The 113734-nt window shown below is 68.5% G+C and carries 102 protein-coding genes and 2 tRNA genes (1 of these 104 cut by a window edge); 63 read left to right on the top strand and 41 right to left on the bottom strand.

Annotation, left to right across the window (positions count from 1 at the left end):
* The 5 genes from ABSH63_RS10915 to ABSH63_RS10895 form a co-directional block, all read left to right on the top strand.
* Positions 1–1066, top strand: the 3' portion of a protein-coding gene (locus ABSH63_RS10915; RefSeq protein WP_352889737.1) for an ABC1 kinase family protein. It extends 350 nt beyond the left edge of the window; only the last 1066 of its 1416 coding nucleotides appear in the window; the start codon falls outside the window, past its left edge; the stop codon is at positions 1064–1066.
* Between the two features lie 153 nt (positions 1067–1219).
* The gene (locus ABSH63_RS10910) at positions 1220–2575 is read left to right on the top strand and encodes a DUF1329 domain-containing protein (RefSeq protein WP_352889755.1); all 1356 of its coding nucleotides are present in this window, start codon (positions 1220–1222) and stop codon (positions 2573–2575) included.
* A gap of 91 nt (positions 2576–2666) precedes the next feature.
* Positions 2667–3155, top strand: coding sequence for a DUF2505 domain-containing protein (locus ABSH63_RS10905; protein ID WP_352889736.1), 489 nt, complete (start codon positions 2667–2669; stop codon positions 3153–3155).
* A 14-nt stretch (positions 3156–3169) separates the two neighbouring features.
* On the top strand, positions 3170–3403 hold the full coding sequence (locus tag ABSH63_RS10900; RefSeq protein WP_352889734.1) for a DUF2970 domain-containing protein: 234 nt from the start codon (positions 3170–3172) through the stop codon (positions 3401–3403).
* Positions 3404–3412: 9 nt separating this feature from the next.
* The gene (locus ABSH63_RS10895) at positions 3413–3727 is read left to right on the top strand and encodes a hypothetical protein (protein WP_352889733.1); all 315 of its coding nucleotides are present in this window, start codon (positions 3413–3415) and stop codon (positions 3725–3727) included.
* Between the two features lie 17 nt (positions 3728–3744).
* On the opposite strand, the gene mutS is transcribed toward ABSH63_RS10895, so the two are convergent.
* A complete protein-coding gene (gene mutS, locus ABSH63_RS10890) occupies positions 3745–6363 on the bottom strand; it encodes a DNA mismatch repair protein MutS (protein ID WP_352889732.1) in 2619 nt (872 codons plus the stop codon).
* Positions 6364–6477: 114 nt separating this feature from the next.
* Here mutS and ABSH63_RS10885 point away from each other — a divergent pair, with 114 nt between their 5' ends.
* On the top strand, positions 6478–7833 hold the full coding sequence (locus ABSH63_RS10885) for a class II 3-deoxy-7-phosphoheptulonate synthase (RefSeq protein ID WP_352889730.1): 1356 nt from the start codon (positions 6478–6480) through the stop codon (positions 7831–7833).
* 8 nt (positions 7834–7841) lie between these two features.
* Here the strand turns inward: ABSH63_RS10885 and ABSH63_RS10880 are convergent, their stop codons facing one another.
* From ABSH63_RS10880 to ABSH63_RS10860, 5 genes are all read right to left on the bottom strand, one after another.
* Positions 7842–8795, bottom strand: a complete 954-nt coding sequence (locus ABSH63_RS10880) for a ribose-phosphate diphosphokinase (RefSeq protein ID WP_352889729.1) — start codon at positions 8793–8795, stop codon at positions 7842–7844.
* Positions 8796–8907: 112 nt separating this feature from the next.
* Positions 8908–8982 (bottom strand) — tRNA-Gln (locus ABSH63_RS10875).
* Between the two features lie 80 nt (positions 8983–9062).
* Positions 9063–9929 (bottom strand): 4-(cytidine 5'-diphospho)-2-C-methyl-D-erythritol kinase, encoded by an 867-nt coding sequence (gene ispE / locus ABSH63_RS10870; RefSeq protein WP_352889728.1) that lies wholly within the window; start codon positions 9927–9929, stop codon positions 9063–9065.
* 9 nt (positions 9930–9938) lie between these two features.
* Entirely contained in the window at positions 9939–10559 is a 621-nt protein-coding gene (gene lolB, locus ABSH63_RS10865; RefSeq protein WP_352889726.1) for a lipoprotein insertase outer membrane protein LolB, read from the bottom strand.
* The gene (locus ABSH63_RS10860) at positions 10556–12319 is read right to left on the bottom strand and encodes a tetratricopeptide repeat protein (RefSeq protein ID WP_352889725.1); all 1764 of its coding nucleotides are present in this window, start codon (positions 12317–12319) and stop codon (positions 10556–10558) included. Before ABSH63_RS10860 ends, lolB begins: the two co-directional genes overlap by 4 nt.
* A gap of 125 nt (positions 12320–12444) precedes the next feature.
* Here ABSH63_RS10860 and hemA point away from each other — a divergent pair, with 125 nt between their 5' ends.
* The 10 genes from hemA to ABSH63_RS10810 all read left to right on the top strand — a co-directional run bounded on the left by hemA (position 12445) and on the right by ABSH63_RS10810 (position 21976).
* Positions 12445–13701 (top strand): glutamyl-tRNA reductase, encoded by a 1257-nt coding sequence (gene hemA, locus ABSH63_RS10855; RefSeq protein ID WP_352889724.1) that lies wholly within the window; start codon positions 12445–12447, stop codon positions 13699–13701.
* A 152-nt stretch (positions 13702–13853) separates the two neighbouring features.
* Positions 13854–14936, top strand: a complete 1083-nt coding sequence (gene prfA / locus ABSH63_RS10850) for a peptide chain release factor 1 (protein WP_352889723.1) — start codon at positions 13854–13856, stop codon at positions 14934–14936.
* Positions 14933–15769: a peptide chain release factor N(5)-glutamine methyltransferase gene (gene prmC, locus ABSH63_RS10845; RefSeq protein WP_352889721.1), complete on the top strand. Its 837-nt coding sequence runs from the start codon at positions 14933–14935 to the stop codon at positions 15767–15769. Before prfA ends, prmC begins: the two co-directional genes overlap by 4 nt.
* On the top strand, positions 15766–16494 hold the full coding sequence (locus ABSH63_RS10840) for a HesA/MoeB/ThiF family protein (protein ID WP_352889720.1): 729 nt from the start codon (positions 15766–15768) through the stop codon (positions 16492–16494). The genes prmC and ABSH63_RS10840 overlap by 4 nt, the downstream gene beginning before the upstream one ends.
* A complete protein-coding gene (locus tag ABSH63_RS10835) occupies positions 16487–16825 on the top strand; it encodes a hypothetical protein (protein WP_352889719.1) in 339 nt (112 codons plus the stop codon). Before ABSH63_RS10840 ends, ABSH63_RS10835 begins: the two co-directional genes overlap by 8 nt.
* A 245-nt stretch (positions 16826–17070) precedes the next feature.
* Positions 17071–18630, top strand: a complete 1560-nt coding sequence (locus tag ABSH63_RS10830) for a putative bifunctional diguanylate cyclase/phosphodiesterase (protein WP_352889718.1) — start codon at positions 17071–17073, stop codon at positions 18628–18630.
* Between the two features lie 57 nt (positions 18631–18687).
* The gene (locus ABSH63_RS10825; RefSeq protein ID WP_352889717.1) at positions 18688–20391 is read left to right on the top strand and encodes a proline--tRNA ligase; all 1704 of its coding nucleotides are present in this window, start codon (positions 18688–18690) and stop codon (positions 20389–20391) included.
* A 3-nt stretch (positions 20392–20394) separates the two neighbouring features.
* On the top strand, positions 20395–21027 hold the full coding sequence (locus ABSH63_RS10820) for a lytic transglycosylase domain-containing protein (protein ID WP_352889715.1): 633 nt from the start codon (positions 20395–20397) through the stop codon (positions 21025–21027).
* Positions 21024–21620: an NAD(P)H:quinone oxidoreductase gene (gene wrbA, locus ABSH63_RS10815; RefSeq protein WP_352889714.1), complete on the top strand. Its 597-nt coding sequence runs from the start codon at positions 21024–21026 to the stop codon at positions 21618–21620. Before ABSH63_RS10820 ends, wrbA begins: the two co-directional genes overlap by 4 nt.
* The gene (locus tag ABSH63_RS10810) at positions 21617–21976 is read left to right on the top strand and encodes a DUF2069 domain-containing protein (RefSeq protein ID WP_352889712.1); all 360 of its coding nucleotides are present in this window, start codon (positions 21617–21619) and stop codon (positions 21974–21976) included. The genes wrbA and ABSH63_RS10810 overlap by 4 nt, the downstream gene beginning before the upstream one ends.
* Here the strand turns inward: ABSH63_RS10810 and hda are convergent.
* The 3 genes from hda to ABSH63_RS10795 are packed head-to-tail and all read right to left on the bottom strand — an operon-like array spanning position 21897 to position 24342.
* On the bottom strand, positions 21897–22586 hold the full coding sequence (gene hda / locus ABSH63_RS10805; protein ID WP_352889710.1) for a DnaA regulatory inactivator Hda: 690 nt from the start codon (positions 22584–22586) through the stop codon (positions 21897–21899). The two genes, ABSH63_RS10810 and hda, sit on opposite strands and share 80 nt — an antisense overlap.
* Entirely contained in the window at positions 22583–23704 is a 1122-nt protein-coding gene (locus ABSH63_RS10800) for an AI-2E family transporter (RefSeq protein WP_352889708.1), read from the bottom strand. Before ABSH63_RS10800 ends, hda begins: the two co-directional genes overlap by 4 nt.
* Positions 23701–24342: a DUF8605 domain-containing protein gene (locus ABSH63_RS10795; RefSeq protein ID WP_352889706.1), complete on the bottom strand. Its 642-nt coding sequence runs from the start codon at positions 24340–24342 to the stop codon at positions 23701–23703. The genes ABSH63_RS10800 and ABSH63_RS10795 overlap by 4 nt, the downstream gene beginning before the upstream one ends.
* Positions 24343–24475: 133 nt before the next feature.
* On the opposite strand from ABSH63_RS10795, the gene purM reads away from it, so the two are divergent.
* Genes purM through ABSH63_RS10780 form a run of 3 tightly spaced genes read left to right on the top strand, consistent with a single transcriptional unit; the run spans position 24476 to position 26888 of the window.
* Positions 24476–25507: a phosphoribosylformylglycinamidine cyclo-ligase gene (gene purM / locus ABSH63_RS10790; protein WP_352889705.1), complete on the top strand. Its 1032-nt coding sequence runs from the start codon at positions 24476–24478 to the stop codon at positions 25505–25507.
* Entirely contained in the window at positions 25507–26169 is a 663-nt protein-coding gene (gene purN, locus ABSH63_RS10785; protein WP_352889703.1) for a phosphoribosylglycinamide formyltransferase, read from the top strand. The genes purM and purN overlap by 1 nt, the downstream gene beginning before the upstream one ends.
* Positions 26166–26888 carry a DUF3108 domain-containing protein gene (locus ABSH63_RS10780; RefSeq protein ID WP_352889702.1) on the top strand — a complete coding sequence of 241 codons (723 nt, stop codon included), beginning with the start codon at positions 26166–26168 and terminating at the stop codon, positions 26886–26888. The genes purN and ABSH63_RS10780 overlap by 4 nt, the downstream gene beginning before the upstream one ends.
* Positions 26889–26915: 27 nt before the next feature.
* Here ABSH63_RS10780 and ABSH63_RS10775 read toward each other — a convergent pair whose 3' ends face one another.
* Together ABSH63_RS10775 and bamE are read right to left on the bottom strand one after the other, a co-directional pair.
* On the bottom strand, positions 26916–28262 hold the full coding sequence (locus ABSH63_RS10775) for an MBL fold metallo-hydrolase (protein ID WP_352889701.1): 1347 nt from the start codon (positions 28260–28262) through the stop codon (positions 26916–26918).
* 37 nt (positions 28263–28299) lie between these two features.
* Positions 28300–28581 carry an outer membrane protein assembly factor BamE domain-containing protein gene (bamE, locus tag ABSH63_RS10770; RefSeq protein WP_352889700.1) on the bottom strand — a complete coding sequence of 94 codons (282 nt, stop codon included), beginning with the start codon at positions 28579–28581 and terminating at the stop codon, positions 28300–28302.
* A 151-nt stretch (positions 28582–28732) separates the two neighbouring features.
* Here bamE and tal point away from each other — a divergent pair, with 151 nt between their 5' ends.
* Together tal and ABSH63_RS10760 are read left to right on the top strand one after the other, a co-directional pair.
* Positions 28733–29878, top strand: a complete 1146-nt coding sequence (gene tal, locus ABSH63_RS10765) for a transaldolase (protein WP_352889699.1) — start codon at positions 28733–28735, stop codon at positions 29876–29878.
* On the top strand, positions 29878–30537 hold the full coding sequence (locus ABSH63_RS10760) for an MBL fold metallo-hydrolase (RefSeq protein ID WP_352889698.1): 660 nt from the start codon (positions 29878–29880) through the stop codon (positions 30535–30537). Before tal ends, ABSH63_RS10760 begins: the two co-directional genes overlap by 1 nt.
* A gap of 51 nt (positions 30538–30588) precedes the next feature.
* Here ABSH63_RS10760 and ABSH63_RS10755 read toward each other — a convergent pair whose 3' ends face one another.
* From ABSH63_RS10755 to ABSH63_RS10745, 3 genes are all read right to left on the bottom strand, one after another.
* Entirely contained in the window at positions 30589–31323 is a 735-nt protein-coding gene (locus ABSH63_RS10755) for a phosphoadenylyl-sulfate reductase (protein WP_352889697.1), read from the bottom strand.
* Positions 31324–31457: 134 nt separating this feature from the next.
* Entirely contained in the window at positions 31458–31862 is a 405-nt protein-coding gene (locus ABSH63_RS10750; RefSeq protein WP_352889695.1) for an RNA-binding S4 domain-containing protein, read from the bottom strand.
* 17 nt (positions 31863–31879) lie between these two features.
* Positions 31880–32899 (bottom strand): hypothetical protein, encoded by a 1020-nt coding sequence (locus ABSH63_RS10745; RefSeq protein ID WP_352889694.1) that lies wholly within the window; start codon positions 32897–32899, stop codon positions 31880–31882.
* A gap of 210 nt (positions 32900–33109) precedes the next feature.
* Here ABSH63_RS10745 and lon point away from each other — a divergent pair, with 210 nt between their 5' ends.
* Complete coding sequence (gene lon, locus ABSH63_RS10740) at positions 33110–35506, top strand: endopeptidase La (protein ID WP_434223268.1); 2397 nt, start codon at positions 33110–33112, stop codon at positions 35504–35506.
* 19 nt (positions 35507–35525) lie between these two features.
* On the opposite strand, the gene ABSH63_RS10735 is transcribed toward lon, so the two are convergent.
* Genes ABSH63_RS10735 through ABSH63_RS10720 form a run of 4 tightly spaced genes read right to left on the bottom strand, consistent with a single transcriptional unit; the run spans position 35526 to position 38979 of the window.
* On the bottom strand, positions 35526–36998 hold the full coding sequence (locus ABSH63_RS10735; RefSeq protein ID WP_352889692.1) for a M48 family metalloprotease: 1473 nt from the start codon (positions 36996–36998) through the stop codon (positions 35526–35528).
* Between the two features lie 36 nt (positions 36999–37034).
* Positions 37035–37928 carry an archaetidylserine decarboxylase gene (gene asd / locus ABSH63_RS10730; protein WP_352889691.1) on the bottom strand — a complete coding sequence of 298 codons (894 nt, stop codon included), beginning with the start codon at positions 37926–37928 and terminating at the stop codon, positions 37035–37037.
* Positions 37925–38350, bottom strand: a complete 426-nt coding sequence (locus tag ABSH63_RS10725; RefSeq protein WP_352889690.1) for a copper chaperone PCu(A)C — start codon at positions 38348–38350, stop codon at positions 37925–37927. The genes asd (ABSH63_RS10730) and ABSH63_RS10725 overlap by 4 nt, the downstream gene beginning before the upstream one ends.
* Positions 38347–38979, bottom strand: coding sequence for an SCO family protein (locus ABSH63_RS10720; protein WP_352889689.1), 633 nt, complete (start codon positions 38977–38979; stop codon positions 38347–38349). The genes ABSH63_RS10725 and ABSH63_RS10720 overlap by 4 nt, the downstream gene beginning before the upstream one ends.
* A 98-nt stretch (positions 38980–39077) precedes the next feature.
* On the opposite strand from ABSH63_RS10720, the gene prmB reads away from it, so the two are divergent.
* Genes prmB through ABSH63_RS10705 form a run of 3 tightly spaced genes read left to right on the top strand, consistent with a single transcriptional unit; the run spans position 39078 to position 42322 of the window.
* Positions 39078–39986: a 50S ribosomal protein L3 N(5)-glutamine methyltransferase gene (gene prmB / locus ABSH63_RS10715; RefSeq protein WP_352889687.1), complete on the top strand. Its 909-nt coding sequence runs from the start codon at positions 39078–39080 to the stop codon at positions 39984–39986.
* A gap of 58 nt (positions 39987–40044) precedes the next feature.
* Positions 40045–41145, top strand: a complete 1101-nt coding sequence (gene aroC, locus ABSH63_RS10710) for a chorismate synthase (RefSeq protein ID WP_352889686.1) — start codon at positions 40045–40047, stop codon at positions 41143–41145.
* A 4-nt stretch (positions 41146–41149) separates the two neighbouring features.
* A complete protein-coding gene (locus ABSH63_RS10705) occupies positions 41150–42322 on the top strand; it encodes an MFS transporter (RefSeq protein WP_352889684.1) in 1173 nt (390 codons plus the stop codon).
* Between the two features lie 73 nt (positions 42323–42395).
* On the opposite strand, the gene ABSH63_RS10700 is transcribed toward ABSH63_RS10705, so the two are convergent.
* Positions 42396–43262 carry a LysR family transcriptional regulator gene (locus ABSH63_RS10700; protein WP_352889683.1) on the bottom strand — a complete coding sequence of 289 codons (867 nt, stop codon included), beginning with the start codon at positions 43260–43262 and terminating at the stop codon, positions 42396–42398.
* Positions 43263–43372: 110 nt separating this feature from the next.
* Here ABSH63_RS10700 and leuC point away from each other — a divergent pair, with 110 nt between their 5' ends.
* The 21 genes from leuC to fliD all read left to right on the top strand — a co-directional run bounded on the left by leuC (position 43373) and on the right by fliD (position 65968).
* On the top strand, positions 43373–44797 hold the full coding sequence (gene leuC / locus ABSH63_RS10695; protein WP_352889682.1) for a 3-isopropylmalate dehydratase large subunit: 1425 nt from the start codon (positions 43373–43375) through the stop codon (positions 44795–44797).
* Complete coding sequence (gene leuD, locus ABSH63_RS10690) at positions 44797–45435, top strand: 3-isopropylmalate dehydratase small subunit (RefSeq protein ID WP_352889681.1); 639 nt, start codon at positions 44797–44799, stop codon at positions 45433–45435. The genes leuC and leuD overlap by 1 nt, the downstream gene beginning before the upstream one ends.
* A 17-nt stretch (positions 45436–45452) precedes the next feature.
* Entirely contained in the window at positions 45453–46541 is a 1089-nt protein-coding gene (gene leuB / locus ABSH63_RS10685; RefSeq protein ID WP_352889679.1) for a 3-isopropylmalate dehydrogenase, read from the top strand.
* Positions 46542–46563: 22 nt separating this feature from the next.
* Positions 46564–47682, top strand: coding sequence for an aspartate-semialdehyde dehydrogenase (gene asd, locus ABSH63_RS10680; protein WP_352889678.1), 1119 nt, complete (start codon positions 46564–46566; stop codon positions 47680–47682).
* 96 nt (positions 47683–47778) lie between these two features.
* The gene (locus ABSH63_RS10675; protein ID WP_352889677.1) at positions 47779–48798 is read left to right on the top strand and encodes an Asd/ArgC dimerization domain-containing protein; all 1020 of its coding nucleotides are present in this window, start codon (positions 47779–47781) and stop codon (positions 48796–48798) included.
* 81 nt (positions 48799–48879) lie between these two features.
* Positions 48880–51462, top strand: coding sequence for a FimV/HubP family polar landmark protein (locus tag ABSH63_RS10670; protein WP_352889676.1), 2583 nt, complete (start codon positions 48880–48882; stop codon positions 51460–51462).
* 16 nt (positions 51463–51478) lie between these two features.
* On the top strand, positions 51479–52150 hold the full coding sequence (locus ABSH63_RS10665) for a hypothetical protein (RefSeq protein ID WP_352889675.1): 672 nt from the start codon (positions 51479–51481) through the stop codon (positions 52148–52150).
* Positions 52147–52932, top strand: a complete 786-nt coding sequence (gene truA / locus ABSH63_RS10660) for a tRNA pseudouridine(38-40) synthase TruA (protein ID WP_352889673.1) — start codon at positions 52147–52149, stop codon at positions 52930–52932. Before ABSH63_RS10665 ends, truA begins: the two co-directional genes overlap by 4 nt.
* Positions 52933–52941: 9 nt before the next feature.
* The gene (locus ABSH63_RS10655; protein WP_352889671.1) at positions 52942–53574 is read left to right on the top strand and encodes a phosphoribosylanthranilate isomerase; all 633 of its coding nucleotides are present in this window, start codon (positions 52942–52944) and stop codon (positions 53572–53574) included.
* A 50-nt stretch (positions 53575–53624) separates the two neighbouring features.
* Complete coding sequence (trpB, locus tag ABSH63_RS10650) at positions 53625–54821, top strand: tryptophan synthase subunit beta (protein WP_352889669.1); 1197 nt, start codon at positions 53625–53627, stop codon at positions 54819–54821.
* Between the two features lie 49 nt (positions 54822–54870).
* On the top strand, positions 54871–55683 hold the full coding sequence (trpA, locus tag ABSH63_RS10645; protein WP_352889667.1) for a tryptophan synthase subunit alpha: 813 nt from the start codon (positions 54871–54873) through the stop codon (positions 55681–55683).
* Between the two features lie 27 nt (positions 55684–55710).
* Positions 55711–56595, top strand: a complete 885-nt coding sequence (accD, locus tag ABSH63_RS10640) for an acetyl-CoA carboxylase, carboxyltransferase subunit beta (RefSeq protein WP_352889665.1) — start codon at positions 55711–55713, stop codon at positions 56593–56595.
* A gap of 22 nt (positions 56596–56617) precedes the next feature.
* Positions 56618–57874 carry a bifunctional tetrahydrofolate synthase/dihydrofolate synthase gene (gene folC / locus ABSH63_RS10635; RefSeq protein ID WP_352889663.1) on the top strand — a complete coding sequence of 419 codons (1257 nt, stop codon included), beginning with the start codon at positions 56618–56620 and terminating at the stop codon, positions 57872–57874.
* 16 nt (positions 57875–57890) lie between these two features.
* Positions 57891–58592, top strand: coding sequence for an SPOR domain-containing protein (locus ABSH63_RS10630; protein ID WP_352889661.1), 702 nt, complete (start codon positions 57891–57893; stop codon positions 58590–58592).
* A 75-nt stretch (positions 58593–58667) separates the two neighbouring features.
* Positions 58668–59240, top strand: coding sequence for a CvpA family protein (locus ABSH63_RS10625; protein ID WP_352889659.1), 573 nt, complete (start codon positions 58668–58670; stop codon positions 59238–59240).
* Between the two features lie 2 nt (positions 59241–59242).
* On the top strand, positions 59243–60757 hold the full coding sequence (purF, locus tag ABSH63_RS10620; RefSeq protein ID WP_352889658.1) for an amidophosphoribosyltransferase: 1515 nt from the start codon (positions 59243–59245) through the stop codon (positions 60755–60757).
* Positions 60758–60898: 141 nt separating this feature from the next.
* On the top strand, positions 60899–62095 hold the full coding sequence (locus tag ABSH63_RS10615) for an O-succinylhomoserine sulfhydrylase (RefSeq protein WP_352889656.1): 1197 nt from the start codon (positions 60899–60901) through the stop codon (positions 62093–62095).
* Positions 62092–62853 carry a ferritin-like domain-containing protein gene (locus tag ABSH63_RS10610; protein WP_352889654.1) on the top strand — a complete coding sequence of 254 codons (762 nt, stop codon included), beginning with the start codon at positions 62092–62094 and terminating at the stop codon, positions 62851–62853. The genes ABSH63_RS10615 and ABSH63_RS10610 overlap by 4 nt, the downstream gene beginning before the upstream one ends.
* 200 nt (positions 62854–63053) lie before the next feature.
* Entirely contained in the window at positions 63054–64208 is a 1155-nt protein-coding gene (locus tag ABSH63_RS10605) for a flagellin (protein ID WP_352889652.1), read from the top strand.
* Between the two features lie 72 nt (positions 64209–64280).
* A complete protein-coding gene (locus ABSH63_RS10600) occupies positions 64281–64628 on the top strand; it encodes a flagellar protein FlaG (protein ID WP_352889651.1) in 348 nt (115 codons plus the stop codon).
* 11 nt (positions 64629–64639) lie between these two features.
* Positions 64640–65968, top strand: a complete 1329-nt coding sequence (gene fliD / locus ABSH63_RS10595; protein ID WP_352889649.1) for a flagellar filament capping protein FliD — start codon at positions 64640–64642, stop codon at positions 65966–65968.
* A gap of 23 nt (positions 65969–65991) precedes the next feature.
* On the opposite strand, the gene hemH is transcribed toward fliD, so the two are convergent.
* From hemH to ABSH63_RS10575, 4 genes are all read right to left on the bottom strand, one after another.
* Positions 65992–67083, bottom strand: a complete 1092-nt coding sequence (gene hemH, locus ABSH63_RS10590) for a ferrochelatase (protein ID WP_352889647.1) — start codon at positions 67081–67083, stop codon at positions 65992–65994.
* Between the two features lie 47 nt (positions 67084–67130).
* Positions 67131–68780 carry an alanine/glycine:cation symporter family protein gene (locus ABSH63_RS10585; RefSeq protein ID WP_352889645.1) on the bottom strand — a complete coding sequence of 550 codons (1650 nt, stop codon included), beginning with the start codon at positions 68778–68780 and terminating at the stop codon, positions 67131–67133.
* Positions 68781–68817: 37 nt separating this feature from the next.
* On the bottom strand, positions 68818–70152 hold the full coding sequence (locus ABSH63_RS10580; protein WP_352889643.1) for a sodium-dependent transporter: 1335 nt from the start codon (positions 70150–70152) through the stop codon (positions 68818–68820).
* A gap of 80 nt (positions 70153–70232) precedes the next feature.
* Positions 70233–72503, bottom strand: coding sequence for an ATP-binding protein (locus tag ABSH63_RS10575; protein WP_352889641.1), 2271 nt, complete (start codon positions 72501–72503; stop codon positions 70233–70235).
* Positions 72504–72574: 71 nt separating this feature from the next.
* On the opposite strand from ABSH63_RS10575, the gene cysM reads away from it, so the two are divergent.
* From cysM to ABSH63_RS10530, 9 genes are all read left to right on the top strand, one after another.
* Positions 72575–73465: a cysteine synthase CysM gene (cysM, locus tag ABSH63_RS10570; RefSeq protein WP_352889640.1), complete on the top strand. Its 891-nt coding sequence runs from the start codon at positions 72575–72577 to the stop codon at positions 73463–73465.
* Positions 73466–73472: 7 nt separating this feature from the next.
* On the top strand, positions 73473–74249 hold the full coding sequence (locus ABSH63_RS10565) for a 3'-5' exonuclease (RefSeq protein ID WP_352889638.1): 777 nt from the start codon (positions 73473–73475) through the stop codon (positions 74247–74249).
* The gene (gene rlmD, locus ABSH63_RS10560; RefSeq protein WP_352889636.1) at positions 74249–75574 is read left to right on the top strand and encodes a 23S rRNA (uracil(1939)-C(5))-methyltransferase RlmD; all 1326 of its coding nucleotides are present in this window, start codon (positions 74249–74251) and stop codon (positions 75572–75574) included. The genes ABSH63_RS10565 and rlmD overlap by 1 nt, the downstream gene beginning before the upstream one ends.
* 5 nt (positions 75575–75579) lie before the next feature.
* Entirely contained in the window at positions 75580–76086 is a 507-nt protein-coding gene (locus tag ABSH63_RS10555) for a CYTH domain-containing protein (RefSeq protein WP_352889634.1), read from the top strand.
* The gene (locus ABSH63_RS10550; RefSeq protein WP_352889632.1) at positions 76076–76552 is read left to right on the top strand and encodes a L,D-transpeptidase family protein; all 477 of its coding nucleotides are present in this window, start codon (positions 76076–76078) and stop codon (positions 76550–76552) included. The genes ABSH63_RS10555 and ABSH63_RS10550 overlap by 11 nt, the downstream gene beginning before the upstream one ends.
* Positions 76536–77516 (top strand): beta-N-acetylhexosaminidase, encoded by a 981-nt coding sequence (gene nagZ / locus ABSH63_RS10545; RefSeq protein ID WP_352889631.1) that lies wholly within the window; start codon positions 76536–76538, stop codon positions 77514–77516. Before ABSH63_RS10550 ends, nagZ begins: the two co-directional genes overlap by 17 nt.
* Positions 77513–78067: a hypoxanthine-guanine phosphoribosyltransferase gene (locus ABSH63_RS10540; RefSeq protein ID WP_352889629.1), complete on the top strand. Its 555-nt coding sequence runs from the start codon at positions 77513–77515 to the stop codon at positions 78065–78067. The genes nagZ and ABSH63_RS10540 overlap by 4 nt, the downstream gene beginning before the upstream one ends.
* Positions 78067–78828, top strand: coding sequence for an S-methyl-5'-thioinosine phosphorylase (locus ABSH63_RS10535; protein ID WP_352889627.1), 762 nt, complete (start codon positions 78067–78069; stop codon positions 78826–78828). The genes ABSH63_RS10540 and ABSH63_RS10535 overlap by 1 nt, the downstream gene beginning before the upstream one ends.
* Positions 78829–78949: 121 nt before the next feature.
* Positions 78950–80311: a DUF1329 domain-containing protein gene (locus ABSH63_RS10530; RefSeq protein WP_352889625.1), complete on the top strand. Its 1362-nt coding sequence runs from the start codon at positions 78950–78952 to the stop codon at positions 80309–80311.
* A gap of 115 nt (positions 80312–80426) precedes the next feature.
* Here ABSH63_RS10530 and phbB read toward each other — a convergent pair whose 3' ends face one another.
* The 10 genes from phbB to mfd form a co-directional block, all read right to left on the bottom strand.
* Positions 80427–81194 (bottom strand): acetoacetyl-CoA reductase, encoded by a 768-nt coding sequence (gene phbB, locus ABSH63_RS10525; RefSeq protein ID WP_352889623.1) that lies wholly within the window; start codon positions 81192–81194, stop codon positions 80427–80429.
* A complete protein-coding gene (locus tag ABSH63_RS10520) occupies positions 81191–82639 on the bottom strand; it encodes a chitobiase/beta-hexosaminidase C-terminal domain-containing protein (protein WP_352889621.1) in 1449 nt (482 codons plus the stop codon). Before ABSH63_RS10520 ends, phbB begins: the two co-directional genes overlap by 4 nt.
* Positions 82636–83841 (bottom strand): transporter, encoded by a 1206-nt coding sequence (locus tag ABSH63_RS10515; protein ID WP_352889619.1) that lies wholly within the window; start codon positions 83839–83841, stop codon positions 82636–82638. Before ABSH63_RS10515 ends, ABSH63_RS10520 begins: the two co-directional genes overlap by 4 nt.
* A complete protein-coding gene (locus tag ABSH63_RS10510) occupies positions 83820–85052 on the bottom strand; it encodes a transporter (RefSeq protein ID WP_352889617.1) in 1233 nt (410 codons plus the stop codon). Before ABSH63_RS10510 ends, ABSH63_RS10515 begins: the two co-directional genes overlap by 22 nt.
* A complete protein-coding gene (locus ABSH63_RS10505) occupies positions 85040–86527 on the bottom strand; it encodes an acyl-CoA synthetase (RefSeq protein ID WP_352889615.1) in 1488 nt (495 codons plus the stop codon). The genes ABSH63_RS10510 and ABSH63_RS10505 overlap by 13 nt, the downstream gene beginning before the upstream one ends.
* A gap of 137 nt (positions 86528–86664) precedes the next feature.
* The gene (locus tag ABSH63_RS10500; protein WP_352889613.1) at positions 86665–87663 is read right to left on the bottom strand and encodes a 3-oxoacyl-ACP synthase; all 999 of its coding nucleotides are present in this window, start codon (positions 87661–87663) and stop codon (positions 86665–86667) included.
* Positions 87660–88259 (bottom strand): TetR/AcrR family transcriptional regulator, encoded by a 600-nt coding sequence (locus ABSH63_RS10495; protein ID WP_352889611.1) that lies wholly within the window; start codon positions 88257–88259, stop codon positions 87660–87662. Before ABSH63_RS10495 ends, ABSH63_RS10500 begins: the two co-directional genes overlap by 4 nt.
* A gap of 135 nt (positions 88260–88394) precedes the next feature.
* Complete coding sequence (locus ABSH63_RS10490; protein WP_352889609.1) at positions 88395–88925, bottom strand: flagellar basal body L-ring protein FlgH; 531 nt, start codon at positions 88923–88925, stop codon at positions 88395–88397.
* Positions 88922–89551 (bottom strand): CsiV family protein, encoded by a 630-nt coding sequence (locus tag ABSH63_RS10485; protein WP_352889607.1) that lies wholly within the window; start codon positions 89549–89551, stop codon positions 88922–88924. Before ABSH63_RS10485 ends, ABSH63_RS10490 begins: the two co-directional genes overlap by 4 nt.
* Positions 89548–92931, bottom strand: a complete 3384-nt coding sequence (mfd, locus tag ABSH63_RS10480) for a transcription-repair coupling factor (RefSeq protein WP_352889605.1) — start codon at positions 92929–92931, stop codon at positions 89548–89550. The genes ABSH63_RS10485 and mfd overlap by 4 nt, the downstream gene beginning before the upstream one ends.
* Positions 92932–93228: 297 nt before the next feature.
* Between mfd and ABSH63_RS10475 the strand changes: the two genes are divergently transcribed.
* Positions 93229–95166, top strand: a complete 1938-nt coding sequence (locus tag ABSH63_RS10475; protein ID WP_352889603.1) for a cytochrome c/FTR1 family iron permease — start codon at positions 93229–93231, stop codon at positions 95164–95166.
* A gap of 53 nt (positions 95167–95219) precedes the next feature.
* Here the strand turns inward: ABSH63_RS10475 and ABSH63_RS10470 are convergent, their stop codons facing one another.
* The 4 genes from ABSH63_RS10470 to clpB all read right to left on the bottom strand — a co-directional run bounded on the left by ABSH63_RS10470 (position 95220) and on the right by clpB (position 101706).
* A complete protein-coding gene (locus ABSH63_RS10470; protein ID WP_352889752.1) occupies positions 95220–96884 on the bottom strand; it encodes an ABC transporter permease in 1665 nt (554 codons plus the stop codon).
* 11 nt (positions 96885–96895) lie between these two features.
* The gene (locus ABSH63_RS10465) at positions 96896–97918 is read right to left on the bottom strand and encodes an extracellular solute-binding protein (RefSeq protein WP_352889601.1); all 1023 of its coding nucleotides are present in this window, start codon (positions 97916–97918) and stop codon (positions 96896–96898) included.
* 12 nt (positions 97919–97930) lie between these two features.
* Positions 97931–99007 carry an ABC transporter ATP-binding protein gene (locus ABSH63_RS10460; RefSeq protein ID WP_352889599.1) on the bottom strand — a complete coding sequence of 359 codons (1077 nt, stop codon included), beginning with the start codon at positions 99005–99007 and terminating at the stop codon, positions 97931–97933.
* A gap of 107 nt (positions 99008–99114) precedes the next feature.
* Positions 99115–101706 (bottom strand): ATP-dependent chaperone ClpB, encoded by a 2592-nt coding sequence (gene clpB / locus ABSH63_RS10455; protein ID WP_352889597.1) that lies wholly within the window; start codon positions 101704–101706, stop codon positions 99115–99117.
* A gap of 317 nt (positions 101707–102023) precedes the next feature.
* Between clpB and ABSH63_RS10450 the strand changes: the two genes are divergently transcribed.
* The 3 genes from ABSH63_RS10450 (at position 102024) to ABSH63_RS10440 (ending at position 106480) form a co-directional block, all read left to right on the top strand.
* Positions 102024–103403, top strand: coding sequence for an undecaprenyl-phosphate glucose phosphotransferase (locus ABSH63_RS10450; protein WP_352889595.1), 1380 nt, complete (start codon positions 102024–102026; stop codon positions 103401–103403).
* Positions 103404–103510: 107 nt separating this feature from the next.
* Positions 103511–104074, top strand: coding sequence for an HNH endonuclease (locus ABSH63_RS10445; protein ID WP_352889593.1), 564 nt, complete (start codon positions 103511–103513; stop codon positions 104072–104074).
* Positions 104075–104260: 186 nt separating this feature from the next.
* Positions 104261–106480, top strand: a complete 2220-nt coding sequence (locus ABSH63_RS10440) for a DUF1631 family protein (RefSeq protein WP_352889591.1) — start codon at positions 104261–104263, stop codon at positions 106478–106480.
* Positions 106481–106503: 23 nt separating this feature from the next.
* Here ABSH63_RS10440 and ABSH63_RS10435 read toward each other — a convergent pair whose 3' ends face one another.
* Together ABSH63_RS10435 and ABSH63_RS10430 are read right to left on the bottom strand one after the other, a co-directional pair.
* The gene (locus ABSH63_RS10435; protein WP_352889589.1) at positions 106504–106725 is read right to left on the bottom strand and encodes a hypothetical protein; all 222 of its coding nucleotides are present in this window, start codon (positions 106723–106725) and stop codon (positions 106504–106506) included.
* Positions 106726–106768: 43 nt separating this feature from the next.
* A complete protein-coding gene (locus tag ABSH63_RS10430; protein WP_352889587.1) occupies positions 106769–109141 on the bottom strand; it encodes a S8 family serine peptidase in 2373 nt (790 codons plus the stop codon).
* A 57-nt stretch (positions 109142–109198) separates the two neighbouring features.
* On the opposite strand from ABSH63_RS10430, the gene ABSH63_RS10425 reads away from it, so the two are divergent.
* Positions 109199–109274: transfer RNA gene (locus tag ABSH63_RS10425), tRNA-Ala, on the top strand.
* A gap of 264 nt (positions 109275–109538) precedes the next feature.
* On the opposite strand, the gene ABSH63_RS10420 is transcribed toward ABSH63_RS10425, so the two are convergent.
* Together ABSH63_RS10420 and ABSH63_RS10415 are read right to left on the bottom strand one after the other, a co-directional pair.
* A complete protein-coding gene (locus tag ABSH63_RS10420; protein ID WP_352889585.1) occupies positions 109539–110501 on the bottom strand; it encodes a hypothetical protein in 963 nt (320 codons plus the stop codon).
* Between the two features lie 3 nt (positions 110502–110504).
* Complete coding sequence (locus tag ABSH63_RS10415) at positions 110505–111746, bottom strand: hypothetical protein (RefSeq protein ID WP_352889583.1); 1242 nt, start codon at positions 111744–111746, stop codon at positions 110505–110507.
* A 243-nt stretch (positions 111747–111989) separates the two neighbouring features.
* Between ABSH63_RS10415 and ABSH63_RS10410 the strand changes: the two genes are divergently transcribed.
* The 3 genes from ABSH63_RS10410 (at position 111990) to ABSH63_RS10400 (ending at position 113614) form a co-directional block, all read left to right on the top strand.
* Positions 111990–112337: a helix-turn-helix domain-containing protein gene (locus ABSH63_RS10410; protein WP_352889581.1), complete on the top strand. Its 348-nt coding sequence runs from the start codon at positions 111990–111992 to the stop codon at positions 112335–112337.
* Positions 112334–113209 (top strand): ImmA/IrrE family metallo-endopeptidase, encoded by an 876-nt coding sequence (locus ABSH63_RS10405; RefSeq protein WP_352889579.1) that lies wholly within the window; start codon positions 112334–112336, stop codon positions 113207–113209. The genes ABSH63_RS10410 and ABSH63_RS10405 overlap by 4 nt, the downstream gene beginning before the upstream one ends.
* A 78-nt stretch (positions 113210–113287) precedes the next feature.
* Entirely contained in the window at positions 113288–113614 is a 327-nt protein-coding gene (locus ABSH63_RS10400; protein ID WP_352889577.1) for a DUF262 domain-containing protein, read from the top strand.
* Positions 113615–113734 lie beyond the last annotated feature (120 nt).

The following is a 113734-nucleotide window of genomic DNA, read 5'->3' as shown; positions in this document are numbered from 1 at the left end:
GCGTCCGGTGCTCGAACGCGCGCTCGGGCGCAAGCGTCTGGCGGAACTGGACATCGACGAAGTGCCGCTGGCGGCGGCATCGCTCGGACAGGTGCATCGGGCGCGGCGTCGCGCCGACGGTCTACAGCTGTGCGTCAAGATCCAGTACCCCGGTGTCGCCGATGCGATCGAGAGCGACATCCGCACGCTGTCGCGACTGCTGCTGATGACGCGGCTGACGCCCAAGAGCCTGGATCTGACGCCGGTGTTCAACGAAGTGCGCGAAATGCTGCACCGCGAGGTCGACTACGAGAGCGAGCGTCACTTCACCGAAGTCTTCGCCGAGCGGCTGACGCACGATCCACGCTTCGTCGTGCCGCGCGTGATCGGCGAATACTGCAGCGACCAGGTGCTGACGACGACCTACGAGCACGGGCTCAACGTGCGCGACGCCAAAGTCCAGGCGCTGGCGCAGGCCCGCCGCGACCGTCTCGGCCAAGCCTTCCTCGAACTGTTTCTCACCGAGTTCTTCGATTGGGGCATGGTCCAGTCGGACCCGCATTTCGGCAATTACCGCGTGCGCATCGGCGACGATGAGGCTTCGGACCGCTTCGTTCTGCTCGATTTCGGCGCAACGCGGGTGTTCGGGCGCGGCTTCATCGACGGCTATGCAAAGATCGTGCGCGGTGCGATCGGTGGCGACCGCCAGCGCCTGATCGACGGCGCGACCGCGATCGGATTAATGAAACCGGGCTTTCCGCGCAGCGTGCTCGATGGCTTCGCCGAGTTGTGCGAGCTGATCGTCGAGCCGTTCGCGCACGCCGACGACACCCGCGTGCCGGCGCGGCTGCGCACCGCGGACGGCCGCTACCGCTGGGGCGAGAGCGACCTGCCGATGCGCGCCAGCCGCGTCGCGGCGCTCAACGCGCTGTCGGTGCATTTCCGAGTGCCGCCGCGTGAGATCGTGTTTCTGCACCGGCGGCTCGCCGGTGTCTTCATCATGCTCGCGGCTCTGCGCAGCGAGCTGGCGGCGCGTCCGCTGCTCGAACGTGCGCTGCGGCGCTGCGAAAAATCCGAGTCGCCTTAGCGTACAACCATCGCGATGACGCATTCCTTGCGTCCGCGCACTTGCCTGGTATGGCAAGGCGGGGAGGGATTCGGTAGCATCGCCGCGTCACCGCGCGTCATCGTCAAGCCATCGCGCGCGCTCGTAAAACTCTGGACGAGGAGAGTCACCTTGATGATCAAGCGCCTACCTGTCGTCGCTGGTGCGCTCACGCTGAGCCTGCTGTCGGCGCCGCTTTTTGCCAAGGTCTCCGCCGAAGAGGCGGCGAGGCTCGGCAACGAACTCACGCCGATCGGCGCCGAGCGCGCCGGCAACAAAGACGGCACGATCCCCGAATGGCAGCCGGCGACCCGTCGTGGCTCACTATCGGGCGAATTTCCCAACGATCCGCGCATCGACGGGGAAAAGCCGTTGTTCACCATCACCAAGGCGAACATGGCGCAGTACGCCGACAAGCTGTCGGAGGGTCACAAGCATCTGCTGAACACCTACGACAGCTACAAGATGAACGTCTACCCTTCGCATCGCTTCACGACCTGGCCCAATGAGATCTTCGAGGCGACCAAGGTCAACGCGACGCAGTGCGAGATGCTCGATCCGGACACGCCGCACAACTGCAAGCTCGGCTTCCCGTTCCCGATCCCCAAGACCGGCGCCGAGCCGATCTGGAATCACAAGGTGAAGTGGCGTGGGGAGGCGGTGACCCGCTACAACAACCAGATGATCGTGCAGCCCAACGGTGATTACCAACTGACCAAGCTGATCGAAGACGTCCAGTTTGGTTACGCCTCGTTCAAGAATCCGATTCCGCTGACCAAGGGCTCCGGCGAGTTTCTGCGCTATTTGTCGAAGACCGTCTCGCCGCCGCGTCTGGCCGGCACCTTCATCCTGGTGCATGAAAAGGCCGGCACCGGCGCGGCCGGGCGCCAGGCCTGGCTGTACTCGCCGGGTCTCAAGCGCATCCGTCGCGCGCCGACGGTGTGCTGCGACAATCCCTACGAGGGCACCGACGGTCATCAGTTCTACGACCAGGTCGACATGTTCAACGGCGCACTCGAGCGCTACAACTGGAAACTGGTCGGCAAGAAGGAGATGTACATCCCGTATAACTCCAACCGTATCGCCGGCCCGCAGACCAAGTACGACGTCATGGTCAAGCCGCGGCACTTGAACCAGGATCTGCCGCGCTACGAGCTGCATCGCGTCTGGGTGGTCGAGGCCGAGATCAAGCCCGGCACCAGCCACACCTTCAAGAAGCGCCGCTTCTACATCGACGAGGACGGCTGGACCATCGGCATGGTGGACGCCTACGACAACCGCGACCAGCTCTATCAGTTCCAGGAGGGTCACATCGTCTTCGCCTACAACCTGCTGACGGCGACGACGATTCCGGAAGTGATCTACCACTTCACCTCGGGCCGCTACTTCATCACCGCGACTTTCAACGAGGACAAGCCGATCGACGCGACGGTGCAGTTCAAGCCGGACTACTTCACGCCGGCCTCGGTGCAGAAGATGACGACGAAGTGATCCGCGCGCTTTGGTCTTACGCTTGGATGTGGATGGCAGCCGCCGAGGGCGATCCTCGGCGGCTTTTTCACGCGACGCAGGAGGGGGACCGATGAAGTTCGACGACAAGCATAGTTTCAACAAGCCGGCCGCGACCGTGATCAAGATGTTCTCTGACCGCGCCTACTTCGAGCGCAAGTACCAGATGCTCGGTTTCACCGGCATCGAGGTGCTCGAACACGAGAAGTCCGACAAGCACTTTCGCATCAAGGTGCGCTACATCGCCAAGAACGATGTGCAGGTGCCGGATATGCTCAAGAAGTTCATGCCCGGCCAGATCACCGTCGTCCAGCAGGATGCCTGGGACCTGACACGGATGACCGGCCGTCTGGACGTGGAAATCAAGGGCACGCCGGTCAAGGTCAGCGCCGACATGACGCTCAAGGACGAGGGCAAGGGTTCTGCCAATCATCTGAAGTGGACCGTGAGCTGCAGCGTGCCGCTGGTCGGCGGCAAGCTGGAAAAACTGACGGCGGACGACATCCAGGCCAAGGCTGGCAGGGATGTGGCGACCACGCAGAAAATCCTCAACGACTACTGAACCGTGTCAGTGGCGTGAGCCCGAGCGAACCATCACCTCGGCGCGACGACGCGCCGTTGACACTGTGGCAGACGCTGACCAGCGTCGCCGCCGCGTTCTTCGGCGTGCAGAGCGCGCGCAACCGCGAGCGCGATTTTTCCAAGGGTAGGCCGCTGCACTTCATCGTCGTCGGCCTGGCCATGACGCTGGCGTTCGTCCTCGCGGTCTGGGTGGCAGTGAAGCTCGCGCTGCGCAGCGCCGGTATGTAGAGGCATCCGATGACGACTCGACCGCAGTTGCCGATTCCGCTGCCGCTGTTGTTGCTCGACGGCGTCGGCGCGCTGCTGTTCGCGCTGGGCGCGGTCGGCCACTTCGGCAGCATCGCCCTGCTGACGCAGCTCCTGCCACAGGTGCCGCACGTCGACCTGGTCGCGATGGTGTTCGGTGCGCTGCTGATGGCGGCGGCGATGGCCGGCATCATCCGCGCAAGCCTGCGCCGCGCGCGTGCGCTGCGCGAAGGACAGCCGCCGCCGGTGGCGCCGCCGCAGCCCGGGCTCGCGCGCAGCGCGGATCGGTTGCGCGAACGCCGCTGAACCTTTTTTGACCGCGCTCAACGCACGGTCTTGGCGGCATCTTTCAGGCGATAGAGCGCGTCGAGCGCTTCGCGCGGCGACAACGCGTCGGGATCGAGGTCATCGAGCAGTTCGAGCACTGGCGCCAGCGCCGAGGGGGCGGGCTCGACCGGCGCGGCCCACAGCGACAGCTGCGGCGAGGATGCCGGCGGCGTCGCTGTGGCGCGTTCGAGCGCCTCCAGATGCGCGCGCGCCGCGCGGATCACCGTCTGCGGCACGCCGGCGAGCGCAGCCACCTGCAGGCCGAAGCTGCGGCTCGCCGGCCCGGGCTTGACTTCATGCAGGAACACCAGCCGCTCGCCTTCGCCGTCGCCGGCCGCGTACTCGGCGGCATCCAGATGTACGTTGGCGACGCCATCGAGCGTCTCGGCCAGCGTCGTCAGCTCGAAGTAGTGCGTGGCGAACAGGCACAGTGCGCGCACGCGCAGCGCCAGGTGCTCGGCGACTGCGCGAGCCAGCGACAGGCCATCGTAGGTCGAAGTGCCGCGGCCGATCTCGTCCATCAGAACCAGACTGCGCGCGGTGGCGTTGTGCAGGATGTTCGCGGTCTCGCTCATCTCCACCATGAAGGTCGACTGGCCTGACGCGAGATCGTCGGCGGCGCCGATGCGCGTGAAGATGCGATCGATGACGCCGATGCGCGCCCGTTCCGCGGGGACGAAGCAGCCGGTGTGCGCGAGCAGTACGATCAACGCCGTCTGGCGCATGTACGTCGATTTGCCGCCCATGTTGGGGCCGGTGATCATCAAGAGGCGCCGATCCGCGTCGAGATGGACGTCGTTGGGCACGAAGGGCTGCGTCGAGGTCTGTTCGACGACGACGTGGCGGCCCGCACGGATGTCGATGCAGATCTCGTCCACGAGCTGTGGTCGCGAGAGCCTGAGTGCGTGGCTGCGCTCGGCGAAGCAGGCGAGCACGTCGAGTTCCGCGAGCGCCTGCGCACAGGCCTGTAGCGGTGCGAGCTGCGCCGCGAGCCGATCGAGCAGCGCCTCGTACAACTGCCTCTCGCGCGCCAGTGCGCGGTCGCGCGCCGACAGCACCTGGTCCTCGAAGCGCTTGAGTTCCTCGGTGATGTAGCGCTCGTAGTGCGTGAGCGTCTGCCGCCGCACGTAGTCGGGCGGCACCTTGGCGGCGTGTGTCTTGCCGAGCTCGATGTAATAACCGTGCACCCGGTTGTAACCGACCTTGAGCGCGTCGACGCCGGTGCGCGCGCGTTCGCGGGCTTCGAGTTCGGCGAGAAAGCCGTCGGCGTTGTACGCGAGCGCGCGCAGCGCATCGAGATCGGCGTCGTAGCCGGCGCGGAACACGCCGCCGTCGCGCGCCAGCAGCGGCAATTCGTCGGCGAGCGCGGCGCGAAGCTGCGCGGCGAGTGCGTCGTGTTCACCGAGTTGTTCGCCGAGCTGGCGCAGCAGCGGCGCCTCCAGGCCGTCGATCGCCGCGGCCACCTGCGGCAACTGGCACAGGCTCGCCGCCAGTCCGCCGAGGTCGCGCGGACGCGCCGAGCGCAGCGCGACGCGCGCGAGGATGCGTTCCAGATCGACGATGTCCTTGAGTGCCGCGCGCAGACGCTCGGCACCGCTGCCGTTGTACGCATCGCCGTCGAGCAGGTTGGCGACGGCATCGTGTCGCGCGCGCAGCACGGCATGGTCGCGCAGCGGTCGCGTCAACCAGCGATGCAGCGCGCGCGCCCCCATCGCCGTGACGCAGCGATCGAGCACCGACAGCAGCGTGAAATCGTGCGCGCCCGAGATCGAGCGGTCGATTTCGAGGTTGCGCCGCGTCGGTGCGTCGAGCAACAGTGCATCCTCGGCCTGTTCGACGCGAAGGCCGGTGAGGTGCGGCAGCGCGCTGCGCTGCGTGTCCTTCACGTATTGCAGCAGCGCGCCCGCCGCGGCGATCGCAGCCGCCAGATCTTCGGCGCCGAAGCCGCGCAGGTCGCGGGTACCGAACTGCGTCGTCAGCAGTCGCCAGGCACTGTCTCGCTCGAAATGCCATGGTGGCCGCGGGCGCTGCGGCGTGCCGGCCAGGGCGGCGAGGTCGGCGCCGTGCCCGTCGTCGGCGACCAGCAGCTCGCTGGGGCGCAGCCGCTGTAGCTCGGCGTGCAGCTCGTCCCGGCGCGTCGTCTGCATCACGCAGAAGCGGCCGGAGGAGAGCTCCAGCCACGCCAGGCCGAAGTGCTCACCGTGCTTGCAGGCAGCCGCGAGCAGTGTCTGTGCGCGCGCATCGAGCAGGGCATCGTCGGTGGCGGTTCCGGGAGTGACGATGCGCGTGACCTCGCGGCGCACCGGCCCTTTTTCGACGCCGACTTCGCCGACCTGCTCGGCGATCGCGACCGACTCGCCGGCCTTGATCAGCCGTGCAAGGTACTGGTCGAGCGCATGGTGCGGGATGCCGGCCATGATCACCGGCTTGCCGGCCGATTCGCCGCGACTGGTCAGTGTGATGTTGAGCAGCCGCGCGGCGCGGCGGGCGTCGTCGTAGAACAGCTCGTAGAAGTCGCCCATGCGAAACAGCACGAGCATGTCGGCGTGTCTGGCCTTGATCGCCAGATACTGCTGCATCAGGGGGGTGTGGTCACTGTCGCGGCTGGCGGTCATGTCGCGGACGGGCTTGGCGGTGGGGCCGGGCGCGATCGGCCATGAAGCGGATCATGGCAGGGCTATACTGGCGCCCCCTCGATTATCGCCCGTTACGCAGCGGCTGTTCCGACAGTGTCGAATTCTCCTGCAACAAGCTCATCGGCGTGGTCGCCGCAGTCCTGGCAGGCGCGTCCGGCGGTGCAGCAGCCGGCCTATCCCGATCCGGCCGCGCTCGAGGATGCACTCGCGCAGCTGCGCCAACTGCCGCCGCTGGTGACCTCCTGGGAGGTCGATGCCCTGCGCGCGCATCTGGCGCGTGCGCAATCGGGCGAAGGCTTCGTGCTGCAAGGGGGCGACTGCGCCGAATCCTTCGCCGACTGCCGGCCCGAGGTCATCACCAACCGGCTCAAGGTGCTGCTGCAGATGTCGCTGGTGCTGGTGCACGGCCTGAAGAGCCGCGTCGTGCGCATCGGCCGCTTCGCCGGCCAGTACGCCAAGCCGCGCTCGGCCGACACCGAGTCGCGGGACGGTGTCACGCTGCCCAGTTATCGTGGCGATCTGGTCAACGGTCCGGATTTCACCGCGGCGGCACGCACGCCCGATCCGCGCCGTCTGATCGAAGGGCACGCGCGCTCGGCGATGACGATCAACTTCGTGCGCGGGTTGATCGATGGCGGTTTCGCCGACCTGCATCATCCCGAGTACTGGGACCTGGACTGGGTGCGGCACTCGCCGCTGGCGGCCGACTACCAGAAGATGGTCGATGCCCTCGGCGATTCGCTGCGCTTCATGGAAACCTTGGCCGGCCGGCCGATCGGTGAGTTCTCGCGCGTCGAGTTCTTCACCTCGCACGAGGCGCTGCTGCTGCATTACGAGCAGGCGCACACGCGAAAGGTGCCGCGCAAGCAAGGTTGGTACAACCTCTCGACCCATTTCCCGTGGATCGGTATGCGCACCGCCGAGCCGGCAGGCGCGCACGTCGAGTACTGCCGCGGCATTCGCAATCCGGTGGGCGTCAAGGTCGGACCGGCGATGACCGCGGAATGGGTGGTCGAACTGTGCCGGGTGATCAATCCGGACAACGAGCCCGGGCGCCTGACGCTGATCCACCGCATGGGTGCCGACAAGATCGCCGCGCATCTGCCGGGCCTGATCGACGCCGTGCGCAAGGCCGGTTGCCGGGTGCTCTGGGTCTGCGATCCGATGCACGGCAACACGATCACGGCACCCAACGGTCTGAAGACGCGACCGTTCGATCGCATCCTCGCCGAAGTCGAGCAAGCCTTCGCGGTGCACAAGGGCTGCGGTTCGCGCCTGGGCGGCGTGCACCTGGAGCTGACCGGCGAGGACGTCACCGAGTGCACCGGCGGGGCGCGCAATCTCTCGCACGAGGATCTGGAGCGCGCGTACCGCTCGACGGTCGATCCGCGCCTGAACTACGAGCAGGCGCTGGAACTCGCCATGAAGATCGTCCGCGTCGCGGACTGAAGCGAGGTTCAGTCGACGTACAGCGAGCTGACCGATTCTTCCGCGCTGATGCGGCGGATGGTTTCGGCGAGCAGGCCGCCGATCGACAGCTGACGGATCTTCGGACAGGCGGCCGCCGCTGATGAGAGCGGAATGCTGTCGGTGACGACCAGCTCGTCGAGCACCGAGTTGCTGATGTTCGTGACCGCCGGCCCCGACAATACCGGGTGAGTGACGTAGGCGACGACCTTGATCGCACCTTCGTCCTTGAGCGCCGCGGCGGCCTTGCACAGCGTGCCGGCGGTATCGACCAGATCGTCGACGAGCACGCAGGTGCGGCCTTCGACGTCGCCGATGATGTTCATCACGCGCGATTCATTGGCCTTGGGCCGGCGCTTGTCGATGATCGCCAGGTCGGCATCGTCCAGCCGCTTGGCGACGGCGCGCGCGCGCACCACGCCGCCGACGTCCGGCGCGACGACGATCAGGTTCTCGTACTTCTGCCGCCAGATTTCGCCGAGCAGCACCGGACTGGCGTAGACGTTGTCCACCGGAATGTCGAAGAAGCCCTGGATCTGGTCGGCGTGCAGATCGACGGTGAGCACCCGATCGGCGCCGCACTCGCCGATCAGGTCGGCGACGACCTTGGCCGAGATCGGCACGCGCGCGCTGCGCGGGCGGCGGTCCTGACGGGCATAGCCGAAGTAGGGGATGACCGCAGTGACCCGGGCTGCCGAGGCGCGCTTGAGCGCGTCGAGCATCAGCAGCAGCTCCATCACGTTGTCGTTGGTCGGCTGGCAGGTCGGCTGCACGACGAACACGTCCTTGCCGCGCACGTTTTCGAGGATCTCGATCTGGATCTCGCCGTCCGAGAACTTGCCGACGACGGCCTCCCCGATCGGGGTCTTCAGATACGCGGCGATGTCGCGGGAGAGCTTCGGGTTGGCGTTACCCGAGAACAGCATGAGCTGCGATTCGGACATGTGTCGGCCTTTCGGTCGTGCGTGTTGGTTGCCCCTTGCCCGCGTCAGCGGGGGGCCGCAGCGGCACCGTGCCCCGAGCTTTGCATGGGCACTCTTGCGCTGCATGCGATCGTGGCTGGGGCGGATGGATTCGAACCACCGAATGGCGGGATCAAAACCCGCTGCCTTACCACTTGGCGACGCCCCATCGGATGATCGATCTGCAGCAGGCGCGCATTATACGGAAAGCGCGGCGCGCGAACGGCGGCCTTACATGCGCGATCTGCATCAACGAGCCGCGGCATCGAGCAGCGGCGAGCGGTTGCGCCCGCGCACGACGAAGCAGCGTCCGGGCGCGTCGCCGGCACGGGCGATGGCTTCGGCCTGCGCGCGTGTGTCGCAGGCGAGGAACACCGCGGCACCCGTCCCGGACATGCGCGCGGGGCCGTGCCGCTTTAGCCAGCGCAGGGCCTCGGCGACCTCGGGGTGGCGTGCGGTGGTCACCGGCTCGCAGACATTGATGGTGGCGCCGGCCGCATAGTCCGCCGGCGTGATGCGCGGACAGTCGCGGCGCAGCTCGGCGGCGCCGAAGATGGCGGCGGTCGATACCGCGACCGGTGGGACGAGGACGAGGTACCAAGGCTCACGCGGCGTCATGCGCGACAGGCGCTCGCCGACGCCTTCCGCCCAAGCGGCGTGGCCGCGCACGAATACCGGAACGTCGGCGCCCAGGTGCAGGCCGAGCTGCGCCAGTTCGTCGGTGGTCAGCCCCAGATTCCACAGACGGTTGAGGGCGACCAGCGTGGTGGCGGCGTCGCTGGAGCCGCCGCCCAGACCGGCGCCGATCGGGATTCGTTTGTCGATGCGGATGTCGGCGCCGAGGTTGCAGCCGGAGGCACGCTGGATCGCGTGCGCGGCGCGCACGGCGAGATCGTCCGCCTCATGCACCTCGGCGGGTCCGTCGAGACGACGGATCACGCCGTCGCCGCGCGGCACGAAGTACAGGCGGTCGGCCAGATCGAGGAATTGGAACAGCGTCTGCAGCTCGTGGTAGCCGTCGGCGCGGCGACCGGTGACGTGCAGGAATAGATTCAGTTTCGCCGGTGCGGGCCAGGCGAAGCCGGCCGTGAAGGCGCCGGGTGGGCGTGCGGACATGGTGTGGGGTCAATCGTCGTCGGGGGCGGCGGCGAGATCGATCGCGGTCCAGCGGTCGACCAAAAGGCGCAAGCGAATGTCGCCGGATTCGGCATCGAGCCGCTGCGGTAGCTGCAGTGCGCCGACGCGCTGATAGCGCTCGTAGCGCACCGACCAGCCGTGCTGCTGCAACTGCGCAAGCCGGCCCTCGGCGTCGAGCACGAGCGCCTCGACCGGGCCCTGCGCCGGCAGGCCGAGCACCCAGTCGCGCAGATCGTCGAGCGGCAGGTCCCAGCCGAGCTGCTCGCGCATCCAACTGCGCGGATCCTCGGTGAGCTGCTCGCCGTGCTTGGTGCGCACGCGCACCCGCTGCACATCGCCGTCGATGGCGACGCCGCCAGCGCCGAAGGGGCCGCGCAATTGCAGCGCAAAGCTGCCGTCGGCGCGCTGCTGCCAGCTCAGTTCGCCGCTGCGGCCGCGGTCGTCGGCGAGCCGACCCTGCAGGCTGAAGCCGAGCACCTGCGAGAGCGCCTCGCGGTGCCGTGCCCAGTGCAGCTCGGCGCGCTCGCGCTCGGCTGGCGACGGCGGCGGATTGAGCGGCGCGCAGGCCGCGGCCAGCACCGCGACCACGCCGGTGAGCGCCCTTTTCATGGCCGCAGGCGCTGGCGCGTTTCGAGTACGACCGGGTGGTCGGCGTCGCTGCGCAGCGCCTCGTCCCAGATCGCCTCGGCTTCCTCGTGCCGGCCCATGACCCATAGCACCTCGCCCAGATGCGCGGCGACCTCGGGGTCCGGATAGCGGGCATAGGCCTTGCGGAGCAGAGTCAGCGCCTGTTCGTGGCGGCCGCGCTTGAAGTGCAGCCAGCCCATGCTGTCGATGATCGCCGCATCGTCTGGTTCGAGCTCGAGCGCGCGGCGAATCAGGGTCTCGGCCTCGTCGAGCCGGTCGGTGTGCACGGTGAGCATGTAACCCAGCGCGTTGAGCGCGCGTGCATCGTCCGGTTCGCGGGACAGAATCTTACGCAGGTCCTGCTCGGCGCCCACGAGGTCGCCGAGCTTCTCGCGCGCCAGCGAGCGCCCGTAGAGCAGATCGAGGTTGTCGGGATCGTCAACGAGCGCGCGCTCGTACAACGCGAATGCAGCCTCGGCGTCGCCGCTGTCGATCAAGAGCTCGCCCTCGGCCAGATCGAGCCGGGTGGCGAGCTGCGGAAAGCGGTCGCGAAGCTCGCCGATGATGACTTGTGCTTCGCTCATCCGGTCGATGCGCGCGAGCACCGATGCGCTGCGCAGCGCGGCCTCGATCGCCGCCGGCCCGTGACGTACGCGACGGTAGTGATCGAGGGCTTCCTCCGGGCGTTGCAAGGCCTCGGCGACGCGCCCGAGCTGCAGCGCTGCGTCCTGCATGCGCGGCCCGCTCAGCGCAGCGCGCAGGTGCTTCTCGGCGGCCTTGAACTCGCCTTCGTTGAAGTGCAGCACGCCCAGGGCATAGTGGGCATCGACGTTGACCGGGTCTGCGGCGAGAATCGCCCGGAGCTGGCGCTGCGCGGCCTCGCGATGGTTCTTTTCGAGCAGCAAACGCGCATAGCCCAGCCGCAGCTCGGCAGGCTTGTCCGAGGCCGCCGCGAGCTTGGCGATGTGCGCGTCGGCCTGCTCGATGCGGTTCTGGCCGACCCAGATGCCGACCTGCAGCAGCTCGTGATCGCGGTTGCCTGGTTCGAGTTGCCGCGCCGCCGCGATCGCGCGTTCGGCGAGATCGAGCCGCTCGAAATGCAAGGCGACGACGCCCAAGGCGTGATGCGCGCCGGCGAGCCGTGGCCATTCGGTGACCAGTTGGCCCATGACCGAGAGCGCGGCGTCGGCCCGTTCGGCGTCCGCCTGCATCAGGATCTGCGCCACGTGCAGGAAACCCTCACTGGGACCGGCCGGATGGCCGCGCACGAGCGCGCGGGTTTGTTCCAGGGTCGCAGTGAGATCGCCCTGGCGCAGGCTCAGGCCGGCGATCACTTCTCGGGGTTCGGCCGAGTCCGGATCGAGTTCGAGCCAGCGATGCGCAAGCTCTAGCGCCAGGGCCTCGTCGCGGGCGAGCACCGCAAGGCCAGTCGCGCGCTGCGCCAGCTCGGCGTCGCGCACCGTCTCTAGCGCCGCCGCGAACTCCGCGGCGGCCTGTGCCGGCGCGCCGCGCGAGGCGGCCAGTTCGCCCGCAAGGATGTGGTACTGCGCCCGGGCAGCAGCGGTCGCAAACGGCGTCTCGGGAGCCGCACCGACGACCGGCGCATCCTCGATCGCGGGTACGGGCGCCGCGACGTTCGCCGCGGGCTCGTCCGGTGCGGGGCGCGCCGACGGTAGGCTGGCGCAACCGCCGGTCAGCAAAAGGGCGGCGAGCACGGGAGCGGACGGCAGGAAGGTGCGCAAGGCGGCACTCGCAAACGGTCGATGATCGGCGACATTATCCCGTAAGTCAGGGTTCCCGGTACGCCGTTGGCATCGCGCGGGTCTCACGCAGCGTAAAATCGCTTGCCCGATGTTCCCGGACAGCCATGGCCCTCGTCACGCTCGGTCTCAGCCATCATCGTGCGCCCGTCGAGGCGCGTGACCGACTATCGTTCACCCACGCCGATCTGCCGAGCGCGCTGACGCGGCTGCGTGCCCTGCCGGGTGTGGACGAGGCGGCGATCCTGTCGACCTGCAATCGCACTGAGATCATGGCGGTGGCCCCGCCCGATCACGAGACCCGTCTGCTCGAATGGTGGCGGCGCGAGCGCGCAGTGCCCGAGGGTTACATCGAGCGGTATCTGTACACGCACCGCGATCTCGGCAGCGTCACCCACAGCCTGCGCGTCGCCGCCGGACTGGATTCGCTGATCGTCGGCGAACCGCAGATCCTCGGCCAGATGAAGCAGTCCTACAGCGTGGCCAGCGAGGTGCGCGCCGTCGGTCCGGTACTCACCCGGCTGTTCCAGCACGCTTTCGCGGTGGCCAAGCTGGTGCGCTCGCAGACCCAGGTCGGCGCGCACCCGGTGTCGGTGGCTTACGCCGCCGTGCAGATGGCACGGCGCATCTTCTCCGATCTGCACCAGCAGACCGCGCTTTTGATCGGCGCCGGCGAAACCATGCAGCTCGTCGGCCGGCACCTGCGCCAGCATGGCGTCGGACGCATCGTCGTGGCCAATCGCAGCCTCGAACGCGCCGAGAAGCTCGCGCGCGAATTGCACGGCTACGCCATCAGTCTCAGCGACCTGCCGGCCTATCTCGCCGACGCCGATCTGGTGGTGTCGTCGACGGCCGCGCGCGGTTTGATCATCGAGCGCTCGACGATGCAGCGCGCGCTGCAGTCCAGGCGGCGCAAACCAGTGTTCATGATTGATCTCGCGGTGCCGCGCGACATCGATCCGCGCATCGCCGAACTCGAGGACATCTACCTGTACAGCATCGACGATCTGCGCGACGTCATCACGCAGAACATGAAGCTGCGTGAGGAGGCCGCACGGCAGGCCGAGGTGCTGGTGCGAACCCAGGCCGAAGAGTTCGCGCGTTGGCTCGAAAGCCGTGACGCCGGCGCGACCATCCAGGCCATCCGCGCGCGCGCGCGCGCCAGCCGCGACGAGGTGCTGGAAAAGGCGCGCCGGCGGCTGGCTGCGGGCGAGCCCCCCGAGGCCGTGCTCGCCTTCGTCGCCGACACCCTGAGCAACAAGATCCTGCATGCGCCGTCGCGCGTGCTGCGCCGCGCCGATGCGGTGGAGCAGGCGATGTTGCTGAACGCCGCGCGTCGGTTGTTCGAGTTGCCGGAGGAGTGAGGTGAACGCGCGATGCCGCGAATGGCATCGCCGATTCGCCCAGCGCCCAGCCATGGATGGCCAGACCGGTATGGGCTGCACGACATCGGTTTCGCCAGGGACGGCTCGACCGCCGCCGCCAAGCCGGCACGGCCCGCCCTAGAATCGCGATCATGAAACCTTCTTTGTTGGCCAAGCTCGAACGGATGGTCGAGCGCCGCGACGAGCTGGCGCGCGAGCTCGGCGATCCGGCGGTGATCGGCGACGCCGACCGCTTCCGGCGCTACTCGCAGGAATACGCGCAGCTGGGGCCGGTGGCCGAGCACTTCGCGGCGTGGCGCGCGGCGCTCGCGGATCTCGCCGGGCTCGAACAGATGCGCAACGATCCCGATCCCGAGCTGCGGGCCATGGCCGAGGACGAGCTGCCGGCACTGCGTGCGCGCATCGAGCGCTTGCAGGCCGAGCTGCAGACGCATCTGGTGCCGCGCGATCCGCTCGACGACAACAACGTCTTCCTCGAAATCCGTGCCGGCACTGGCGGCGACGAGGCGGCGATCTTCGCCGGCGACTTGTTCCGCATGTATTCGAAGTACGCCGAGAACCGCGGCTGGCAGGTCGAGGTGTTGTCCGCCAACGAGGGGGAACACGGCGGTTTTCGTGAGATCATCTCGCGCGTGATCGGTTTTGGCGCGTACTCGCAGCTCAAGTTCGAGTCCGGCGCGCACCGGGTGCAGCGCGTGCCCGAGACCGAGGCTCAGGGCCGCATCCATACCTCGGCGGCGACGGTCGCGGTGCTGCCGGAGGTCGAGGAATCGCAGATCACGGTGAACCCCGCCGATCTGAAGATCGACACCTATCGCGCCAGCGGTGCCGGTGGCCAGCACGTGAACAAGACCGAATCGGCGATCCGCATCACGCATGTGCCGACCGGCGTCGTCGTCGAATGTCAGGAAGAACGTTCGCAGCACAAGAATCGCGCCAAGGCCATGGCGCTGTTGCAGGCGCGCTTGCTGGACGCGGAACGCAGCAAGCACAGCGCCGAGTTGGCCGCCAAGCGCAAGCAGCTCGTCGGCAGCGGCGATCGCTCGGAGCGTATCCGCACCTACAATTTTCCGCAGGGGCGCGTCACCGACCATCGCATCAATCTGACGCTCTATCAGCTCGATCGCATCCTGGACGGCGACCTCGATCCGGTGATCCAGCCCCTGCTCGCCGAATACCAGGCCGGCTTGCTGGCGGAGCTCGGCGAGGCATGAGGCTCGGCGAGGCGCTGATGGCGGCGCAGGCGCGCATCGCACCGGTCAGCGACAGCCCGCGCCTGGACGCCGAGCTGCTCTACGCGCACGTCAGCGGACTGGGTCGCGCGCAACAGTTGGCGCGGCTGCACTCGGCTGTGGAAGCGGGCGATCTGGCGCGCTTCGAGGCCTTGGTGGCGCGGCGTGCGCGCGGCGAGCCGGTCGCCTACCTCACCGGCAGCCGCGGTTTCTGGACGCTCGATCTGCGCGTCTCGCCGGCGGTGCTGGTGCCGCGACCCGAGACCGAGCTGCTGGTCGAGTGGGGTCTGGAGCTGCTCGCCGGGCGGCACGCGCCGCGCATCGCCGATCTGGGCACCGGCAGCGGCGCGATCGCGCTGGCGCTGGCCAGCGAGCGGGCGGATGCGCGGATCGTCGCCACGGATGTGTCCGCAGCCGCGCTGGCCGTCGCGCGCGCCAATGCGCAGGCGCTCGGTTTCGACCGTGTGACGTTCGTCGAGGGACACTGGTTCGAGGCTCTGCCCCCGGGTGCCTTTGATCTGTTGGTGTCCAACCCGCCCTACATCGCGCACGACGACCCCCATCTGGTGGACCTGCGCTTCGAACCCCTGCAGGCGCTGACCGACGGCGCCGACGGCCTCAACGCATTGCGCGAGATCGTCGGCGGCGCGATGCGGCATGTGGTCGACGACGGCTGGCTGCTGGTCGAACACGGCCACGATCAGGCGGCGGCGGTGCGCGCGCTCTTCGCCGAGGCTGGATTCTGCGATATCGCGACCCGCTCGGATTACGCTGCGCGCGAGCGCGCCACGGCTGCACGGGCGCGGCGCGCATGACGGACTACGCACGCTATGCGCGACAGGTCGTGTTGCCGGAGGTCGGCGTCAACGGCCAGAGCCTTTTGCGCGACTCCAGCGTCCTGATCATCGGCCTCGGTGGGCTAGGCTCGGCGGCCGCGCAGTATCTGTGCGGCGCCGGCGTCGGCCGGCTGCTGCTCGCCGATCGCGATCGCGTCGAAGCCAGTAACCTGCAACGCCAAACCCTTTATCGACAGAACGATGTCGGCCGCCGCAAGGTCGACGCCGCGATCGCGCAGCTTGCCGCGCTCAATCCCGAGATCGAGCTGCAGGGTTTCGATCAGATCCAGTGGCCGCGGGCGATCGCGCAGGCCGACGTGGTCCTCGACTGCACCGACAACTTTCCGACGCGTCAGGCGATCAACACCGCCTGTGTGCAGGCGCGCCGGCCGCTGGTCAGCGGCGCCGCGGTGCGTCTCGAAGGCCAGCTCGCGGTGTTCGACCTGCGCCGCGGCGGGCCCTGCTATCGCTGTTTGTATCCGGACACCGGCGAGGCCGGCGAGCGCTGCGAGCAGGCCGGCATCCTCGGTCCGGTGGTCGGCGCAGTCGGCGCGCTGCAGGCCCTGGTCACGCTCAAACTGCTGCTCGGTATCGGCGACGATGCCGCGCGCCTGCACGTCTTCGACGCGCGGCAGATGCAGTGGCGCTCGCATAAGATCAGTGCCGATCCCCAATGCCCGAGCTGTGCAAGCCCGCATGCGTGACACGCCCCTGGTCCTGCCGCGACGTCTGGCGATCCAAATCCTCCATGCCGCGCAGACGGCCGCGCCGCACTCGATCCGTGGTGTCGTGACCTGCCGGGGCGGCGGGCCCGAGCGCTGGCGGCAGCAGGGCGAGAAATTATCCAATGACGAGCGGGTGTGGGCCGAGCTATGGTCACACCCGCAGGCCGCCGCCATACCGCAGGCGTGCGAGCTGACCGAGGGACGACTCAGCCTGATCGTCTCCCTCGACACCAAGGGGGTTCTGCAGATGCGGGCATGGCTGCTGCGCGACGGTGTCGTCGAGGAGCGCAAGCTGCAGATCCGCGACTAAAGCCGTACGGGCCAGCGTCGCCGTCGCAAGGTGTGAATGGGAAAGGTTGAGGGTCGCGACGTGTACGCGTTCGAATCGATCGCCGTTTTCGGGTGCTGCGCCCAAGCTCCGCGTCGCTTGCCGTTCGTCACGGTCGCGGTCACGGTGGTCCGCCGGACGCCACCGACGGCGCGCGCAGGCGTCAGGCTGTCACCGATCAATGGCCACGGCGCCCGCTGCGTCTGAGCCCAGCGAGCGTATCCACCATGCACGATTCCGCCGTACCCGCCTTCGCCCACACGCTGCCGGACCTGATGCCGGCGATGGCGCTGCTGCGCCAGTTTCCGCAGCCGCTCGCCCTGCTCGACGACGGCGGCGTACGCGTGCTCATGGTCAACGAAGCACTGGCCGTTCGTTGCGCTCGCCCATGCTCGGAACTGACCGATCTGGACTGGCCGCAGCTGCGGCAACTGTATGGCGATGCCGGCGCGACTGCTTGTGCGCACTTGCGTCCGGTGGCGCTCGATGGCGCGCGTGCGCTGTTGTGGCTGCCGGAGCATTGCAGCGGTGATGGCGCTGCCACGAGCCGTGACGAACTCACCGGCCTGGAATCGCGGCGCGCCTTCGAGGCACGGCTGCGTGCGCTGCTCGCGCAGAAGCGCGAAGGCCTGCTGATCCGCTTCGAGGTGGATCAGTTCAAGTTGATCAACGACGCCTACGGCCCCGAGGCGGGCAATCAGTTGCTGGTGCAGCTCGGACGGCTCATCACCTCGCTGATGCGCGAGGAGGACGCACCGGCGCGCCTGGGTAGCGACGAGTTCGCGGTCATCATCCTGGGTGGCGACGTCGAGCGCGCCTGGCAGATCGCCGAACGCATCCGCCTGCAGGTGGCGGCGCAGGGCTTCGAGTGGAACGGACACGCCTACGGCGTGACCATGAGCATCGGCATCGTCAGTTTCGCCGATGGCTATCACGATTTCGCCGAACTGATCGCCGCGGCCGATGCCGCCTGCGAAGCGGCCAAGACGCGCGGTCGCAACCGCATCGAGATCTATCGCCGCGACGACGGCGAGGTCAATCGTCTGCGCGGCGAGCAGTCCTGGGGTGCGCGCGTGCTCGACACGCTAGAGGCCGACCGCTTCGCGCTCTATCAGCAGCGTATCGAGCCGCTCAACGGCGAGACCTGGCGGCACTGCGAGGTGCTGCTGCGCGTGCGCGCTGCCTCCGGCTGGACCACGCCGGGCAAGTTCGTCGCCGCGGCCGAGCGCTACGGCCTGATGCCGCAGGTCGACCGCCGCGTGATCGCACGTGTCTTAAGACAGCTCTCGCGGTTGCCGGCAACGCAGCGGCCCACGTGCGCGATCAATCTGTCGGGGCACAGCCTCAATGATCAGGGTCTGGCGTCGTACATCGCGCGCATGCTCGAACGCTACGGGGTCGAGGCCGAACGCATCTGCTTCGAGATTACCGAGACCGCGGCGATCGCCAACACCGCGCGCGCGGTCGCCCTGGTCGGCGCGCTCAAGCGCTTGGGCTGTTCGGTCGCACTCGATGATTTCGGTGCCGGCATGTCCTCGTTCAGCTATCTGAAGTCCCTGGACGTCGACATGATCAAGATCGATGGCAGCTTCGTACGCCAGGTCGCCACCGACGCCGTCGATGCGGCGACGGTCGAGGGCATGGTCAAGATCGCCACGCTGCGCGGCCTGCTCACCGTCGCCGAGTGTGTCGAGGACGAGGCTGCACTCAAGCGTTTGAGCGAGCTCGGTGTGCACGCCGCGCAAGGCTTCTACCTGCACAGGCCGGAGCCCTGGTCCTTGCCGTGACGCGTGGGTCGGCAGGGCCTAGCCTACAATGCGCGCCAGTCAAAACCAGCTCCCGTCATGCGCCTGTCAAAGTTCCCGTTGCACACCACCAAGGAAACGCCGGCCGACGCCGAGGTCGTGTCGCACCAGTTGATGCTGCGCGCGGGCTACATCCGCAAGCTCGGCGCCGGTCTTTACACCTGGCTGCCGCTGGGCCTGCGCGTGCTGCACAAGATCGAGGCCATCGTGCGCGAGGAGATGAACCGCGCCGGCAGCCACGAGCTGTTGATGCCGTCGGTGCATCCGGCCGAGCTGTGGCAGCAGTCGGGACGCTGGCAGCAGATGGGCGAGGAGATGCTGCGCTTCAAGGATCGGCACCAGAACGACTTCGCCTACGGTCCGACGCACGAGGAGGTGATCTGCCATCTCTTCCGTCAGGACTTCCGCAGCTACAAGCAGCTGCCGGTGAGCTTCTATCAGGTGCAGACCAAGTTCCGCGACGAACGCCGGCCGCGCTTCGGCGTGATGCGCTCGCGCGAGTTCATCATGAAGGATGCCTACTCCTTCCACCTGGACAAGGATGATCTGGCGCGCGAGTACCGCAACATGCGCGACACGTACACGCGCATCTTCACCCGCCTGGGCGTGGACTTTCGCATCGTCAAGGCCGACTCCGGCAACATCGGCGGCTCGGCCTCGGAGGAGTTCCACGTGCTCGCCGGTTCCGGCGAGGATCTGCTCGCGGTGTCCGATGGCGGGCCTTACGCGGCCAACGTCGAGGCGGCGGAGACGCTGCCGCCGACGCAGCCGCGCGCCGCCGCGGCGGCGACGATGCAGAAGGTGGCGACACCTGGACAGAAAACCTGCGAACAGGTGTCGGCGTTCCTCGGGGTGCCGCTGACCGGCAAGGTCAAGCTGCTGGTCGTGCGCGGGGCCGACGGCGACCTGGTCGCGATCGCGCTGCGCGGCGATCACACCCTCAACGAGATCAAGGCGGCGCGACACCCGCGCATCGCAAGTCCGCTGCGCCTCGCCGATCCGGCCGAGGTGCAGCGGGTCTTCGGCTGCGAGGTCGGCTATCTCGGCCCGGTGAACTGTCCGGTACCGTTGATCGCCGATCACGCCGCCGCCGCCGTCGCCGACTTCGTCTGCGGCGCCAACGAGAACGACCATCACCTGCGCGGCGTCAACTGGGGCCGCGACTGTCCCGAGCCCGAAACCGCGGACTTGCGCATGATCGCCGAGGGCGACCCGAGCCCGGACGGGCAGGGCGTGATCCGCTTCGTGCGCGGCATCGAGGGCGGTCACATCTTCCAGCTCGGTCGCAAGTACAGCGCGGCGATGGGCCTGTCGGTGCTCGACGACAAGGGTGCGGCGGTGACGCCGGAGATGGGTTGCTACGGCATCGGCATCACGCGCCTGGCCGCCGCGGTGATCGAGCAGTCCCATGACGCCGCCGGCATCATCTGGCCGGATGCGATCGCGCCGTTCCGGGTGATCCTGTGCCCGATCGGCCTCGACAAGTCGCAGGCCGTGCGCGTGGCCGCCGAGACCCTATACGGCGAGCTGCGCGCTGCCGGCGTCGAGGTTCTGCTCGACGACCGCGGCCAGCGGCCCGGCGCGATGTTCGCCGATGCCGAGCTGATCGGTATCCCGCATCGCATCGTCATCGGCGACAAGGGGCTGGCGACGCAGCAGTTCGAGTACAAGCATCGCCGCGCCCAACGAGCCGAGATGATCACGGCGACGACCGCGGCGGTGCTGGAGAAGCTGGGGCTCTGATGCATGCGGGCACGTCAAAGCGCCGGTGATGGCGAGGCGACCCGACGGCGTGGATCACCGCTGCGGGCGCATCGCATCGCGGCCGCGGTACTCGCCTTGCTGCTGTCGGCGCCGCGTTCCGAGGCCGGGCCAATCGAGCGTCCCGATCCGGCGCTGCGCGCGCTGCTCGCGCGCACCATCGAGGCGGCCGACAGCTTCGAGCATCGCTTCGACGCCGAGGTCTGGCTGGTGGACATGTCGGCGCGGCTTGCGCGCTTCATCCCGGACGAAGCCGAACGTCTCGGGCTGCTGCGCCTGGTGCACGCCGAGGCGCGGCGCGCGAAGCTCGCGCCAGAGCTGGTGCTCGCGGTGATCGAAGTCGAGAGCCGTTTCGACCGCTACGCGATCTCGGTCGCCGGTGCCCAGGGACTGATGCAGATCATGCCGTTCTGGCTCGACGAGATCGGCCGTCCGCACGACAATCTGTTCCACGTGCAGACCAATCTGCGCTTGGGCTGCACCATCCTGAAGTTCTATCTCGACCAAGAACGCGGCAATCTGATCAACGCGCTCGGCCGTTACAACGGCAGCCTCGGCCGGCTCGATTATCCGGACAAGGTCATTCATGCGCTGAACCACAGGTGGTATCGCCAGTGAGCGAGATCTTGGTGCTGTATTACTCGCGTCACGGTTCGGTGGCGCAGATGGCGCGGGCGATCGCGCACGGCGTCGAGTCGGTGTCCGGCATGGTCGCGCGCTTGCGCACGGTGGCGCCGGTCAGCGCCGATCCGCTGGAACGTGCGCCGGCGATTCCCGAAGATGGTCCGCCGTATGCGAGCCTCGACGATCTGCGCGAGTGTTCAGGCCTTGTGCTCGGCAGTCCGACGCGTTTCGGCAACATGGCGGCGCCGCTGAAGCATTTTCTCGACGGCAGCTCGGCGCTGTGGCTGTCTGGCGCGCTCGCCGGCAAGCCGGCGGCGGTGTTCACCTCGACCGGCACGCTGCACGGTGGCCAGGAAAGCACCTTGCTGTCGATGATGCTGCCGCTCCTGCATCACGGCATGCTGCTCGTCGGCCTGCCGTACACCGAACCGGCGCTGTCGGCGACGCGCGGCGGCGGCACGCCCTACGGTGCCAGCCATCACGCCGGCGTCGGGACGCGGCCGTCGGCGCTGAGTCGCGAGGAGCGCGCGCTGTGCGAGGCCCTCGGCCGGCGCGTCGCCGAGATCGCGCACAGGCTCGCGCGATGAAGGCGCCGCTGAGCCGCGGCGCGCGCCGCACGGCGCTGATCGCACATGGCCTGCTGATCGCCGCGCAGCTCGCGATCGGCGGCACGCTGCCGTGGCTCGGCGCCGCGCTGCTGCTGCTGCCGCTGCCGGGCCTTTGGCGTGGGCGCGAGTACAGCTACCAGTGGTCGTCGATGCTGGTCGCGTTCTATTGCGCGCTGTGGCTCGCCGAAGGCTGGGCCAATCCGGGCGGTCGTGCGCTGGCCTTCGGCGTCGCCGCGCTCGCCGCGGTCGATTTCGTCAGCCAGGTGTTGTACGTGCGTCTGCGGGCCCGAGAACGCTCTGCGCCAGTGCCAGCGTCAGCCGGCGCTTGGCGCTGAGCGCGGCACGATCGAGGGCATCGAGGGCATCGAGCAGGCTGCCGGTGTCGCGCGAGCGCGTGTTGAGCAGCCAGCGCGTCACCTCGTCCGGCAGGTCGAGCCCGCGATGGCGCGCGCGCAGGCGCAGCAGCGCGGCGCGTTCGTCGTCGTCCAGTGGCTTGAGGCCGAACAGGGCGCACTGATTCAGCCGCGTGCGCAGATCGGGCAAGGCGAGCAACAGGCGTTCGGGCGCGGCGTTCATCGCCAGGGCATGCGGTCTGCCTGCACTGCGCAGTGCGTCGAGCAGGCGCAGCAGCGCCAGGCACCAGTCGCGCCGCGCGGCGACGGCATCGACATCGTCGATGAAGACCGCCCGGGCGCGCTCGAAGCCGGCGAGCAGCTCGGGGTTTTCGCCGGCGATCGCCGCCAGCGGCAGGTAGGCGCCGCGATGTTCGCGACAGGCCGCCTGCAGCAGGTGAGTGCGTCCACTGCCCTTGGGGCCGAACAGGGCGAGCGGCTGCGCCAGCTCACGCAGTGCCGTCACCACATCGAGGTTGGGCCCGGCGAAATAACTGTCGAAGCTCGCCGTGTCGCGCAACTGCACGGCGAGTGCCAACTGCGCGCCCTTCATGGCGGAGGCGAGTCGGGCGTCGGTGCCTGACTCGTGTCGAGCGAACGTGGGGGATCCGGCGCGGGGGCGCCGTACAGCGGGCTCGCCAGCCATTGCCGCTTGGCATGGCGCAGCAGTACCGCGATCGCGGCCGAGCCGGGCAGGGCGAGCAGGACGCCGACGAAGCCGAACAACTGGCCGCCGGCCATCAGCGCGAAGATCACCGCGACCGGATGCAGGCCGATCTTGTCGCCGACCAGCGTCGGGGTCAGCCACCAGCTTTCGACGATCTGGCCGATGCCGAACACGACCGCGACCCAGACCAGCGGCAGCAGGGCCTGCTCCTGCACCAGCATCGCCAGCATCGCCGCGGCGAAGCCGACGATGAAGCCGAGATAGGGCACGAAGCTGAGCATGCCGGCGGCAAAGCCGATGACCAGTGCCAGCTTCAGGCCGGCCAGCGCGAGCCCGGCGCTGTACAGCACCGACAGTAGCAGCATCACCGTGAGCTGACCGCGCAGGAACGAGCCCATGACCTGGTCGGTCTCTTGGGCGAGCTGCGTGACCTTGGGCAGGTGGCGCGGCGGGATCATCTTGGCGATCCAGGCGACCAGATCGTCCCAGTCGCGCAAAAGGTAGAAGCTGACGATCGGCACCAGCAGCAGGTTGGCGATCGCGGTCGCGAACACGGCGCCGGACTGCGACACCTGGGCCCAGACCATGCGCACCAGATCGCCGGCGCTGGACCAGTGTTTGGCGACGATCTCGCGCAAGCCCTGCACGTCCAGACGCACGCCTACGGGCAGGCTCACGCCGAGCCACGGCAGTGCGGTGTCCTGCACCCAGGCGAGCCAGTCGGGGATGTTCTTGAGCAGCGCGACCGCTTGCTGGTAGAGCATCGGCGCGACCAGCACCAGGCCGATCAGACCGGCGAGAGTGAGCGCGACGAAGACGACGACGACGCCCAGTGTGCGCGACAATCCCCAGCGCTGCAGGCGGTCGACGATCGGATCGCCGAGGTAGGCCAGGCCAGCGCCGATCAGAAACGGCGCGAGGATCGGTCCGAGCAGCGAGAAGAACGCCACCAGGCCGATGCCGGCGGCATACCAGTGCCAGTGCTCGCGCAGATGCGGAGTCACGGCGTCGACGTTTTCTGATCGACACCCTGGTAACGATAGGCGAGCTGCACGCCGTCGACGGCCATGTCCGGCGCCAGCTCGTAGGCGCTCATCAGCGCGCCGCCCAGCCGGCCGGCGCCGCCTTCGATGCGTACGCGCAGCTCCAGCGTGTCGCCGATCGCGCGGGTCGGCAGCACGTCCTGCACGCCGGGCAGCCCGCGCAGACGTGCCAGAACGTGCAAGTAGGCATCGCGGCCGCGCAGCTCGCTGATGCGCAACAGCACGTCCTCGACCGCGGCGGCATGCACGCCCCAGATCGGCAGTTGCAGGGCCTTGAGCCGGCGCTCGACGGCGTTGCCGTCAAAGCCGGCGACCAGCATCAGGCCGTACTCCGCATCCTGCTGATAGCCGTAGTGCTGCACGAGCTGTGCGGCCTGGGCGAGCAGATCGGCCGCCACGTACTCGGCCTCGGGACCGCTGACGGTCGTGATCACCTGGCGCAGGGCCTCGCGCAGCGCCTCGTCGCGCACCGGCGCGCTCTGATCGGTCACCGGCACGCGCGCCTCGAAGGCGCGCAGCGGGTCCGGCGGCTGGGCGGTGGCGGCCAGTGACCACAAAAAGGTGGCCAGCGTCGCCGACAGGATCGATGGGTTTCGCATGCGCCGAATTATCCGGTGCGGCCGGCTAAAATGACAGCCACGATTCGGCGGGTCTGCGCATTCGGTGCGGACCCGTTTTCCCGTCACGGGCGCGCGCCCGTTTCGCTGCCCACCACCATCGAGCACCCGATTGATGACCAAGAAGGCCGGACTGACCTACCGCGATGCGGGCGTGGACATCGACGCCGGCGACGCCCTGGTCGACGACATCAAGCGCATCGTCAAGTCCACGCAGCGCCCCGAGGTGCTGGCCGGCGTCGGCGGTTTCGGTGCGCTGGTCGGCCTGCCGAAGAAGTATCGCCGTCCGGTGCTGGTCAGCGGCACCGACGGCGTCGGTACCAAGCTGCTGCTCGGTCTGCAGACCGGCATGATCGAAGGGCTGGGCCAGGATCTGGTCGCGATGTGCGCCAACGACGTACTCGTCTCCGGCGCCGAGCCGCTGTTCTTCCTCGACTACTACGCGACCGGTAAGCTCGACAACAAGGTCGCGGCGCAGGTGATCAAGGGCATCGCCCGCGGCTGCAAGCTGTCCGGTTGCGCGCTGGTCGGCGGCGAGACGGCGGAAATGCCGGGCATGTATCCGCCGGGTGAGTTCGACCTCGCCGGCTTTTGTGTCGGCGTGGTCGAGCGCAGCAAAATCATCGACGGCCGCGGCATCCGCCGGGGCGATGTGTTGATCGCGCTGCCGTCGAGCGGTCCGCACTCGAACGGTTATTCGTTGATCCGTCGCATTCTTGCGCTGCGCAAGACGCGGCTCGATCAAGCCTTTGGCAGATCGACGCTGGCCGAGGCGCTGATGGCGCCGACGACGCTGTACGCCAAGCCGGTACTGGCCCTGCTCGATGCCGGCGTGCCGGTGCGCGGCATGGCGCACATCACCGGCGGCGGCCTGCCGGGCAATCTGCCGCGCTGCTTCGGCAAGGGCATCGGCGCCGTCATCGACACCGCGAGCTGGACGCGGCCGGAGATCTTCGACTGGCTGCAGGCGCAGGGCGACGTCGACGAAGAGGAGATGCGCCGCGTGTTCAACTGCGGCGTCGGTTACGTGCTCGTCGTGCCGCGACTCCACGCCGACGCGGCGCTCGCCGTGCTGAGAAAGGCGCGCGCCAGGCCGTGGCTGCTCGGCGAGATCACTGCCGGCGAACAGGACGTGCGCTACGCTTGATGAGCGCGCGTATCGCGGTCTTGATCTCGGGCCGTGGCCGCAATCTGCAGGCCATCGCCGCGGCCTGCGCCGACGGCCGCATTCCCGGTGCGATCGTCGGTGTGATCAGTAGCCGCGCGGACGCTGCCGGACTGGCGTTCGCGCGTGCGCACGGGCTGCACGCCGAAGTGCTGACGGCGCAGCAGTTCGGCGACCGCGCCGCCTACGATGATGCGCTGGCGCGGCGGCTGGACGCGCTGCAGCCCGACGTGATCGCGCTCGCCGGCTTCATGCGCATCCTCACGCCCGAGCTGGTCGCGCGCTTTCTCGGCCGCATGGTCAACGTGCACCCGTCGCTACTGCCGCGCTACCGCGGCCTCGACACGCACCGGCGCGTGCTCGACGCCGGCGAGACCGAGCACGGTGCGAGTGTGCATTTCGTCACCGCCGAACTCGACGGCGGCCCGGTGATCATTCAGGGGCAATTAACGGTGCGCGCGCAGGATACGCCGGACACCTTGGCCGAGCGCGTGATGAACGAGATCGAACTGAGAATCTACCCCCAGGTCGTGGCGTGGCTGGCGCGCGGCGAGCTGGCGCTACGCGGCGAGCGTGTGATCCTGCGCGGCGTCCCACTGGCGCGGCCGCTCACGCTGGACGCGCTCGAGGAGGCGTTCCGGTGAAACGCTCGGGGCTTGCGCTGGTGACGCTGCTCGCCGCCGGTCTGTGGTCGACGCAGGCTGTGGCCTTCGATGCGCGCGCCCATCTGCAGCCACGCACGGATCGCTACACCGTGCAATGGGGTGGCATCTCGCTGGGCGAGGGCACCATTGCGCTGATCGAAGAGGGCGAGGGTTGCTATCGCTTCGAGTCGACCACCGATCCGATCGCGATCGTGCGCTGGACCTACGGCGCGCCGCGAGAACGCAGCCGCTTCTGCGTGCGCGACGGCCGCATCCTGCCGCAGACCTTCGAGTACGTGAACGACAAGCGCCACAAGGACGCCTTCCGCCTCGATTTCGACTGGAACAAGGGCGAGGTGCGCACGCTCCGGCGCGGCGAGATCTCGGTGCGCGAGTTGCCGGAGGATGGCGCCTACGACCGCTTCGTGATCCGCGAGGTCGTGCGCCTGTGGGTGCTGCGCCACGCCGCCGGCGAGGCCGAGGCCGAGGCCTCGTTCACGATGGTCGACGACGACCGCATCAAGACTTATCGCTTCGCGATCGGCGAGCGCGAGACGATCGACACGCCGTCAGGCAGGATCGAGGCCCTGCGGGTGGATCGCATCGACGAGCGCCGCCCGCACCGCTACTGGCTCGACCCGCAGCGCGGCTATCTGCCGGTGAGAATCGAGCAGATGAAGGACGGCAAGGCCGAGCTGCGCATGCTGCGTGTGGAATGAACGCCGCGCCGTCGCGCTTGTTGCGATTCAAGCCGCGATCACGCCGTCTTCACGCAGCTTGTCGAGATGGCTCTCGATGTTCATCTGCGCCAGCGGGAGCAGCCGCGGATCGACGTCGGCATAGATCAGCGACAGCATCTCGCGCACGCTGCGCCCCTCGCGATACAGTGCCAGCACCTGCTTTTCGCGCAGTTCACGGTGCTTGAGGGTTTCCTGCAGGCGATGGCTGGACCCCATCGCCATGCCGTGCGAGGGATAGATCGCGTACGGGTCGAGCGCGATGATCTTGCGCAGCGAATCGAAGTAGCGCCCCATGTGCCCTTCGGGCTTGGCGATGACCACGGTGCCGAGGCCCTGGATCAAGTCGCCGACGATGCACCAGGCGTGTTGGTCCGGCATCAGCGCGAGCTGGCCCTCGTCGTGTCCCGGCACCGCGTAGACGCGCACCGGTCGCCCGAGCCAGCGGCATAACGTGTCGCCTTCGCGATAGTGGTGCACGGTGATGCCGTCGAAATAGCCTGGCACCGCCGCGGCAATGCGCGTCTGCGTGTCGAGCGACATGCCCATCGGCACATCGAAATGTCGCGCGAGGACGTTGGCGCGTTCGCGATGATCCGGATGGTGGTGGGTGAGGAAAATCTCGTGGATGCCGAAGCGTTCGACCAGCGCGATCAGCCGCTGCATTTCGGCGTCGTCGGCCGGGGAGGGGTCGACCAGTACGCGATGGGACTGCGCATCGCCGAGCAAGAAGCAGTTGGTGTGCTGCGCCGGCGGCAGCGTGTGCGAGCGCACGAGGATCTGACGCACGCCGTACATGGACTCGATCAGCGTCAGCGGGAACTGCTCGCGGGTCTCGAAATGCAGCCCGGGCGTTGCGGCGACGCCGATGTCGGCGGCCAGGGCGCGCAGCACGGCGACCGTCGGCGGCGCACACAGCAGCTCGCCCTGTTCGTAGCGCTGCAACCAGTGCCGCGGGCTGGCCCATTCGCAACCGCGTATCTCGTTGAGATCGGCGCGCAGTGATGGGCGCCGGTCGAGTTCGATCGCGAAGAAGCGCGTGTCGAAGCGTACCGGTGCCGGCGGCGGCGTCAACGCGGTGCCGATGTGGCGCACGTCGCGCAAGGCGGTGGCGTCGGCGCCGAGGTCGAGCGCGATTTCCTCGCGCAGCTCACGCAGCAGCGCACGGACCAGGCGCGCCTCGAAGCCGCGCCAGCGCTCAGGCAGCGGCGGACCCTCGTCATCGGCGGCGTCGACCTTGCCGCCCGGGAAGGCGTGGTACCCGGGAAAGGCGTGCAGGAACGGCTGGCGATGCACCAGCAGCACCTCGCCCTGGTGGATCAGCACAGCGGTGACGGCATCGACGATGCGGCTCATGACGAGGCGAGAGCGGACGCGAGCGTCGATCCGGCGATCACTCGTCGCGGCGCGGCTCGATGCTCTTGAGGGTGACCTTGTCGGTCGCGAAAGTGACGCTGATGACATGCTCGCGGCCGTTCCAGCGCTCGGTCATCAAGGTCATGCGGCCGACACCGCCGCCGGAGACCTCGTCCGGTTTGCCGAGCAGGGCATGTACCTCGTCGCGGCTCATGCCGCTTTCGATCTTCTCGTAGTTCTCGGGGGTGACCCGGTTGCAGGCGACCAGCCACAGCGCCAGAACGGACACGGCGATTCGGCGAATCATGAGGCGAATCATGAAAAGGACCTCGGATCTCGGATGAGGGCGATTCCGGCATGATCGTGTCGCCCTCGGGCAATGGCAAGCGCGCCTTGCGGTCGTTGTGGGCACGCTCTCACGCGGAGACAATAGGGCCCCACGCTCCGGTGACGCCGGCCGAGGATCCGCCGTGAACCCGCTTTTGCAATGCAAGACGCTGGGCCAGTCGATCTGGCTCGATTACATCCGCCGCAGCCTGCTGCAGAGCGGTGAGCTCGCGCGCCTTCTGGCCGAGGACGGCATCAGCGGTGTCACGTCCAATCCGGCGATCTTCGAAAAGGCCATCGGCGGTAGCGACGACTACGATGCGGCGCTGGCGGCGGCGATCGGCGCCGGCGAGCGCGATCCGCAGCGGCTGTTCGAGCAGCTCGCGATCGCCGACATCCGCGCCGCGGCGGACGTGCTCTCGCCCGTGTATCGCGAGACGCACGGCGCCGACGGTTATGTGAGCCTGGAAGTGTCGCCGCGTCTGGCGATGGACGAGGACGCGACCGTGCGCGAGGCGCAGCGCCTGTGGCAGGCGGTGCAGCGTCCGAACCTGATGATCAAGGTGCCGGGCACGCCGGCCGGCATCGCTGCGCTGCGGCGGCTGACCGCGCAGGGCATCAACGTCAACGTCACCTTGCTGTTCGCGCGTGCGGCGTATCGCGCGGTGGCGCAGGCCTACATCGACGGCCTGGAGGACCATGCCGCGCAAGGCGGCGATCCGTCGCGGGTGGCCAGCGTCGCCAGTTTCTTCGTCAGCCGTATCGACACGGCGCTGGATGCCGAGATCGAGCGTCGCGCCGAAAGCACGCCGGAGGATGCCGCGGCGCTGCGTGCGCTCGCTGGACGCATCGCCATCGCCAACGCCAAGCTCGCCTACCAGGACGCCCGGCAGATCTATGCCCAGCCGCGCTGGGGCGCGCTCGCCGCCCGCGGCGCAGGCCCGCAGCGACTGCTGTGGGCCAGCACCGGCACCAAGAACCCGGCGTACAGCGACGTGTTGTACGTCGAGGCCTTGATCGGTCCGGGCACGGTCAACACCCTCCCCCCGGCGACGCTGGACGCCTTCCGCGACCACGGCCGCGCGCGCGTGACGCTGACCGAGGACGTCGACCAGGCGCAGGCGGTGTTCGCCGAACTGGCGCGCCTGCGACTGCCGCTGGATGCGCTGACCGAACGGCTCGTCGAAGACGGCATCCGGCTGTTTGCCGACGCCGAACAGAAGCTTCTGGCCGCGGTCGCGGCCAAGCGCGACGCGCTGCTGCAGCGCGCAGGCTCAAGGGGCGAATGATGCAAGCGAAGCTACAGGTCGAGATCCTGCCGGTCACGCCGTTCCAGCAGAACTGCTCGCTGATCTGGGATGCCGCGACCATGCGCGGTGCGCTGGTCGATGCCGGCGGCGAGGCCGAGCAGCTCATCGCCGCGGCCAGTCGGCGCGGCGTGACCTTGGAGAAGCTACTGGTCACGCATGGCCATCTCGATCACATCGGCGTCGTCGCCGAACTGGCCGAGCGGCTCATGCTGCCGATCGAGGGGCCGCACGAGGATGATCGCTTCTGGATCGAGCTGCTGCCGGAGCTGGCTCGCCAGTACGGCTTTGCGCCGGCGCGTAGCTTCACGCCACAGCGCTGGCTCGAGCACGGCGATCGGGTCATGGTCGGTGGCCTCGGCTTGGACGTGATCCATTGTCCCGGGCATACCCCGGGTCACGTCGTGTTCTTCCACGCGCCGTCGCGCCTTGCGCTCGTCGGCGACGTGCTGTTCCAGGGCTCGATCGGGCGCACCGATTTCCCGCGCGGCAACCACGCGGACCTGATCCGCTCGATCCGCGAGCGCCTGTTCCCGCTCGGCGACGACGTCACCTTCGTGCCGGGGCATGGTCCGCTGTCGACTTTCGGCGCCGAGCGCCGCAGCAACCCCTTCGTCAGTGACGCCGCCGTCGGCGCATGAAAAAGCCCGCGCGCCTTGCGGTGCGCGGGGTGGTTCAGGCAAGCAACCGGCCTACAGATGCAGGCCGCATTCCGTCTTGGGCTTGCCGAGCCAGCGCCCGCTGCGGCCGTCGCCGGCGACGGTGCAGTGGGTGCAGCCGATCGACTGATAGCCCTTGGCGACCAGCGGGTGGAACGGCAGTCCGTGCTCGCGGATGTAGGCGTCGCGCTCCTCGCGGGTGACGTCGATCATCGGGTTGAACTTCACGATGCCGCGACGCACCTCGAAGATCTCCAGTCCGGCCCGATGCTCGGTCTGCCAGCGCATAAGGCTCGATACCCAGACGTGGTAATTCGGCTTGATTGCCTCCAGCGGCTCGACCTTGTTCACCGAGCAGCAGAAATCCGGGTCGCGCGTCCAGGTCTGTTCCTCGGTCGTGAACTGGTGCTTCCAGTCCTCCGCGCGCAGATCGCGGACCGTGAGGCCGAACAGCTCGATCAGGTACTGGCGGTACGCGATCGTCTCCGGGAAGTGATAGCCGGTGTCGATGAAGTGGATGACCTGTTCGGGCCGAATCCGCGAGATGATGTGCAGAAAGTAGGCCGAGGTCGCCGCGAACGACGAGGTTACGAGCACCTTGTCCGCATCGAAGTCCGTGTACAGGCGCCGCAGCCGCTCCTCGAAATGCAGCGGCGCATAGCGCGCGTTGAGTTCGGCGATCCGACCGTCGTCGAGCGGCGCGAGCCGCGGTCCGGCGCTGGCGGGCGCAGCGTCGGTCGAGCGCGTAACGAGTGGCAGGCTGTCCATGGTGCGCCGCAGTCTATGGGCGGCATCCGGGCGGCACAATCGCGCGCCGCCGCGCGCCGTCAAATCGTATAACGATATAGCTCCAGTCCCCATCGCGCGGGACGGAGCGACGCCGATCGGGCCCGCGGCGCGGCTCAATCCGGAGGCGGCCCGTACTTGAGGCGCAACAGCGCGCGGCGCTGCTGCTTGTTCGGACGCTCATGACCGACCAGATCCTGGGCGAGCTTGCGCTGCAGCCGCTCGCGTTCGCGTCGCGCGACGCTCCGGGCGGTTTCGCGGTAGAGCCGCTGCGCCTCCGGCGCGCCGCGCCGCTGGTCGCTCAGGGCCTCGACGACGAGCTCGATCTCGTCGGCGCCACGGCGTACCGCCAGCACTGCGCCCGGCGTCACCGCCTTGCTGACCTTGCAGCGAGCGCCGTCATAGCGCACGTGCCCGCTCTCGATCGCCTGCTTGGCCAGCGTGCGCGTCTTGAACAGACGCGCGGCCCACAGCCATTTGTCGAGGCGCACCGAGGAATGGCGTATGGGACTTTCGCTCATGGGCACATCATCGCCGATCACGAGTCCGGACGACCGAACGGCAACTCCAAGCCGAGGCCGATTTCGTAGGAGCCTTCGCGCGCCAGTTCGGGGTCGTCGCGCGGCCAGGCATAGCCCAGCACCAGCTCGCCGTAGAGCTTGGCGCGGATCAGCGGATGCCGGTAGATCGCACGGCCGCCGTACTCGAACAGCGGTTCGGGTGCGTCGGTCTCGCCACGTGCGAAGATCTGGTAGGCGATCGCCCGTTCCTCGCGCAGGTTCTGATACAGGATCACCGCCGACAGCCAGTCTACGCCCTGTGTGCTCTGGCTGATCGTGCCGACCTCGGTGACGCGCAGTAGCAGACTTGGCGCGACCACGTGGTTGTAGTCGACGCCCATCGTCAGGCCGACGCCGTCGCGGGTCTGCCAGAACGGCGTCGCGCGGATGTAGACTAGGTTCTCGTCGTCGGACCAAGCGTTGTAGTGCAGGCGCATGCGCACGAAGGCGCGCGGCTCGCGCAATCCCGCGGCGCCGACCTTGAGGTCGGTTTGCAGGCGTTCGGAACTCGGCAGGGCGTAACCCAGGCCCGCAAGCCATTCGTCGCGGTCGGCCAGGCGTGGAAACTGCGAGCGCAGGCCGAAGGCCTCCGTACGGTCGCGGATGAAGTCATCCTCGTCGTCGCGGCCGAAAAAGGCCGAGACGCGCTGCCTCAAGTTGGGCAGTTCGAAGCGCACGCGCAGCCGCGTGCGGCTGTCGAAGCCGTTGAACTCGGTGTACGCCACCGAGGTTTCGACATAGCCGTTGGTCTTTTGCGCGGATTCGATCCGAGCCTCGCCGCCGAACAGGCCGTCGAGCCACAGCGCCGCGCGGCAGCCGGTTTCCTCGAGCAAGGACTGGGTCTCGTCGACCAGCGGTTTTGCCGGCGATGCTTGCCGCTCGCACGGATGCAGCAGCGCAGGGGCGTCACCCGCGCGGGCCGTTTCGCAGACTTGCGCGATCGCGAACATCCCCAACGCAACCAGGCGGCGGGTGAGGCGTGCGCATGAAGTCGTCATGGCTGCCACTGGTCCTGCCGGCCTGGGCGCGGATGCCGAATCGCGCCCCATCGCACGAATCCGGCGGTGCGGCTCGGCGGGCGCGACGCGCATCGCCCCTGTCGCACCGGTCCGCTCCGGTGCCGGCGCTTGATCGCGCACGCAGCGCCCACATTGGAGAAGGGACCGATCCGGCATAATGCTTGCGAATCTACTCGTCAGGAGTCATCCGTGCCCACCACCGACCGCGTCGCCCCCGTCCTGCCCTTGCGGGACGTCGTCGTGTTTCCGCACATGGCGATTCCGCTGTTCGTGGGCCGGGAAAAGTCGATCAAGGCATTGGCGGCTGCGATGCAGGACGACAAGCGTATCCTTCTGCTCGCGCAGCGTACCGCCGATACCGACGATCCGCGGGCGAGCGATCTGTACACGGTCGGCACTCTGGCGAGCATCCTGCAGATGCTCAAGCTCCCGGACGGCACGGTGAAGGTGCTGGTCGAGGGGCAGCGGCGCGCGCGGGTGTTGAAGTTCGATTTCGATGGCGACTTCGTCATGGCCGAGTGCCAGACCTTGCCCGAGGACAAGGAATCGGTGACCGACAGCAAGGAGCTGGACGCCTTGTCGCGTTCGATCCTGGCGCAGTTCGAGGTCTACTCCAAGCTCAGCAAGAAGGTCCCGGCCGAACTGCTGCCCTCGCTGGCCAGCATGGATTCGCCGGGGCGTCTTGCCGACACCATCGCCGCGCACCTGAACCTCAAGCTCGAGGACAAGCAGGAGGTGCTGGAGATCCCCGATTCGCGCACGCGCCTGGAGCACGTGCTCAGAAAACTCGAGGGCGAGATCGATGTCTTGCAGATCGAAAAGAAGATCCGCTCGCGGGTGAAGTCGCAGATGGAAAAGAACCAGCGCGAGTACTACCTCAACGAGCAGATGAAGGCGATCCAGCGGGAGCTGGGCGAGGGCGACGACGGCCCCAAGGAGCAGGAGGAACTCGCGCAGAAAATCGAGAAAGCCGGCATGCCCAAGGCCGCCAAGGCCAAGGCGCTCGCCGAGTTCAATAAGCTCAAGATGATGCCGCCGATGTCGGCGGAAGCCACGGTCGTGCGCAACTACCTCGACTGGCTCACGCAGGTGCCATGGAAGAAGCGCAGCAAGACGCACATCGACCTCGACGCCTGCCAGAAAAAGCTCGACGCCGATCATTACGGACTGGAGAAGGTCAAGGAGCGCATCGTCGAGTTCCTCGCGGTGCAGGCGCGCACACGCACGCTCAAGGGACCGATCCTGTGTCTGGTGGGCCCGCCGGGCGTCGGCAAGACCTCACTGGGCCGCTCGATCGCCGAAGCGGTCAACCGCAAGTTCGTGCGCATGAGCCTGGGCGGCGTGCGAGACGAGGCCGAGATCCGCGGCCACCGCCGTACCTACATCGGCTCGATGCCGGGCAAGATCGTGCAGAACATGGCCAAGGTCGGCGTGAAGAATCCGCTGTTCCTGCTCGACGAGATCGACAAGATGGCGATGGACTTCCGCGGCGACCCCTCGTCGGCGCTGCTCGAAGTGCTCGACCCGGAGCAGAACTCGACCTTCCAGGACCACTACCTCGAAGTCGAGTTCGACCTGTCCGACGTGATGTTCATCGCCACTGCGAACACGCTGAACATCCCGGCGCCGCTGCTCGATCGCATGGAGGTGATCCGCCTCGCGGGTTACACGGAGGAAGAGAAACTCAACATCGCGCGCCAGTATCTGCTGCCCAAGCAGATGAAGAACAACGGCGTACGCGCTGGTGAGCTGCAGATCACTGACGATGCCCTGACCGCCATCATCCGCCTGTACACGCGCGAGGCCGGCGTGCGCAGCCTGGAGCGCCTGATCAGCAAGATCTGCCGCAAGGTCGTCAAGCAGTTGCTGACCGATCCGACACAACGCTCGGTCACGGTGACGCCCGAGAATCTCGATCGCTATCTGGGCGTGCCGCAGTACCGTTTCGGGCGCGCCGACGAGCGCAACCGGATCGGCCAGGTCACGGGCTTGGCGTGGACCGAAGTCGGCGGCGAGCTGCTGACGATCGAGGCGGCGCTTGCGCCCGGCAAGGGCAAGCTGACGCAGACCGGCTCGCTGGGCACCGTGATGCAGGAGTCGATCCAGGCCGCACTGACCGTCGTGCGCGCGCGCAGCGAGGCTCTGGGTGTGGATCCGAAGTTCTACGAGTCCAACGACATCCACGTGCACGTGCCCGAGGGTGCGACGCCCAAGGACGGCCCCTCGGCCGGCATCGCGATGTGCACCGCGCTGGTCTCGGCGCTGACGGGCATTGCGGTGCGCGCGGACGTGGCGATGACAGGCGAGATCACGCTGCGCGGTGAGGTGCTGCCGATCGGCGGACTCAAGGAGAAGCTGCTCGCGGCGCAGCGCGGCGGCATCCAGACGGTGCTGATCCCGCAAGAGAACGTCAAGGACCTCGCCGAGATCCCGGACACGGTCAAGTCGCGCCTCAACATCGAGCCGGTGCGCTGGATCGAGGACGTGCTCAAGATCGCGCTCGAACGCATGCCCGAGCCGCGTGCCGCGAGCGTCGCGGTGAGCAAGGAGCAAGCGGCGGCCGCCGAGGCGGCGCGCGCGCACTAAAGCCGCGCGATCGCCTTGTTCAGCGATCGCGTTCGTCGAGCGGCCGCCAGTTGTCCGGCAAGCTGGCGCGGACTTCGCGGCGCTTGGCCAAAAGGCGCGCGCGTTGCTTGTCGTCGAGATCCGGCAGGCGCAGGCCGGCATCGAGCTGGGCCAAGGCCTGCCCGGCGTCGCCGCGCCGGTGCAGGAAGGTGGCCATCTGGTACGAGGCTTCGGCCATGTTGCCGCTCTCGCGCGCGGCCCGAGCCAGCAGGTTGAAGGTGTGGAGCTGGGTGCCGAGCGCCTGCTCGTGCGCGAGCAGCACCTGACGTGCGTCATCGGGTCGGCCGGCCGCCATCAGGGCTTCGGCGTAGGTGAGGATCGCCGGTGCATAGCGCGGATAGCGCTGCAGGCTGCGTTCCAGAGTCACCAGTCCCTGCTCGTGCCGCCCGGCGAGCATCAGCAAGCGTCCGTGCAGGAGCTGCACATTGGCCTGATTCGGGTGGCGTCGGTCGAGGGTCTGCATGATCTCGAGGGCGCGTTCCACCTGTCCGGTTTCGCCGAGCGCGAAGGCGAGTCCGTAGCGGTTTTCGTCGCTGTCGCGGCCGGCCGCGATACTGGCGCCGAAGTCGTTGACCGCGATGCTCGGGCGTTCGGCGGAGAGCACGCGCGCGCGTGCTCGCATGAAGCCGAACTCGGGCGGGTCCTTCACTTCGACCGCCGGCATTTCGGCGGCGCGCGCCCGCGCCTCGGCGATGCGGTTGGTGGTCAGCGGGTGGGTGCGCAGGATTTCCGGCAAGCCGCTGCCGTAGAGCCGGGCCTGCTGGCCGAGCTTTTGGAAGAAGCTGGCCATGCCGTTGGGGTCGTAGCCGGCCTTGGCCATGGTCTGGATGCCGATGCGGTCGGCCTCGTGCTCGTGTGCGCGCGTGTAGCTGACCTGGCGCTGATAGCTCATGGCTTGGCCCAGCGACAGCGCACCCATGACCACGTCCGGATCGGCCGAGCCGGCGATGATCGCGGCGATCACCCCGAGCCAGGTGGCGATGTTGGCGACCTCGGTATCGGCGGCGGTGCGCGCCAGGTGGCGCTGGGTCACGTGGGCCAGCTCGTGGCCCATCACGCCGGCGACTTCGCTTTCGGTGTCCGCGGCGATCAAAAGGCCGGTGTTGAAGCCGATGTAGCCCCCGGGCATCGCAAAGGCGTTGATGCGATTGTCCTTGACCATGAAGAAGGTCAGCTCGGGGGCACGCGTCGCACTGTGTGCGGCGAGCTTCCAGCCGATCGCCGAGATGTAATCGGTGAGTTCGGGGTCTTCGAGGATGTAGCCGCCGCGGTAGAGCTCGCCCATCACGCGCGCGCCGAGCGCCTTTTCCTGCATCGGCGAGAGCGTGTTGTCGGCCGGCTCGCCGATGTGCGGTAGGTCGATCGCCGATGGCGGCAGCGGCGCATCGGTCTGCGCGAGGACGCCGGCGACGATCGCAAGCGGCAGCGCGGCAAGGCAGGAGAGTCTGGACATGATGCTTAGAGCGCGGCGTGCGGACAAGGTTCGCGTTCAGCGCGGCGCGCGCCAGCGGCCGAGCGCTTCGCCCATGCGCACGGTCGAACCGGCGGCGAGTCGCGGCGACCAGTCCACGGCGCCGGGTTCGGTGAGCAGGATCACGGTCGAGCCCATGTTGAAGCGGCCGAGTTCCTCGCCGCGGCCGAGCCGCACCGGGTTCATGGTCTCGTAGAACTGCGGCTCACCGCGAGCATGCGGCGGCGTCACGCAGCCGGCCCAGACCGTTTCCAGCGATCCGACGAACAGCGCACCGATCATCGACACCGCGACATCGCCAGCCGGCGTGTCGAACACGGCGTTGAGCCTTTCGTTGCGCGCGAACAGACGCGGCATGGCGCGCGCCGTCGCGGCGTTGACGCTGAACAGGCGGCCCGGCACGTAGCTCCAGCGGCGCAGGCGGCCGTCGATGGGCATGTGGATGCGGTGGTAGTTGTACGGCGCGAGGTAGATCGTGCAGAACCGGCCGTGGGCGAAGCGGCGCGCCGCGTCCTCGTCGCCGGCGAGCAGTTCGAGCACCGTGTACTCGTGACCCTTGGCCTGGAACACGCGGCCGTCGCGGATCTCGCCGAGCTGGCTGATGGTGCCGTCCACCGGGCTGACGAAGGCGTCTTGCGCCTCGGGCAGCGGGCGTGCCCCGGGGCGCAGCGCGCGTGTGAAGAAGTGATTGAAGCTCGCGTAGTTCTCGGCGACCGGGGATTCGGACTCCGAGAGATCCACGGGGTAGCCGCGCAGGAACAGGCGGATCAGTGCGTTCTTGAACGCCGTGTGGCGGATGTTGGCGATGCGGTGGACCAGCAGCGACAGCCAGCGCGTCGGCAGGCAGAGCTGCAGCAGCGCGAACAACCGGTCGGCCAAGTAGGCGCCGCCGATGTGGTCTCGAGCGCTCATGCCTTGCGCACGCCGAGCACGGCATCGACGGTACGCTCGCCGCAGTGCAGCGTCACCTGCACGGTATCGCCCTCGGCGAGGTCGCGCTGCGGCCGGAACAGCATCAGGTGATAGCCGCCGGGCGCGAGCTCGGCCTCGCCATGTGGCGGCACCTCGATGACCTGGTCGCGCAACATGCGCGAACGGCCGTCCTCGATCACGCTGCGGTGCAGCTCGGCGGCGCCGAAATCGGTCGAGACGACACGATCGCAGCGCAGGGTCTGTGCGGTCGGGTTGCGCAGACGCAGGTAGCCGGCGCTGGCGTTCGCGCCCGGGGGCGCGAGGCGCAGCCAGCCGTCCACGGCGCTCGGTGCGGCCGGTGGCGTGCGCCCGCAGGCGGCGAGCGCGACGAGCGAAAGGATCGCGAGCCGAGCGCGGTTCACGCGCCGTTCTCGATCAAGGCGCCCAGGTCCTTGACCAGCGCCTCCACCCGATGCGGTGGCGTGAAGTAGCCGGCGATCTCGCCGCGCGGATTGATCAACACCAGCGCGGCGGAGTGGTCCATGGTGTAGCTCTGTTCGGTCGCGCCGGGCACTTTCGCATAGGCCACGCCGAGCGCCTGAGCGAACTCGCGTAGCGCCGGCTCGGGTGCGGTTGCGCCTTTGAACGCGGGGCTGAAGAAATGCACATAACGCTGCATCACCGCGGGCGTGTCGCGCTCCGGGTCCACGGAGAACAGCAGCACCTGCAGGGCGTCGGCGCGCGCGCCGAGCTGCGACTGCACGGTCTTGAGCAGGCCCAGCGTGGTCGGGCAGATGTCGGGGCAATAGGTGAAGCCCGGGAAGATCAGCGTCCAGCGGCCCTGCAGTTGCGCGTTGGTGAAGGCGGCGCCGGTTTCGTCGACGAGCTGGAACGCGGGCAGGGCGCGCGGCTGCTGCAACAGCGTGCCGGACTCGATCACGGTGGTCTTGGGCGCCGTCATGTACACGGCGGCGAGCACGCCGCCGATCAGCGCGAGCGCGGCGAGGAACACCGTGAGCGCGGTCTTGTTGGGAGATGAGGCGGATGGCACGGTGAGAATCCGGCGATGGTCCTTCGTTGGCGCGTCGGCGGGTGCCGCCGCATAATGCGCGCCCATTATTTCACAGCCTCGATCCGGTCTTCCCGCGCATGTCCGCTTCCGACGACGCCGCAGCGCTTTGCACCGTGCGCGATCTCGTGCGCTGGGGCGCGAGCCGTTTCGCCGAGGCCGGTCTGCATTTCGGACACGGGACCGACAACGCACTCGACGAGGCCTATGCGCTGGTGCTGCACGCCCTGCATCTGCCTTTCGACCTGCCGGCGCTGTATCTGGAAGCGGCGGTGACCGCGCGCGAGCGCGATGCCGTGCTGCGCCTTTTGCGTCTGCGCGTCAGCAGCCGCAAGCCGGCCGCCTATCTACTCGGCCGCATTCGCTTCGCCGGCCTTGATTTCGAGATCGACGAGCGCGTGCTGATCCCACGCTCGCCGATCGGCGAGCTGATCGAGCGTGGCTACGCGCCATGGCTGCGCCAGCCGCCGGCACGCGTGCTCGATCTGTGCGCCGGCAGTGGCTGCATCGGCATCGCCACCGCGGCGGTGTTCGAGGACGCCGAGGTCGACCTCGCCGAGATCGACGCCGGCGCGCTCGCGGTGTGCCGACGCAACATCGAGCGCCACGGCCTGGGCGATCGCGTGCGCGCGATCCGCTCGGACGTCTACGAGGGTCTCGGCGATGCGCGCTACGACCTGATCGTCGCCAACCCGCCGTACGTGCCCGAGGCCGAATGGCGTGCGCTCGCGCCCGAGTACCGCCACGAACCGCGGCGGGCCCTGGCCGCCGGTGAGGACGGCATGGACGTGGTCGCACGCATCCTCGACGGCGCGCGCGAGCGTCTTGCGAGCGGCGGACTATTGATCTGTGAGGTCGGCGGCAGCGTCGATGCGTTCGCGGCGCGCTGGCCGCGGCTGCCGGTTACCTGGATCGAGTTCGAGCGCGGTGGCGACGGCGTGTTCGTGATTTCGCGGGAAGATCTGGAGTCCGCGCATGCTCGCGGATGAGCGCGCGTCGTGGGGGCGGCCCCTGCGCGGTCGTCGGCCTTGAGCTGCGGATCGAACGATGTCGGGAAACACTTTCGGCAAGCTGTTCTGCGTGACGAGTTTCGGCGAGAGCCATGGACCGGCCATCGGCTGCGTCGTCGACGGCTGTCCGCCGGGGCTGGCCTTGTCCGAGGCCGACATCCAGCCGGATCTCGACCGACGCCGGCCAGGCACGTCGAAGTACGTCACCCAGCGCAAGGAAGCGGATCGGGTCGAGATTCTGTCCGGTGTGTTCGAGGGGCGGACCACCGGCACGCCGATCGCGCTGTTGATCCGCAACACGGATCAGCGCAGCTACGACTATGAGAAGATCAAGCAGGTGTTCCGGCCCAATCACGCCGATTACGCCTATATCCAGAAGTACGGCGTGCGCGACCACCGCGGCGGCGGCCGCTCCAGTGCGCGCGAGACCGCGGTGCGCGTCGCCGCCGGCGCGATCGCGCGCAAGTACCTGCGCGAGCGGCTGGGCATCGAGATCCGCGGCTGTGTGGAGCAGGTCGGGCCGATCGAATGCGCGATCGTCGATTGGTCGGCGGTGCACACCAACCCGTTCTTCTGCGCCGATCCGGCGCGCGTGCCGGAGCTGGAACGGCTGATCGACCGCCTGCGCCGCGAGGGCGATTCGGTCGGTGCGCGGCTCTACGTCGAGGCGCGCAACGTGCCGCCGGGGCTCGGTGAGCCGGTGTTCGACCGGCTCGACGCGGACCTCGCGCACGCGCTGATGTCGATCAACGCGGTCAAAGGCGTCGAAATCGGCGACGGCATGCGCGTTGCAGCGATGCGCGGCACCGAGCATCGCGACGAGATGAGCCCGGACGGCTTTCTCGCCAACCACTCCGGCGGCATTGCCGGCGGCATCAGCACCGGGCAGACGGTTTACGCGCGCTATGCGATCAAGCCGACGTCGAGCATCACCGCGCTCGGCAAGAGCATCGACGAAACCGGTGCCGCGACCGAGGTGCGCACCACCGGCCGTCACGATCCCTGCGTCGGCTTGCGCGCGACGCCGATCGGCGAGGCGATGATGGCCTTGGTGCTGATGGATCACTGGCTGCGCCAGCGCGCGCAGAACGCCGACGTCAAGCCGGCGACGCCGCGCATCCCGGCCGGGGACGACTGAGTCCATGCGCCCGCCAGAGGCAGGCGTCGAGCGCCTGCATCGGCGGCTCGCCGGATTCTATTTCTTCTACTACGCGACGGTCGGCGCGTTCATGCCGTATTGGGCGCCGTATCTGCAGGCGCGCGGGTTCAGCGCGCTGCAGATGGGTGTGGCCTTCGCGCTGATGGGGGTGATGCGTTCGATCGTGCCGATCGCCTGGGGCTGGTGGGCCGACGCGCGCGGCGAGCGCATGCGCCTGATCCGCTGGGCCAGCGTCGCCGCGCTGCTGACTTTCATGGCGATCCCCTTCGTCGACGGCGTCGGTTGGATCGGCGTTCTGATGGTCGCGTACACGCTGTTCTGGCACGCACTGCTGCCGCAATTCGAGGTGGTCACGCTCAATCACTTACTCGTCAGCGGCGGTGATTACAGCCGCATCCGGCTGTGGGGCTCGGTCGGCTTCGTCGTCGCCGTGCTCACGCTCGGCGCGCTGCTGGATCTGACCGGCATGCTATGGCTGCCATGGCTGGTCGGCTTCTTTTGGCTGGGCATGGCCGGCGCGACCTGGGCGGTGTCCGAACCACCGGACGCGTACTCGCGCGATGTGCCGCGGCTGCCGATCCTTTCGGTGCTGCGCCGTCGCGAGGTGCTTGCCTTCCTGCTCGTGTGCTTCTGTTCGCAGCTCAGCTTCGCGCCTTACTACAACTTTTTCACGCTGTTTCTCGAACAGCACGGCTATCGCCGCAGCCTCGCCGGCGTGCTGTGGACGGTCGGCGTCGTCGCCGAGATCGGCCTGTTCGTCGTGATCGGTCGCTACATCCGGCGCTTCGGCGCGCGTGCGGTGATGCTGCTGGCCTTGGCGACCACGGCGCTGCGCTGGCTGCTGACCGCGACCCTGGTCGATGAGCTTGCGGTACTGCTCTTGAGCCAGTTGCTGCACGCGACCAGCTTCGGCGCCTATCACAGCGTCGCGGTGTTCTACGTACAGCGCCTGTTCCCCGGTGCCCTGCAGGGGCGCGGGCAGGCGGTCTACAACGCGGTCGCCTACGGCGTCGGCGGCAGCCTCGGTAGCCTCGGCAGCGGCCTAATCTGGGACCATGTCTCGCCGGAGGCGGCTTTCGCCGCCGCGGCCCTGGTCGCGGCGCTTGGCCTTGGCGTCGCCTGGCGTGATCTGCCGAGCGATGCGCCGCGGCCTTGATCTGCGACGCTTTCCAGGCCTCGAGCCGGCTGCGGATGGCCGCACACGAACCGAGCGTCGAGTCGCGCGCGCCTCAGCCGGCCGGCAACAGGCGCATCAGGGCCTGCGCCGCGCCGGAGAGCGTGCGCCGTTCGTGCCAGACCAGGCCGAGATCGCGGCGCAGGCGCAAGCGCGGAACGTCGATGCGCACCAGCGTGTCGTCGAGCATCGATTCCGGCAACACGCTCCAGCCCAGGCCGATGCCGACCAGCATCTTCAGGGTTTCGAGGTAGTTGGTCGCCAGGCGCACGTGCGGGCGCACGCCTTCGCGTTCGAGCGCGTGGGTGAGGATGCGATGCGTATACGTCGCCGCATCGGGCAGCACGGCCGCGTGCTCGGCGAGCTGACGCGGCGAGACCTGGCGGCGACGGGCCAGCGGATGGTCGGGTGCGACGACGACGATCAGGGGATCGGGCCAGACGCGGCGCTGCCGCAGCGACGCCAGAGGCTCTGTCGGTAGCGTGACGATGCCCAGTTCGAGCTTGCCGGCGAGCACCGCCTCGCAGGCCAGCTCCGAGTCCATGAAATGGATGTCCAGATCGACCTGGGCGAACTCGCGCGTGAACTGACCGAGCACCGGCGGCAGGCGGTGCAGGCCGATGTGGTGGCTGGTGCCGATCGACAGCCGGCCGCCGACGCGGCCGTCGAGCTGCGACAGCGCGCGCCGTGCATCTTCGATCTCCTGCAGCGCTTTGCGCGCGTAGGGCAGCAGCGTACGAGCGGCCTCGGTGAGGCTCACGGTGCGACCTACGCGATCGAACAGCGCCTGCCCGATCTGCGCTTCGAGCGCGCCGATGCGCTTGCTGACCGCCGGTTGCGACAGGTGCAGGCGCGTGGCGGCCTGGGTGAAGGAGCCGGTCTCGGCGACCGCGATGAAGGCCGACAGGAGCTGAGTGTCCATGGCGTGCCCTCGATTCTGATATGGAATGCCAATTATGATAACGATTCATTGGAGTTATTGATGAGCGGCGCCTAAGATGCGCCCGCTCCACGACGCCCCAGGCTACGGCCATGCCCCAAAACGCCACGACCACCCCCCGTACCCTGTATGACAAGATCTGGGATGCGCACGTCGTCGCCGACCACGGCGATGGCTCGGCGCTGATCTACATCGACCGTCATCTGGTTCACGAGGTCACCAGCCCGCAGGCCTTCGACGGCCTGCGCATGAACGGTCGCAAGCCGTGGCGGGTGGACGCGAATCTCGCCGTGGCCGATCACAACGTGCCGACCACGCCGGATCGCGTACACGGCATCGAGGACCCGATCTCGCGCGCCCAGGTCGATGCGCTCGACGCCAACTGCGCGGAGTTCGGTATCACCGAGTTCCGCATGAACGATGCACGTCAGGGCATCGTCCATGTGGTCGGACCCGAGCAGGGGGCGACCCTGCCCGGCATGACGGTGGTGTGCGGGGATTCGCATACCTCGACCCACGGGGCCTTCGGTGCGCTGGCCTTCGGTATCGGCACCTCCGAGGTCGAGCACGTGCTGGCGACGCAGACGCTGGTGCTGCAGCGCGCCAAGACCATGCTGGTCCGCGTCGACGGCCGCCTCGGCGCGGGCGTCACCGCCAAGGACATCGCGCTCGCGATCATCGGTCGCATCGGCACCGCCGGCGGTACCGGCCACGTCATTGAATACGCCGGCGAGGCGATCGAGGCGCTGAGCATGGAAGGGCGCATGACCCTGTGCAACATGGCGATCGAGAGCGGCGCGCGCGCCGGCCTCGTCGCCGTCGACGACAAGACCATCGATTACGTGAAAGGGCGGCCGTTCGCGCCGCGAGCGCAGGACTGGGACGCCGCGGTGGCGAGCTGGAAGCAGTTGCGCAGCGATCCGGGCGCCGTATTCGACAAGGTAGTCGAGCTCGATGCCGGCGACATCGAGCCGCAGGTGACCTGGGGCACGTCGCCGGAGATGGTCGGTCCGGTGTCGGCGCGCGTGCCCGATCCGGCGCGTGTGGCCGACCCGGTCAAGCGCAACGGTATGGAAAAGGCGCTCGCTTACATGGGACTGGCGCCGAACACGCCGATCACCGAGATCGCCATCGACAAAGTGTTCATCGGCTCGTGCACGAACTCGCGCATCGAGGACCTGCGTGCCGCCGCAGCCGTGGTCAAGGGCAGGCGCAAGGCCGCGAACGTGAAGCTCGCGCTGGTCGTGCCCGGTTCTGGCCTCGTCAAGCGGCAGGCCGAAGCCGAGGGACTCGACAAGATCTTCATCGACGCCGGCTTCGAGTGGCGCGAGCCCGGCTGCTCCATGTGCCTGGCGATGAATGCCGATCGTCTGCAGCCCGGCGAGCGCTGCGCCTCCACCAGCAACCGCAACTTCGAAGGCCGGCAGGGTCTGGGCGGGCGCACACACCTCGTCAGCCCGGCGATGGCCGCGGCGGCGGGCATCGCCGGTCACTTCGTCGACGTGAGGAAGTTTTGATGCGTGCGTTTACCGTCGTCACCGCAAAGGTCATGCCGCTGGATCGACCCAACGTCGATACCGACGCGATCATCCCCAAGCAGTATCTGAAGTCGATCCGCAGGACCGGGTTCGGCCCGTTCCTGTTCGATGACTGGCGTTATCTCGACGAGGGGACGCTGGACACCGATCCGGCGACGCGGCGGCCGAATCCGGATTTCGTGCTCAACGATCCCAAGCATCGCGGCGCGCAGATCCTGCTCGCGCGCGACAATTTCGGCTGCGGCTCCTCGCGCGAGCACGCCGTCTGGGCCTTGGACGACTACGGTTTTCGCGCTGTGATCGCGCCGAGTTTCGCCGACATCTTCTTTTCCAACTGCTTCAAGAACGGCGTGCTGCCGGTGGTGCTGAAGGCCGAGCAAGTGCAGGCGATCTTCGATCTGGTGAACGCCGATGCCGAGGCGCGGGTGACCATCGATCTGCCGGCGCAGCAGGTGAGGCTCGCCGATGGCCGCAGCTTCGGCTTTCCGATCAATCCGCATCACAAGCACAACCTCATCCATGGTCTCGACGAGATCGGGCTGACCCTGCAGCAGGCGGATGCGATCAAGGCGTATGAGGCAAAGCGCCGTGTCGAGGCGCCGTGGTTGTTCAACTGAAAGGGAGGAGTCGCCAGATGAGCAACAAGAAGATCCTGATCCTCCCCGGCGACTACATCGGCCCCGAGATCGCCGCCGAGGCGGTCAAGCTGCTCGAAGCGCTCAAGGCCGAAGGGGAGAAGATCGAATGGCGCTTTGGCCATCTCGGCGGCGCGGCCTATGACGCCGAAGGGCATCCGTATCCGCCGTCGACGCAGCAGGCCGCGCGTGCCGCCGATGCGATCCTGATGGGCGCGGTCGGCGGGCCGAAGTACGACGCGCTGCCGCGAGCGGTGCGCCCGGAGCAGGGCATCCTCGGCATCCGCAAGGACTTGGGCCTGTTCGCGAATCTGCGTCCGGCGCTGGCATACGCGGAGCTCTCGGCGGCGTCCTCGTTCAAGCCCGAGGTGATCGCCGGCCTGGACATCCTGATCCTGCGCGAGCTGACCGGCGACATCTACTTCGGCCAGCCGCGCGGGCGTCGCACGAACGCGCAAGGGCACGAGGAAGGCTACGACACCATGCACTACAGCGCGCCGGAGATCGAGCGCATCGCCCGTGTCGCCTTCGAGGCCGCGCGCAAGCGCAGCCGTCGGCTGTGCTCGGTGGACAAGGAAAACGTGCTGGAGACCTCGCGGCTGTGGCGCGAGGTGATGATCCGCGTCGGCAAGGACTACCCGGATGTCGCGCTGACGCACCTGTACGTCGACAATGCGGCGATGCAATTGGTGAAGAACCCGAAGCAGTTCGACGTGATCGTCACCGGCAACCTGTTCGGCGACATCCTCTCCGATGAGGCCTCGATGCTCGCGGGTTCCATCGGCATGCTGCCGTCGGCGTCGCTGGACGCGAACAACAAGGGCCTGTACGAGCCGATCCATGGCAGCGCGCCGGACATCGCCGGCCAGAACAAGGCCAATCCGCTGGCGATGATCCTGTCCGTCGGCATGATGTTCCGCTACACCTTCGACCGCGCCGACATCGCCGAGCGCATCGACGCGGCCGTAAGAGCCGTGCTGCGTGCCGGCCATCGCACGGCCGACATCGCGCAGCCGGGCGAGAAGATCATCGGCACCAGGGAAATGGGCGACGCCGTCGTCGATGCGTTTCGTCGGCTCCGTCAATAGTCAGGTACCTCAGAGGCAGGCGATGAAGAAGCTGGGCATGGTGGGTTGGCGCGGCATGGTCGGCTCGGTGCTGATGCAGCGCATGCGCGAGGAGAACGACTTTTCACTGGTCGAGACGCATTTCTTCAGCACCTCCAACGTCGGCGGCCCCGGCCCGCGGCTCGACGGCGCCGACACGCCGCCGTTGCAGGACGCCAACAGCATCGCCGCACTGCGGGCGATGGACATCATCATCACCTGCCAGGGTGGCGACTACACCAACGAGATCTACCCGAAGCTGCGTGCCAGCGGCTGGAACGGCTACTGGATCGATGCCGCCAGCGCGCTGCGCATGAAGGACGATGCCGTCATCGTTCTCGACCCGGTCAATCGCCATGTCATCGACGCCGCGCTCGCACGCGGCGTGAAGAACTACATCGGCGGCAACTGCACGAACTCGATTCTGCTGATGGGTGTCGGCGGACTGTTCCGCGAAGGCCTGGTGGAGTGGGTGAGCTCCATGACCTACCAGGCTGCCTCGGGGGCCGGTGCCAATCACATGCGCGAGCTGCTCAAGGGCATGGGCGTGGTGCATGCGGCGGTGGCCGATCAACTCGCCGATCCGGCCTCGGCGATCCTCGACATCGACCGCAGGGTCGCGCAGGCGATTCGCAGCCGGGTGCCGACCGAGTTCTTCGGCGCGCCGCTGGCCGGCGGCCTGATCCCGTGGATCGACGCGCAGCTCGACAACGGCCAGTCCAAGGAAGAGTGGAAGGGGCAGGCCGAGGTCAACAAGATTCTGGGCAATACCGCGCCCGGGACGATCATCCCGGTCGACGGTCTGTGCGTGCGCATCGGCGCGATGCGCTGTCATAGCTTGGCGCTGACGCTCAAGCTCAAACGCGACCTGCCGCTGGCCGAGATCGAGACCATCATCCGCGGCGGCAACCCCTGGGTGCACTGGGTTGCGAACGACCGGCCGACGACGATGCGCGAACTCACGCCCGCGGCCATCACCGGGGGCCTCAGGGTCGGCGTCGGCCGCGTGCGCAAGCTCAATCTCGGCCCGCAGTATCTGTCCGCCTTCGTGATCGGCGACCAGTTGCTCTGGGGCGCGGCCGAGCCGCTGCGGCGCATGCTGCGGATCATCCTCGGGCGTTAGTTCGCATCGCGCGAAGGCTCGCCTTCGCGCAGCCGGCGCGCGATCCGCCGATGAGCGATGCGGGCTAGAATCGCGGCCCGCGAACCGGGGCCTTGGATGCAACGCCGTTTCGATCTCGCCATACTCGGGGCCGACAGCCAGATCGGCACCGCCTTGCTCGAATTGCTCGCCGAGCGGCGTTTCCCGGCCGGCGAGATCAGCGCGCTGGGCCGCGATGCCGAGGCGGGTGCCAGCGTCGAGTTCGCCGGCCACACGCTGCCGATCGACGAGGCGGCGGCCTTCGACTTCGCTCAGGTGCAGCTCGCTTTTCTCGCCGACGACGATCCCAAGCTGGCCGCCGCGGCCGAGCGCGCGGCCGACGCCGGCTGCGTGGTCGTCGACGCCAGCGGCAGCGTCTGGCGCGATCCGGCGATTCCGCGCGTCGTCGCCGGTGTCAATGCCGAGGCGCTGGCCGGTTTCAACGAACGCGGCATCGTCGCCGCGCCGGATCGGGCCCTGGTGCCGCTGCTCAAGGTGCTGGCACCGATACATCGCCGGCGCCCGCTGCAGACGGTGACGCTGACCGTGTTGGTGCCGGTCTCGGACGGCGGCCGCCTCGCTTTTCAGGATCTGGCGCGCGAGACCACCGCGCTGCTCAATGCGCGCCATCATCAGCGCGGGCACTTCGCCCAGCAGATCGCCTTCAACGTCCACGGCCAGATCGGCGCGGTGGACGGTGCTGGTGTGGGCGCGCGCGAGCGCCAGCTCGTCGAGGGTCTGCGCGACGTGCTGGCGGCGCCGACGCTGGCGGTGTCCGTCCACATGCTGCAGGCGCCGCTGTTTTACGGCTATGCGATGACGGTCGATCTGGCCGCCGCGGAGACCCTGACGCCGCAGGACGTCGCGGGCTGGCTCGCGGGCGTGGACGGCGTCGAGATCCGCGAGGCGATCGAGGCGGCCGACTGCCCTTCGCCGGTGGTCGACGCGATGACCCATGCATCGGTCCAGGTCGCGCGCCTGCGCCAGGGCGCCTCGGCACAGTCGGTGGCGCTGTGGCTGACCGCCGACAACATCCGCTGCGCCGCCGCGGCCAATGCGGTGGAGTGCGCGGAAATCCTGGTTCGTGACTATTTATAAATCATTCGGTATAAAGCCTTAAGTCCGCAAATTAACCTGCCGTATGAACATTGGGGGTGCAGGTTGAGATCAGGAGTGATCATGAGGCGCACGCTTGCAGCGCTCGCGGTCGTGCTTCCCGCATGGTGGGTCCAAAGCGCCGCCGCGCTGGGGCTGGGCGAGATCGAGGTTTCGTCGCGCCTGAATCAACGGTTCGCCGCGACCATCCCGGTCCATGACGCCACGCCCGAGGCGCTCGCGGCGCTGGAGGTCCGCCTCGCCAGCAATGCCGAGTTCGAGCGCGTGGGTCTTGAGCGCTCGGCCTATCTGTCCACGCTGCGCTTTCGTGCGCGCACCGACGGTCTGCCGCGGATCGAGGTGAGCAGCGATGAACTGGCGCGCGAGCCGGTGATGACGCTGCTGCTGGAGATTCGCGACGGCAACAGCCGGATGCTGCGGGAGTACACGGTGCTGCTCGACCCGCCGGATTTCCGCGCGGTCGAGCCCGACGTCGACGTGTTCTACGAGACGGCGGCCGAAGCCGCCGCGCCCGCCGCTCACGCCGGCGCGGTCGAACGGCCGGCAGCGGTCGAGACGCCGGTGCCTACGCCGGCACCGGCGCCAGTACAAACTCCGTCACCGACGCCGCAGCCGGCGGTGCGGGCGTCGGCGGCGCCGTCCGACCCCGGGCCGTCCGTCCCCGTGTTGCAGGATGGTCGTTACGGCCCGGTCGGCGCGAAGGAGACCCTGTGGAGCATCGCCACGCGCCTGCGTCCCGACGGCGTGACCATGGATCAGATGTTGCTGGCGCTGTACCGCAGCAATCCCCAGGCCTTCGCCGGTGGCATCAACGGTCTGCTCGAAGGCGCGATCCTCGAGGTGCCGTCGAAGGCCACGATCACGGCCGTGGGTGCCGATGCCGCGCGCGACGAGGTGATGCGCCTGCGCCGTGGCCGGACGGCCGCGCCGGCGGCGATCGCGCCGCCGCCGAGGTCCGCGCCTCAAGCCGCCGCGGCACCGACCCCCGAACCCACGCCCGAACCCACACCGGCGCCCAAGCCCGAGCCGACCCCCGAACCGACACCTGCGCCGACTCCGCAGCCGACCGTCGAGCCGACGCCCGAGGTGGCGCCGACGCCCGAGGCCACGCAGGATGCTGCGCTACCGTCCGATGTGGCGTCGGAGGATCCGTTCAAGGCCGACGACAGCACGCCGCTCGAAACAAGCGGCGACACAGTGCCCGAAGACGCCGCCCGCGAGGACGAGGAGATCGTCGTCGACACGCCGCTGCCGGCAAGCTCGGCACCGAGCCTGCTCGAAACGCTGCTGATTCCGCTGATCCTCGGCCTGCTGATCCTCGGTGGGCTCGGTTACGTCGTCTCGCGTGTACTCGCGCGGCGCGGGCGTAGTGCCGGCCTCGATGCCCCGATGGGCGTCAAACCCACATCGCGCGCGGCCACCGTGCCCAAGCCGACCGCGGTCGCGGCGCCGGCAGCCGCGGCCACTGCGGCGGCGACCGCGGCAAAGAAAAAATCGGTGGACGAAGGGTTCGAGGCGCTGCAGGCCGCGCTCGATGCCGATGAGCGCGGTGCGGCCGCGGCGACCACGCAGACCCGCGAGTCGACGCAGCAGTTCTCGACCGAGCAGTTCGATACCGCGGCGCTCGACACCACGCAGGCCGCCGGCAGCGCGGACAAGACGGCTACGGCGCAAGAGCCGGTCGACTTCGATCTGACCGGGCAGTTCGAGTCGCAGACGGTCCAGATCAAGCTCGACGCCGACGACCCGCTGTCCGAAGCCGACTTCCATCACGCCTACGGCCTGTACGACGAGGCGGCACTGCTGCTGAATCAGGCGATCCAACGCGAGCCGACGCGCGCCGATTTGCGCATGAAGCTGGCCGAGACCTATTTCGCCGCCGGCAAGGCCGACGAATTCGTCGCCTGTGCCGAGGCGCTCAAGCCGATGCTTGGCGCGTCTGACTGGCAGAAGGTCGCGATCATGGGCCAGCAGCTCGTGCCGGCGCATGCCTTGTTCAGCGACGGCGTCGCAGCGGCCGCGACCGCGGTCGATCTGGATCTGGGTAGCGCCCCGAACCCGGACGGCGACGCCGGCGCCGTGCTCGATTTCGACATCACCCCCATCGACGTTCCGCGGTTGGACACGCCGGAGCTGCAGCTCGCCCCGGCCGACAAGGGTGCGGCGCTGGAGTTCGACCTGAGCGAGTTCGACCTCGCCACACCGACGCAGGCCGAGCCGCCGGCGCCCCAGCCGGCCGCTGGCGGCAATACGGTGGATTTCGATCTCGACCTGTCTGCATTCGACGATGCCCCCACGCCGACGCCGGCCGCCGAGCCCGAGAGGCCGGCCAAGCCCGCTGCGCCGCCGGCGGCGGATGCGGCACTGGACTTCGACCTCGATACGCCGGGCGCGGCACCGGCGGTCGACGGCGGCCTCGATGCCGGCGCGGTCACTGGCGAAATCCGGCTCGACGACATCGACCTCGGTGATCTCGGCGATGCCGCCGACGTCAGCGACGAAGCCGCCACCAAGCTGGATCTGGCCCGCGCCTATCTCGACATGGGTGACCGCGAGATGGCGCGTGCGCTGCTCGATGAGGTGGTCCAGCAGGGCAGCGACGCGCAGCGCCAGGATGCGCAGAAGCTGATCGCGCAGCTCGGCTGATGGCGCGGTCGCCGACTTGCCGCTGAGCGTGCATCCGGCGGTGCGCGTGCTGCTGCTGCTGGCGCTGGCCTCGGCGCTGCCGATGATGGCGCTGAGCTCGCTGGCGCTGATTGCCGCAGCCGCTCTGATCCTGCATCGGGCGCTGGCCGCTGATGCGCTGGCACGGCTGCGCGCCGGCGTCTTTCGTCTGCGCTGGTTGCTGCTGGCGATTCTCGTGCTCTACGGCGGTTTCACGCCCGGCGAGCCACTGGCGCCGGCGCTGCCGGGCCTGAGCCGTGAAGGACTCACCGAAGGCCTGCGCCGGGCGCTGGTGCTGATCGACCTCATGCTCGCGGTCTACCTGCTGCTGGCCCTGACCTCCACGGCACAACTGGTGATGGCCGTGCGCACGCTGCTGCGGCCGCTGCGCGTGTTCGGCGTCGATCCGGATCGTGTCGGACTGCGCATCGCGCTGGCGCTGGATCGCGTCAGCAGCCTGGAGCGGCGCTTGCTGTCCGCGCCCCGAGAAGACGGCGGCGTGTGGCGGCGCGCGGCGCAACTGATCGAGCAGATCGAGGACGAGGCGCGCGCCGTCGATGGCGGCACGGTCGAGCTGCCGGCGGCGCGCGCGCCGCGCTGGTGGGAGTGGCTGCTGGTGCTGGGGCTGCTGGCGGCGCTGCACGCCGCGATCCAGGGCGGCCTGGCATGAGCCGCATCGCCGTCGGCATCGAGTACCACGGCGCCGCGTTCAGTGGCTGGCAGGCCCTGCCGGGACGGCTCACCGTGCAGTCCGAGCTCGAACGCGCGCTCTCGGCGGTGGCCGCGCATGCGGTGACGGTGACCGCGGCCGGCCGCACCGATGCCGGCGTCCACGCCGTGCAGCAGATCGCGCACTTCGACTCCGACGCGCCGCGCTCGCCCCATGCATGGCTGCTCGGGACCAACGCCCAGTTGACGCCGGATCTGGCGCTGCGCTGGGTGCGCGCGGTGGACACACGCTTCCACGCGCGCCACAGCGCGCTGCGCCGCCACTACCGCTATCTGATCCACAACCATCGTGCGCGCAGCGCCCTGGTGCACGCGCGCGCCGGCTGGTGGCCGCAGCCGCTCGACGCCACGGCGATGCATGTGGCCGCGCAGGCGCTGCTCGGCGAGCACGATTTTTCTTCGTTCCGCGATTCGCAGTGTCAGTCGCCGACGCCGATGCGCCGGCTCGATGCGATCCATGTGCGCCGGCACGGCGAGTTCGTCGTGGTCGACGTCACCGGCAATGCCTTCTTGCACCACATGGTGCGCAACATCGTCGGCACGCTGGTCGTGGTCGGCCTCGGCAAGCAGCCGCCGTGCTGGGTCGCCGAGGTCCTCGCGGCGCGTGACCGCAACGCCGCGGGCATGACTGCGCCGGCCGCGGGGTTGTATTTCGTGGGTCCGGAATATCCGGCAGAATTCGCGCTCCCGGCGCCGCCCGCATTCGTCTTCCCCCCGGTCTGACCGTTGCCCGTGTTCCGTACCCGCATCAAGTTCTGCGGCATCCGCCGCGCGGTGGACGCAGCGCTGGCGGTCGATCTGGGCGTGGATGCGCTTGGTTTCGTGCTGGTGCCGGCGAGCAAGCGCTATCTCGATCCCGAACGCGCCGCGCTGCTACGCGCAAAGCTGCCGCCGCTGGTGACCAGCGTGGCCTTGTTCATGGATGCCGACGCGGCTTTCGTGCAAAGGGCGATCGAGCTGCTGCGTCCGCATCTGCTGCAGTTCCACGGCGGCGAGACGCCGGCGTTCTGCGCGAGCTTCGGCCTACCGTACGTCAAGGCCGTGGCCATGGGGGGCGCGGTCGATCTCGCGCGCGAGGCGCGGCGTCACCGCCACGCCAGCGCGCTGCTGCTCGACAGTCATGTGCCGGGCGACATGGGCGGCAGCGGCAAGACCTTCGACTGGGCGCGGGCGACGGCAAGCCGCAAGCCGCTGATCCTCGCCGGCGGCCTGACGCCGCAGAACGTCGGCCGCGGTATCCGCGCGTTGCGGCCGTATGCCGTCGACGTGTCGAGCGGCATCGAAGCGCGGCCCGGCGTCAAGGATGCGCAGAAAATGCGCGCCTTCGTCGCGGCGGTGCGGCGCGCCGATCGCAGTACGGCGTAAAGTCCAAGGCTCCCGCTGCGAGCGTGCGCCGGGGCCCCGAGAGTGCAAGCATGAGCTATCGATATCCCGACACCCGCGGTCACTTCGGTCCCTACGGCGGCCAGTTCGTCGCCGAAACCCTGATGGAACCGCTGCGCGCGCTGGCCGCAGCCTACGACGCGTTGCGGCAGGACCCCGAGTTCCTGCGCGAGCTCGACGAGGATCTGCGCGACTATGTCGGTCGGCCGTCGCCGCTGTATCACGCCGCGCGCCTGACGCGCGCCTGGGGTGGGGCGCAGATCTGGCTCAAGCGCGAGGATCTGAACCACACCGGCGCGCACAAGGTGAACAACACCGTGGGTCAGGCCCTGCTCGCCAAGTACCTGGGCAAAACGCGCATCATCGCCGAGACCGGCGCCGGCCAGCACGGCGTGGCGTCGGCGACGATCGCCGCGCGCCTGGGCCTCAAGTGCGTGGTCTACATGGGGGCCGAGGATGTCGAGCGGCAGTCGCCGAACGTGTTTCGCATGAAGCTGCTCGGCGCCGAGGTGGTGCCAGTGAAAAGCGGCACCAAGACCCTCAAGGACGCGATGAACGAGGCCTTGCGCGACTGGGTCACCAACGTCGACGACACCTTTTACGTGATCGGTACCGTCGCCGGGCCGCATCCGTATCCGATGATGGTGCGCGACTTCCAAGCCGTCATCGGCCGTGAGGTGCTCGCCCAGAGCCGCGAGAAGTTCGGGCGCTTGCCGGACGCGCTGGTCGCCTGTGTCGGCGGCGGTTCGAATGCAATCGGCTTGTTCCATCCGTTCATCGATCATCGCGAGGTGAGGATGGTGGGCGTCGAGGCCGGCGGGCGGGGCATCGACACCGCTGACCACGCGGCGCCGCTGTCGGCCGGCAAGCCGGGGGTGTTGCACGGCAACCGCACCTACATCATGGCCGACGCCAACGGCCAGATCCTGCCGACGCATTCGATCTCGGCCGGCCTGGACTATCCGGGTGTCGGTCCTGAGCACGCCTGGCTCAAGGACAGCGGCCGCGTGGAGTACGTCGCGGTCACCGACGACGAGGCGCTCGCCGCGTTTCACGAACTGACGCGCGCCGAGGGCATCATCCCCGCGCTCGAATCGGCGCATGCCGTGGCCCATGCCAAAAAGCTCGCGCCGCAGCTCGGCGCCGAACGGCATCTGGTCATCAACCTCTCCGGCCGCGGCGACAAGGACATCTTCACCGTCGCCCGGCGCGAAGGCATCACCTTGTGAACGTTTCGTTCGAACCTTGGCCTTCGGCGGCCCGATTTCTCGCTTGAGCATGAACCGCATCGAAAAACGCTTCGCCGCCCTGCGCGCGTCCGGCCGCAAGGCGCTGATTCCGTACATCACCGCCGGCGATCCGGCGCCGCAGTACACGGTGGCGCTGATGCACGCGCTGGTGCGCGGCGGGGCCGACCTGATCGAACTCGGCGTGCCGTTCTCCGACCCGATGGCCGACGGCCCGGTGATCCAGCTCGCCTGCGAACGCGCGCTCGCGCACGGCACCGGGCTCTGGGACATCCTCGACATGGTCGCTGCGTTCCGTCGCGACGATGCGCACACGCCGGTGGTGCTGATGGGTTATCTCAATCCGATCGAGATGCGCGGCGTCGAGGCCTTCGCCGAGCGTGCGCGCGAGGTCGGTGTCGACGGGGTGCTGATCGTCGATCTCGCGCTCGAGGAAGCGCAGGACTATCTGCCGGCGCTGCGCAAGCGCGGGCTCGACTGCATTTTCCTCTTGGCGCCGACCAGTCCCGAGGCGCGCATCACGAAGGTCGCACACGCCGCCAGCGGCTATCTGTACTACGTCTCGCTCAAGGGCGTCACCGGCGCCGCGCACCTCGATGCCGCCAGCGTCCGCGCCAAGCTCGACGCGATCCGTCGCCACAGCGATCTGCCGATCGCGGTCGGCTTCGGCATCCGCGACGCTGCCTCGGCGCAGGCGATCGGGCGCATCGCCGACGGCGTGGTCGTCGGCAGCGCCCTGGTGTCGGAGATCGAACGCCTGCAGCAGCAGCCCGAGCGGCTCGCGCCGACGTTGCAGACACGGCTGCAGGAGCTCCGCCAGGCGCTGGACGCCGGCCACGGCTAAGATTGGCCCACCCTTCCCGTCGCGACTATGTCCGATTCGATGAGTTGGCTCGACAAGATTGCCGGTTCAAAGCTGCTCTCCAGCAACGCGCGCAAGCGCAACGTGCCGGAAGGCTTGTGGACCAAGTGCGAGAGCTGCCAGTCGGTGCTGTACCGGGCCGAGCTCGAACGCACCTTGGAGGTCTGCCCCAAGTGCGGCGCCCACCGTGCGATCGGCGCGCGCCATCGTCTCGACCAGTTTCTGGATCCGGAGCCGCGCTTCGAGATCGGCGCCGAAGTCGCCCCCAAGGATCCGCTCAAGTTCAAGGACAGCCGCAAGTACACCGACCGCCTCAAAGAGGCGCAGAACGAAACCAACGAGCAGGACGCGCTGATCGTGATCCGCGGCCAGCTCGTCGGCATGCCGGTCGTCGCGGCGGCCTTCGAGTTCGGCTTCATGGGCGGTTCCATGGGCAGCGTCGTCGGCGAGAAGTTCGTGCGCGGCATCAACGCCTGCCTCGAGTTCGGCGTGCCCTTCGTCTGCTTTCATGCCTCGGGCGGTGCCCGCATGCAGGAGTCGCTGTACTCGCTGCTACAGATGGCCAAGACCTCGGCGGCCCTGACCAAGCTCGCCGAGCGCGGGCTGCCCTATATCTCGGTGTTCACCCATCCGACGATGGGCGGCGTGTCCGCGAGCTGCGCGATGCTCGGCGACGTGCACATCGCCGAGCCGCGCGCGCTGATCGGTTTCGCCGGTCCGCGCGTGATCGAGCAGACCGTGCGCCAGAAGCTGCCCGAGGGTTTCCAGCGCGCCGAGTTCCTGCTCGAAAAGGGGGCGATCGATCTGATCGTGGATCGCCGCGAGATGCGCGATCGCATCTACCGCATGCTGGCGATGCTGACCCACTTCTCGCCGAGCGTCGGTCCCGCCTGATGGTCCCGGGGCCCCAAGGCCCATGACGCGCACGCTCCACGACTGGCTACGCTGGCAGGAAACCCTGCACGGGCGGGCGATCGACCTCGGACTCAACCGCGTGCGCTGCGTCGCTGCCCGTCTGGGCCTGCCGTCGGCGCGGCCGCTGACCGTCACCATCGGCGGCACCAACGGCAAGGGGTCGAGCGCCCATCTGGCCGCGCTGATCTACCGCGAGGCCGGTCACCGCGTCGGCCTGTATACCTCGCCGCATCTGCTGCACTACAACGAGCGCGTACGCATCGACGGCGTCGACGTCGACGACCAGTCGCTGTGCCGTGCATTCGAGGCGATCGAGCGCGTGCGCGCGGACACGCCGCTGACCTATTTCGAGTACGGCACGCTGGCGGCGCTGTGGCTGTTCGCCGCGGCCGAGGTGGACGTGCAGGTGCTCGAAGTCGGCTTAGGCGGACGCCTCGATGCCGTCAACCTGGTCGATGCCGACGCCGCGCTGGTGACCAACATCGGCCTGGATCACACCGACTGGCTCGGCCCCGATCGCGACAGCATCGGCCGCGAGAAGGCCGGCATCTTCCGCGCCGGGCGGCCGGCGATCATCGCCGACCCCGACCCGCCGGCCGGATTGCTCGATGCCGCGGCGGCGACGGGCGCCGTACTGCGCCGCATCGGCGTCGATTTCGGCTGTACGGCGAACGCGCAGGGCTTCGACTGGTGGACGGCGCAGCGCCGTCTCGGCGGCTTGCCGGCGCCGGGACTCCGCGGACCGGCGCAACTGCGCAACGCCGCCGGCGTCATCGCCTTGGTCGATGCGCTGCAGCAACGCTGCCGCGTCGACGAGGCCGCGATCCGGCGTGCGCTGCCACGCTTGTACCTGCCCGGGCGCTGCGAGTCGCGCGGCCGCTACCTGCTCGACGTTGCCCACAACCGCGAGGCCGCCGAGGTGCTGGCCGACCACCTGCGCGCGCAGGGCGCCGCGGCGCCGCGCGTGCTCGTGCTCGGCATGCTCGCCGACAAGCCGCACGCGGCCTTCGTCGATGCGCTCGCCGGCTGCTTCGACGCATTGATCCTGGTCGAACTGCCGCCGCCGCGCGGCATGAGCGCCAAGGCCCTGGCCGCCGCGATCGGGCCGCGCCACGTGGCGCTGCAATGCTGCGAGAATATGGCCGCAGCGCTCGCCGCCGCGCGTGCGCGCGCCGGCGACGGACGCATCGTCGTCACCGGCTCTTTCCTGACCGTGGCCGCCGCCGCGGCGCTGATCGATTCCGAAGATCCACGCTGATCGCCCCCGCCATTCGATGAACGACACCCTCAAACGCCGACTGGTCGGTGCCACCGTCATCGTACTGGTCGCCCTGGCCCTGGCCGCGCTGCTGCCGGAACCGCGCCTTCCGCCGGCCGCGGACGAAGACCTGCGCACGGTCACGATTCCGTTGCAGGAAGACGCCATCGCCACACTGCCGCCGGCCGCAGGCGCGCCGGCAGCCGCCGACGAGGGCAACCCGCCCGAGATCGACACCGATGATGCGTCGGCGCCGCATGGCGAGCCGCTCAAGCTGTCGTCGAGCTTGTCGGTGGTGCGATCGGTGGCGACACCCCCACCCACGCCCAGCCCCGCGGCTCGGCCGACGCCGACCGCGACCCCGAAGCCGACGCCAAAGCCGACCGCGACGCCGAGCCCCAAGCCCACGGTCGTGCCGACACCCGCGGCGACACCCACGCCCAGCGTCACCCCGCGGCCGACGCCGGCTCCGGCCGCCGTGGGCGCGCCGCAATGGTGGGTGCAGGTCGGCTCGTATGCCGACATCGGCAATGCGCGCGAGATGGAGTCACGGCTCGCGGCGCTGGGGCAGACCGTGATCATCGCCCCGATCGAGGCCGCCGCCGGCACCTTGTATCGCGTGCGTGCCGGTCCTTACGACAGCGCTGCGCGCGCCGAGGCCGCGCATGCGCAGATCGTGCGCGCCGGCATGACCGAGGCCCGCGTCGTCAAGCCTTGAGGCCGCGGCCGCGCTCGGCGCAGGTAGGGAGGCTCGCGGTGGTAGAATCGCGCGGCCTTCCTCAGCGCACGCGGCATGACCTGGGTCGACTACAGCATACTGGGCGTTTTCGTGGTTTCGATGCTGCTCGGCGTCTGGCGCGGTCTGATCCATGAGGTGTTCAGCCTGCTGACCTGGATCGCCGCCTTCGTTCTTGCGTGGATGTTCCACCGGCCGGCGGCGGCGATGCTCGCGCCGCATATCCCCGACCCGGTGCTGGCGATGGCGGCGGCCTGCGCTGGGGTGTTCCTGCTGGCTTTGCTGGTTGGCGCGCTGTTGACGCATCTATTGGTGCGCCTGGTGCGCGAAAGCGGTTTCTCGCCGGCCGATCGTACGCTCGGCGGCGGTCTGGGCATGGTGCGTGCGGTCGTGCTCGTCAGCCTGTTCGTGCTCGTCGCCGGCCGCATGGGTGCCGCCGAGGCCACCTGGTGGCGGTCCTCGGCGCTGATCGGCCAGTTCGAGCCGCTGGCACAGGGTTTTGCCAAGGTGCTGCCGGAGTCCTGGCTCGAGTTGATCGAACCGGCTCCAGACCCGGCGGCGCCCGCCGCGGCGGAGCCGCGCACCGCGCCGGCGGCTGCAATGCCCACGTCCATCTTGTTCAGTCCATAGCCATGTGCGGAATCGCCGGCATCGTTTCCCAGAGCGCCGCCGTCAACGCCGAGCTGTTCGATGCGCTGACCATGCTGCAACACCGCGGCCAGGATGCCGCCGGCATCATCACGAACGATGGCCACCACTTGTTTCTGCGTAAGGACAACGGCCTGGTGCGCGATGTGTTCAGCGCCGACGAGCACATGGTCAAGCTGCGCGGGCGTATGGGCGTGGCCCACGTGCGCTATCCGACCGCCGGCTGCTCGACCTCGGCCGAGGCCCAGCCGTTCTACACCAATACCCCGTTCGGCATCTCGCTCTCGCACAACGGCAATCTGACCAATGCCGAAGAACTCAAGCAGGAGTTATTCCTGCAGGACCGGCGTCATCTCAACACCGAGTCGGACTCGGAAGTCCTACTCAACGTCTTCGCGCACGAGCTGTTGCAGTGCGGCGCGCTGCGACTGACGCCGGAGGACGTCTTCGCCGCGGTGTCCGGTGTGCATCGGCGCTGTCGCGGCGCTTACGCCTGCGTGGCGATGATCACCGGGTATGGCATCGTCGGTTTCCGTGATCCCTACGGCATCCGTCCGGCGGTCTATGGTGTGCGCGAGACCGCGCACGGTCCGGACTACCTCATCGCTTCGGAATCGGTCGCGCTCGATGCCCTCGGCTACGAACGACTGGCCGACATCCAACCCGGCGAGGCCGTGCTGATCACGCTCGACGGCAAGCTGCACAAGCGCCAGTGCGCGGCCAATCCGGTGTATTCGCCGTGCATCTTCGAGCACGTCTATCTTGCGCGGCCGGATTCGGTGATGGACGACATCTACGTCTACAAGGCGCGCCTGCGCATGGGCATCAAGCTCGCCGAGAAGATCCTGCGCGAGTGGCCGGACCACGACATCGACGTGGTGATCCCGATCCCCGACACCTCGCGCGTCGCCGGCGCTGAGCTGGCCGCGCGTCTTGGCGTGAGCTACCGCGAAGGTTTCATCAAGAACCGCTACATCGGCCGCACCTTCATCATGCCGGGGCAGGCGCAGCGCAAGAAGTCGGTGCGCCAGAAGCTCAACCCGGTCGATCTGGAATTCCGCGGCAAGAACGTGCTGCTGGTCGACGACTCCATCGTGCGCGGCACGACCTCCAAAGAGATCATCCAGATGGCGCGCGACGCCGGCGCCAAGAAGGTCTACTTCGCCTCGGCGGCGCCGCCGGTGCGGTATCCGAATGTCTATGGCATCGACATGCCGACCAGCGCCGAGCTGGTCGCGCATGGCCGCAGCGTGGATGAACTCGAACGCCTACTCGGTGCCGACCGCCTGATCTACCAGGACCTCGAAGACCTGATCGACGCGGTGCGCGCCGGCAACCCGTCGATCACGCGCTTCGACTGCTCGGTGTTCACCGGCGAATACATCACCCAGGACATCACCGCCGAGTACCTGAGCCAGCTCGAACTGTTCCGCAGCGACTCGGCCAAGGCGGCGCGCAAAACCGCGCGCACCGTGATCGAGCTGGCCAACAACACTTGAGTTGCCGCCGCCTTGCCGCTATGGTCCGCGGTTGCGCCGATTTGGACCTGCTTGCGGGCGCTCTATAAATCCAGCTAAACGGTGATAAGCCCGTTTAGCCCTTCGGCAAACGGGCTTATCGCGTTTTCGGGAGCTTGTGCTGTGACTGAATCCTTCGATCCGGAGTGGGGATCCTCGACGCTCGGCATCCGCGCCGCGGAGCCGCGCACAGCCAACCGCGAACATTCGGCCTCGGTGTCGATGACCTCGAGCTACGTCTTTCGCAGCGCGGCCGAGGCGGCGGCGGTGTTCCAGGGCGAGGCGCCAGGCTACGTCTATTCGCGCTTCACCAATCCGACGGTCGAGGCCTTCGAACGCCGACTCGCGGCGATGGAGGGTGGCCAGAGCTGCGTCGCCACGGCCAGCGGCATGGCGGCGGTGCTGAGCCTTTGCCTGGCCTTGCTCAAGCAGGGCGATCACATCCTCGCCGCGCGCGGTCTGTTCGGCGCCACCGTCAACCTGTTCAACAACGTGCTCGGCCGTTTCGGCGTGACGACCAGCTACGTCGACACGACCGCGGATGTGGCGGCGTGGAAGGCCGCGCTGCAGCCGAACACCAAATTGCTGTTCGTCGAGACGCCGTCGAACCCGCTGTGCGAGCTCACCGACATCGCCGCGCTGGCGCAGCTTGCGCACGCACACGGCGCCTGGCTGTGCGTCGACAACTGCTTTTTGACGCCGGTGCTGCAGCAGCCGCTCAAACTCGGCGCCGATTTCGTCATCCACTCGGCGACCAAGTACATCGACGGTCAGGGCCGCGGCATCGGCGGCGCGATCGTCGGTGACGCCGAGCGCGTGGGCAAGGACGTGTTCGGCTTCATGCGCACTGCCGGGCCGTGCATGAGCCCGTTCAACGCCTGGCTGTTCCTCAAGGGGCTCGAAACCCTGGGCGTACGCATGCGCGCGCACTGCGAGAACGCGCGCGCCGTGGCCGAGTGGCTGGAGCGGCAGCCCAGCGTCGTGCGCGTGTTCTATCCGGGGCTGGCGAGCCACCCGCAGCACGTGCTCGCGCAGCGTCAGCAGCACGGCTATGGCGCCATCGTCAGCTTTGAGGTCGAGGGCGGCCGCGAGGCGGCCTGGCGGCTGATCGATGCGACCCGCATGCTGTCGATCACGGCGAATCTCGGCGACACGCGCACCACCATCACGCATCCGGCGACGACCACGCATGGGCGCATCAGTCAGCAGGCGCGCGACGCCGCCGGCATCACCGAAGGCCTGGTGCGCGTCGCGGTCGGCCTCGAAGACACTCGCGACATCATCGCCGATCTCGCGCGCGGTCTGGCCACCCTGCGATGACGGCGCGCGCCGCGGCGTTCGCCGCGCTGGTCGAAACCGATCCGCTGCGAAAATGCGCCGCAGTGATGGCGATCGACGCGCCCATCACCGGCGAGCCCCCGGCGCAGGCATTCGACTGGCGACGCGTGCCGGGACGACCGGACAAGCCCGTGCTGGTGCATCCGCGCGCGGTGCCGAGGCGCGCCGTCGGCAGCCTGGAAGGACGCTGCGCGCTGCTGCATGCGGTGGCGCACATCGAGTTCAACGCGATCAATCTCGCGCTCGATGCGGTCTGCCGCTTCGACGCGCTGCCGGATGCTTTCTACGTCGACTGGCTCAGCGTCGCCCGTGACGAGGCCCGGCACTTTTCGCTGCTGCGTGCGCGGCTGCAGCGGCTTGGCCGCGACTACGGCGACTTTTGCGCGCACAACGGTCTGTGGGAAGCCGCCGAGAAGACCGCGCACGATCCGCTGCTGCGCATGGCGCTGGTGCCGCGCGTGCTCGAAGCACGCGGGCTCGACGTCACGCCGGGCATGATGAACCGCGTGCGCGAGGTCGGCGATGGCGACACGCTGGCGATTCTCGACCTGATCCTGCGCGAAGAGGTGCGCCACGTCGCCATCGGCACGCGCTGGTTCCGGCATCTGTGCGCGCAGCGCGGCATCGAGCCGGTCGCGACCTTTCGCCACCTGCTGCGCGAGCACGGCGTGCGCCTGCATCCGCCGTTGAACCTCGATGCGCGCGCGGCCGCCGGTTTCGTCGACGCCGAACTGGCCTGATACCGAGGCAAGCGGTCGCTACGCCGTTGGTCCCGGCGCCTCGTGCCGTTCGTCCCGTGTAGGAGAATTCGCTCAAGTTTGCGGGCTGCGCTCCGATAAGGACGTCAACAGCGGCGACACTCACTCCCGGCAACGGGACCGCTGCGGCAGGAGCGGAGCCTCGCGGCCCGGCTCCGGTTCAACCTCACGAGGAGCCCTTCATGCAAGTCATCAACACCAACGTGATGTCGCTCAATGCCCAGCGCAATCTGACGACCTCACAGTCTTCCCTCGCCACCTCGCTGCAGCGCCTGTCCTCGGGTCTGCGCATCAACAGTGCCAAGGACGATGCGGCAGGCCTGGCCATCAGCGAGCGCTTCAGCTCGCAGATCCGCGGCCTCAACCAGGCGCAGCGCAACGCCAACGACGGCATCTCGCTGGCGCAGACTGCCGAAGGTGCGCTGGCCCAGGTCACCAACAACCTGCAGCGTATCCGCGAGCTCGCGGTACAGTCGGCCAACGCCACCAACAGCAGCACGGATCGCACTGCGTTGCAGGCCGAAGTCACGCAGTTGCTGTCGGAAATCGACCGCGTGGCCAACCAGACCGAGTTCAACGGCGTCAAGCTGCTCGACGGCAGCTTCACCTCGGCGGTGTTCCAGGTCGGCGCCAACGCCGGAGAGACGATCTCGATCTCCTCGCTGGTGGACGCCAACACTGCCGCGCTGTCGTCGGTGACCTCGGCCACCGGTCAGTCGAGCGCGACCAGCGGTATCTCCAATCTCGCCGCAGCCACCGCCGGCGATCTGGTCATCAACGGCGTCGACGTCAGCACCGCGATCGGTGCAGCCGGCTCGATCAACCAGCGTGTCGGGCAGGTCATCGATGCCATCAACAACACCTCCACGCAGCATGGCGTCAGCGCCGCCTTCGATGCCGTCAACGGCCGCATCGTGCTCACCTCCGATGCCGACATCACCGTGACCGGCAACGACGACGGTTCGGTGACCGGGTTCAACGTCGGCGGCGGTGACGGCAGCGCCACCGCGACGACGACCAACGGCCTGACCACGCTCAGCGTCACCTCGTTCGCCGGGGCCTCGCTGGCGATCCGGCAGATGGACAGCGCGCTCGCTCAGGTGAACTCGGCGCGTGCGACGCTCGGTGCGATCCAGAACCGCTTCGAGTCGGTGGTGCAGTCTTTGTCGACCACCGCGGAGAATCTGTCGGCCGCGCGTTCGCGCATCCAGGACGCGGACTTCGCCAAGGAAACGGCCAATCTGACGCGCGCGCAGATCCTGCAGCAGGCCGGCACGGCCATGCTGGCCCAGGCCAACTCGTTGCCGCAGAACGTCCTCAGCCTGCTCCAGCGCTGAGGTCGATGAAGGCCCCCGGGCGCTCGACGCCCCGGGGGCCGCTGCGGCGCAAACGGTCCGGGAAGCCAAGTCGTGAGCGAGTCCATCCCCGCCGTGTCGGCTGCGGCCGCTGCCGCTGGCAGCGGTGTGCCGGCCGTTGCCACGACGCCGCGGACGATGCCCGCACCGGCGCCGTCCGGCGCGCTCGCGGCTTCACCCGCCGGCGACCTGGACGCGGCGGTGCAGGCACTGCAACACCAGGTCCAGGCTGCCGGTGCCGAACTCGAGTTTCGCATCGACCGCGATCTGGACCGCGTGATCGTGACCCTGCGCGATGCGCGCGACGGCAGAGTGCTGCGCCAGATCCCGGCGGAGGAAGTGCTGCGCATCGCGCGCATGCTGCGCGAGGCCCGCGCCGCGCTGATCGAGGCCACCGTCTGAGTGCAAGAACCATGGCGAACCTCTCCTCGCTCGGCGTCGGTTCCGGACTCGACATCGCCTCGCTGGTGTCGCAACTCGTCGCCGCCGAACGCGCGCCGGCACAGACCCGCCTGAGTACCGCGCAGTCGCGGATCAATGTGCAGCTTTCGGCCATCGGCACCTTCAAGGGCGCGCTGTCCGACGTGCGCAGCAAGCTCGATGCCCTGCGTAGCGGCGCGCTGGCGACGCTCAAGGCCACGAGCACGCGGCCCGAGACCTTCACCGCCAGCGCGAGCGCTGCCGCGGTCGCCGGCGAATACGAGGTCGAGGTCGTGGCGCTGGCACGCGCTCACAAACTGGTGAGCGGGGCCTACCTCGACGGCGCCGGCACCGTCCTTGCCAACGGCGACATCGACATCCAGGTCGGCGGCGCATCCTTCACCGTCACTTTGCGCGACGGCAGCAACACGCTGGCCGACCTGCGGCGACTGATCAACGAAGCCGCCGACAACACCGGCGTCAGCGCCACACTGGTCAACGAGACTGGCGGCACCCGTCTGTTGCTGACCGCGACCGCGACCGGTCTGGCCCATCAGATCAGCGTCGACGGCATGGCGTTCGCCGAGCGGCAGGCGGCGGCCGACGCCCATCTGCGCATCGAGGGCTTCGATTACGCCTCGGCGTCGAACACCGTGACCGGCGCGATCGACGGCGTCACGCTCGACCTCGTGGCGGCCGAACCGGGCGTACGCCATCGGCTGGTCGTCGCCCAGGATCACGACGCCGCGCACAAGGCGATCAGTGCCTTCGTCAATGCCTACAACGCCGCGGTCAACACCATCCACTCGCTGACCCGCTACGACGCCGACAAGCGCCAGGCCGCTCCGCTCACCGGCGACATCACCGTGCGCGGCGCGATGCAGGCGCTGCGCGGCGTACTCGGCACCGGCAACGACGGCGGCGCGCTGCGCTTCTTGTCCGAGATCGGCATCGCGACGCAGACCGACGGCACGCTCAAGCTGGATGCGAGCGCACTAACCGATGCGCTGAAGAACGATGGCGGCGGTGTGGCCCAGCTGTTCGCCGGCGAGGGCGGATACGCCGAGCGTCTGATCCAGGTGCTCGACGGTATCGTCGGTGACGACGGACAGGTGAGCGCCCGCACGGACTCGCTGCAGACGCGATTGCAGGACCTGACGCGGCAGCAAGACGCGCTCGATCTGCGCATGCAACGCGTCGAGAGTCGCTATCGCGCGCAATTCACCGCACTCGATACGTTGATCGCGCAGATGAACGGCACCAGCAGCTATCTCACGCAGCAGCTCGCCAGTTTGAATCTGCTCACCGCGAAGCAGAAGTAGGGCGAGCAGCGGCCGCAGACGGGTCAGAGCGTCCGCAGCAGGCTTCGCGCGCGGTGCTGACGCTGCTCGACCACGTCACCGTCGATGCCCGTCGCCGTCGGCCAGCCGTGCAGATGCTTGCGCAGCAGCGCGGCGAGCGCGTCGATGTGCGCGCTCTGGGCGTTGAGGGCCGGGATGTAGCGCAGCGCTGCGCCGCCGGCGGCGACGAAGGCCTCGCCGTAGCGCAGCGAGACCTCTTCGAGCGTTTCCAGACAGTCGGCAGCGAAGCCCGGGCAGATCACGTCGAGGTGGCGCACGCCGGCGCCGGCGAGCGCGGCGATGCGTTCATCGGTGTACGGCGCGAGCCAACGCGCGCGGCCGACGCGCGACTGAAAGCTGACGCTCCACGCCGACGGCGCCAGTGCCAGTGCCTCGGCGAGCAGGCGCGCGGTCTTCTGGCACAGGCAGTAGTACGGATCGCCGGCCTGGAAGTAGCGCAGCGGGATCGAGTGGAAGGACATCAGCAGATGCTCGCCGCGGCCGTGGACGTCCCAATGCGCGCGCACCGACGCGGCGAGCGCCGCGATGTAGCCGGCATCGTCGTGGTAGCCGTCGATCGTGCGCAGCGTCGGTGGCCAGCGCCGCGCGCGCAGTTGCGCGTAGACGGCGTCGAAGACCGATGCCGTCGTCGTCGCCGAGTACTGCGGATACAGCGGCAGCACCAGCACCTGGCGGACACCCGCGGCGTCGAAGGCCGCGAACGCCGAGGCGATCGAAGGATTACCGTAGCGCATCGCCAGTTGCACGACGATGTCGTCGCCGAGCGCCCGTTGCAGGGCGGTACATTGGTCGCGACTGATCGCCAGCAGCGGCGAGCCGCGTTCGGTCCACACCGAGGCATAGGCGTGGACCAGCTTGCGCGAGCGAAACGGCAGGATCACGGCGTACAGCAACGGCAGCCACAGCGCACGCGGCGTCTCGACGACGCGCGGGTCGCCGAGGAACTCGGCGAGGTAGCGGCGGATCGCCGGTGCGTGCGGCGCATCGGGGGTGCCGAGGTTGACCAAAAGCACGCCGGTGCGCGGCGCCGCCCGGTGCGCGGTGTCGGCCGCAGCCATGAAGTCGTCGGTCGTCATCCGTGCAGCTTACGCCAGCATCGCGGCAGCGGTGGCATCCGCACGGATCAGGCGAGGCGGCGACGGCGGAAGTAGTCGTGCCAGGCGCGCATCGCGCGCGGCCCGAGCACCAGCATCATCGGCAGGTTGACGGCCAGCATGAAGCCCAAGGCCACGGTGCTGATCGTGTCGATCTGGGCGTCGGTGCGGATGTAGCCGAGGCAGGTGGCGAAGATCAGCGCGCACCACAGCAGCCGGTACGGTACGACCCAGGTCTTGCCGGCCAGATAGATCACGCCCTGCTCGCCGTAGTAGCTCCAGGTGATCATCGTCGAGAGGGCGAAGGCCCAGACGGCGAAGCTCACCATCCATTGGCCGAGGCCGGCATGGACCGTATCGAAGGCCTTGGCGGTCAGCGTCGATCCCGGATAGTCGGCAAACACGCCGGCCTCGATCACCCGCGGCGCCTCGGCGGCGCTGAGCGGACGCCAGTCGATCGAGCGGTTCGCTCCCTCGCCGACGATGTTGCCGAACAGCTTGCCGCGCGTGCCGTCGGCATCCTCGGTGACGATGAACACCTGGTCGCCGGCGACCAGGCTCGGGTGCGCCGTCGACGGCAGCACGTAGGACGACGGCGCCCACTGCGCATCGCCGACTTCGACCAAGGCCGGCGGCGTGTCCCACGGCACGATCGCGCCGCGGTTCCAGACGCCGGTGATCAGAATCACCAGTGCGGTCATGGTGCAGATGATCAGCGTGTCGATGAAGGGTTCGAGCCCGGCGACGACGCCCTCGCTGACCGGCTCCTTGGTCTTCACCGCGGCGTGCGCGATCGGCGCCGAGCCGATGCCGGATTCCGACGAGAACAGCGCGCGCTTCATACCGAAGATGAAGGCGGTACCCATGCTCGCGCCGATGAACGCGCCGCCGGCCTCGGCCGGCGAGAAGGCGCTGCGGAAGATCAGTGCAAAGGTGTCCGGGATCTGCTCGGCGTTCACCAGCAGCACATAGATCGCGGCGAGGATGTAGATCCCGCACATCAGCGGCACGATCACGCTGGCGATGCTGCCGATGCGGCGGATGCCGCCGAGAATCACCGCGGCGACCAGCGCCGCCATGACCGCGCCCGACACCCAGGTCGGCACGCCGAAGTAGGCGCGCGCGATCTCGGCCGCGTTCCACGCCTGGAACATGTTGCCGCCGGTGATGCCGAACAGAATCAACGCGACCGCGAACAGCGCGCCGGCGACGAGGCCGAGCTTCGCCAGCTTCGGGCTCAGCTCGGCGAATCCCTTCTTGCACACCCACATCGTGCCGCCGTGCGGATCGTTCGGGTCGCTGACGTCGCGATACAGCATCGACAGCGTCACTTCGGTGGTCTTCAGCGCCATGCCGACGATGCCGACCATCCACATCCAGAACACCGCACCGGGTCCGCCGATCGACACCGCGATCGCCACGCCGCCGATGTTGCCGAGGCCGACCGTCGCCGACAGCGCCGCCGACAGCGCCTGGAAGTGCGATAGCGCGCCCTGGCCCTCGCCGGAGATGCCCGGCAGCTTGCCGCGGATCAGTTGCACGCCATGGGTCAGCGAACGCCACTGGCCGAAGCCGGTCCAGACGGTGAAGACGATACCGACGCCGAGCAGGCACAGCAGCGTCGGCATGCCGAGCATCACGGCGTTGATGGCGTCGAAGGCGGCAAACAGGCGATCCATCAGCAGGACTCCTCGGCGATCGGTGGCTCAGCTCGGTTCAGGCGAACAGGGCCGAAGCCATGATCCAGAGAATGCCCAGCGGCGCGAGAAAGCGCAGCACGAACAGCCACACCGGCGTCCACGGCAGCTTCAGCGCGCCCTCGTTGCTTAGCTCGTACGCCGCGCGCTTCCATGCCCAGCCGACGAACAGTGCGGTGAACAGCCCGCCCAGCGGCAGCATGATGTTGTTGGCGAGGAAATCCACCAGGTCGAACCAGGTGCGACCGCCAATGGTGAAGCCGCTCCAGATGCCGAAGGACAGCGAGGCCGGCACGCCGAGTGCGAAGCAGATCAGGCTGGCGACGATGACGGTCTTGCGGCGCGAGAATCGATGCTCGTCGACGACGTAGCTGACCATCGGTTCGAGGATGGACACTGCCGAAGTCAGCGCCGCGATCGCGAGCAGGGTGAAGAACAGCACGCCGAACACCGCGCCAAACGGCATCGACGCGAACACCGCCGGCAACGTGACGAAGGTCAAACCCGGACCGGCGCTGGGGTCGAAGCCGAAGGCGAACACCGCCGGCATGATCATCAAGCCGGCGAGCACGGCGACGCCGGTGTCGATCATCGCCACCGTCAGGGTCGCCTTCGGCAGGTGTTCCTGCTTCGACAGATACGAGCCGTAGGTCAGCAGCGTGCCCATGCCGATCGATAGCGAGAAGAACGCCTGCGCGATCGCCGCGTAGAACGTTCCGGCGGTGACCGCGCCGAAGTCCGGTTTGAGGAAGAAGGCCAGGCCCTCGGCGGCCCCGTCGAGCGTGACCGAGCGCAGCACCAGCACCAGCAGGATCACGAACAGCGCCGGCATCAGAATCTTGTTCCAGCGCTCGATGCCCTTGGCGATGCCGCCGACGACGATCCACGCAGTCAGCGCCATGAACACGCCGGAGTACAGGATCGGCCGCAGCGGATCGGCGACGAAGCCCGAGAACACCTGCGAGAGCCGTTCGGGGTCGGTGGTGTCGATGCTGCCGCTGGCCATGAAGCCGATGTAGGCGAGTGTCCAGCCGGCGACGACGATGTAAAACGAGAGGATCACAAAGCCGGTCAACACGCCGCCAAAGCCCACCAGCGGCCAGGCGCCGCCGCCGAGCGCGCGGAAGGCGCCCACCGGATTGCGCTGCGCCGCGCGGCCGACGAGCATCTCGGCGATTGCGACCGACAGACCGAAGCCGATGACGATCGCCAGATAGATCAGCAGGAAGGCACCGCCGCCGTTGGTCCCCGTGGTGTAGGGGAAGCGCCAGATGTTGCCGATGCCGACCGCCGAGCCGGCCGCGGCCATGATGAAACCAAACCGGCTGCCCCAGTTTTCGCGTGCTGTGCTCATGGTGTCCCCCCGGGCGGATGCCGTGATTATGCCGGACTGTGCCGGCGCGGCCGTCGGGGAAGCTCCTCAGCCGCGGAAAATCAGTGCCTGCGCATGGCGGCGAGGGTGTCGTCGACGGCGCGGCGCACGCTCTGCAGCTCGCGGCGTTTCTCGGCGCCAGCGTTCAGGCCGTCGCAGCGCAGCAGCCAGTCCTCGAGCGCGGAGGCCGTCTGGCGCAGCGTCGGCAGGTGATAGAACGCCGCGGTGCCGCGCAACGTGTGCGCGGCGTCGCGCGCGGCCGACAGGTCGCGGGCGTCGATCGCGCTCTCCAGATCGCGCAACTGTCGCGGCAGCTCCTCGCGCAGCAGCCCCAGCAGTTCCGGATCCGCGGTCAGCCGCGCCGCGGCCGGCGGCGGACCGCCGGCCATCGGGTCGAGTTTGCGCAGCAGGGTACGCTCGTCGAAGGGCTTGATCAGTACGGCATCGGCGCCGGCCTGCAGGAACTGATGGCGTTCTTCCGGTTCCAGATGGGCGCTGACCGCGAGAATTCGGCAGCGCGTCGCGCTGCCACGCTCGGCGGCGCGGATCTCGCGGGCGCACCCAGGGCCGTCGAGCTCCGGCATGTGCGCGTCGAGCAGCACGATCGCTGGGCGCTCGCGCAACCACTGCTGCAGCGCACTGCGGCCGTCGCCGGCCTCGATCACCTCGAGTCCCAGGCGGCGGCACAGCGCGCCGAGGTAACGGCGGTTGACCAGGTTGTTGTCGGCGATCAGCGCGCGCAGGCCGGCGAGTGGCTGCACCGCCGCGGCCGGCGCGGCCGAAAGCAGGCGCAGGATCTCGTCGTGCAGCCGGTCGCGACCGATCGCCTTGGCATGGCAGGCGGCGGCGCCGGCGTCGCGCAGTTCCTCGTGCACCGGCGGCGCTGCCGAAGCCACCAGCGCCAAGAGCGGCGGCTGGTGCTCGGCGCAGGCGGCGAGGGTGGCCCGTACCGCCAGATCGCCGCGCTCGGCAGGCTTCAGGCCGAGGATCACTAGATCCGGCTTGGCCACGGCGGTACGCAGCGCATCGGCGAGTTCGTCGGCGGCGGCAAAGCTGCGCACGCTCAGCCCCCAGAACTCCAGCCAGTGAACCAGCGCCAGGCGCGAGGTCGCGTGCGCCTCGAACAGCCAGACGCTGCGGCCGGCCAGACGGGGATCGGCGGCGCCAGCCGACTCGGCGTCGGCCATCAGCTTGAACGGCAGCAGCACGCTGAACGTCGAGCCCTTGCCGGGCGTGCTGTCGAGGCTGACCTCGCCGCCCATCAGCTCGACCAGCTTGCGCACGATCGAAAGGCCGAGCCCGCTGCCGCCGCGGGTGGCGCGGCCGAGCTGGCGGTAGGGCTGGAACAGTCGCTGCTGCTGTTCGGGGGAAATGCCGATGCCGGTGTCGGTCACCGAGAAGCGCAGCCAGGTGCGGCCGGCTTCCTCGCGTTCGCGCATCGCCCGCAGTACCACCTCGCCGCGTTCGGTGAACTTGATCGCGTTCGACAGCAGGTTGGTCAGGATCTGGCGCAGGCGCTGGGCGTCGCCGCGCACCTGGCGCGGCACGTCGTGATAGACGATGCGCACCAGTTCGAGGTCCTTGTCGTAGGCCAGCGGCGCGAGCAGGGCACTGGTGTCCTCGACGGTGTCGATCAGGTCGAGCGCCTCCTCGTTGAGGCGCAGGCGGCCGGCCTCGATGCGGCTCCAGTCGAGCAGGTCGTTGATCATCGCCAGCAGCGCGCGCGCCGACTTCTCCAGCATGTCGAGCTGTTGTGCCTGCTCGGCATCGAGTCCGGAGCGGCGTAAGAGGTCGGCGTAGCCGAGGATGCCGGTCAGCGGCGTGCGCAGCTCGTGCGACAGGCTCGCCAGAAGCTCGCTCTGCGCGCGCGCCTCGTCCTGCGCCGCGCCGGCGGCGGTGCGCAACTGCTGGTTCTGCGCCTGCAGCGCATCGCGCTCGGCGCGTAGGTGCCGGGTGTGTTCGGCGACGCGTTCATCGAAGCGCGTGCTCAGCGTGTCGAGCCGTTCGGCGAGGCGGTTGCCGGCGGCGGCGAGCTCGCCGAGTACGCCGCGCCGGTCCTCGACCAGGCGTTGTTCGCTGCGGCCGAGCGACAGGGCGCGCAGACCGAGTGCCAGCGCCCCCAGTTCGCGCCGGCTGCGGCGCAGGGCGGAGAGGGCGAGCAGCAGGCCGCCGGCGCCCGCGACCGCCGGTGCCAGGCGCAGCGGCGCCGCCAAATGCGGCGCCAGCAATGCCGGCAGCAGGCCGAGCACGCAGGCGACGACGCCGAGCAGCAGCAGGGGCGCGCCGCCCGGCGGCCAGCGTCTCAGGCCCGCCTCTGTCGATGGTTTCCGCATGTGCCGTTCCGATGGCCCTTGGCCGCGCGCCGCATGGGCGCGATCATCGGCCGCCCGTTAGAATCGCGCCGATGACCTACCCCACGCTCGCCGATTTTATCGGCAATACCCCACTCGCCCAGCTCAAGCGTCTTCCCGGTATCGGCAGCAACACGCTGCTGGTCAAGCTCGAGGGCAACAATCCCGCCGGTTCGGTCAAGGACCGCCCCGCGTACTCGATGATCCGTCGCGCCGAGGAGCGCGGGGAGATCAAACCGGGCGATGTGCTGATCGAGGCGACCAGCGGCAATACCGGCATCGCGCTGGCGATGGCGGCCGCGGTCAAGGGCTACAAACTCCGGCTGATCATGCCCGAACACCTGTCGATCGAGCGCCGCGCGGTGATGAAGGCCTTCGGCGCCGAGGTGATCCTGGTGAGCCAGCAGCAGGGCATGGAAGGCGCGCGCGATCTGGCGCTGAAGATGCAGGCCGAGGGCGAGGGCAAAGTGCTCGACCAGTTTGGCAATCCCGATAATCCGCGTGCGCATTACGAGGGCACGGCGCCGGAGATCTGGAAGGCGACGCGCGGACGCATGACCCATTTCGTCTCCTCCATGGGCACGACCGGCACCATCATGGGCTGTTCGCGTTTTTTCAAAGAGCAGAACGCCGAGGTGCAGATCGTCGGGGTCCAGCCCGACGGCGAGTCGTCGATCCCCGGCATCCGCAAGTGGCCGGACGCTTACCTGCCGAAGATCTTCGAGCCCGAGCGCGTCGATCGCATCATCGAGGTCAGCGCTGCCGACGCCGAGGAGACGATGCGACTGGCCGGTCGCGTCGAGGGTCTGTTCTGCGGGCCGAGCTCCGGCGGCGCCCTGTGGGCGGCGCTGCAACTGTGCCGGCAGGTCGAGAACGCGACGATCGTCACCATCGTCTGCGACCGCGGCGACCGCTACATCTCCACCGGCGTGTTTCCGGCGTAGCCGAACGATGCGCGAACCGGTTCTGGTTTTCGACATCGAAACCGTCCCCGATCTGGACGGCGGCCGCCGCCTGCTCGGCCTCGACGGCATGGGGGACGACGCCGTGTGGGCGGCGATGCGCACGCAGCGTCTGGCCGAGCGCGGCAACGATTTCATGCCGGCGCATCTTCAGCGCATCGTCGCGATCGCGGTGGTGCTGCGCCAGGGCGATGGCCTCAAGGTCTGGTCGATCGGCGACGAGGACGCGAGCGAGGGTGAGCTGGTGCAGCGCTTCTTCGACGGCGTCGAAAAGTTCCGCCCGGTGCTGGTGTCGTGGAACGGCGGCGGCTTCGACCTGCCGGTGCTGCACTATCGCGCGCTGATTCACGGCTGCATCGCGCCGAAATACTGGGACACGGGGCATTTCAACCGCGAGGCCAAGTGGGACAACTACCTCGGCCGTTACCAGTTCCGCCACACCGATCTGATGGACGTGCTGGCGATGTACGGGGGGCGCCACAACGCGCCGCTCGACGAGATCGCGCAATTGCTGGGCTTTCCCGGCAAGCTCGGCATGGATGGCTCCAAGGTGTTCGATGCCTACCGCGAGGGACGCTTGAGCGAGATCCGTGCCTATTGCGAGACCGACGTGGTCAACACTTATCTGGTCTACCTGCGCTTCGAGCGGATGCGCGGACGGCTGACGCCCATGCAACACGAGGCCGAGGAGCGCCGCCTGCGCGAGGTTCTCGAAGCCAGCGCGGCGCCGCACTGGGCCGAGTTCCTCGACGCCTGGGTCGGCTGATGCGCCGTCGCAAGCCGCCGCAGGGCGAGTTCGCCGCACAGATCCTCGACTTCGATCAGGAAGGCCGCGGTTTTGCCCGCATCGACGGCAAGGCGACCTTCATCGCCGATGCGCTGCCCGGCGAACGGGTGCGCTTTCGTTATTTGCACGTCGGCAAGGACGCCGACGAAGGCCAGTGCGTCGCCGTCGAAAAGGCCAGCCCGCACCGGGTCGAGCCGCGCTGCGCGCATTTCGGCGTTTGCGGCGGTTGCTCGATGCAACATCTGGCTGCGCCGCAACAAATCGTGTTCAAGCAAAAGCAGCTCCTCGATCAGCTCGAACGCATCGGCAAGGTGCGGCCGCAGTCGGTCGCGCCGCCGATCGTGGCCGACACGGCCGAGGGCGTCTGGGGTTATCGCCGCCGCGCGCGCCTTGGCGCCAAGCGCGTGGCCAAGAAGGGCGGCGCGATCATCGGTTTTCGCGAACGCAATACCCACTTCGTCACGCCGCTGACGCGCTGTGAGGTGCTCGATCCGCGGGTCGGCGAGAAGCTGCCGGCGCTGCGCGCGTTGATCGACGAGCTTTCGATCCCCGATCGCGTGCCGCAGGTCGAAGTCGCGTGTTCGCCCGAGCGCGTTGCTCTGGTGTTCCGTCTGCTCGACCCGGCAAGCGAGAACGATCTGGCGCGGCTCGCCGACTTCGGCAGCCGCGAGCGCTTCGACATCTACCTGCAGACCGGCGGACCGGCGACGATCCGGCCGCTGACCGAGGTGCAGCCGCTGGAATACTCACCGGACGGTTCGGCGCTGCGGCTGCGCTTCGCGCCGAGCGATTTCATCCAGGTCAACGGCCGCATCAGCGAGCGCACCGTCAATCAGGCGCTGGACTGGCTGGAGCTCGCCGCCGGCGATCGCGTGCTGGAGCTGTTCGCGGGGCTCGGCAACTTCTCGCTGCCGCTGGCCGCGCGCGGCGCGCAGGTCATTGCCGTCGAGGGCGAGGCCGGACTGGTGCAGCGCGCGCGAGAGAATGCACGGCGCAACGGCGTGGACGTGCGTTTCGAGAAGGCCGATCTGTTCGAGACCCAAGCCGATGCGCCGTGGCTGCAGCCGGCATTCGACAAGCTGCTGCTCGATCCGCCGCGCGCCGGTGCGCGCGAGATCCTGCCGATCGTCGCAGGACGCCGGCCGCGGCGCATCGTCTACGTGTCCTGTCATCCGGGCACGCTGGCGCGCGATGCCGGCCACTTGGTGCACGAGCACGGTTATCGGCTGGAACGGGTCGGCGTGATGGACATGTTTCCGCACACCAGCCATGTGGAGAGCATGGCGCTGTTCGTCCGGGATTGAATGGCGTGGCCATCGAGATCGAGCGCAAGTTCCTGGTCGTGGGCGATGCCTGGCGCGCCGAGGTGTCGCGCGCGGTCGAGATGCGGCAGGGCTATCTCACGCAGGAAGCCGGTCGCGCCTCGGTGCGCGTGCGCATCGCCGGCGCGCAGGCGACGCTGAACATCAAGGCCGCCGTCGTCGGCAGCGTACGCGCCGAGTATGAGTACGCGATCCCGCTCGCCGATGCGCGCGAGCTGCTCGATACGCTGTGCGTCGGCAAGCTGGAGAAGATCCGCCACTACATTGTTTACCCGGTCTCAGACCCGGGTGCGCGCCAGGACGTGACCTGGGAGATCGACGAGTTTCTCGGCGACAACGCCGGCCTCGTCATCGCCGAGATCGAGCTGGCGGCGGTGGATCGGCCGTTCGTGCGACCGGCATGGCTGGGGCGCGAGCTGACCTTCGATCGCCGCTACTACAATCACCATCTGGCCTTGCATCCCTTCCGGAGCTGGGGCGGCGATGCGTCTTGAAATCGACCTCGGTGCGCAGCGCCTGCGCCTGATCGAGCGTGGCCGCTGCGTCGTCGCGTACCCCGTGTCGACGGCCGCCAACGGGGCCGGCGAGATCAACGGCTCCGGCATGACGCCACGCGGCCTGCATGTCGTCCGTGCGAAAATCGGCGGCGGCCTGCCGTCGGGCGCGGTGCTGCGCGCGCGGCGTTGGACCGGCGAGGTGTGGACGCCCGAGCTGCATGCGCGCTATCCGGGCCGCGACTGGATCCTGTCGCGCATCCTCTGGCTCAGCGGCCTCGAACGCGGTCGCAACCGCCTGGGCTGCGTCGACACCTTCCGACGCTACATCTATTTGCACGGAACGCCGTACAGCCAAGTGCTGGGCACGCCCGGCTCCAAGGGCTGCGTGCGCATGAGCAACGAGGACATCATCGAGCTGTACGAACGCGTCGAGCCGGGAACCCAAGTTGACATCCACGAATAAGAAATCGCCGCTGGGTCCGCTGATGGTGGATGTGGGCGGCCAGGAGCTGACCGCGGAGGATCGCGAAATTCTCACGCACCCGCTGGTCGGCGGCGTGATCCTGTTCACCCGCAACTACCGCGATCACGAGCAACTCAAGGCGCTGTGTGACGACATCCTTTCGCTGCGCGAGCCGCGGCTGCTGCTCGCGGTCGATCACGAAGGCGGGCGCGTGCAGCGCTTGCGCGTCGGTTTCACGCGCATACCGTCGATGCGCAGCATCGGCGCGCGGTACGTCGAGAACCCCGCTGCCGCAATCGAGCAGGCGCGCATCGCGGGCTTGACCATCGGGTGCGAGCTGTCGGCCTTTGGTATCGATCTGTGCTTTGCGCCGGTGCTCGACGTCGATCATGGCGTCAGCGGCGTCATCGGCGATCGTGCGTTCTCAGATCGCGGCGAGGTCGTGATCGAACTGGCGCGCGCGCTGCGTGCCGGGCTCAATGCCGCCGGCCTGGCAGCGACCGGCAAGCATTTTCCGGGACACGGCGCGGTGCGCGCCGACTCGCACGTCGAACTGCCGGTCGACCGGCGGCCGCAAGCCGAGCTGCGCGCGGTCGAACTCAAGCCCTTCATGGCGATGATCGACGAGGGCATCGAGTCGCTGATGATGGCGCACGTGCGCTATACCGCGATCGACGAGACCCCGGCGTCGCTGTCGCGACGCTGGATCCGCGGCATCCTGCGCCGCGAGCTCGGCTTCACCGGCGCGGTCTTCTGCGACGATTTGTCGATGGGCGGGGCCGCGGTCGTCGGCGATCTCGCCGCGCGTGCGCGCCTGGCGCTGGCCGCCGGCTGCGACATGCTGCCGGTGTGCAACGACCGTCCCGGCGTGATCGCGCTGCTCGATGCGCTCAAGGATCTCAAGCCGAGTCGCGCCGCCAGCAGCCGCTTGCAGAAGCTATACCGGCGCAGCGTCGCGTCATGAGCGTCGATCCGCAGCATGCACGGCAGGTGCTCGCGTCGGCGGACTGCCTGCACGACGCGGCCGCCGTGCAGCGTGCCTACGACGAGCTGGCGACGGCGATCGCGGCACGCTACCGCACGCTCGATCCGCTGCTGCTGTGCGTGATGAACGGCGGCCTGCACGCCACCGCCGAGCTGAGCCGGCGGCTCGACTTTCCGCTGCAGATCGACTACCTGCACGCGACGCGCTATCGCGGCGCGACGCAGGGCGGCGGGCTGGTCTGGTACCGCCAGCCGCCGGCCGAGCGCATCCACCGGCGGCATGTGCTGGTGATCGACGACATTCTCGACGAAGGCCATACCCTGGTGGCGATTCGCGGCGCGCTGCAGTCGTTCGCACCGGCCTCGCTGGCGGTGGCGGTGTTGGCCGAAAAGCTGCACGCGCGGCGTGCCGCCGGCGCGCACGCCGAGTTCGTCGGCCTGCGGGTCGCCGACCGCTACGTGTTCGGCTGCGGCATGGACTACAAGGAATACTGGCGGCAATTGCCGGCCATCTATGCGGTGAAGAATTGATGAACGCAGCAGCGCTCAGCGGTAGCGATTTCGCCGTCATCGGCGGCACCGGCATGAACCAGTGGCCGGGCCTCGAAATCGAGCGGCGGCTGGCCGCGGAGACTCCTTTTGGCGCGCCAAGCGCGCCATTGCTGCTCGGCCGCGTCGGCGCGGCACGGGCCTGGTTTCTCGCGCGTCACGGCGAGGGCCACAAACTGCCGCCGCATGCGATCAACTACCGCGCCAACCTGTGGGCGCTGCACGCGCAAGGCGTGCAGCGTGTGGTCGCGATCGCCGCGGTCGGCGCGATCGCCGAGTGGTTCACGCCGGGCGAGATCGCTCTGCCCGAGGACCTCATCGACTACACCTGGGGTCGCGAGCACAGCTTCTCCGACGGTCGCGAAGGTAGCGCCCTGCGCCACGTCGAATTCACGCAGCCGTATTCACCGCAACTGCGCGAGCAACTGCGCTCGGCGGCGGCCCGGTGCCAGGTGACGGTGGCGGGGGCCGGCGTGATGGCGGTGACGCAGGGACCGCGCCTTGAAACGGCCGCGGAAATTCGTCGACTGCGGCGCGACGGTGCCGACATGGTCGGCATGACCGGCATGCCGGAAGCGGCACTGGCGGCCGAGCTCGGGATGGACTACGCCTGTCTCGCGGTCTCCGTGAACTGGGCGGCCGGGGTCAAGGGACTGGGCGACATCCATGCCGAGATCGCGCAGTCGGTCGAGCTCGGGATGCGCAAGGTGCGCGCCGTGCTGGCGGCGATGCTCGACGCCTGATGCCGAGTCCGCCGTAAACGGTGCTATCTTGAGCGCGTCGCTCGTCGCCGTATCGACGAGCCGCGCACGCAGGCTAAGGGGGGCTTGCGTCGCGACAGCGCTATGAGGAGGAGTAGGGGAGATGCGTGTTCACACGGGTGTGCATACGGTGTTTCTCTTGGTGCTGCTGGCCGCCGCGCCGGCAGGGGCCAAGGTGTCCGCGGAGGAGGCGGCCCGGCTCGGCAAGGATCTGACGCCGGTGGGGGCGGAACGCGCCGGCAACGGCGACGGCAGCATTCCGGCCTGGACCGGTGGGCTGACCACCTCGCCGCCGTGCTACAAGGGCGAGGGTTCCCGGTACTGCGATCCATATCCGCAGGACCAGCCGCTGTTCACGATCACCGCCGCCAACGCCGCGCAGTACCGCGACCAGCTCAGCGCCGGCCAGCTCGCGATGCTGGAGAAGTTCGACACCTACAAGATCAACGTCTACGAAACCCGGCGCACGGCAGCCTTCCCCGATTTCGTCTACGAGGCCACCGCGCGCAACGCGGTCAATGCGACGCTGGAGTTCGAGGGCGAGTCGCTCAAGAACGCCATTCTCGGCTTTCCGTTCCCGATCCCCAAGTCCGGGCAGGAGGTGGTCTGGAACCACAAGCTGCGTTATCGCGGCGTGGGTGGTGCGCGCTGGAACAACCAGGCCGCGGTGACGCCCTCCGGCGCGTTCACGCTGGTGGAGATCACCGAGGACGTGAAGTTTCCCTACGCGGCGCGCGACGCCACGCCCGAGTCGATCGACAACATCATCATCTACTTCCTGCAGATCGTGCGGGCACCGCCGCGGCTCGCCGGTCAGATCACGCTGGTGCACGAGACCATGGACCAGGTGCGCGAACCGCGCCGGGCCTGGCAGTACAGCCCGGGTCAGCGCCGCATCCGCCGTGCGCCCAACGTGGCCTACGACAACCCGAGCACCGCTTCCGACGGCCTGCGCACCAACGACCAGCTCGATGCCTACAACGGCGCCACCGACCGCTACACCTGGAAGCTGATCGGCAAGAAGGAGATGTTCGTCCCGGCCAACTCCTACAAGCTGCACAGCGACGAGTACCGCTACCGGGACATCATCCTCAAGGGTCACATCAACCAGGACTTGACCCGCTATGAGCGGCGCAGGGTTTGGGTCGTCGAGGCCAATCTGCGCCCGCGCACCAGCCACATGTTCAAGCGCCGCGTGTTCTACGTGGAGGAGGACAGCTGGGGCATCGTGCTGGTGGATCTGTACGACAACCGTGATCAGCTGTGGCGCTGGCAGGAGATGCACACCTTCCAGGCGTATGACAAACCCTTCATCGCACCGCCGGCGATGGAAACCGCCTACGACCTGCAATCGGGTCGCTACATCGCCTACTCGATGAACAACGAAGCGCCGGAGACGATCGAGCGCGATTTTCCGATCAGCTACTTCGATCCCGCCAACGTCACCAAGCAGACCTTCAAATAGCCCGCACGTCCGCGCGCGGTGCGCTTCGGCGCCCGGCGAACACGAATCAAGCTCTCGGGCTCGATTCGTGCCGCCATTTCTGGCCGGCCTGAGCGCTCGAATGATTCACGAGCGCTCAGGCCGACATGTACAAGCCGCCGTTCACCGGGAGGTTGGCGCCGGTGATGTAGGCGGATTCGCGCGCGCACAGGAAGGCGACCACACGCGCGATCTCCTCCGGCTCGGCCATGCGCCCGAGCGGAATCTGCGCGACGATCCTCTGCAGCACCTCGGGCTTGATCGCCGCGGTCATCGGCGTGCGGACATAGCCTGGCGAGACCGTGTTCACGGTCACGCCATGGCGTGCGCCTTCGAGCGCGAGACTCATCGTCAGGCCGTGCATGCCGGCCTTGGCGGCGGCGTAATTGGCCTGGCCGAACTGGCCCTTCTGGCCGTTGACGGAGGCGATGTTGACGATGCGGCCGAAGCCGCGCACGCACATGTCGGCGAACACCGCCCGGGTGCAGAAAAAGACGCTGTCGAGATTGCTCGAAAGCACCGCGCGCCACTGCTCCGGCGTCATCTTGACGAAGCGCGCGTCGCGGGTGATGCCGGCGGCGTTGACCAGTACGTCCACCGCCTTGAGCCGCGCGCAGGCGCGCTGCATCGCCGCCGCCGCCGCTTCGGCGTCGGCGAGATCGGCGAGTTCGACCGCCACGTCCACGCCGGATGCGGACAGGTCTTGCCGCCAGGCCGGGATGCGCGCGCCCTCCGCCGGATGGCCGATGGCGACGATCTCGAGGCCGGCGGCGGCGAGTGCGCGGCAAATTGCGCTGCCGATGGCGCCGGTGCCGCCGGTGACGATGGCGGTCCGGGGCGCGGCGGGGGGCGGGGTCTGGGTCATCGGCCTTTCTTGCGCCGGGCGGCGTAGTGCACGGGGGTGTCGGGGTCGAGCTGACGCTGCAGCGTGCGCCGCGCGTCGATCAGCTCCAGGCTGATGTCGTAATCGAGCACCAAGGGTTCGCTGGCGCGGCCGTCCGCGGTGAAGGCACGCGCCTGCAGTCGCACCGGACCGGCCACGTAGATCGGTTCGCGATACAGCGGTGAACCGGTATCGGGGGTGTCCGCGATGCTGTAGACGATGAAGGCGTCCGGGTCGTCGCTGTACAGGGCGATGCGTTGCGGCTGTTCGTAGCTGCCGGGCGGCGGGCTCGCACCGAGCGTCGGTGTCGCGCGCGGCGCGGCGGCGGATCGACGCTTGAAGCGCGCCATCGGGCTCGATAGCCCGCTGCGCGAGCTGTGCGCGTAACAGGTGTAGAGCCGGCCGGGGGCGAGCAGTTGCTCGCGCACCGGCGGCGTCGCCGCGTTCGGGTAGCGGCCGTCGTCAGTGCAATGCAGCCGGGCGTCCGCGTCGTCGGCGCGCAGCCGCTCGCCTTGACGCAGGATCGCGGGCGGCGTGGCCTGCGGCAGCGGCTCGGGGGCCGCGCGCAGAAAGTCCAGGATGGCGCGCAGCGTCTCCGGCACGCGCGCGAGCTCAAGATGGTCGTAGTGGGTACCGTGCACGCGGTTGTAGGCGAGGTTGTCTGCGCCCTTGAGCGCGGGGCTGTCTTGGCGCGGCGCGGGAAACAGCACGTCGCTCCAGCCGGTGCCGTCGTACAGCGTCATGTAGCGCGTCGGCCCCGGTGTCTCGCCCGCGCGGTTGAGCTGCGCGAGCCAGGGACTCTCGGGCGCGAGTTCGAAGGACACCACGCGGTTCTGCCCGCGCGCATCGGGCCAGGCGGTCCAGACGCCGTGGTTGGCGCCGCAGGCGGCGACGAAGTTGCGTACGCGATGCCAGCCGTTGGTCTGCATCATCCACTGGCGCACCAGCGTCACCCCCAGCGAATGCGCGACGATGTCCACCTGACGCAGTTCGCGGCCGCTGGTCTTGGACAGATAGGCGGTGACGGCATCGACCATGCGCTCGATGCTCGCCACCGACAGGTCGTTGCTGTCGAAGTAGCGCACGTTGTCCCAGCCATAGCCGAAGGCCCATAGCGCGTTGCGCGGATAGCCGGCGTCGAGGAAGTAGCGCCGCGCCGGCAGCCAGTAGCGCGCCGACACCGTATTGCCGTGCACGAAGATCACCGGGGTGACCGGCAGGCGCTGGCCGCCGCCGCCGAAGCCGGGCATGGGCCGCCCGGTTTGCGCCGAGATCGGCGGGGTGAAGTCCGCGGGGAAGTCGTGCAGCTTCGGCGGCTGCACGCCGAGCTTGGGCAGCAACCATTCGCGCGGCGCACACGCGCCGAGCACCACTCCGGTGAGCAGCGCGAGCACGACGCGCATCAAGCGCTGGCAAGACGTGTTCATGGTGCCCAGAACAGATAGACGAGCCGCAGCTCGAGGTAGGGCGAGGCTGAGACCGCGGCGGCTTCCTGGACGCCGTTTTGCGTCGACGTCAGTTGCGCGATCGGTGCCGACCCCGGCGCGTCCGGCGGTGTGGCAAAGACGTCGTAGATCGCCTCGATCTGCCCGCCGCGCCCAAAGATGGGCTGGGCGACGCGCAGGTTCAGCACCGTGGACGTGCGGTAGACGTAGTAGATCCCCGCGGTCAGCAGCGTGCCTTCGACGCCGCGGTCCTGGTAGGGACCGGGTCTGGGCGCGAGGTAGAAGAACGGCAGCGAGTTACACAGGGCATCGGGAATCGGGAATCCGAGCAGCGGCTGTGTGCTGGCGCAGGCCGAGGTCGGCGGCAGCGGCTGGTCGCGCAGGTTCAGCGTGAAGCGCTCATAGCGGTTGGGGCCGACCGAGGCGCGATGCGACCAGCCCAGATCGGCGAACCAGTGCTCGTTGAACTTCCACGCCACGTTGACCTCCAGATTGCGCACGTCGGCCGGGTCGGTGGGCGTGAGGCCGCCGAAGGCGGGCTCGTCGTTGTCGCCGTTGAACTGCCAGGCAAAGGTGCCGTCGACATAGATGCGGCCGAACAGCTCGGCGTGCACGGCGAGCTGGGGAATCACGCTCCAGTAGTTCGTGCCGGTGTTCAGGAGCGCGTCGGTGTCGTAGCGGCCGATCGGAACCTTCACCGTGGTGCCGAACAGGCCATTGCCCTTGACCGGGCCGTAGCGGTGTTCCAGACCGTAAATGCCGCACAGTCCGAACAGATCGCCCAGGCCGCTGGCGCCCGAATGCTGGCCTGCGTTCAGGCCGCGCCGTACCGCGTTGCCGGTCGCCTGCTGGTGCCCGAGCGTGGCGATGATGCGGCAGAACTGCGGCCGCTCGCGCAGGAACGCGAATTCGGAGTCGCGGAACGGATTGCCGACCCACAGCGATTTGAACAGCAGGAGGCTGGCATCGATGCGGTCGCCCGGCGGGATGAACGGCGCACCGGTATGCACTTTGCGCCCGTCGCGGTCGTAGACCTCCTCGATGCGGGTCGTGATCAGCGTGAACTCGGTGTACTGGCCGGGAGCAAGGCGCGCGTATTCGGACAGGTGCGGGGTGAAGACGATGCCGCCCTGCGCCAGGGCCGGCAGCGCCGAGAGGGCGATCAGCGCGAGCAGCCGGTGCATGAGAATGCGTCTCCCTGTCCGAAGTTGTGGCGCAGGCTCAGCATCCAGCGGTCGGATGCGTAGCTGCGCGCGGGGCCGAGGCCGTCGACGATCACCGTCTCGCCGGGGCTGCGGGTGCAGGTGGCCGCGCCCTCGATGCAGCCGGCCGGCTGGCGATTCGTGAACGGCAGTGCGAATTCACCGCTCGCACCGGCAAGCGGGCGCACGAAGCTCAGGCCGAGCAGCCAGCGCTGGCCGATGAAGCCGCTCAGGCTCAGTCCGGCCGTGCGCAGCGCGGTGCCGTCGTCGTGGTAGATGCCGGGCGTCGGCACCGTGTCGGAAAAGGCATTGGGCGGTGGCGGCGCATTGGGTGCGAACTGCGGGCTGTCGTAGCGGTTGGCGCGGCCGCGACGCTCGGTAAAAGAAAGGCTCAAGTGCACCCCCCGCCACAGGCGCTGATTAAGGCTCAGATCGAGCCATGAGTCGTCGCCCTCGTCGCTGGGCGCAAGACCGCCGAACTGCGGCTCCTCGTTGCGCAGGTGGAGGCGATGGCCGGCGCCCGCCTCCAGGATCGCGCCGCGCCACGGTCGCAAGGCCGTGCCGAGCCGAGCGTGAAAGGCCCAGTGATTGCTGCCGGCGTTGACCGGGGCTTCGTGTTCGTAGACGCCGGTCGGCACGTTCAGCCCGATCAGCAAAAGGCCGGCGTTACCGGGCACGCTGGCTTCGTCGCGCCAGTGGCGGCTGCCCCACAGAAAACTGCCGAATTCGAGCGTGGTGTCGCCGACGCCGCTGCCGTCGCGCGCGAGCAGGGGGTTGGCGTCCACCACCTCGGCGAGGCGCCCACGCGTGTCGGCGCGGACGTAGCGCAGCGTCAGCCGCGCCGTATGCAGCCGCTGCGAGAAGAACGGCAGGTCTTGGCTTTCGAACAGCGGGAACGTCCAGGTCAAGCGCGCCCGCGCCTCGCGCAGCGGCAGGCGCGTGGAGCCGTCGAGGGTCGGCAGCGCGGTGTCGCGCTCACGGCCGTCGGCGTCGAAGACGCGGTCGCGCGCATCCTGCAGGTAGTCGAGGTCCAGGTACAGACCCGGATAGAGGGGCAGGTAGCGCCCCAGGGTCGCGTCCTCGGCCCGCGCCGTCGCGGTTCCGAGCACGAGCGCGGCGGCGAGCGTCGCCGCCGCGCCGCGCGCGCGGCCGAAGCGGACGCGGGCGTACGCCGAGTGGATCAGGGTACGCATGGGTTCTCCTCCTCGAAGCGACGCCGGATCTCCGTCTTGAGCAGCTTGCCGGCGCCGCTGCGCGGCAGCTCGTCGAGAAACAGGAAATGCTTGGGCACCTTATAAGCCGCGATCCGCGCCTTGAGGGCCGTGCGCAGGGCCGCGGCGTCCGGCCTTGCGCCGGGAGCGAGGCGCACGGCGGCCAGGCCCACCTCGCCCCAGCGTTCGTCGGGTACGCCGACCACGGCGCACTCGGCGACGCCGGGGCATTGCGCGAGCGCGGCCTCGACTTCCGCGGGGTAGACGTTCTCGCCGCCGGAGATGTACATCTCCTTGCGCCGGCCGACGATGTAGAAGAAGCCGTCTTCGTCTTCGCGCGCGAGATCGCCGGTCCACAGCCAGCCGTCGCGCAGCGTCTGCGCGGTTTCCTCGCTCCGGCGGAAGTAGCCGAGCATCAGGTGTGCGCCGGCGAGCGTCAGCTCGCCGATCTCGCCGCGCGGCAGGGGGCGGCCGTCCGGCGCGCGGATCACCGCCCTCGCATGCAGCACCGGCTTGCCGACCGAGCCGGGCCGGCGTTCGGCGTCCTCGACCTCGATCGCGAAACAGTTCACGCCGGCTTCGGTCATGCCGTAGCCCTGCTTGAAGCGCACGCCGCGTGCGCGGAACAGCCGCTGCAAGGGCTCGGGACAGGGCGCGCCGCCGCAGATGGCCCAGCGCACCGAGGACAGGTCGGCGTGGGCGAAGTCCGCGTGTTCGGCGAGCATCTGGTACATCGTCGGCACGAGGAACATCAGCGTCGATCGTTCGCGCGCCACGAGGCGCAGGTATTCACCGGCGTCGAAGTGCGGCTGCAAGACGACGCGGCCGCCGGCGTGCAGCAGCGGCGTGGTCAGCACGTTGAACGCGGCGTGGAAGGCGGGCGTCGCCTGGATCGCGCAGTCCTCGCCGGTGACGCCCCAGGAGAAGCAGGTGTTGACGGCGTTGTAGAACAGCTGGCGGTGCGCGATCAGTGCGCCCTTGGGCAGCCCGGTGCTGCCACCGGTGAACAGCAACATTGCCGCATCCTCGGCGCCGACGCCGCAATCGGGCAGTGTCCGGTCTTTTGCCGTGGCGAGCCAGTCCTCGTAGTCGTCGAGCGCGCGCAGCGGCACGCCGGAGCTGCGCGCCAGCGTGGCGCAGGCGGCGTCGTGCAGCATCAGCGCCGGTTCGACCTCGCGCACGAGGCCGGCCAGCTCGTGGGCGGACAGGCGAGTGTTGAGCGGCGTCGCGATGAAGCCGAGGCGCGGCGTCGCCAAAAGGAGATCGACGTGGGCGACGTGGTTGGCGGCGAGGATCGCCACGCGGTCGCCGCGGCGCACGCCGGCGGCGTAAAGGCGCACCGCGAGCCGTTGCGCACGCTGGTCGAGCTCGGCGTAGCTCAACCAGCGCCCGCGAAACTCAAGCGCCGGACGGTGCGGCGTGAGGCGGGCGCGCGCGGCGGCAAGGTCCGGGTTCATGTCCGGCTCGCCCCGCCGCGCGCACCACGGCGCACGGATCCGAGCTCACGATGCGCAGGTCTCATATCTTCTCCATCCGCGCGTGCCGGCGGTCACCGGCTCGCCGTCGGTCGGTCGCGCTGTGTCATGCTCCGCGATCAAGTCCTCTGGTAACGCACACAGATCGCATTCCAGACGTAGCCGATGCCGGCCGCGCACAGCACGGCGACATCGCCGTCGCGCAGGCGACCCTGGTCGCGCGCGAGCTTGAGCGAGAGCAACGGGTCGATCTGGCCGATGTGTCCGTAGTCCTCGAGATAGATCGATCGTTCGGCCGGTACGCCGATGCGCGCGAGCACCGCTTCATGGGCGCTGCGCTTCATGTGCAGCATCGCCACGTACGCGAGTGTCCGCGGCGCGATGCCGCTTCGCGCGCAGGCGCGTTCGATCACGTCCACGAAGTTGTCCAGCGAACACTGCGCGAGGCGCGCTTTCATGCCGGCGGGATCGGGCACGTGGAAGCGCCGCCGCCCGAGATTGTCGGCGCGCGGGGGCTCGCGCGTGCCGCCGACGGGCACGATCACGTCCTCGGAAAAACGGCCGTCCGTGTGAAAGGCCGCGCCCAGGATTTCGAAGCCGGGGCCGCTGCGCGCGACCACCGCGGCGCCGCCGCCGGCGGCGAGGTTGTAAAGAAAGCGCGTCGCCGGGTCGCGGTAATCGACGAGATCGCCGCTTCGGTAGCCGCCGGCGATGAGAATGTGCCGGAGCTCGGGGTTGGCCAGCAACGTGTCGCGGGCGAGTTTCAGAGCGAGCACTGCCGTGCCGCACTTCTGCCCGACGTCGTAGGCATAGGCGCACCGGGCGCCGAGCGCGTGCGCGGCGTGGATGCCGGCCGTCCACACCGGGTACTCCTTGTGTTCCTCGGTGATCGAGATCAGCACGTCGATCGCCGCGGCATCGACGCCGGCCTCGGCGAGCGCCGCGCGCGCGGCGCGGATGCCCATGGCGTTGCTGTGGTCGTCGGGCCCGGGCACGGTCTTGGCGCGGATGCCGAGCTTGTCGCGCACGATCGCCTCGGGAACGCCGCTCGCCGCCGCGATGTCTGCCGCGCTCTGGCGCGCCGTCGGCAGGTACACGCCGAGGCCGCGCACGATCATGGCGGTCCGGACTCGTGCGGCGCGATGCCGTGGCCGATGAAGGCCATCGCGGCGTCGAGCACTTCGGGTTCGGGCAGGCGCTGGCGCCACAGGCAGTAACGCAGGCCCAGGAAGTGACCGAGCCCCATGATCGCCCAGGCGCGCACCTCGGCATCCCCGGGGGCGAGCGCGCCCGCCGCGGCGTCGCGCGCGAGGCTGCGCGCATAGCCCGCGGCGAGACGCTCGTAGTACTCGCGAAACGCGACCTCGTCGACGAACTGCGCCTCCTGCACGATGCGGTACAGGCCCGGATGCCGTTGCACGAAGTCGAGAAAGGCCTCGATGCCGGCGCGCTGGGCCTGCATGCGATCCGATCGCTGCGCCACCGCCAGCGCCATGTGCTTGCGCAGCGCGTGGCCGATCGCGCGCACCACGGCGCCGAAGATCGCCTCCTTGCTCGGGAAGTACAGGTAGAACGTGCCCTGACTGACCTTGGCGCGCGCGGTGATCGAGCTGACCGAGGCGGCGTGGAAGCCGCGTTCGCCGAACTCGGCCTCGGCGGCGTCGAGCAGGCGGCGCAGCGTCGCTTCGCCACGGGCGGTGGCGGGCTTGGGCACCGATGCTGCAGACGCAGTCGCGCCGATCATGATATGACAGATGAGTCAGGTATCAGATTGTGCGCCGCTCGCAATGCCCGCGTCAAGCCGGGCCGCGGCGAAGCGTCGTCGTTTGCGCGATGGGCTTGGCGGGGTTCAGCGATACCCGCCCTGAGCCTCGGCGAGCCGGCCTCCAAGGGCCTTGTGGGCGGACGTCGGCACCCAGATCTGCAGAAGAGCGCGGTCGCCGCGCAGCGGCGGGGTCCACAGCTCGCCGCCGGCGGCGTCGCGGTAAGGGCCGAGGCGCTCGCGTCCGTCGGGGGTACAGAACCAGATCTGGGTGTCCGGCGGCAGCATCAGGCCGCTCAGGTGCAGCGCCAGCGAGCGCGCGCCGCTGGACTCCAGCGACACGGTCAGCGATGACCAGCCATCGCTGCGGTGCTGCCAGCGGCCAACGCGGCTCAGTTTGCGGTCGATGGGCAGCGTCTGCGCCAAGGCCCCGGGATCGCCGGCCGCGCTCGGGTCGGCGGGCGTCGGCGGCAGCGTGAGCAGGCGTGCGTGCTTGGCGGTGTCGGCTTCGCAGGCACTGGGCGGGTAGGGACTGGACGGCAGCTCGGGGCCGCGTGGTGCAGCGGCGCAGCCGGCCAGGATGGCAAGGATCAGCGCAAGGGGTGTTCGCAGCGTCATGGACGTGTTTCCTCCACGGCCCGTATGCGCGCCAATAGTCCCAGCCTGGGGCTGTCCAGATGGTGCAGCTCGTCACGGCGCATGCGGCGGCGTTCGGTGAGGGCGTACTGGCTGGTGGCGTCAGCGGTGGTGTAGCGCAGGTCCACGTCCAGATGCAGATAACGGCTCATCAGCAGGCCGACGCTGCCCTCGACCGGTTGGACCAGAAAGCTGTTCGCGGTTAGCGTATCGTGCACCGGCATCGGCTCGCCATGGCGGATCGCCAGGCGCGGACCGTTCGCGGCCGGCGGCTGCGCCTGTTCCCAGGCCAGACGCACCAGCGGACGGAAGCGGCGCGAGTTGCGCAGGCGGTTCCAGTGTTCTTGCAGGCCGAACTCGGCATCCGGCAGCACGCGGATGCCGGCCGCCTGCAGGGCTGCGGCGTCGTCGAGGGCGATCGCCGCGCTTTGCATCGGCGGCTGGGGCGCGGCGCCTTGTTCGCCGCTGGCTTCGAGGTCGAGAAAGACGATGAGGTCGACGCGGTAGCGCTCGGCGTGTGCCGGCGGCGTCCACAGCAGCGCCGATACCACGAGGGCAAGGCCCCATCGCAGGGCGCCGCGCATCGTCGCGAGCGGTTTGGTTCTCATGGTGCGGCCAGTGTAGCCAACAGTTCCCGAGCGCGGGACGCGCGGCTTTCGGCCGGCTCGAAATCGCCGTGGCAGTGCAGGCGCACCTGACCTTCGAGTTTGTAGACCTTGGGTTGGGACTGGATCAGCTTGATCAGCCGCGCCGGATCGATCCGCGGCTGCGGGCCGAAGTCCAGTGTCAGCGTGCGGCTACCCACGCGCACGCGGGTGAGGCCCAGCGCCTGTGCCTGCACGCGCAGTTCGGCCGCCTCGAACAGCCGCTCGGCGGCCGCCGGCAAGAGGCCGAAGCGGTCGATCATCTCGACCTTGAGTTCGCGCAGCGCGGTCTCGTCCCGACTTTCGGCGATGCGCTTGTACAGCGTCAGCCGCGTGTGCACGTCGGGGATGTAGTCGTCCGGAATGAGGCTGCCGACGCCCAGGTCGATCTCGCAGGCGGCCTGTCCGAACGGTGCGTCGTCGAGGCGACCGGTCTTGATCGCCTTGACCGCGCGCGCGAGCAGTTCGGCGTACAGGGTGAAGCCGATCTCCTCGATCTGCCCGGACTGCTCGGCGCCGAGCAGTTCGCCGGCACCGCGGATCTCCAGATCGTGCGTTGCCAGCGCAAAGCCGGAGCCGAGATCGCCGAGCGTCTCGATCGCTTCGAGGCGCTTTTGCGCGTCCGGGCTGAGCGCGCGCCGGCTCGGCACCATCAGGTAGGCATAGCCGCGGTGATGGCTGCGGCCGACACGGCCACGCAACTGGTGGAGCTGGGCGAGGCCGAGCTGGTCGGCGCGGTCGATGAGGATGGTGTTGGCGCTGGGCACGTCGATGCCGGACTCGATGATCGTCGTGCACACCAGGATGTTGAAGCGCTGGTGATAGAAGTCGAGCATCACCTGTTCGAGTTCGCGCTCGCGCATCTGGCCGTGCGCGTAGCGCACGTTGCCCTCGGGCACCAGCTCGCGGATCTTGCGCGTGAAGTTCTCGATGTCACGCACCTCGTTGTGCAGGATGTAGACCTGTCCGCCGCGGCGCAGCTCGCGCAGACAGGCCTCCTGCACCAGCGCATTGCTCCATTCGGACACCTGGGTCTTGATCGCCAGGCGCGAGGCTGGCGGCGTGGCGATGATCGACAGCTCGCGCAAGCCGGCGAGGCCCATGTTGAGTGTGCGCGGGATGGGGGTTGCCGTCAGCGTCAGCACGTCCACCTCGGCGCGCAGGTTCTTCATGCGCTCCTTGTGACGCACGCCGAAGCGGTGCTCCTCGTCGATGACGACCAGGCCGAGATCCTTGAAACGCACGTCGTCCTGCAGCAGCCGGTGCGTGCCGATGACGATGTCGAGGCGGCCGTCGGCGAGCTGGCGCAGCAACTCGCTCTGCTCCTTGGCCGAACGCAGGCGCGAGAGCGCGGCGACGCGGATCGGAAAGTCGGCGAAACGGTCGGCGAAGGTCTTGGCGTGCTGCTCGACCAGCAGCGTCGTCGGAGCGAGTACGCAAACCTGGCGGCCGGCGCGTGCGGCGACGAAGGCGGCGCGCAGCGCGACCTCGGTCTTGCCGAAGCCAACGTCGCCGCAGACCACGCGGTCCATCGGCCGCTCGGCAGCCAGATCGGCGAGCACGGCATCGATCGCGGCCTGCTGGTCTGGCGTCGGCGCGAACGGAAAGCCCGCGCAGAAGCGGCGGTAGTCCGCCTCACTGACGCGGATCGCCGCGCCCTGTTTGGCCATGCGCCGCGCCTGGATCTGCAGCAGTTCGGCGGCGACGTCGTGTGCCTTTTCGCGGGCGCGCGCCTGCGCCTTGGCCCAGCGGTCCGAGCCCAGGCCGTGCAGCGGCGCGGTCTCGGCCTCGCCGCCGGTATAGCGGTGGACGAGGTTCAGCGAGGCGACCGGAACATAGAGCTTGTCGTCGTTGGCGTATTGCAGGACCAGGTATTCGGTCTCGACGCCGCCGGCGTCGAGCTTCTGCAGACCGAGGTAGCGACCGACGCCATGCTCGACATGCACCACCGGCGCGCCCGGCTGCAGCGTCGACAAGTCGCGCAGCACGGTGTCCGGGTCGCGCACCTTGCCGCGCCGACGTGGTGCGGTTTGCGACGGCGCGTGCAGACCGAAGATCTGCGCTTCGGCGATGACACCCACGTGTTCCGCTGGCAGGCGGAATCCGTCCTGCAGTGGGCCGATGGCGATGCCGTAGCGCTTCGTGTCAGCCCAAAAAGCGCGCCAATGCGCATACTCGCGTGGCCGGATGCCGAGCGGCGCGAGCCAGGCGAGCAGGGCTTCACGCCGGCCCGGCGATTCGGCGACGAACAGCACGCGATCGCCGCCCTCGACCAGATAGCGCTTGACCGCGTCGGCGCCGTCGGCGAGCGCGTGCGCGTCGTGCACGAGGTCTTGGCGGTCGAACTTCTGCAGTGCGGCGAGTGCGTCGGCCGGGGGTAAGAACAGTGCCTCCGGCGGCAGCAGCGGGCGCTCGATGTCACCGCGATAGCGCGCGTAGCGCTCACCGATCTGGCGCCAGTCCTCGTCCAACGCCGCCGCCAGATCGCCGATGGCGACGAGCCGCGCATCTGCGGGCAGATAGTCCGCGAGACTCGCGGTGTCGGCGAAGAACAGCGGCAGCCAGGCCTCGATGCCGCCCGGCATCAGGCCCTTGCTGACCTCGGTGTAGATGCGCGAGCGCGCCGGATCGCCCGGGAAGGTCTCACGGTAGCGGCGGCGGAAGGTCTCGATGCCGTCCTGGTCGGTCGGGAACTCGCGCGCCGGCAGCAGGCGGATCGCGTCGACCTTGTCGGTGCTGCGCTGGGTGTCCGGATCGAAGCGGCGGATGCTGTCGATCTGGTCGTCGAACAGGTCGATGCGATAGGCCTCGGCCGAGCCCATCGGGAACAAGTCGATCAGCGCGCCGCGCACGGCGAACTCGCCCTGGGTCTGCACCTCGGACACCGACTGGTAACCGGCCGCGACCAGACGCGCGCGAAACGCCCGTGGGTCCAGCGTCTCGCCGACGGCGAGCGCGAACGCGCGGCTGTCCAGCCATTGCCGCGGCGGCAGACGCTGGATCAACTGGTCGGCCGTGGTCAGCAGCACGCCGCGGCGCATCTGCGGCAGCCGGTGCAGCGCGGCGATGCGCTCGGACAGGATCTCCTGATGCGGCGAGAACGGATCGTAAGGCAGTACCTCGGTGCTCGGCAGATGCACCAGCGGCAGGTCGTCGTCGAGGAAGAAGCGCAGCTCGGCTTCGAGCCGGTAGGCGTGCTGTTCGTCGTCGGCCAGGGCGACGATCAAACCGGCATGGGTCTGTGCCGCACGTGCAACGGCCAGCGCCGGCACGGCAACGAACGGCAGCGAGCCGCTGCGCGACCCTACGGCAGATGCTGCCGCGTTCGGGACGGAAGTGTTCACACGGACTCTAAGAAGGTGGAGCGCGGTCGGCGCAAGCGAGCCGGCGCGTGGGGCGCGGCATTATCCCCGAAACCGCCATCCGTCACAGGAAAAGGGGCATGGCGGAACACGCAAGCCGGCAAGACGCAGCCGTGCCCGGGGCAGGCGCCCTTCGGGCGATCCAATGGTCCGCAGCTTTCAGCCTGGACGTCGGCTGTCGCGAATGCGCCGTTGCGGTTCGCAAACGTGCCTGACGGCGACCGCCGCGGATGGGCAGCGGTGTAAACTGTATCAATTCTCATTTTTAATGGATGAACGATGAGTCCACGCTCGATTCCGGTCTGCTTGCGGCGGTTTTGCGCGGCCATCCTCCTCGCGGCGGCAGCAACCCCCGGCGGTGTCGCTGCGGCCGATCCCACCGAGGTGGCGACGCTCTGGCGCCTGCTCGATTACATCGCCGTGGATTACCGCGAAGCGGTCGATGGGCAGGGCCGCATCGTCAACGCCGACGAGTACGCCGAAATGCGGGAGTTCGCCCAGACCGTCGGTCAGCGCCTGCAGACCCTCCCCGATGGCCCGCAGCAGGCGTCGCTGCGCGCCGAGGCCGACGCGCTGATCGCCTCCATCGAGGCACGTGCGGCGCCCGAGCGCATCGCCGCGCAGGCGCGCTCGCTGGCCGCGGCGCTGATGAGCGCCTACCCGCTGCCGCAGGCGCCGCTCGTGCCGCCCGATGTGGCGCGAGGCGCCGTGCTCTATCAGCAACTCTGCGCCGCCTGTCACGGCGAGGGCGGTGCGGGGGACGGTCCGCTAGCGGCAGGCATGGAGCCGCCGCCGATCGACTTCACCGACGCGCAGCGCGCCGACGAGCGCAGCCTGTTCGCGCTGTACCAGGTGATCGGCCAGGGACTCGAAGACACGCCGATGCCGGCCTATGCGCACCTGCCGGAAGCCGACCGCTGGGCACTGGCGTTCTATGTCGGCAGCCTCGCATACCTCGGCGAAAAGGACGGTGCCGAAATCTGGCAGAGCGCGGCGGCGCGCGCCGCCGTGCCCGACCTGGAGGCGCTGGCGACGCTCACCCCGAGCGCCCTCGCACAGACGCTCGGCCACGAGCCGGCGCGGCGGCTGACCGCCTACTTGCGGCGCGAGCCGGCGGCGGTGCTTGCCGGCGGCGAGCAGGGTCTTGAGCTGACGCGCCGGCGCCTCGCCGAGAGCCGCGCGGCCTATGCCGGTGGCGATGCCAACGCCGCGGCGCGTCTCGCACTGTCGGCTTATCTCGATGGCTTCGAGCCGGTCGAGGCGCTACTTTCGGCGCGTGACGCCGATCTGGTGGTGCAGATCGAGACCGCGATGAGTGAGCTGCGCGCGCGCATCGCCCGGCGCGCACCAGCAGCCGAGATCGATGCGCAGATCGCAGCGCTCGAAGACCTCTTCGATACGGCGCAGACGGCGCTCGGCGAAGGCCGCGCCGATGCGATCTCCGCGTTCGTCGGGGCGCTGACGATCCTGCTGCGCGAAGGCTTCGAGGCATTGTTGCTCGTGGTCGCGATCGTGGCCTTCTTGCGCAAGGCTGGGCGTAGCGAGGCGCTGACCTTTGTGCACGCCGGCTGGGTCGGCGCACTGGCCGCGGGTGCCGCCACGTGGGCCGCGGCGACCTGGCTGGTCACGATCAGCGGTGCCGGACGCGAGCTGACCGAGGGCGCCGCGGCGCTGTTCGCGGCGGCGGTGCTGCTGTTCGTGGGCATCTGGATGCACGGCAAGAGTCAGGCCGGGGCCTGGCAGCGCTATGTGCAGGCCAAGCTTGCGCATGCCCTGTCCAAGCGCTCGGCGTGGTTTCTCGCACTGCTGTCCTTCGTCGTCGTCTACCGCGAGGTCTTCGAGACCATCCTGTTCTATGCCGCGCTGTGGAGTCAGGGCCAGCGCGAGGCGATCGTCGCCGGCGCCGCCACGGCGGTGCTGGTGCTCGCGGCGATCGCATGGGCCATGCTGCGTTACGCGCGGCGCATCCCGATCGCGCAGTTCTTCGCGCTCAGCGCGGCGCTGGTCGCCGTGCTCGCCGTGGTGCTCGCCGGTAAAGGCGTCGCCGCGCTGCAGGAAGGCGGTTTCATGGCGGTCACGACGCTCGCCGGACCGCGCATCGCCTGGATCGGCGTGTATCCCACCGTGCAAGGACTCGCGGCGCAGGCCGCGGTGCTGGCGGCGCTGGTCGCCGGCTTCGCGTTCAACCGCTTGCGCGCCCGCGCCGTTGCGGCCTGAAGCCTCCTCCGGGCTCGTGGGCGTGCTCCGCCGATGAGCCGCGAGAGCACGCCTCAAGCGGTCGGACGCGCCACCGCGGCCGCCGTCGGCTCGGTCCGCCGGCCGACGCGCGCCAGCAGCATCACCGGCAGCAGGCCGGCGAGCACGATGATCAGCGCGGCGACGGCGCCGTCCTCGTAAGTGCCGCGTGCGGCCTCGCCGTAGAGCGTGGTCGCCAGCGTCTCGAAGTTCAACGGGCGCAGCAGCAGCGTTGCTGGCAGTTCCTTCATGCAGTCGACGAACACCAGCAGCGCGGCGGCGGCGAGCGCCGGGTGCAGCAGCGGCAGATGTACGCGGCGCAGCACACCGACACTGCCTTCGCCGAGCGTGCGTGCGGCATGGTCGAGCGCCGGGGCAATGCGCGCGAAACCGGATTCGACGCCGCCGACCGATACCGCGAGAAAGCGTGCCGAGTAGGCGTAGATCAGTGCGGCGCCGGAGCCGAGCGTGAGCAAGCCGACCGAGGCGCCGAACTGGCGTTCGAGCGCGTCGCCGGCCCAGACATCGAAGGCGCCGAGTGGACCGAGCAGGCCGATCGCGAGCACCGTGCCCGGCACCGCGTAGCCGAGCCCGGCGATGCGCTCGCAGCACCGCGTCGTCACGCCGGGGACCAGGCGCACGGCGGCGGCGACGAGCGTACCCAGCGCGACGGTGACCGCGGTCGCCAGTGCCGCCAGCGTCACCGTGTTGAGCGTGGCGTCGAGCAGCGCCGGCGGCAGGCCGGAAAAGCGCAGGCGCGCGATGCTCTGGTCGACGAGGTACAGCGCCGGCGCGACGAAGCCGAGCAGCACCGGGATGGAACCGAGCATCAGCGCGCCGGCGCCGGCGAAGCCGCGCAGGCGTGTCGGCGCCAGCGGCCGCGCGCGTTGCGCCGCGGCGTCGTAACGCTGGGCGCGGCGGCCGCGGCGTTCCAGCAGCAAGAGCGCGGCGACCAGCGCGAGCATCGCCAGTGCGATCTGCGCGGCGCCGGCCAGATCGGTGCGGTTGACCCAGGTCGAGTAGATCGAGATCGTCAGCGTGCGCACGCCGAGGAACTCGGAGGCGCCGATGTCGTTGATCGTCTCCATCAGCGCGAGGCTGGCGCCGACCGCGACCGCGGGGCGCGCCAGCGGCAGGGCGACACGCAAGAACACCGCGCCTGGTCCGGCGCCGAGCGTGCGCGCCGCTTCGAGCAGCGTTGCCGACTGCATCAAGAACAGCGCGCGCGTCGGCAGGTAGACGTAAGGGTAGAGCACGAAGCCGAGCACGAGGATGCAGCCGCCGAGCGAGCGGACCTCCGGCAGGCGCAGGTCGCGCGGGCTGTCGATGCCCAGCAGTGCGCGCAGCGCGGTCTGCAGCGGTCCGATCGGGTGCAGCAGATCCATGTAGGCGTAGGCGACGATGTAGGTCGGCACCGCCAGCGGCAGCAGCAGCGCCCAGTCGAGCAGCGCGCGGCCGCGAAAGTCGTAGGCCGACACCAGCCAGGCGCAGGCGGTGCCGATGAGGATCACCAGCGCGCCGACGCCGACGAGCAGCAGGCCGGTGTCGCGCAGCGTCGGTGGCAGTACGTGCTGCAGCAGATGCGGCCACACATTGGCGTCGCCCTGCAGTGCGGCGGCGAGCAGTGCGAGCAGCGGCAGCAGCGCCAGCGCCGCGACGAGCAGACTGGCGAGTCGCCAGAGGTGTCCGCTGCGCAGCATTGTGATCGGGTTCACTGGTCGAAGCCGATGCGCTCGGCGAGCAGGCTCGCCGCTTTGCGGTGCTTGGCGATCTCGACGAGCGGCAGCGTGTCCGCGTGCAGTTCACCGTAGGCGGCCGTGATCGGATCCGGCGCGGCGGCGGGATTGACCGGATACTCGAAATCGACCTGCGCATAGAGCTGCTGCGCCGCCGGCGAAGCCAGGTACTCGAGCAGGCGCACGGCGTTGCTGCGGTTGGGCGCGTGGCGCGCAACCGCCGCGCCGGAGACGTTGACGTGCGTGCCGCCGCTTTCGAACCGCGGCAGCACGACCTGGATCGCATCGCCCCAGCGCTTCTGTTCCGGCCCGCCGGCGCCGCTGCGCATGCGGCCGACGTAGTAGGAGTTGCCGACGCCGATGTCGCACAGACCGCCGAGAATGTCGCGCGCGACCTCGCGGTCGCCGCCGCCGGCCTTGCGCGCGAGATTGGCCTTGAGGCCCTTGAGCCAGGTCTCGGCGGCCGCTTCGCCGTGGTGGGCGATGTAGGCCGCAATCAGCGCGGTGCTGTAGGGGTGCAGGCCGGAGCGCATGCAAAAGCGGCCTTTCCAGCGCGGATCGGCGAGATCTTCGTAAGTCAGCCCGTCGAGTTCGAGATCGCGGGCGGCGTAGACCAGACGTGCGCGCAGCGACAGCGCGAACCAGCGGCCTTGGGCATCGCGCAGCGCCGCCGGGATCGCGCTGCGCAGCGCCTCGGACTCGACCGGCTGCACCAGGTCGCGTTCGACCAGGTCGATCAGGTTGCCGAAATCGACAGTCATCAGCACGTCGGCCGGCGAGCGCTCGCCCTCGGCGGCGACGCGCTCGGCCAGACCGTCCTTGATGAAGATGGTGTTGACCGCGATACCGGTGTCGCGCGTGAACGCATCGAGCAGCGGCTGGATCAGGCCGGGCTCGCGCGTCGTGTACAGGTTGACGGTTTCGGCGTGGGCGGGGAAGCTGCCGAACAGGGTCGCGACGGCGATGGTGCAGAGGCTCAGGAGGGTGCGCAGGCTCATCATCAGGCGGTGTCAATGGGCGGGTGGCAGGGGAAATACCAGCGCCGCGTCGGGGGCGACGCCGAGGTGTACGATCTGGCCGCGCCGCGTCGCCGCGGCTGGGGCGGTATGCACGATCAGCGGTGTGGCGAGGTTTGCGACCTGCACGCGCAGTTGCATCACCTCGCCGAGGAACAGGGCGTCGACGACGGTTGCGGCGATGCCGTGCTGCGCGATGCGTAGATCGTGGGGCCGTAGGCCGACGACGGCCGGCCCGTCGTTCACGCGGCCGGCGTCGAAGCGGCCGAGTGCGGTCTCGACGCTGCCGCCGCGCACCTCGCCCGGCACCTCGTTGAGGGTGCTGAAAAAGCTGGCCGCGAACAGGCTGGCCGGCTGGCGGTACAGCACTTGCGGCGTGGCATCCTGCTCGACGCGGCCGCGATGCATCAGCACGATGCGGTCAGCGATGCAAAGCGCTTCGCGCGGGTCGTGCGTGACGACCACGGCGGTGATGCCGGCCTCGCGCAACAAGGCCATGGTCTCGTCGCGCACGCGATCGCGCAAACGGCGGTCGAGATTCGAGAACGGCTCGTCCATCAGCAACACACGCGGCGCCGGCGCCAGCGCACGCGCGAGGGCGACACGCTGCTGCTCGCCGCCGGACAGGGTGTGCGGGAAGTGCCGCGCACGGCTGGCCAGTCCGACGCGTTCGAGGGCGGCGTGGGCGGTGGCGAGGCGTTGCGCGCGCGGCTGCGCACGCAGGCCGAACATCACGTTGTCGAGCACGTCAAGGTGCGGGAACAGGGCGTAGTCCTGGAACACCATGCCGACACGGCGATGCTGCGCCGGCACGAAGCGATCCGCCGCGGACACGGCCTCGCCGTCGATGCGGATGCATCCGCTGTCGGGCGCCTCGATGCCGGCGATCAGCCGTAGCAGCGTGGTCTTGCCGCAGCCGGAGTGCCCGAGCAGGCACACCGTTTCGCCGGCGTGTGCGCTCCACGACACCTCGGCGACCGCGAGGCGCTCGCCGTAGCGGCGGCTGACGCCGTCGATCTGCAGCGCGGCGGCGGGCGGTCGAGGCGACGGGCTGGGGATGAGGGCAGACACGGTTTACGGCGAAGACGACGGCGGCCGGCGAACGCCGGCCGCGCCGCTGCGATCACCGCGTCCGCAATGCTACACGATAAACGTTCTCATTTGGTATTGCGGTGCGCTCACGCGCGCTGGAAGCTCAGCGCGCCCTGCCGAGCATCGACCTCGACGGTGTCGCCGGCTGCGAACTGGCCATCGAGGATCATCCGCGCGAGCGGGTTCTCGACCTGCGCCTGGATCGCGCGCTTGAGCGGCCGCGCGCCGTAGACCGGGTCGAAGCCGACTTCGGCGATGCGCGCCAGTGCGGCATCGGTGAACGAGAGCGTGATGCCGCGCTCGGCGAGGCGCTTGACCAAACCCTGGGTCTGGATGCGCGCGATCTCGCGGATCTGCGCCGAGCCGAGCGGATGGAATACCACCGCCTCGTCGATGCGGTTGATGAACTCGGGGCGGAAATGCTGCGCCACCACGCCCATCACCGCCTCTTTGATGGCGGCGTGGTCGGACGTGCCGCCGCCACTCATCATCTCCTGAATCAGGTTCGAGCCGAGATTCGAGGTCATCACCACGACGGTGTTGCGAAAGTCCACCGTGCGGCCCTGGCCGTCGGTGAGGCGGCCGTCGTCGAGCACCTGCAGCAGCACGTTGAACACTTCCGGGTGCGCTTTCTCGACCTCGTCGAGCAGAATCACCGAGTAGGGCCGGCGCCGCACCGCCTCGGTCAATTGGCCGCCTTCCTCGTAACCGACATAGCCCGGCGGTGCGCCGATCAGGCGCGCGACGCTGTGGCGCTCGCCGTACTCGGACATGTCGATGCGCACCATGGCTTCCTCGGTGTCGAACAGAAACGCGGCGAGCGCCTTGCACAGCTCGGTCTTGCCGACACCGGTCGGGCCCAGGAACAGGAAGGAGCCGATCGGCCGGTTCGGGTCCGACAGACCCGCACGCGAGCGGCGGATCGCGTTGGCCACCGCGGTGATCGCCTCATCCTGCGAGACCACGCGCTGGTGCAGCGCCTCCTCCATGCGCAGCAGCTTCTCGCGTTCGCCTTCGAGTAGCTTCGCGACCGGGATCCCGGTCCAGCGCGCGACGACTTCGGCGATCTCATCCTCGGTCACCGCGTTGCGCAGGAGTTCGAACTTTTGCGTCGCGCCTTCCTGACTCGAGGCCTGGGCGAGCTTGCGTTCGAGTTCGGGGATGCGGCCGTAGCGGATCTCGGATGCGCGCGCGTGATCGCCGGCGCGCAGGGCCAGCTCGAAGTCTTGCTTGGCGCGCTCGAGTTCTTCCTTGATGCCGGCCGAGCCGGTCACGGAGGCTTTCTCGGCCTTCCACTTCTCTTCGAGGTCGGCGTACTCGCGCTCCAGCGACTCGATGGTCTTTTCCAGCTCGGCGAGCGAGCGCTTCGCGCCTTCGTCGTCCTCCTTCTTCAGCGCCTCACGCTCGATCTTGAGCTGGATCAGGCGCCGGTGCAGGCGGTCCAGCGCCTCGGGCTTGGAGTCGATCTCGATGCGGATGCGCGAGGCTGCCTCGTCGACGAGGTCGATCGCCTTGTCCGGCAGATTGCGGTCGGTGATGTAGCGGTGGGACAGCTTGGCGGCGGCGATCAGCGCGCCATCGGTGATGTCGACGCCGTGATGGACCTCGTAGCGCTCCTTGAGTCCGCGCAGGATCGCGATCGTATCCTCGACCGAGGGCTCGCCGACCAGCACCTTCTGGAAGCGGCGTTCGAGCGCGGCGTCTTTCTCGATGTACTTGCGGTACTCATCGAGCGTGGTCGCGCCGATGCAGTGCAGCTCGCCGCGCGCCAGCGCCGGCTTGAGCATGTTGCCGGCGTCCATCGCGCCGTCGGCCTTGCCGGCACCGACCAGGGTGTGGATCTCGTCGATGAACAGGATGACGTTGCCTTCCTGCTTGGCCAGATCGCTGAGCACCGCCTTGAGCCGTTCCTCGAACTCGCCGCGGAACTTGGCGCCGGCGATCAGCGCGCCGAGGTCCAGCGACAGCACGCGCTTGTTCTTCAGCGACTCCGGCACCTCGCCGCTGACGATGCGCTGCGCCAGCCCCTCGACGATCGCCGTCTTGCCGACACCGGGCTCGCCGATCAGCGCCGGATTGTTCTTGGTGCGTCGGGACAGGACCTGGATCACGCGACGGATCTCCTCGTCGCGGCCGATCACCGGATCGAGCTTGTTCTGGCTGGCGCGCGCGGTCAGGTCGATGGTGTACTTCTCCAGCGCCTGACGCTGGTCCTCGGCCGACGGACTGTCGATGCGCTGGCCGCCGCGCACGGCGTCGATGGCTTTTTCGATCAGCTCCTTGCGTGCGCCGGCCGCGCGTAGCGCCTCGCCGGCCGGACCTTTATCGTCGACGGCCGCGAGCACGAACAGCTCGCTGGAGATGTACTGGTCCTTGCGCTGCTGCGCGAGCTTGTCGGTGAGGTTGAGTAGGCGGGCGAGTTCGGGCGACACCGTGACGTCACCGGTCGCGTGGCCGAGCCGGGGAAGGCGATCGAGCGCCTCGGTCAGCTTGCTGCGCAGCAGATCGGTGTTGACGCCGGCGTTGTGCAGCAGCGGCAGGGTCGAGCCACCGTCCTGTTGCAGCAAGGCCAAGAGCAGGTGCACCGGCTCGATCGCCGGGTTGTCGCGGCCGACCGCCAGCGACTGGGCCTCGGCGAGGGCCTGCTGGAAGCGGCTGGTGAGTTTGTCCATGCGCATGTGGGTTATCCGAAGGCTTGAGGTGTGACTGCTGCCCAACATGCGGCTTGCCCACGCCGATTCAAGCGGCCGCGGCGTTCGTGTCGCGTGAACGGTCTTGTGGCTGCGATCAGACTGGGATTACAGTGACCCGGTCCATTCGTGGTCGATAAAGGTCGACTGCGGCGCGCGGTTGGCGCCGGCGCCGGCCGACAGCGCGTCGGCAGCCGCTTGCGCTTTGCGAGCCTGACACGCGCTGCCGAAGGCGTACATTGAGGAACTTGCATCGGGTGAATCGAGCGTGGGGGAAGCTGGGGTACCACGGGACAGGCGTGCGCATGGCTAAGGCGCGCGTTGCCGCCCCCTTCGTACAGGGTCTGGTCTACGCAGGCGTGGCCGCGGGACTGCTCTACGCGATCACCATGGCCTACAGCGGCCAGTTCACGACGCCCTACCGGATCGTGTCGGCGCTCGCCGCGGCGTTTTCCTTTCTCGTCCTCGGTCGTATCGATCTTTTGGCGCGCTGGCGCATGGGGCGCCCCGGCTCGGTGGGAACGCGCTTGCTCTACCACTGGACGGCGATCTTCGCGCTCCTATTGTTTCTCGGTTATGTGACCCAGACCACGGCGTATTTCTCGCGCGTGATCCTGACCGCGTGGTTCGTGATGACACCCGCGGTGCTCGCCGTGATCAACGTGCTCGCACGTGCGTTCACGGCCCGCTTCGTGCCGGATGCCGTGGGCCAGCGCCGCGCCGTGATCGTGTTCGCCAGCGATTCGGCGCAGGTGCTGGCGCGCAGCCTGCGCGAGTCCGAGCTGTATCACCTCGAAGGCTTTTTCGATGATCGCAGCGACCAGCGCCTCGGCCGTTCGGCCCGCATCGGGCGGCGCCTCGGGCATCTGCGGGACTTGGTGCCTTACGTTCGCGACCATGCCGTGGACGTGGTGTTCATCATGCTCCCTGAACAGGGTATCGGCCGCGTCACCGAACTGATCGATGCGCTGGGGGATACGACCGCCTCGGTCTATTGCGTGCCCGACTACTCGCTGCTTGACCTGATCGGAGCCGAGTTCTCCGAGATCGAGGGCGTACCGGTCTTGCGCGTGGCGGAGACGCCGCTGTTCGGAGTCGATGGCGTGTACAAATACGTTTTCGACATCACCGTATCCACGCTCGGTTTGATGCTCTTGGCCCCGGTGATGCTGCTCATCGCCATCGCGATCCGCCTCGATTCGCCAGGCCCGGTGATCTTTCGGCAGGCGCGCTATGGCCTCAACGGGCGGCGTTTCGACGTCTACAAGTTCCGCACCATGCGCATCAACGACCCGGACGGTTGCATCGTGCAGGTGTCACGGCACGACCCGCGCGTGACCCGCATCGGCCGCTTCCTGCGGCGCACCTCGCTGGATGAACTGCCGCAGCTCGTCAACGTCCTCAAGGGTGACATGAGCCTGGTCGGTCCGCGTCCGCACGCGGTGCAGCACAACGAGTACTACCGCAAGGCGGTCAAGCGCTACATGCTGCGGCACAAAGTCAAACCCGGCATCACCGGCTGGGCGCAGATCAACGGACTGCGCGGCAATACCGACGAGCTGGCGCACATGGAAGAGCGCGTGCGTTACGACCTCGAGTACATCCGCCGCTGGTCGCCGCTGTTCGACATCGAGATCATCCTCAAGACCTTGCTGCTCGTGATCCGCGACCGCAACGCCTATTGAACGGAAAAAGTGGCTGCGGCTTGCCGGGTTGCGGAGCTCAAGATATCGTGCCAAGTGCTCTATTTTGATGAGGTTTACCGGATTCAGCGGCACGGTGCCGGGTACCGATGGACGACATTCCCGCAATCCTGAAAATCGACGCCGGCGGTTTGCCGGTGTCCTGGATCCACTGGCAGACGGCGGTGGTGCTGTACGCGCGCGAGCGGGTGCGCTGGGAGGCCGGTGCCGAGCGCTTCGTGATCCGCGGCGGCATCAACGCGCGCACCGGCCGCCGTTCCGAGCTGCGCATCGGCTCGATCATCGCCGTGGCCGACCGCTCGCGCCGACATGCGCGCGAGGTGCCGGCCCTGACCAACCGCACCTTGTTCCAGCGCGACCGTCAGCTCTGTCTGTACTGCGGCCGGCGGTTTCCGCCATCGCAGCTCACGCGCGATCACGTCCTGCCCGCCTCGCGCGGCGGCCGCTCGGTCTGGGAAAACTGCGTCACGGCCTGCCGCACGTGCAATCAGCGCAAGGATGACCGCACGCCCGAGGAGGCCGGCATGAAGCTGCTGGCCGTGCCGTATACGCCGAATCGGGCCGAGTATCTGATCCTGTCGAACCGGCGCATTCTCGCAGACCAGATGGAGTTCTTGCTCGCGCACGCGCCGGCGCCGACGCGCTGTGTCTGAAGGAGCGGGGCCGCCGCGGGGGCACCGTCTGCCCGCCCGTGGTCGCCGTGTGGCGGAAGTAGACAATTTTCGTCATGCACTTGTGGTAAAAAGGTGACATGACGTTCATCGATCGTCAGGCATGGCTGGGCCGGTGGTCGGGGACCGCGTTTTGCTGCTGACCCCATAGCGAAGTGCGAGGCACATATGAGTCTGCAAGCGCAAGCCACGGTGGGATCCGAGGCGGCGCCGCGCAAGGCCGCCGGCGCCACTGGCAAGGTCTCCAATCCCATCGTCTCGGCCCTCTACGAGATGGCGGTGTCGGTGCTCGGCGAGCAGCTCCGGGAGATGTTCGACAAGGCCGACGACATTCTCTTCGACTCGGCCGAAAAGGCGCGCGCCGGCGACGAGCAGCGCTTGTATCTCGACACCATGCGTATCGTGCGCGTGCAGCGCGCGAAGATCATCAGCGCGTTCCAGGAGTCCCTGCGCGCCGCTTTGTCGGGCATCGGCCAAGACGAGGAGGACCGCAGCCATCTCGACGACATGTCGCAGTGGTCGTTGCAGGACGGCGATGCGCTCGAAGAACGCATCGCCGTCACCAGCATGGAGAGCAAGGCTGCGTCGCTGCATGCGCACGAACTGGTGGAGCTGCAGCGGCGGCTGGCGCGCCTGGCCGACCTGGCCGGCGACGGCGTCTCCCCTGAATCGATGGCGCCCGCGCGCATCATCCGCGCATTCCAGAACTCCATGCGCGATCTGCCGGTCGAGTTCCCGATCAAGCTGGTCATCTACAAGCTTTTCGATCGCGTCGTCATCGCGCGCCTGTCGGAAGTCTTCGTCGGCGCCAACCAGTTGCTGGCGGTGCACGGGATCGAGCCGCGTATCGACGGCCCATCGCCGCCGCGCAAGGCGAGCGAGTCGCTGGGGCGTTCGGCGTTGCAGAGTGCAGCGGGCGTGCCGGCCTGGGCCAGCGGGCTCGATCCGTCCACGTTCAGTGCATTCGCCGCGCCGATGTCCGCTGCCGCGTCATCGGTAGGCGGCGCCATGAACTCGCCGGCGGCCGCGCAGGTGTCGCTGCCCGGCATGCCGGCGCACTGGGTCGGTCCGCCCGCTGCCGCGATGGGCAGTGCTTACGGCGATGCGATGCTTGCCCATGAGATCGCGCAGATCCTCGGCGCGTACGCGCAGGGGCGCGTGCCGCAGGCGCCGCGCTGGCTGCCGCCGCAGAACGTCGCCCTGGTGGCGCGCATGTTCGACGGCTTCTATCGCGACGCGCGTCTGCCGGATCATCTCAAACCCATGCTCGCGCGTCTGCAGTTGCCGGTGATGAAGGCGGCGCTCGCAGACCGCCGTTTCTTTGCCGACCCACAGCATCCGGCGCGGCGCACGGTCAACGACTTGTTCGAGATGCTGCTGCAGTTTGGCACTGCCGAAGCCGCGCCGCAGCCGCAGATGGTCAACGAGCTGCAGGGGCTCATCGACAGCGTTTGCAAGTCGTTCGACCTCGACCCCGAAAAGCTGCGCGCATCCCAGGCCGAGCCGGTGGACGAGCGCCTGGCCGACGGCTTCCTGCGCGAGCAGGAAGAGCTGCGGCAAAAGAAGAACCGGGCGCGTGTCGAGCGGGTGCGCCGCATCGTGTCGCACGAGCTCAAGCGGCGCATCGGCGAGCGGCGCCTGCCGCCGGGGGTGATGCGGCTGATGCTGTCCGGATTCGGTCCGCTGCTGTGCCTGGACTACATCCGCAACGGCATCGACGGTGCGTCGTGGACGCAGACGATGCAGTTGGTCGACCGCGTGATCGACAGTCTGCAACCGCGTCGGGGCAGCACGGCCGAGCGTGCGGCGGTCGAAGCGGAAATCGTCGCCAGCATCTCGCGGCGCCTGGCCAACATCGGCTTCTCCGACAGCCGTCTCGAGGAGTTGCTGTCGGGATTGCTGCAGGCCTATCTCGATCTGGCCGATCACGACGACGAAGCGGTATTCGAGAGCGCCGAAACCGGCCAGTTGCGCGTGAGCGTGCCGGACGCGCCGCCCGCCGCCAGCCTTGCGCTGAGCCCCGAAAAGGAACTGCAGGGGCTGCTGTCCATCCTGCTGGTGCCCGGCGGCTGGTTCACGGTGTGGGAGCCGGCGGCGCAGACCAAGCATTGGGTGCGCGTGAAAGGGTATTACCCGGTGCAGAACGCGGTGATGTTCGGGCACTACATGGAAGAGCGGTTCCTGCGCATGCGCGCGACCGCGTTCGCGACCGACCTGATCGAAGGGCGTGCCGCACCGATCGATCCGTCACCGGAACTCCAGGCGGCGGTCGCACGCATCGCCGAGCTGCCGTTCGAGCGCGGTTCGGACGTGCTGGTGTGGACCAGCGTGGACGGCAAACCGGTGGAAGCCCAAGCTCCTGGCCGGACGTCTGACGCGCGCGCATGAGCGCGCGCGGGCGCGCGTAGCGTTCAGTCGTCCAGGTCCAGATCGTCGTCGACCAGACGACGCAGCATCCGTTCTTCTTTGTATTTTTCGACGTCACGCCAGTCCCTGAGCTTGACCGGCGGCGGGGGGATGGTTTCGTCGACGCTGGGGACGTCTTCGTCTGCGCCGTCGGTGTCATCGACGAATTCGTCGAAGGACTTGGCTGCCTCGGGCTGAGGTTGAGATTTCTTCGACTTGCGCGGCATCGTTCGCGAAAAGTTGGATAGGTGCAGCTTGGCGGCATCCGCCTCAGGCGCGCGTTTTTATCAGGCTTTGCGTTGCGCGGGAAGTCCCTCGACGCGGCGCGCCATGTTCGATAGCGCACCCAGCCGGTGCGCGGCGCAGCCGTGCCACGAGCCCGCCCGCGAGGAGTAAGCCGAGCCAGGACATCGACCCGCCGCCACCGCCGCTCGGCGCACGCGCCATACAATCCGCGTTGCCGGCGCCGACGCTGCCAGAGGCGGGTTCAAAAAAGGCCACCAGCGAGTAGTCCAAGGCCTCGGCCAGATCGTAGTTGACGACGGTGAAGTAATACGTGCCGACGCGCGCGCTGCCGATGATTTCGGTCTCGTTGCCGTCCTCGCCGCCGCCGATGACGTCGGCATCGGTGAAGAAGGTTGGATCGTCCTCGGCTTCCGCGCCGAGGTCGATGTCGTACTGCGCCGGTGCGCCGTACTTGACCAGCACGTCGATGTCGGACGTCGCTTTTGTGCAGAACACCAGCCTTTGTCCGGCCGGCACCGCGTCGATGTCCAGATGATAGGTGTGGAACTCATCGTGCAGGCCTTTCGACAGCACGGCCCGTGCCGGCGTGCCGAGCCCGAGCTCGGCGAGTTCGGCGCGAAACGGTCGGCGCGCCGCGTAGCCATCGGCGGCCCGGATGTCGATGGAAAACGCCAGTTCCTCATAGTCCATCGCCGGCTCCAGCACCTGAATCGGGAAGTCGAGCTCGGCGGCGGCGCCGGAAGCGAGCAGGGCCAGCGTCTGCGCCTCGCCGAGCACGGCGATGCGCGATTCCGGCGCGATCAGGCGAAACTGCACGTCGCTCGCCGCTTGCCACAGGTTTTCCACGCGCACGCGTACGTTGAGGATTTCGCCAGCGTCGAGCCGGCCGTTGCCGTCCCCGCCTTCGAGCGTGGCCGCACGCAGGATCAGCGAAGGGCGTGGCGCGAGGTCGAGACTCGCCGCGGCGTCGAGACGTCCGCCTGCGCTCAGCTCATGCGCGTCGCCGCCATCGACGCCGGGCTCGGCGCCCTCGATCAGGCGTGCCTTGAGCTCACGCATGGACGCCTGCCGATATTCGCTGAGCAGCAGTGCCGCGACGCCCGCGGCATACGGTGAGGCGAACGAGGTGCCATTGGCGCCGCAGCTGCCGCCGTCGAGACAGCGCTCGCCGCTGAGGTAGGCGTTGCCCGGGCGCGTCGTCACGATCTGCAGGCCCGGGGCAGCGACATCGGCGCTGATGGGGCCGAACTGGCTGAAGCTGGCGATGTTGTCCTGACGGTTGGTCGCGGCCACGGTCAGGATGTTGTCCAGCTTGTCGGCGTTGCGATCGACAACGAAGCGCCCGCCGTCCCGCGAGACGCAGCCGCCTTCCCGATAGTTGGCCGGAAACGCCGCCACCGAGTAGTCGAGATTCGAGTTGAAGTTGCCCGCCGAAGTCACGAGCAGGACACCGGCTTCGCCCAAGCGCTTGATCGCCTCATACTCGGCCTGTGAACAGCTCGGGCCACCGTAGCTCGCATTGACGATGCGGGCACCGCGGGTTCGCGCGTACTCATAGGCGGCGAGGATGGAGCCGGTGTCGAGTTCGACCTGATCGTTGCTCACGCGGCCGACCTTGAGCGGCATCATCCGCACATTCCAGATCACGCCAGCGACACCGATGCCGTTGTTGCCGACGGCGCCGAGGCTGCCGGCGACCAGCGTGCCGTGATCGAGCAAGCCGTCGGCGTCGGGACTCACGTCCGCCGAGCAGCGATCGAGATCCTGCGCCGAACAACTCGTCAAGTCGGCGCCGGGCACGAAGTTCGCTGCCAGATCCTCGTGCTCGGTGTCGAAGGCGTCATCGATGATGGCAACGAGCACACTGCCGTCGCCGGTGCGGTCGGCGATGCCATCGCCGTCGCGATCCCAGGCCGCGGGCATGTTCATGTCGGCGCCGGGCTTGCTCGCCAGCGCGTCGAACTCGGGATCGTCCGCGGGTACGGCGAAGTTGGCCTGGCCGGTACTGAACAAGCCCCACTGCTGATCGAACAGGGGATCATTGGGAACGACGGCATGGCGTCGGCGAATGAAGTTGGGCTCGACGTAGGCCACGGCTGGGTCGGCGGCGAGCAACGCCGTGGCCGCCGCGACCGTAGTGATCGAGGGCAGTCGCAACACCTGTACGCGACCCTGGTCCAGAATCAAACGGGAGCGCAGCCCGAGACGGTCCCGTGCCAGCTTGGCACGTTGGGCCTCGGCAGCCGAGTGGTAAGCGACGATCAACTCATCGGTGACGTGACGATCACCGACGGCCGGCGCCGTAGACTCGGCCGCGCCCGCGATCAGGCAGAGGCTGAGTGCGACAACCATCGCAGTGAGCGGAAGCCGGTTGGGCACGCGTGACTCAATGGCCATGGCTTGTCCTCGTGCTGGTGTTTTGCTCGACGATCAGTAGAATACGCCTCCTCGCGTGGGGCGGTAGCTCAGCTGGGAGAGCGTCGCGTTCGCAATGCGAAGGTCGGGAGTTCGATCCTCCTCCGCTCCACCACCATTCAACGCCCAACCTTCTTCGGTTGGGCGTTTTCGTTTGTGGCGTTCCCCACACCACGCGGGGCTGCGGGCCGTTTTGCGTGTGCCACGGGGTGCAGCCGCGCAGCCCGCAAGTCGCCCGGTTCGACTCTCGTTTGCCCTCTCTTCTCTCAAAACCTGCGGCAACTTCTCGGCGAAAGCGCACGCAGACGGCCTTGCGCATCAACGACTTGTGCGTGCGTCACGGGCGTCGGTTGTCCATCGTGCTTGGATAGGCAAAGCATCAAGCCTGCGCGAGAGTCGATGCTGTGGCGCAGTGCATCGCGTACAACCCCGCGCGCTTGTGCGTCACCACGAGCGCGCGGTAGGCGAAGAGCGGTCCTTCGGCTTCGGGCTTGCCCTTGTCGCGCGCCTTGACCTTGAACACGTCGATGGGCTTGGCGCTCTCCAGTCCGGCGCGCCGCATGATCGTTCCACCATCGCGCGGTTCGCCTTTGAACGACCACAGCGCCTGGAACACGGCGGCCTGAGCCTCGGTCAGCCGGATCGGGCCGTGCGGCCAGTCGGGCAAGGTCACCCAGCGGAAGTCCGCCGAGAATGGGCCATGTACCGGCGTCGTGGGATCGCCGGCCTGCGGGTCGGGCGGCTCACCTGGCATGCCGATGAACGCAATGCCGCCCGCGTAGAAGGCGAAGCGCTCCTCCAGCGCCAGCCACTCCACGCCCGGGCCGAAGGGCGCGCCGCGCGTCTCGCGGGGTTTCGGCGTAATCACTCGGACGTTGCTACCGGCCACGCGCACCCGCTCCAGCAGCGACGGTTCGCGCCACAGACGAACGAGCTCGCGTGCCAGCAGCACCGGCGAGCGCCGTGCGTCACCCAGCCGCCACACGCCGTCGGCGAGCGCGTCGATGCCGTCGCGACTGTCGATCGACAGCGCCAGTCGCAGCTTTCGGCGCAGCCAGTCCTCGTCCAACCTCAACGCGACCGCGTCGTCGGCCGCGACGGCCACCGGCCCGCACTCGGGGCAATGGCAGGTACGTCCCCGGTGCCCGTCGCCCCAGACCTGCGCCCGCTGCTGGTGACAGTAGGGGCACAGCATGAATCGCTGGTCCAGGGCCGTGGGTTTCACCGCCTGCCAGAGGGTCGGCAAGGCGGCGATCTCGCGGGGTGAGAGCGCGGCTCGAAGGATGGGCGTGCCGCCCGCGAACAAGCGGCACACCAGGGCCCAGGCGTCGTGCGTGGCCACCGATCAATCCTCGTAGATCGGCTGCGGGCTGGCCGTGTCCGCTTCCGGCGGCGCTTCCTGGGCGTTCAGCGTCTGGCCGGGCTGCAAGATGCCCAGCGAGACCAGGTAGCCCTCCAACTGCGCCTGCAACGCGGCATCGAACTTGTGCAGGTTCAGCCGCCCGCGACGCGTCACCTCGACCGTGATGACCTTGGAACGAGCCTTTCCGGGTTCGGGCGGGTAGTACAGGTTGATGCGTGCCGACGTGATCAACCAGCCGCGTGCCAGCGGATCCTCACCGGGAAACTCCTCACGCAGCAGTTCGGTGACGCAGCGCTGCTCGCTCGAGGCCATCGCCGTGCAATCGAGCTTGAGTGCCGTGCTCGGGCTCAACACCGAGACGGACTTGACCTGCAGCGCCATGAAGCCATCCGCCACGGCCTGCGGCACATCGAAGCCGAGGCGCAAGACCGACAGATCCAGCGTCGGCGGCTTGATGCGGTGCGCCTCCACCTTGATGCCCAGCAGGTGCTCGGCGAAGGCGTCCACGAGCATCTGGTGGTACTTCGCACCACCGCGCACGAGGGTGCGAACGACCCCGGTGGCCACGGCGTACTCCAGCACCATGTGGATGTTCGGGTTGCCGATGCGACGGGTGAGATGGGCGCCCTCGAACTCCAGGCGCAGCATCGCCGGATCCTTGACGTGGACCGTCAGCAGGAACACGCCGGGGCTGCGTTCCACCAGGTAAGCCACGCTGCCGTCGCCGCATTGAAGCTCGCGCTGATAGAAGGCCGAGATGGCCTGGCGCAGCGCGGCCAGTGCGGCATCCGAGGTGTTCGGCCGGCGCTTCACGCCGAGGTCGTGCTGCTGGGCTTGCGATCCGTGGCGCTCGAGGTAGTCGAACTCGCAGGCCCGCTCGAACAGCGCCGGATGGTTGGCATACAGCCAGAAGGAGCGGTGGGTGTCGCTCCGGCATGCCACGAGACCCAGCAGCGCGGCGCCGTCCCCGGCGGCGGCCTGGAACATCGCCTGCTTGCCGGCCGGGTCGGCCAGCTGGATGCTGGCCATGAGGTTGCCGATCAGACGGTCACGGGCGGCGACGTCGGGCCAGGTCCGAACGGCCTCCACCAGTGCCTGCGAGGTGCGAGGCGTGTCCTCCCAGTCGAAATCGTCGGCCACGGGCAGGCCGTGCGAGGCCAGGAAAGAGCTGAGGGTCGCGTCCACCGGCAGTTCGAGCAGCACGTCGACGAAAGTCTTCTTCATCTTCTCGGTCCTTTCCCTGAAGGGGCGTCGAAGGTCTGCGGACCGAGGATTCGGGCGCGCGGGCCGGCCACCGATGACTGAACGGATATCACGAAAAAGTAAGGCTGCGTGATACAGCGCGATTGTGTCCCTGCCTGGCCGGTCTGTCAAACATCGTGGTACATCTGGCGCTCGTGTGTATCACGGCGCTATACTGTCGGACTGCATTCCACCACTTCCCGTGATTCGAGACAGGACATCGCCATGGCTTCCGCGTTTGGATCTCGCCTGCGGCGATTTCGCGAGGCGAAGAAACTGACCTTGCAGCAAGTGGCCGACGCCGTCGGCTGCACCAAGGCCTACATCTGGGAACTGGAGATGAAAGAGGGCCAACGCCCCTCGGCCGAGCGCGTGCAGGCGCTGGCCAAGGTGCTGGGCGTGACGATGGAGGACATCATGGGCGAGCCCATGCCCCAAGTGCCCGAGGCCAGCCCCGAGGACGTGGCCTTCTTCCGCGCCTATGCCGGCATGACCGAAGCCGAGAAAGACCGGGTGCGCCAAGCGCTGAAGATCATCTTCCCGGACAAGGATCTGCCGGAAGCCAAAAGGTGAGTACGTCCCCGGCTCTCAACGGCGCGATCGCCGCCAACAAAGTCCACCACTGGTTGCGGGCTTGGTATGGCGCGGACGTGCCCGAGGCCGTCGATCTCGACCTGGTGCGGCAGATGCTGCCGAGTACGCCCTTCGGGGCGGGCGTGCGCGAAATCCGCCCCCCGGTGCAGTTCAACGACGAGGCCTTCGAGGGCCTGCTGGCGCGGGATCCCGATGACCCGGAGGTCTGGGGCATCGCCTACAACGGCACGGTCAGCCGCGAGCGCCAGCGCTTCACCATCGCTCACGAGCTCGGGCACTTCGTCCTGCACCGCGACCGGCAGCAGCGTTTCCACTGCGACAAGGAAAGCGTCCACTCCGGCCACGAGACCATGCGCCGGATCGAGCGCGAGGCCGACGACTTCGCCAGCAACTTGCTGATGCCCGGCGATCGGCTGCGCGAGTGGATCTCGAACCAGCGCATCGATCTGCACGTCTTGAGCGCCATCGCCCAGCGCTTTGAGGTTTCGTTCGAGGCGCTGTGCATCCGCTTCATCAAGTTCACCTCGCAGCGCGCCATCCTGGTCTACTGGGACAACGGCTACGTGAAGTACGAATGGCGCAGCAGCAGCGCGGTCAAGACGCGCGCCCGTATCCGGCGCACCAGCGATCCGCAAGAGCCGTTACCCGGCACGCTCGCCGCCGACACGAGCGTCGTGCAGGCCTGGGAGGGGATCGAGATGCCTGCTGCGATCTGGTGCCCCGAGGAGGCACCCTACATGAAACTGCGCGAGTTCAAGCACAGCTACGGCGCGCGGGATCGCGTCCTCACGCTGCTGCTTTTGGAGAGCGCGGAGCCACGCGCTTGGGATCGGGCGTGGCAGGATGAGTAAAGCTTCGACAGCTACAATCAGTTCGTCCCCTCGGGCCAGCACCCTGTTCGGTGAGCACGAGGAAATTGGGAGGAAGATATGTCGTATTCGGGTATCTCAATCCGGGAAGCTCTCGACAAGATCAACGCACCGAATGCAGGGTGGTATCTCCCTCAAGTTCAGCGCCAATATGTGTGGGGGGCTCGTCATGAGTCGGAAACCTACATTTGCTTGCTGCTTGATTCGCTGCTGAGACGTTATCCGATCGGCGGGATCGTGCTATGGGAGACGGAGCAGAAGGTTCCATATCGCCGCTTTATTGGTGACTACACGCCCGGGCAATATGCGAAACAAGTTGATGTAGGTCTGTGGGGGGCAGCAAAGCTGCTTGTGTACGACGGTCAACAGCGCTTGCAGACGCTGTGAATCGCCCCGGGTTTCGCGGAGGCTCCAACTGTGGAGAATGGAGCCATGAAGAAGTCCCCGAAGTTTTCCCCTGAGGTGCGTGAGCGCGCCGTGCGCATGGTGCTGGAGCACCGTGGTGAA

It is taken from the genome of Sinimarinibacterium thermocellulolyticum (assembly GCF_040327995.1).
GTDB lineage: Bacteria > Pseudomonadota > Gammaproteobacteria > Nevskiales > Nevskiaceae > Solimonas > Solimonas thermocellulolyticum.
This window is presented reverse-complemented; position numbering and strand designations above follow the sequence as displayed.

Excerpts from the sequence above, each read along its gene's own strand:
- ABSH63_RS10910 (WP_352889755.1), top strand. The coding sequence starts at position 1,220 with ATGATCAAGCGCCTACCTGTCGTCGCTGGTGCGCTCACGCTGAGCCTG.
- ABSH63_RS10905 (WP_352889736.1), top strand. The coding sequence starts at position 2,667 with ATGAAGTTCGACGACAAGCATAGTTTCAACAAGCCGGCCGCGACCGTG.
- ABSH63_RS10895 (WP_352889733.1), top strand. The coding sequence starts at position 3,413 with ATGACGACTCGACCGCAGTTGCCGATTCCGCTGCCGCTGTTGTTGCTC.
- mutS (WP_352889732.1), bottom strand. The coding sequence starts at position 6,363 with ATGACCGCCAGCCGCGACAGTGACCACACCCCCCTGATGCAGCAGTAT.
- ABSH63_RS10880 (WP_352889729.1), bottom strand. The coding sequence starts at position 8,795 with ATGTCCGAATCGCAGCTCATGCTGTTCTCGGGTAACGCCAACCCGAAG.
- ispE (WP_352889728.1), bottom strand. The coding sequence starts at position 9,929 with ATGTCCGCACGCCCACCCGGCGCCTTCACGGCCGGCTTCGCCTGGCCC.
- lolB (WP_352889726.1), bottom strand. The coding sequence starts at position 10,559 with ATGAAAAGGGCGCTCACCGGCGTGGTCGCGGTGCTGGCCGCGGCCTGC.
- hemA (WP_352889724.1), top strand. The coding sequence starts at position 12,445 with ATGGCCCTCGTCACGCTCGGTCTCAGCCATCATCGTGCGCCCGTCGAG.
- prfA (WP_352889723.1), top strand. The coding sequence starts at position 13,854 with ATGAAACCTTCTTTGTTGGCCAAGCTCGAACGGATGGTCGAGCGCCGC.
- prmC (WP_352889721.1), top strand. The coding sequence starts at position 14,933 with ATGAGGCTCGGCGAGGCGCTGATGGCGGCGCAGGCGCGCATCGCACCG.
- ABSH63_RS10840 (WP_352889720.1), top strand. The coding sequence starts at position 15,766 with ATGACGGACTACGCACGCTATGCGCGACAGGTCGTGTTGCCGGAGGTC.
- ABSH63_RS10835 (WP_352889719.1), top strand. The coding sequence starts at position 16,487 with ATGCGTGACACGCCCCTGGTCCTGCCGCGACGTCTGGCGATCCAAATC.
- ABSH63_RS10830 (WP_352889718.1), top strand. The coding sequence starts at position 17,071 with ATGCACGATTCCGCCGTACCCGCCTTCGCCCACACGCTGCCGGACCTG.
- ABSH63_RS10825 (WP_352889717.1), top strand. The coding sequence starts at position 18,688 with ATGCGCCTGTCAAAGTTCCCGTTGCACACCACCAAGGAAACGCCGGCC.
- ABSH63_RS10820 (WP_352889715.1), top strand. The coding sequence starts at position 20,395 with ATGCGGGCACGTCAAAGCGCCGGTGATGGCGAGGCGACCCGACGGCGT.
- ABSH63_RS10810 (WP_352889712.1), top strand. The coding sequence starts at position 21,617 with ATGAAGGCGCCGCTGAGCCGCGGCGCGCGCCGCACGGCGCTGATCGCA.
- hda (WP_352889710.1), bottom strand. The coding sequence starts at position 22,586 with ATGAAGGGCGCGCAGTTGGCACTCGCCGTGCAGTTGCGCGACACGGCG.
- ABSH63_RS10795 (WP_352889706.1), bottom strand. The coding sequence starts at position 24,342 with ATGCGAAACCCATCGATCCTGTCGGCGACGCTGGCCACCTTTTTGTGG.
- purM (WP_352889705.1), top strand. The coding sequence starts at position 24,476 with ATGACCAAGAAGGCCGGACTGACCTACCGCGATGCGGGCGTGGACATC.
- purN (WP_352889703.1), top strand. The coding sequence starts at position 25,507 with ATGAGCGCGCGTATCGCGGTCTTGATCTCGGGCCGTGGCCGCAATCTG.
- ABSH63_RS10775 (WP_352889701.1), bottom strand. The coding sequence starts at position 28,262 with ATGAGCCGCATCGTCGATGCCGTCACCGCTGTGCTGATCCACCAGGGC.
- bamE (WP_352889700.1), bottom strand. The coding sequence starts at position 28,581 with ATGATTCGCCTCATGATTCGCCGAATCGCCGTGTCCGTTCTGGCGCTG.
- ABSH63_RS10760 (WP_352889698.1), top strand. The coding sequence starts at position 29,878 with ATGCAAGCGAAGCTACAGGTCGAGATCCTGCCGGTCACGCCGTTCCAG.
- ABSH63_RS10755 (WP_352889697.1), bottom strand. The coding sequence starts at position 31,323 with ATGGACAGCCTGCCACTCGTTACGCGCTCGACCGACGCTGCGCCCGCC.
- ABSH63_RS10750 (WP_352889695.1), bottom strand. The coding sequence starts at position 31,862 with ATGAGCGAAAGTCCCATACGCCATTCCTCGGTGCGCCTCGACAAATGG.
- ABSH63_RS10745 (WP_352889694.1), bottom strand. The coding sequence starts at position 32,899 with ATGACGACTTCATGCGCACGCCTCACCCGCCGCCTGGTTGCGTTGGGG.
- ABSH63_RS10735 (WP_352889692.1), bottom strand. The coding sequence starts at position 36,998 with ATGTCCAGACTCTCCTGCCTTGCCGCGCTGCCGCTTGCGATCGTCGCC.
- asd (WP_352889691.1), bottom strand. The coding sequence starts at position 37,928 with ATGAGCGCTCGAGACCACATCGGCGGCGCCTACTTGGCCGACCGGTTG.
- prmB (WP_352889687.1), top strand. The coding sequence starts at position 39,078 with ATGTCCGCTTCCGACGACGCCGCAGCGCTTTGCACCGTGCGCGATCTC.
- aroC (WP_352889686.1), top strand. The coding sequence starts at position 40,045 with ATGTCGGGAAACACTTTCGGCAAGCTGTTCTGCGTGACGAGTTTCGGC.
- ABSH63_RS10705 (WP_352889684.1), top strand. The coding sequence starts at position 41,150 with ATGCGCCCGCCAGAGGCAGGCGTCGAGCGCCTGCATCGGCGGCTCGCC.
- ABSH63_RS10700 (WP_352889683.1), bottom strand. The coding sequence starts at position 43,262 with ATGGACACTCAGCTCCTGTCGGCCTTCATCGCGGTCGCCGAGACCGGC.
- leuC (WP_352889682.1), top strand. The coding sequence starts at position 43,373 with ATGCCCCAAAACGCCACGACCACCCCCCGTACCCTGTATGACAAGATC.
- leuD (WP_352889681.1), top strand. The coding sequence starts at position 44,797 with ATGCGTGCGTTTACCGTCGTCACCGCAAAGGTCATGCCGCTGGATCGA.
- leuB (WP_352889679.1), top strand. The coding sequence starts at position 45,453 with ATGAGCAACAAGAAGATCCTGATCCTCCCCGGCGACTACATCGGCCCC.
- asd (WP_352889678.1), top strand. The coding sequence starts at position 46,564 with ATGAAGAAGCTGGGCATGGTGGGTTGGCGCGGCATGGTCGGCTCGGTG.
- ABSH63_RS10675 (WP_352889677.1), top strand. The coding sequence starts at position 47,779 with ATGCAACGCCGTTTCGATCTCGCCATACTCGGGGCCGACAGCCAGATC.
- ABSH63_RS10670 (WP_352889676.1), top strand. The coding sequence starts at position 48,880 with ATGAGGCGCACGCTTGCAGCGCTCGCGGTCGTGCTTCCCGCATGGTGG.
- truA (WP_352889673.1), top strand. The coding sequence starts at position 52,147 with ATGAGCCGCATCGCCGTCGGCATCGAGTACCACGGCGCCGCGTTCAGT.
- trpB (WP_352889669.1), top strand. The coding sequence starts at position 53,625 with ATGAGCTATCGATATCCCGACACCCGCGGTCACTTCGGTCCCTACGGC.
- trpA (WP_352889667.1), top strand. The coding sequence starts at position 54,871 with ATGAACCGCATCGAAAAACGCTTCGCCGCCCTGCGCGCGTCCGGCCGC.
- accD (WP_352889665.1), top strand. The coding sequence starts at position 55,711 with ATGTCCGATTCGATGAGTTGGCTCGACAAGATTGCCGGTTCAAAGCTG.
- folC (WP_352889663.1), top strand. The coding sequence starts at position 56,618 with ATGACGCGCACGCTCCACGACTGGCTACGCTGGCAGGAAACCCTGCAC.
- ABSH63_RS10630 (WP_352889661.1), top strand. The coding sequence starts at position 57,891 with ATGAACGACACCCTCAAACGCCGACTGGTCGGTGCCACCGTCATCGTA.
- ABSH63_RS10625 (WP_352889659.1), top strand. The coding sequence starts at position 58,668 with ATGACCTGGGTCGACTACAGCATACTGGGCGTTTTCGTGGTTTCGATG.
- purF (WP_352889658.1), top strand. The coding sequence starts at position 59,243 with ATGTGCGGAATCGCCGGCATCGTTTCCCAGAGCGCCGCCGTCAACGCC.
- ABSH63_RS10610 (WP_352889654.1), top strand. The coding sequence starts at position 62,092 with ATGACGGCGCGCGCCGCGGCGTTCGCCGCGCTGGTCGAAACCGATCCG.
- ABSH63_RS10605 (WP_352889652.1), top strand. The coding sequence starts at position 63,054 with ATGCAAGTCATCAACACCAACGTGATGTCGCTCAATGCCCAGCGCAAT.
- fliD (WP_352889649.1), top strand. The coding sequence starts at position 64,640 with ATGGCGAACCTCTCCTCGCTCGGCGTCGGTTCCGGACTCGACATCGCC.
- hemH (WP_352889647.1), bottom strand. The coding sequence starts at position 67,083 with ATGACGACCGACGACTTCATGGCTGCGGCCGACACCGCGCACCGGGCG.
- ABSH63_RS10585 (WP_352889645.1), bottom strand. The coding sequence starts at position 68,780 with ATGGATCGCCTGTTTGCCGCCTTCGACGCCATCAACGCCGTGATGCTC.
- ABSH63_RS10580 (WP_352889643.1), bottom strand. The coding sequence starts at position 70,152 with ATGAGCACAGCACGCGAAAACTGGGGCAGCCGGTTTGGTTTCATCATG.
- ABSH63_RS10575 (WP_352889641.1), bottom strand. The coding sequence starts at position 72,503 with ATGCGGAAACCATCGACAGAGGCGGGCCTGAGACGCTGGCCGCCGGGC.
- cysM (WP_352889640.1), top strand. The coding sequence starts at position 72,575 with ATGACCTACCCCACGCTCGCCGATTTTATCGGCAATACCCCACTCGCC.
- ABSH63_RS10565 (WP_352889638.1), top strand. The coding sequence starts at position 73,473 with ATGCGCGAACCGGTTCTGGTTTTCGACATCGAAACCGTCCCCGATCTG.
- rlmD (WP_352889636.1), top strand. The coding sequence starts at position 74,249 with ATGCGCCGTCGCAAGCCGCCGCAGGGCGAGTTCGCCGCACAGATCCTC.
- ABSH63_RS10550 (WP_352889632.1), top strand. The coding sequence starts at position 76,076 with ATGCGTCTTGAAATCGACCTCGGTGCGCAGCGCCTGCGCCTGATCGAG.
- ABSH63_RS10540 (WP_352889629.1), top strand. The coding sequence starts at position 77,513 with ATGAGCGTCGATCCGCAGCATGCACGGCAGGTGCTCGCGTCGGCGGAC.
- ABSH63_RS10535 (WP_352889627.1), top strand. The coding sequence starts at position 78,067 with ATGAACGCAGCAGCGCTCAGCGGTAGCGATTTCGCCGTCATCGGCGGC.
- ABSH63_RS10530 (WP_352889625.1), top strand. The coding sequence starts at position 78,950 with ATGCGTGTTCACACGGGTGTGCATACGGTGTTTCTCTTGGTGCTGCTG.
- phbB (WP_352889623.1), bottom strand. The coding sequence starts at position 81,194 with ATGACCCAGACCCCGCCCCCCGCCGCGCCCCGGACCGCCATCGTCACC.
- ABSH63_RS10520 (WP_352889621.1), bottom strand. The coding sequence starts at position 82,639 with ATGAACACGTCTTGCCAGCGCTTGATGCGCGTCGTGCTCGCGCTGCTC.
- ABSH63_RS10515 (WP_352889619.1), bottom strand. The coding sequence starts at position 83,841 with ATGCACCGGCTGCTCGCGCTGATCGCCCTCTCGGCGCTGCCGGCCCTG.
- ABSH63_RS10510 (WP_352889617.1), bottom strand. The coding sequence starts at position 85,052 with ATGCGTACCCTGATCCACTCGGCGTACGCCCGCGTCCGCTTCGGCCGC.
- ABSH63_RS10505 (WP_352889615.1), bottom strand. The coding sequence starts at position 86,527 with ATGAACCCGGACCTTGCCGCCGCGCGCGCCCGCCTCACGCCGCACCGT.
- ABSH63_RS10500 (WP_352889613.1), bottom strand. The coding sequence starts at position 87,663 with ATGATCGTGCGCGGCCTCGGCGTGTACCTGCCGACGGCGCGCCAGAGC.
- ABSH63_RS10490 (WP_352889609.1), bottom strand. The coding sequence starts at position 88,925 with ATGACGCTGCGAACACCCCTTGCGCTGATCCTTGCCATCCTGGCCGGC.
- ABSH63_RS10485 (WP_352889607.1), bottom strand. The coding sequence starts at position 89,551 with ATGAGAACCAAACCGCTCGCGACGATGCGCGGCGCCCTGCGATGGGGC.
- ABSH63_RS10475 (WP_352889603.1), top strand. The coding sequence starts at position 93,229 with ATGAGTCCACGCTCGATTCCGGTCTGCTTGCGGCGGTTTTGCGCGGCC.
- ABSH63_RS10470 (WP_352889752.1), bottom strand. The coding sequence starts at position 96,884 with ATGCTGCGCAGCGGACACCTCTGGCGACTCGCCAGTCTGCTCGTCGCG.
- ABSH63_RS10465 (WP_352889601.1), bottom strand. The coding sequence starts at position 97,918 with ATGAGCCTGCGCACCCTCCTGAGCCTCTGCACCATCGCCGTCGCGACC.
- clpB (WP_352889597.1), bottom strand. The coding sequence starts at position 101,706 with ATGCGCATGGACAAACTCACCAGCCGCTTCCAGCAGGCCCTCGCCGAG.
- ABSH63_RS10450 (WP_352889595.1), top strand. The coding sequence starts at position 102,024 with ATGGCTAAGGCGCGCGTTGCCGCCCCCTTCGTACAGGGTCTGGTCTAC.
- ABSH63_RS10445 (WP_352889593.1), top strand. The coding sequence starts at position 103,511 with ATGGACGACATTCCCGCAATCCTGAAAATCGACGCCGGCGGTTTGCCG.
- ABSH63_RS10440 (WP_352889591.1), top strand. The coding sequence starts at position 104,261 with ATGAGTCTGCAAGCGCAAGCCACGGTGGGATCCGAGGCGGCGCCGCGC.
- ABSH63_RS10435 (WP_352889589.1), bottom strand. The coding sequence starts at position 106,725 with ATGCCGCGCAAGTCGAAGAAATCTCAACCTCAGCCCGAGGCAGCCAAG.
- ABSH63_RS10430 (WP_352889587.1), bottom strand. The coding sequence starts at position 109,141 with ATGGCCATTGAGTCACGCGTGCCCAACCGGCTTCCGCTCACTGCGATG.
- ABSH63_RS10415 (WP_352889583.1), bottom strand. The coding sequence starts at position 111,746 with ATGAAGAAGACTTTCGTCGACGTGCTGCTCGAACTGCCGGTGGACGCG.
- ABSH63_RS10410 (WP_352889581.1), top strand. The coding sequence starts at position 111,990 with ATGGCTTCCGCGTTTGGATCTCGCCTGCGGCGATTTCGCGAGGCGAAG.
- ABSH63_RS10400 (WP_352889577.1), top strand. The coding sequence starts at position 113,288 with ATGTCGTATTCGGGTATCTCAATCCGGGAAGCTCTCGACAAGATCAAC.